The following is an 81,728-nucleotide window of genomic DNA, read 5'->3' as shown; positions in this document are numbered from 1 at the left end:
TGGATGAGGAGGTCGGCCACACGCTGGAGGTGGTGGAGGCAAAGCTCGCGGCGGTGGAGCTCGAGTACCCGGGACCGCGGCTGCCCAAGGACGTGGGCGTGCTGGAGAAGTACCGCCCCTCCCTCGACGCTCCGCCGCCCGAGGCCCGGGGCAACCCGCGCTGGCTCGAGTACGTCGACTACTACGAGAGGCGCCTGGGCGAGGTGAAGAAGGGCGAGGCCGCCGAGGGCCCCCTCAGGTGGGAGCCCTACGAGCGGATGCGCGGGTGGTTTGCCCGGGGGATGGCTTTCGAGCGCGACATGGTGAAGCTGCTCCGAGAGGACGCGAAGAAGCCTCGGGCCGAGCGCCACTTCCTCGGGGACTTCGACCGGCCTCGCGTTGAAACGCAGGTGGGCGTGAGGAAGCCGGGCCCCGGCCTGCGCTACGCGGATGTGCTCGTCATCGAGGAGGGCGAACTCGGCGGGCGGCCACGGCGGGTGGAGACGTTCAGCTTCAAGAGCCGTGACCTCTCGAGGCTGGAGAGAGATGCATTGACGGCGCAAATCGTTGAGGACGCGAGCGAGGCCCTGAGACATTACGGCGAGACGCTGGACATCCGCCGAAACTCCCTCCAGTCCCTTTTCCCGGGAGGCAGTGAGGTGCGCGTCTCGAGGGTGCGCCTCATCTACGAGGGGGGCGGCCTCAAGCCCAAGAAGGTAGACGTGTTGGATGCTGCCGTGGAAGAAACTCGGGAAAAGGTTCCGGAAGTGGAGGTGTCGTTCCAATGAAGTGGCTGAGCGTGCACGACTTGAAGCCGGAGGACAGTCTTGTGCTCACCTTCAAGGGTGCCGTCGATCCGCAAGCAGATCTGGAGCGCGAGCTGGAGCCCTTCTTCCAAGCGCTCGAGGAGTACGCCGACGGGTGGATGCCGGACGTCATCAAGGGCAAGCGGCGACGCAAATATGCCCGCGCCGCCCTCTGGAAGGCGCTGGAGGAGCGGCGCGATGGGGACAGCACGGCCTTCGGACTCTACCGGACAACGTGGCCCGCGTTGGACATGGCGCTCTGGCTCTGGCTCCCACCGCGGCATCCCAAACTGGACATCGCCATCGAGGTGAAGCCGTTGTCCTTCTTCGCGGAAGAGGAGCGTTGTCGCCAGTTCATTGAGATGGTGCGCGCCTGGGCCATCCGCTATCCAGTCACGTATGCCAAAGCCCACAGCAGTGATGACGCGGAGTTGGCGGACTCTCCCCGCTTCAGCCGTGATCAGCAGACCTCTATTCGAGACGGGTTCGACAAAATCTACGAGGTCTTCTGGCTCAACGTCTTCGGCCCGAAGCTGGTGGAAGCAGTTGGTCGCGAGCGCATGCTCTCCACGCCGGCCTGGCTCGTGGAGGAACTCCCCAACGGCTGCGTCCTGCTGGTGACGTCGCCCACCGTGGCGGATTTCGCCAGCAAGGAGGCACGGCTCGCGCAGGCCCGCGCCCACATCCACCTCCGGCCGGACCTCGACTTCGACACCGTGCTGCGCACCTTGCACGAACGCAGTGCCATGCTCGCTCCCGTGGAACCCCGCTTCCACCCGGACGTAGCGCCGCTCCTCTCTCGCGTGGTGGATGAAATCGCCAGCCACGAGCGCCAGCGGAAGATTGCCGAATTCAACGCGTGGCAGCCGCCCGAGCCCGAGGAGTGGCGTCCTGCCGACTCCGCCCTCCCCCCGGATGTGGAGAACGTGGAGCGCGCTCGCGAGCACTACAGCACCCTTGCCGAGCATCTCGTAGCCCTGCTGCACTCGGAGGTGCCCTCCGTCTTCGATGCAACGCCCGAGTCCCTCACCGACGCAGACTTCTACTTCTGGCGGGAGGAGTTCCCGACAAGCCGGTTGCGGGAAGCCATCGACGAGCACGCGGTGCCCGCCATCGGCGCGTACCTGGGGGAGGTGCTGGTGCGCAACCTCGGTGGCCGGTGGATTCCGCGCAAGAAGCTCGAGGAGGCCCAGGTTCTGGTGGGCAATCGCGTCTGGCTTCCCTTCGTCCGGGCCCGCAACTCCATGCGCTCGCGACAGTCGCCGCTGGACTACTCCCTTACCTACCTCTACCGCGTGGCCGAGCGGCACCGCGGCTGAAGCGTGCTGGGCCGAGAGAGTCCGGCCGCAGGGGCTCCAGGACCAGGGCGGGTGGTAGGGGCTCGAAGGAGAGCCGCTCCATGGCCGCCGGGCTGCACAGGGAGGGAATGAGCTGACTTTGTAACGCCCTCGACGTGTTGAAGATTTGTTGTGGCGGAGAAGTGCTTCGTCGCAAGGGGAGCAGAGAAGCCCATGACGACAGCCGATGGGCATGGATGTGAAGTGAGCCTGGAGGCTTCCGGATATTCCTTCCCCGAGTTGCTCCTCCAGGTAGGCAAGAGCCTTCATGCCTCGGTGATTGTCGACCTCCAGGGCCGGATCGTCCGGCTGGACAGCTCGCTGGCGGGTGCCGCCGGCTGGGGGGACGGTGCTCCGCCCGAAGGGCAAGCCTTGGAGGCGGTGCTCCTTCTCCTCCCCTGGCTCTCGAAGGCCCTCCGCACCGCCCTCTCCGGAACGGAGACGGTTTGCGAGGGCGGCGAGCAGCACCAGCGGATGCGCGCCCTGGTGCTTCCCGTTTTCGGAGACGACGGTCAGTGTCTGGGTGCCTGTGCCCGCCTGCGCGCGAGCGGACCCGTGAAGCCCGAGCCCGCACACCACGAGGCCCTGGCGCAGGAGCTCACCCGCACCCAGCGGCAGTATGAAGAGCTCATCAACACCATCGACGGCATCGTCTGGGAAGCCGATGTGCACTTCCGCTTCTCCTTCGTCAACGCACAGTCGGAGCGCCTGCTCGGCCATCCCCCCCGCCAGTGGATAGAGGAGCCGGACTTCTGGTGCAACCACGTCCATCCCGAGGACCGCGAGTGGGCCCAGGCCTACTGCATGAAGGCCACCCGCGAGCGCAGGCCCTACGAGTTCGAATACCGCATGCTCGCCGCGGATGGTCGGGTCGTGTGGATGCGGACCATCGTCACGGTGCTCGCCGAGGAAGGTCGGCCCCTGAAGCTGCGCGGCATCATGGTGGATGTCACCGGGCAGCGCCTCGACCGCGAGAAGCTGGAACAGGCGGCCTCCCTGCTGCGCGCCACGTTCGATTCCATCACCGATGGGGTGGTCGTGGTCGACAGCAATCTGCAAATCACCGCCTTCAACAAGCGCTTCCAACAGCTCTGGCAGCTCCCCGATGACGTCCTCGTGGGCGGGCCGAGCGCCGAGAAGGCCCTCGCCGCCGTGCTCCACCTCGTCAAGGAGCCGGAGCGCTTCGCCGCGCGGATCCGCGAGGTGTATGCGATTCCCGACCTGGAGGACCGCGACACCGTCGAGTTGTGCGACGGGCGCATCCTCGAGCGCACCTCGCTGCCTCAACGTCTGGGCAATGCCATCATCGGCCGCATCTGGTGCTACCGCGACGTGACCGCCGAGCGCCAGGCCCGCGAAAAGCTGGAGCAGACCGTCTCCCTGCTGCGCGCCACGTTCGATTCCATCGCCGATGGTGTCTTCGTCGTGGGCTCCAACCGGCGCATCACCACCTTCAGCAAGCGGTTCAAGCACCTCTGGGGGTTCTCCGATGACGTCCTACAGGAGGGGCTGGACCCCAGGACGCTCCTCGCGAGCGCGAGCACCAAGGTCAAGGACCCGGAGCGCTTCATCGCTCGAATCCAAGAGGTGTATGCGACTCCGGGGATGGAGGGCAGCGACATCATCGAGCTGTACGATGGGCGCGTCCTCGAGCGCACCACTCGGCCCCAACGGCTGGGAGACTCCATCATCGGACGTGTCTGGTGCTACCGGGACATCACTCAGGAGCGTCTCGCCAAGGCGGAGCTGGAGCGGTTGTTCTTGGCCGAGCAGAAGGCTCGTGAGCAACTGGAGGAGTCTTTCGCCCTGCTCGACATCTTCCTGAACAACGCGCCCATCGGCATGGGCTTCCTCGACCGCGACCTGCGCTTCATCCGCATCAATGACGCCCTCGCCTCGCTCCACGGCAAGACCCGGGAGCAGGAGGTGGGTCGGACGCTCCGCGAGATGGCTCCCCACGTGGCGCACTCCGTCGAGCCCCTCCTGCGTCGGGTCCTGGAGACCGGCGAGCCCCTCATCGGGCTCAACCTGGCGATCGAGCCTCCCTCCACCCCGGGCCAGTTGCGCCACTGGCGCGTCAGCTACTACCCCGTCCGAACGGCGAGCGGAAAGGTCGTCGGGGTCGGCTCCGTCGTCGTCGAGTTGACGGCCGAGCGCCGCGCCCAGGCGGAGCGCGAGCGGCTCCTGCACGAGGCCCACGAGGCCATCCGCATCCGGGATGACTTCCTCTCCGTCGCCTCGCACGAGCTGAAGACGCCCCTCACTCCCCTCAAGCTCCACCTGCAGTGGCTCCAGCAGCGGTGTGTCTCCGGGCAGTCCCTCCCGCCCCAGTGCACGCAGAAGGCGCTCGCCCAGGTGGAGCGGCTCTCGGGATTGATTTCAGACATGCTGGACTCCTCGCAGATCGAGGCGGGGCGACTGGAGCTGGAGCTCGAGCCCCTGCCGCTGCGCGAGCTCGTCCGTGAAGCTCTCGCCGGCTTCCGCTCGGCCTGTCTCCATCACCCGCTGGAGTACGAGGAATGTGCGGAGGAGCTCGTCGTCCTGGGAGACCGCGGCCGGCTCGCACAGGTGCTGGTGAACCTGCTGGAGAACGCGTGCAAGTACAGCCCCATGAAAGGGCCGATCCGCCTCTCGCTCTCCCGGAACGAGGCCGAGGCCCTCGTCTCCGTCTCGGACCGCGGAATCGGCATCCCGAGCGACCAGCAGGCTCACCTCTTCGAGCGCTTCTTCCGGGCTCGCAATGCTCCCGTCTCGGGTTTTGGCGGGCTGGGGCTCGGGCTCTACATCTGCCGCCACATCGTCGAGCGTCACGGCGGCCGCATCTGGGTGGAGAGCGCGCCGGGTCTCGGCACCACCTTCCGCTTCACCCTCCCGCGCTCCTGAGGCTCAGAGAATCTTCATGGAGTGGGCCGAGAAGCTCTCGCTCTGCGTCTCGGAGAGGTGGTCCTTGAGCGTCTTGCGCGCCTGCGCCTCGCTCGTATACGCCGAGTCCGCGCCCAGCGTCTTGTCCGGCCGGATCGCCTGGAGATCCTCCAGCTTGTCTCCCGCCAGCGGATGGAAGACCGTGGGCCGGTTGGGCGAATACTTCTCGAGCGTCTGCAGCTCCCGGCGATAGAGCACGCTCGACGGATCATGCGTGCGCATGAAGGCGTGCGCCGGTCCCTCCGGGTTCTGCTTCACGAACTCCTCGGAGAGGTAGTTCCACATCGGCGTGACGGCCTTGGGGTCCTTGTAGATCTCCATCCCCGAGAGCGCTCGGCCCGCCGGGGTGCTCTCCAGCGTGGTGTACCCCTTGAGCTGCGCGTACTTGCTCACGTCGTAGCCGCCCGACCAGAGCGCCAGCGGCCCCTGGCCCTGCTCGATGCGCAGGTACGGCCCCATCTCCTGGGCGACCTTCTGGTAGTGCGGGTTGGTGGTGTCCGGCTTCACCTTGTCCGGCGTCCAGGGCGTGGTCCGGCTCTCCTTCACGTGGGTCCGGATTTCCTCCTGGCGCTTCACGCCGTGGAGGATGTCGCCCCAGACCTCCTGGGTCTTCGCCTCGCTCATGCCGAGCGCCGTGAAGGCCTTCTGGAACCCCGGTGCGTCCGGGTGGTTGAGGGGATTGTTCAGGTCGAGCACCTGCGCCGCCGTGGTGCTGTGCTTGCCGGAGGACAGGGCCGGACCCATGGCCTGCTCCACGGGGACTCGCATCTCCGCCAGCGTTCCCTTCAGCTCCGGGCGCTGCGCGCGCTGGCGAGCCGCGCTGTCGAAGGCGTCCGTGCTCCTCGGCGTCCGAGGGGTGGCAGGGCCGCTCGGGTTGTGGAGGGGGTTGGAATTCGCGCCGCCCGGGGAGGACCTCTCCCGGATGCTCGTCGGCTGCGGGACGTTCACTCGGGGCCGGAATCTGATGCTCATGGGTACACCTCCCGTTCGGTGGTTGTTGCTCGATGCCGGGGGCCTGGCGCGGCACTGCCCAGGGCCCCCGTGTCCAGCTCAGGGGCTCAGACCTCGGCGGTGGGCTCCTGCGCGGCCAGCCGCTCGGTGGCCTTCGCCATCGCCGGCTCGGCGCCCGCGAGCCCGATCCTGAACTGCTTCGTCAGGGGCTCGCCCTGCTTCGCCGGGGTCTTGGCGTCCGAGTCCACCAGCCCCTTCACGGTCTCGAGGGCCTCGGTCGCGGCGTTGATGGCGGTGGCCACCGACTTGAAGATGTCCCCCAGGTTCGGCTGCTGAGGCTGGATCATCGGCTCCATCACGGACTGCATCGCCGGGGACAGGCTCATGCTCTGCGGGGCAACGGCGAGCTGAGGCTGGGCGCCCGCCGCGTACGGGTCCATCATCTGCGGGCCACCGGCGAGCTCCGGGGGCAGGCCGCCAGTCGCATACGGGTCCATGCCGCCAGCGAGCTCCGGAGGCATGCCACCGGCCGCGTACGGATCCATGCCGCCGGCCGCGTACGGGTCCATGCCGCCGGCCGCGTACGGGTCCATGCCGCCGGCCGCGTACGGGTCCATGCCGCCGGCCGCGTACGGATCCATGCCGCCAGCCGCCGCGTACGGGTCCATCTGCGGGCCCGGGCCCATCATTCCCAGGGCGCCAGGCAGCATGGAGGCCGCCTCGAGACCCGCGCCGGCGAGTCCGGCCACGCCGCTCGCCGCTCCGCCGACGACGTTACCCACGGCCGAGAGACCATTGCCCAGCACGTTGCCAATTCCGCTGAGGCCGTTGCCGAGACCGCTGAGGGGGTTGCTGAAGCCGCTGAAGGGGTTGCCGAGACCGCCGAGGCCGTCCGGCTTGAGCTTGTTCAGCCCACCCGGCTTGAACCCGTCGAGGTTGAAGTCCGGCTTCTTGCCGGGGAGGTTGCCGTTGATGTCCGGGCGGGGCGAGAACGTGGGCCCGCCGGGCTTCTGGCCAGGGAGGTTGCCGTTGATGTCCGGACGGGGCGAGAACGTGGGCCCGCCGGGCTTCTTGCCGGGGAGGTTGCCGTTGATGTCCGGGCGCGGCGAGAACGTGGGACCGCTGTCGGGCTTCTTGCCGCCGGGGAGATTGCCGTTGATGTCCGGGCGCGGCGAGAACGTGGGCTTGGTGTCCGGCGTCTTGCCGGGCCCCTTCGGACCCTTGGTGTCGGGGAGGTCGAGCTTGGGGATCTTGAAGCCTTTGCCGATGCGCATGGACATATCTCCTGAGAGGACGGGGCGTGCTGCCGAGAGGGGGTGAGTGCCTTGACGTGAAGGCATCACTGCAGCGCCCATGCCAGGGCGGGTGCGCCCCGGTCCTGAGAGGAATTGCGCGGGTTTACGAGCAGGGGGAGGCCTCGCGAAGGCCCGGATGGTGACCGCCGTCACCGGCTCCCCAGGTGAGCCCAGTCACCACTGGTGACTGCTGTCATCAGGCGCAGGGTCTCACGGCAGGTAGCGCCCGGGGGCGAGGATGCCGTGCGGATCCAGCGCGGCCTTGAGCGTCCTCAACACCCTCGGCGAGTCATCCTCCGGCTCGAAGGGGAGCACCGGCGACTGGATGCCCAGCCGCGCCGGGTAGTAGCCCGCTCCTCCCAGGGCCTGTTGCAACGCGTGGTGGCACTCCAGCGCGCGAGCATCCTCCCCTTCCACCTCCCGGTCATAGATGATCGCCACCACCAGGTAGGCACACCGCGCCGACACGCCCAGCACGCACAGGTTGGGCTCGAAGCCGAACCGGAGCGGCAGGGGCTCGGCGATCGCCAGTGCCGTCTCCACGTGGCGGCCCGTCATCGGCACGGCGCACGACAGCCAGATGAAGCCGCATCCATCCTGCTCCGGCTCCGGCATCTCCGGCGGGGGCGAGCGCTTGCGCCAGTACATCATCCGCAGGTTGCGCGCCGAGGGCACCTGCCGCAGCGCCCCCGGCTCCATCTCGTCCTCCCGTACACAGGAGAGCCCGGACAACGTCCCCTCTAGCACGTGCTGCACCCGCTCCTGCGCCGCCTGGGCCTGCGCCTCGCTCGGGGCCTCGAGCACGAAGCCCAGGTGCCAGGGCGCGATGCCCAGCCTGGCGCGCAGCTTCGCTCGGTGCGACTCCGGCAGCGGCGTGAGCCCTCGCGTCTCCTCCCACGGGTACTGGCCCAGCACGGACATCACCTTGTAGTCGTTCCACAGCGAGAAGGCCTCGCGCAGGGTCCCCTCCAGCCGCAGCTGCCGCAGCCGCTCCACCACCGGGCCCAGCTGGGAAGGGTCCTCGAGCACCCCCGACACCCTCCGCAGACAGGCCGCTCGCGGCGCCAGCCAGAAGGTCATCCGCGTCACCACTCCCAGGTTCGATTGGCTGAAGAGCCCATCCAGCCCAGGGCCCACGCTCCAGCGCAGCACGGACGCCGCCTGCGCCTGGGGATAGCGCCCGGGCCCCGTGCGCAGGCACTCGCCCGTGGGCAGCACCACCTCCAGTCCACACACGTACTGGAAGATGTCCCCGTGCGGCCCCGTTCCGTCCCCCCGCTCGAGCGCGTTGCCGATCAGGCTCGCCTGCGGCGGCCCTCCAATGGTGGCCAGCTGCAGCCGCGAGCCCCTCTCCTCCAGGAAGGCATGCGCCTGCTCGAACGACACGCCCGGCTCCACCGTGAGGTACGCCAGCTCCTCGTCGAACTCGAGCACCCGGTTCATCCGCCCCAGGTCCAGCAGCACACCGCTGCGCGCCGGCACTCGCGAGCCATAGCCCTGGTTGCGCCCCCCGCTCACCGGGGTGACGGGGACTCGCGTCTCGTGCGCGATGCGCAGGCAGGCGCGTACCTCCTCTGTATTTCCGGGACGCACCACCGCTCCCACTCCCTGGGTGGTGGCGAAGGTCGCCGTGCGCGCCCGGGCGAGTGTCTCCTCGTCGGCGAGCACGTGCTCCTCGCCCAACTCCCGGCGCCATGCCTCGAGTGCCTCTCGCAGCCGGTCCATGTCTCTTCCCTTCGCGGCGCTGGAGCGCGGCCGCCTCGTCCCTCCGAGTCTACCGGCCCGGCTCTTCATCGGAAGCGCCATCCGCGGCCCGGGAGGTGATGACACCTGTCACCAGTTCCGAACGGCAGTCACCAGGTGGAACGGGGGCGGCCCATTCCTTCCATCAGGGGTCTCCCGAGGGAAACCCGGGTGTTCCTCTCGCTCGGGATGGGTTGGCACGCCACCTGCTCTGGGTCGTGTCCGATTCCTTCTCTTCGAGGCCCCCATGACTGCCCCTATCTCCGGTAACCGCCTTCAACTCCCCCTGGCCCAGACGGTGGCTTCGGACGCCGTCGCCAAGAAGCCCACCCTGCCCCTGGCGCCCGAGCTCGCCAGTGGAGGGGAGCTCAGCCAGAAGCGGCTGCAGCTGCACTCGCAAGACATCGCGGCGTTCGACCCGGTAGGCAAGCTGTCCGTGGGTCCCGCCCTGCTCGGAGGCGTCGCCGAGAAGCCCCTCAAGAGCCTGGGGAAGCAGGCCGCCATCGGCAACGCCCTCGAGGTGGCCGGTAACGCCCTGGCTTCCGCTCAGGCGGGCCTCGAGCTCGCGGCGAGCCTCGTTTCGCGTCCGCAGTTCTCCGCCCTGAAGAATGAGGCCGTCGGGGCTCTCGCGGGCGCCGCGGCCCAGATGCCCCAGGGCATCGCCAACACGGTTGCCGGCGCCATCAACAACGGCACGGCTCTGCAACAGGTCGATGTCCTCCAGGGCATCGCTCACACCCAGGGCCCCCTGGCCGCGGGCAACCTCGAGGCGGGCGCGTACAGCGCCGACCAGTTGGGTCAGTACGGCGGCGCCGTCGACCCGATGGCTCAGTACGGTGGCGCCGTCGACCCGATGGCTCAGTTCGCCCAGGTTGCTGGCGGCGTGGGCGACCTGGCCGGCGGCATGAGCGACCTGGCCAGCCTGCGCGATGCGTTCAAGAAGCCCTCGCTCCCGGAGTCCAAGCCTTCCTCCGCGAAGCCCTCCGCTCCGGAGTCCAAGCCTTCCTCCGCGAAGCCCTCCGTTCCGGACTCCAAGCCCTCCGTGAAGCCGTCCGTCCCGGAGATCAAGCCCTCCATCCTGGCGGGCAAGGGCGATGACATCGCCAAGGGCCTGCTCAAGACGGGCGGCAAGGCGCTCTCCCGCTTCGTCCCGGGCGCCAACATCGCCATGGCGGGCCTCGACATCGCCAACGCCGTCAGCACCATCAAGGACCCCAACGCGAGCCTCGGCGACAAGATCACCTCGGGCATCGTCGCCGGTGGCTCGGCGCTCGCCGCGACCAACATCCCCATCGTCTCCCAGGTGGGCGGCGCCATCTCGACGGGCGCCTCCATCGCCGGCGAGGTGGTCAAGAACTTCGGAGGTGCCATCAAGGATGGCGCCAAGGCCGTCGGCGAGGGCATCAAGGACACCGCCAAGAAGGTCGGCGAAGGCATCAAGGACACCGCCAAGAAGGTCGGCGAAGGCATCAAGGACTTCTTCAAGGGCTGGTAGTTCCTCCCCCGTATTCCCCAGGTGCGAACCATGAGCTCCATCGAGATTCCCCAACTCTCGGCGTCGTACGCGCAAGACGATGCCTCGGTGTGGATGTCCCTTCCCCAGGTGGAGGCGCCCTCGCTGGAGGGCCTCTCCGTCACCATCAACCCCCCGGAGGCCTTCACCCCGGAGCAGGTCCAGGCACGCTTCCTGGAACTGGCTCGCCCCCTGGCCACCGAGCGCTACCGCTACCCCAGCGAGAAGCTGGCCTGGGGAGACGAGGTGCTGCTCGACATCGTGGGCTACAGCCACGGCAAGCTCATCCCCTTCAGCCTGAGCACCGGCGAGTGGATCCGCCTGGAGCCCGAGCCCCTGCTGCCCGGGCTCTACGAGTCGCTCGTGGGCCGCACGCCCCGGGACAGCCTCAACGTGGAGCTCACCCTGCCCGGCGACTACCCCGTCGAGTCCCTGCGGGGGAAGCTCGCGCGCTTCTCCCTCCAGATAAAGGGTGCGCGCGAGGTGACCTACCCCGAGCTGAACAACCCCGCCTTCCTCCGGGCCTTCGGCTATGGCGGCACGCTCGCGGAGGCCACGCGGGCCGTCCTCCGGCAGATGGAGGCCGAGGCCACGCAGTTGCTGCTGTGCCAGGTCCAGCGGCAGGTGCTGGCCACGGTGGCCGCGCGCACCCGGGTGACGGTCCCCGCCGAGCTCATCGATGAGGAGATCCGCCGCCGCTGGAGCGCCAGCGAGGGCCGGGCCATGAGCGAGCTGGGCTTCGATGATGCTCGCCGGGACGAGTCGCTCCGCGCGTGGCTGGGAGACACGGCGACGCGGGCCGAGGTGGAGCTGCGGCTGCGCATCGCCCTGGCCCTGGGCGCCATCTGCAAGCGGGACCGGGTGACCCCGAGCCGCGAGCGGGTGGAGAAGATCCTCCTGGACGAGGCCCGCGCCTCCGGACTGCCCGTGCAGGAGGTTGCCGCCGCCCTGGGCGCCGAGCCCCAGAACCTGGCCCGAATTGATCAGGTGGCCTGGCACCTCACGGCCGTGGACCACGTCATGAGCCGGGCCCGGGTCCAAGTCGCGGCGGCCTGACAGGCTCCAGGCCTGGGGCCCGCCGCGAGACCGGGTGACGTGCTGCGAGAGAACAGCCTCCTCGACGAGCCGCGACGCGGCCGACGGGGAGGCCTCGCTGTTTCGGCCCCCTGATTCCACCGCGCCCTCGGCGGGCGTGGTGACTGTCGTCACCACCTGGTGAGCGCAGTCATCCCTCGAAGGAGGCAGGGCCCGGCCAATGGCTCATGCAAGTGCCCGGAGGCAGGGGGAATTGGCCGGAGCCGAGGGCTCGGGAGGGTTGGCACGTTCGATGCTCTGTAGGTGGGCATCCGCTGACCCCCTACCGCTGACTTCGAAGGAGACCCCCATGAAGATCCGCCCGTTCCGCTCCCCGTCGCTGCCGTCGCTCAGGACGAATGATGCTCCCTCGCTGCCGTCCCGGAGCGCGCCGACGTCGCCCGTGCAGACCCGGAACCTGCCCCCCCGCCCCTCGGTGCCCACGCCGGAGCAGCTCCAGGCCGGGAAGAACAACCTGAAGCCGACCGACTACGGCGTCGTGCACCCGGACCTGCAGGGCATCCGCACCCGCCGGGACAGCGGGCAGGCGGGACACCAGTTCGCCGACTTCACGAGCGACGTGCGCCACTCCACGGGCGCGCTGATGAGCCAGCCCAACGGCAACCGGCTGATGACGGAGCTCAACGGCCGCACCCAGGCCGTCAACCCCGGCCTGGTCGGCACGCAGAACAAGCCCCTGACGGTGGCGGACGTCTACTCGGGCCGCAACGCGAGCATCCCGAACGCCAACGCCCCGCGGTACGACGGCACCTACGCCGGCATCCAGAAGGCGTACCGCTACGACGGCACCCCCGGTGCCGGGCTGCCCAGCACCCTCAAGTACGACGAGCGGTTCAACGAGCAGAACCCGGGGGCCCGCTTCAACAGCCTGGGCCACGAGTCGGTCCACGCCTGGCGCAACGCCAACGGTGTCGCCGTCAGCCCGCTGGAGGTCAGCCCGCGCAGGAACGATCCCCTCATCCAGAACAATCCTCCCATCGTCGGGCAGGTCATCGGCCACCGCGCGCACATGCAGGAGGAGTTCGAGACGGTCGGCATGAAGCCCACCCCGCACACCCCCAACCGTGACGGGTGGGCGCCCAACGAGAACCTGATCCGCCAGGAGCACGGGCTGCCCCTGCGCAACAACTACTCGGGGGAGACCCCGGCCAAGGTCAATGAGCTGACGGGCAACATCAACCAGGGGTTGCTGGATCAGCGCAGCTGGGCCACCAAGATGTGGGACCGGAACCCCGAGCCGCCGCTCCAGCCCATGATCGATCACCTGGAGAAGTGAGCGCGCGCCGCTTCATCTCCTCCGAGTGCGGCGGCTGGCGGATTCCAACCTGCGCGCGAATCGATGGGTCTCGCGCTCCACCAGCCCTTCCAGGCGCTGCGTGAAGCTCGGGCCGAAGATGTCGGGAATCACCTTGGGGAATCCCAGCCAGCCGTCTTGTCCTCCCGCCCACCTGAGCCGGTGGGCGTGGGGGGCGAGCTCGATGCGGATCGCCTGGAAGGCGTTCTGGAGTGCCTGCATGGAGTCCATTCCCCACGCATCGTGGACTCGTTGAGCGCCGAGACCCTCGATGGAGAACGAGCAGGAGTAGTCGCCCGTTGCCGGGTCCTTCCTGGGCTTGCGGATCCGGATGCGTACAGACGAACCGTCGCGCTCGATGTCCGTCAGGGTCCGCTCCGCGATGAACGGACCGCGCACCTGGGGTTTGTCTTTCTGGGTCGTGGGTTTCTTCGCTCTGGGGGCCATGGGTTCCCGGACGTCACTCCTTGTCATAGTGCCAGAAGCACCAGCCCCGGCCCCCTGTGCGCCAGGGCCGCGATGACGACCGGCCTCATCCAAATCCCACTTGGGGTGATTCGGGTCTCGGCTCGGTCGGTGGGTCGCATCGCGGATGACCCAAGGCCGGGGCGGGGGGCTGTGCTTCACCCTCCCTCCCCGGCCTCGTGCATGTCTCAGCCCAGCTTCAGCTTCTCCGTGATGTGCGCCAGCAATGTCTCGCCCGCCTCGCGTGCGAAGAAGTGGTCTCCGTCGAAGAGGTACGTCGACAGTCTCCCTCGCGTGTGCTCACCCCACGTGTCCAGCTGCGTCGACGCGATGAGCCGGTCCTGTCTGCTCCCGAAGACCGTCAGCGGAATGTCCAGCGGCTCCTCCTCCACGTAGCTGTACGACTCCATCAACGCGAAGTCCTTTCGCAGCGTGGGCAGGTACGTCTTCATCAGCTCCGCGTCGTGCTCGCGCCCGAACTCCTCCGTGATGAAGCCCCGCTGGCGCGACATCTCCAGGAACTCCTTGTCCGAGAGCCGCAGCGCGATCGACGCCGGCATCGGCAGGTGCGGCGGCTTGAACGACGACACGAAGAGATGCTCCGGCACCAGGCCCTTCTTGCGCAGGTGCCTCGTCAGCTCGAACGCGTACAGCGACCCCATGCTGTGGCCGAACAGCGCGAACCGCTCGCCCAGGTACGGCTCGAGGGCCCTCGCCATTGCCGGGATGAGCACCTCCATCCGCTCCAGGTGCGGCTCCGCGATTCGCATGCCGTGCGCCGGCATCTCCACAGGGTAGAGCCCCAGCCCCTCCGGCACGTGCGGCCCCCATGCCCGGAAGAACGACGCGCTCGCTCCCGCTCCCGGAATGCAGAACAGCCGGAGCGTCTCCTTCGGCCATTTCTTCGTGAGGGCGAACCACGACCGCTGGTTCTCCACCGCGTCCCCGCCTCGCGGCTGCGCCTCCGCTCCTCCCTCCGCCTCTCCCGTGAGCGCCGGCTGGCCGAGCAGGTACTCGGACAGCGAGGCGAGCTCCGGGTACGTGAAGAGCAGCGTCGCCGACAGCTTCAGCCCCAGCGAGGCCTCCAGCCGGTTGCGCAGCTCCAGGCTCACCAGCGAGTCCATTCCCATGTTGATGAAGGGCTCGTGACGGTCCAGCCGCGAGGGCTCCAACCGCAGCGCCCGCGCCAGCTGCTTCTTCAGGTGCTCCTCCAGCAAGGCCCCACGCTGGCCCGGCTCGGCCTTGCGCAGCTCCTCGCGGATGTTCACCGCGCCGGCTTCCTCGGCCCCGGCCGCGCCCGACTCGGCGAGCAGCTCCGCCCACAGCGGGGAGCTGGCTCCCGGGTAGGACTCCAGCCACTGCCGAGCGTCGAAGCTCATCACCGCCACCTGCGCGGCCCGGCCCGACAGCAGCCGCTCCAGCACCGCCGTGCCCTGCGCCGGTTTGATGCTCCCCACGCCCCGGTGCAGCAGGCGCTCGCCGCGGTTGCTCTGCGCCGCCGCCTGGCCCACGTCCGAGAACGCACCCCAGTTGATGCTCAGGCCCGTCAGGCCCTGGCTCCGCCGGTGCTGCGCCAGTGCGTCCAGGAAGGCGTTCGCCGCCGCGTAGTTCGTCTGTCCCGGCGAGCCCAGCAGCGACGCGCCCGACGAGTACATGACGAAGAAGTCCAGCGCCTTGTCCGCCGTGAGCGTGTGCAGGTTCCACGCGCCCCGCACCTTCGCGCCCATCGGCTTGTCGAAGCGCTCGCCATCCATCTCCAGCACGGTGCGGTCCTCGAGCACCACCGCCGCGTGCAGCACGCCCTTGAGCGGGGGCAGGACCTTCTCCATCCGCTTGAGTACCGCCTCCACCTGCTCGCGCTGGGAGACGTCCGCGCGCTCCACCACCACGAGCGCCCCGGCCTTCTCCAGCCCCTGGAGCACCTGGCGCGCCGCCTCCGTGGGCTCTCTGCGGCCCATGAGGACGAGGTTGCGAGCGCCCTTCTCCACCATCCACTTCGCCACCGTGAGGCCCAGTCCTCCCAGGCCGCCGGTGAGCAGGTAGGTGGCGTCGGACTTGAACTGCACCGGCTCGCCGCCGAGCGACTCGTACGTGCCGCGCACCAGCCGGGCCACGTACCGGGCCTTCTCGCGCCACGCCACCTGCGTCTCTCCGTCCGCCGCTCCCAGCTCGGCGAACAGCGCACGGGCTCGCGTCTGGGCTTCCTCGCCCACCACGTCCACGAGCGTGGTGCGCAACTCCGGGTGCTCGAGTGCCAGCGCCCGGCCGAAGCCCCACAGCGGCGCCTGTGCCACGGACACGTCCTCGCCTGCATTCACCGCGTGGGCGCCTCGCGTCACCAGCCACAGCCGAGGCGTCTCACGCCAGCCCTTCTTCACCACCGCCTGCGCCAGGTACAGCGCGCTCAGGGTGCTCGTCCGCCGCGCCCGCTCTACGTCCTGCGCGCTCGCGTCCAGGCTCCACAGGTGCACCACGCCCCGGCAGCCCGTCTCACCGAAGGCCTCCTCCAGCACCCGCCGGTAGTCCTCCGGCGACGACGCATCCACCCGGAAGAGCCCCGGCTCCAACTTCTCGTAGCGCTCGGCCGCCACCACCTTCACGCAGCGCTGGCCCCTCGCCTCGAGCTGCGCCGCCAGCGCATTGCCCGTCTTCGCCCCGTCGAGCAGCACCAGCCACGCGCCCTCGCCGCCCTCGGGCCCGTGCTCCGGCAGCGCGCCCTCGTGCTTCTTCCACTCCAGCGCGTACAGCCACTCCTCGCCCACCGGACGCGCGCCTACCCCGCCCTCCAGCTTCTGCACCCGCAGGCCCTTCACCTCGGCGAAGACTCCTCCCGTCTCGTCCAGCAGCGCGATGTCCCAGTGGTACTCCTTCGCCTCCTTCTCCACCGGACGCAGCCGGCCGTGTGCCCACACCTCCCGCTCCGGGCGGCGGTGCACTCGCACCGACTCCACCCCCACCGGCACATAGGGCTCTCCTCCCTCGGACAGCTTGCCTCCCGGCGCGAAGAGCAGCGCGCCCAGCACCTGGAAGCTGGCGTCCAATAGCGCCGGGTGCAGTTGATAGGCCGCGAGTTGGGTCGCCGCCGCGTCCGGCAGCCGCACCCGGCCCAGCACCTCGTTCGTCCCCTGCCACAGCTCCTGCACTCCCTGGAAGCCGGGGCCGTACTGGATGTGCTGCTTCTCCACCAGCGGGTAGTACGCCGAGCCCTGCATGCTCACCGTGCACCGCTCGCGGATCTTCCGGGGCTCCTCGCCTCGCGCCGCTTCCTTCGCGCCACCCAGTTGCCTCAGCTTGCCCGTCGCGTGGCGCACCCACCCCGTACCCGCCTCGGCCTGGCTGCTCACCTGGAACGTCGCCTCTCCGCCCTGCTGCTCGGTGAGCGTCACCTGCACCGTGCGCGCCTTCTTCGCCGGCAGGGCCAGCATTCGCTCGAAGCTCGCTCCCTCCAGCGCGTACGGCTTCTGCCCGAACACCGCCGCCGCCGCCGACAGCCCCATCTCCACGTACGCCGCGCCCGGCACCACCACCTCGCCCTGCACCCGGTGGTCCGACAGGTACGGCACCGCCTCCACGCTCAGCGTCTGCTCCCAGCAGCGCGTCCCAGGCATGATCGACAGCGAGAAGGAGCGACCCATCAGCGGGTGCAGCACCTCGCCCGGCTTCAGCGACTGTCCTCTCGCCAGCGGCGCCACCTGCATCCCCGCGTCCACCCAGTAGCGCTCGCGCTGCCACTGGTACGTGGGCAGCGGGACGACCTGGCCCTGCTCGCCGTTCACCTGCTTGAGGTTCACGGAGACGCCGTGCGAGTGCAGTGCGGCCACGGACTCGAGCAGCACGTGGCGGTCATCCTGGTCGCGGCGCAGCGATGCCACCGCGAGTCCCTTGTCACCGGCCTCCTTGAGCGCCTCTTCCACCGAGGGCAGGAGGATGGGGTGCGGGCTCATCTCGAGGAACACCTCGTGGCCCGACTTGAGCAACTGGTCCACGCCCTGGGCAAAGAGGACGGGCTCGCGCAGGTTGCTCACCCAGTAGTTGGCGTTGAGCTCGCCTTCCTTCACCGCGCGGCCGATCACCGTGGACTGCATGGTGACGCGAGGCGCCGAGCCCTTCACGCTGGAGAGCGCCTGGAGGAGCTCGCTCCGCAGCTCGTCCATCTGGGGGCTGTGGGAGGCGACGTCCACCTTGATGCGGCGGCAGAAGACCCCTCGCTTCTCCAGCTTCTCGAGCACCTTCTCGAGCGCCTGGGGCTCGCCGGAGATGACCGTGGCGCGAGGCCCGTTGCTGACGGCCACGGAGAGCTTCTGCTCGAAGCCCTGGAGCTCCTGGCGGGCCTGGTCCAAGGACAGCTCAACCAGGGCCATGGCGCCCTTGCCGCTCAGACGGCGCATGAGGTGGCTGCGGCGGCAGATGATCTTCACCGCGTCCTGGAGGGAGAGAGCGCCCGCGACGTAGGCGGCGGCGATCTCACCCATGCTGTGGCCGACGACTGCATCCGGCTGGACGCCCCAGTGCTTCCAGAGGGTGGCGAGGCCGACGCTCATGGCGAAGAGAGCGGGCTGGATGATGTCGATGCGGTTGAGCTTGGACTGCTCACCGGAGGCCTGGAGCTCCTCGAGCAGGGACCAGCCCATCTCCTGGCGAATGGCGGCGTCGCACTCCTCGATGGCGGAGCGGAAGACGGGCTCCTGCTGCAACAGCTTGCGGCCCATGCCCTCCCACTGCGAGCCCTGCCCCGGGAAGACGAAGACGACCTTGTGCTTGTCGCTGACGACCTCGGAGCGCGCGATGCTGCTCGGCCGCTCGCCCGCGAGGTAGGCCTCGAGCGACTGGCGCCACTCCTCCCGCGTGCGGCCGACGATGGACAGGCGCTGCTTGTAATGCGAGCGGCGCAGGGCGGCGGAGAATGCGATGTCCCGCTCGCTCCAGGGCTGCCCCTCACCGTCGGCGCCGAGGTACTTCACGTACTCGCGCGCCAGCCCATCCAGGGACGGAGCGCTGCGAGCCGACAGCGTGAGCACCCGCTCGATGGGAGACTGCTCGGGGGCGAGCGGCTCGGCGTTCGGGGCCTCCTCCAGAATCACGTGCGCGTTGGTGCCGCTGATGCCGAAGGAGTTCACGCCCGCGTAGCGCCGCTTGCCCCCCTTCTTCCACTCCAGCTTCCGGGTGGCCAGCTTGAGCGACGTCCCCTCCAACTGGATGCGCGGGTTGAGCCGCTTGAAGTGCAGGTTGGTGGGGATGGCCTCGTGCTGCATGGACAGCACGACCTTGATGAGGCCGGCGATGCCGGCGGCCGCCTCGAGGTGGCCCACGTTCGACTTCAACGCGCCCAGCACGCACGGCGAGCCATCCTCGCGCGGCGGGCCGAGCACGTCGGAGATGGCCTGCACCTCGATGGGGTCTCCCAGGGCCGTGCCGGTGCCGTGCGTCTCCACGTACGAGATGTCCGCGGCGGACAGGTTCGCGCTCTCGAGCGCCTGGCGCAGCATGGCCTGCTGGGCGAGCGCGTTGGGCGCCGTGAGGCCGGTGGAGCGGCCATCCTGGTTCACCGCCGAGCCCCGGATGACGGCGAGCACCCGGTCACCCGCGGCTCGCGCGTCCGACAGGCGCTTGAGGATGATCATTCCGCAGCCCTCGCCGCGCACGTAGCCGTTGGCCTGCGCGTCGAAGGTCTTGCACCGCCCGTCCGGCGACAGCGCCTGCGAGCGGGCGAAGATGTACGTGAGCCACGGCAGCACCATGGCGTTCACTCCGCCCGCGATGGCCACGGAGCTCTCGCCGTTGCGCAGGCTCTGGCAGGCCAGGTGCACCGCCACCAGCGACGAGGAGCACGCCGTGTCCACCGCCATGCTCGGGCCCTGGAGGCCCAGCGAGTACGACAGGCGTCCCGGAGGGAAGCAGTGTCCGTTCCCCGAGGCCGTGTAGATGTCCAGCTTCTTCGGGTCCGTGAACAGGCCGTACTGCTCGTAGTCGTTGGTGTTGATGCCGAGGAACACGCCCGTCCGCGTCCCCGACAGCAGCTCCGGAGAGAGGCCCGCGCGCTCCAGCGCCTCCCACGTCACCTCGAGCACCATGCGCTGCTGCGGGTCCAGGTTCACCGCCTCGCGCGGGGAGATGCCGAAGAACTGCGGATCGAACAGGTCCATCCGCTCCTTGAGGAAGGCGCCCCAGCGCGTGGCCCGCTGCTCCGGGTGCGAGGGGTCCAGGTAGTGGAACGGATCATCTCCCCAGCGGTCCGCGGGGACCTCGGTGATGGTGTCCACCCCCTTGTCCAGCAGCTTCCAGAAGGACTCCGGCGTCGACGCGCCTCCCGGGAAGCGGCACCCCATGCCGATGATGGCGATGGGCTCCGTGCGGGCGTACTGCACGGCATCCAGCTCGTGCTGCATCTCGCGCATGGCGACGACCGCACTGCGCAGACGCGAAAGGTATTCGGCTTCAGACTGGCTCATCGCGATGTCCTCATCATCCTGGTGCGCTTCAGCGACTCGTTGAGCGATTCATCGAACAGGCTCAGCAGCTCGTCCTTGCCGAGCTGCTCGAGGTCCGCGGGCAACTCCTGGCGCGGCTCGGGCGCCAGCTGCCTCGGGGTGGACGTGGGGGCCGGTGTGGCCGCCCGCTGCTCCGTCTGCGTGGCGGTGGAGGTGGACGCCTCCTCCGAGGCGGCGATCTTCCCGAGCAGGTACTCGGCGAGCGCCGCCAGGTTGGGATAGGTGAACAGCAGCGTCGCGGACAGCTTCAACCCCAGGCTGGACTCGAGCTTGTTGCGCAGCTCCAGGCTCATCAGCGAGTCCAGGCCCATGTTGGTGAAGGCCTCCATCCGGTCGATCTTCGACGCCTCCAGCCGCAGCACCCGGGCCATGTGTCCGGCCAGGTGCTCCTCGAGCACCGACAGGCGACGGCCCGGCTCCGTCTTGCGCAGCTCCTCGCGGATCTTCGCCGCTCCGGGCTCCTCGGCCTTCGCCTGCGTGGGCTCGGCGAGCAGCTGCGTCCACAGCGGCGAGCTGGCGCTCGGGTAGAACTCCAGCCACTGCCGGGCGTCGAGCTGCATCACGCCCACCTGCGCCGCGCGGCTCGACAGCAGCCGTCCCAGCACCGCCGTGCCCTGCGCCGGCTTGAGGCCGCTGATGCCGCGGAGGGACAGACGCTCGCCACGGTTGGCCTGCGCCGCCGCCTGACCCACGTCCGAGAAGGCGCCCCAGTTGATGCTCAGGCCCGGGAGGCCCTCGCTCCGCCGGTGGTACGCCAGCGCGTCCATGAAGGCGTTGGCCGCCGCGTAGTTGCTCTGGCCCGGCGAGCCCAGCAGCGACGCCGCCGACGAGTACATGATGAAGAAGTCCAGCTCCTTGCCCGCCGTGAGCGTGTGCAGGTTCCACGCGCCCTGGACCTTGGGAGCCATCGGCTTGCCGAAGCGCTCGCCGTCCATCTCCAGCACGGTGCGGTCCTCGAGCACCACCGCCGCGTGCAGCACGCCCTTGAGCGGGGGCAGCTCCTTCTCCACCCGAGCGAGCGCTGCTTGCAGGGACTCGCGCTGGGAGACGTCCGCGCGCTCCACCACCACGCGGGCGCCGGCCTTCTCCAACTCCTGGAGCACCTGGCGCGCCGCCTCCGTGGGCTCACTGCGGCCCATGAGGACGAGGTTGCGAGCGCCCTTCTCCACCATCCACTTCGCCACCGTGAGGCCCAGTCCTCCCAGGCCGCCGGTGAGCAGGTAGGTGGCATCCGCCTTCAGCGCGAGCGGCTCCGCGCCGAGCGCCTCGTACGTGCCGCGCGAGAGCCGAGCCGCGTACCGGGCCTCGCCGCGCCACGCCACCTGCGTCTCGCCGTCCGCCGCGCCCAGCTCTCGCAGGAGCGCCAGGGCCTGGGCCTGCGCGGTGTCGCCCAGCGTGTCCACCAGGACGGTCTGGAGCTCGGGATGCTCGAGCGCGAGCGCCCGGCCGAAGCCCCACAGCGGCGCCTGCGCCAGGGCCACTCCGTCACCCTGCTTCACCGCGTGAGCGCCCCGAGTCGCCAGCCACAACCGGGGCGTGTCGCGCCAGCCCTGCCGCACCAGCGACTGCGCCAGGTACAGCGCGCTCTGGCTGCCCGTGCGCACGGCCTTGTCCAGGTCCTCCGTCCCGCCCGCGTCCAGGCTCCACAGGTGCACCACGCCTCGGCAGCCCGCCTCGCCGAAGGCGTCCTTGAGCACCCGCCGGTAGTCCTCGGGCGAGGCCGCGTTCACCCGGAAGCGTCCGGCTCCGAGCTTCTCGTAGCCATCGCTGGCCACCACCGTCACCGCGCGCTGTCCGCGAGCCTCGAGCAGCTCCGCCAGCGCATCGCCCGTTCCGCCCGAGTCCGCCAACACCAGCCACGCGCCCTCTCCCGAGGGCCCCTCCTCGGACAGTGTGCCCTCGTGCCGCTTCCAGTCCTGCGCGTACAGCCACTCCTCGCCCACCGGCTTCGCCGCGCGGCCTCCGCCCTCCAGCCGCTGCACCCGCAGGCCCTTCACCTCGGCGAGCACCTCGCCCGCCTCGTTCATCATCACCACGTCGCCGATGCGGCTCTCCTTGCCCTTCCCCTCGCGCTGCCGCAGCCGGCCGTGTGCCCACACCTCGCGCTCGAGCGGCCGGTAGAAGTGCACCTTCTCCATGCCCACCGCGACGTATGTCTCGGGCTCGCCCGTCTCCGAGCCCTCGGGCGCGAAGAGCAGCACCCCGAGCACCTGGAAGCACGAGTCCAACAGCGCCGGATGCAGCCGGTAGCCCGCCAGCGGCGCCTCGGGGCCCTCCAGGTGCACCACCCGGCCGAGCACCTCGCCCGCTCCCTGCCACAGCTCCTTCACGCCCTGGAAGTACGGGCCGTACTCGAGCCCCTGGTTGCGCAGCAGCTCGTAGTTCTCCTGCGTGGCGATGGTTTTCGGGCAGCGCTCGATGATCTGCTTCGGCGCCTCGTGCGTCACGCGCTCGCCGGGTTTGAGCTCCTCGTTCGCGTACACGGTGCCCGCCGCGTGGCGGATCCACCCCACGTTCTGGAGGCTGGACACCTGGAAGCCCATGCGGCCCTCGCCCTTGTCGGTGAGCGCCACCTGCACGTTGTAGGCGTTGGAGGCAGACAGCGAGAGCATGCGCTGGAAGCTCACGTCCTCGAGCACGTACGGCTTCTCCCCGTGCGTCGCCGCCGCCGCCGCCAACCCCAGCTCCGAGTACGCCGCCGCCGGCACCACCACCTCGCCCTGCACCTGGTGGTCGATCAGGTAGGGCGTCGTCTCCCCGCTCAGCGTCTGCTCCCAGAAGCGAGGGCCTCCCTCGACCGAGAGCGGCACCGCGGTCCCGAGCAGCGGGTGCACCACCGTCCCCGTGCGCGGCGTGGTGCTCCTCGCCTGCTGTGCCACGGTCTGCGCCTGCGCGGACTCCTCGAGCCAGTAGCGCTCGCGCTGCCACGGGTACGTGGGCAGGGGCACGAGCTGTCCCTGGGCGCCGTTGATCTGCTTGAAGTCCACGGAGACACCGTGGGCGTGAAGCGCGGCCACGGACTCGAGCATCACGCGGCGGTCGTCCTGGTCGCGGCGCAGCGAGGCCACCGCGAGTCCCTTGTCACCCGCGTCCTTGAGCGCCTCCTCGACGGAGGGCAGGAGGATGGGGTGCGGGCTCATCTCGAGGAAGACCTCATGGCCCGACTCGAGCAGCTGGCCCACGCCCTGGGCGAAGAGGACGGGCTCGCGCAGGTTGCTCACCCAGTAGTTGGCGTTGAGCTCGCCTTCCTTCACCGCGCGGCCAATCACGGTGGACTGCATGGTGATGCGAGGCGCCGAGCCCTTCACGCTGGAGAGCGCCTCGAGCAACTCGCCGCGCAGCTCGTCCATCTGGGGGCTGTGGGAGGCGACGTCCACCTTGATGCGACGGCAGAAGACTCCGCGCTGCTCGAGCTTCTTGAGGACTTCTTCGAGGGCCTGGGGCTCACCGGAGAGCACCGTGGCGCGAGGGCCGTTGCTCACGGCCACGGAGAGCTTCTGTTCGTAGCCCTGAACTTCCTGGCGGGCCTGGTCCAAGGACAGCTCAACCAGGGCCATGGCGCCCTTGCCACTCAAGCGGCGCATGAGGTGGCTGCGGCGGCAGATGATCTTCACCGCGTCCTGGAGGGAGAGAGCACCCGCGACGTAGGCGGCGGCAATCTCACCCATGCTGTGGCCGACGACGGCATCCGGCTGAACGCCCCAGTGCTTCCAGAGAGCGGCGAGGCCGACGCTCATGGCGAAGAGGGCGGGTTGAATGATGTCGATGCGGTTGAGCTTCGACTGCTCCCCACTGGCCTGGAGCTCCTCGAGGAGAGACCAGCCCATCTCCTGGCGGATGGCGGCGTCGCACTCCTCGATGGCGGTGCGGAAGGCGGGCTCCTGCTGGAGAAGCTTGCGGCCCATGCCCTCCCACTGCGAGCCCTGCCCCGGGAAGACGAAGACGACCTTGTGCTTGTCGCTGGTGGCCTCGGAGCGCGCGACGCCACTCGGCCGCTCGCCCTTGAGATAGGCCTCCAGGGCCTGACGCCAGTCCTGCTTGCTCCGGCCCACGATGGCGAGCCGCTGCTTGTAGTGCGAACGGCGCTGCGCGGCGGTGAAGGCGATATCGCGCTCGCTCCAGGGCTGCCCCTCACCCTCGGCGCCGAGGTACTTCACATACTCACGCGCCAGCGCATCCACCGCGGGGCCCGTGCGCGCGGAGAGCGTGAGCACCCGCTCGGAGGTGGACTGCTCGGGGGCGAGCGGCTCGGCGTCCGGGGCCTCCTCGAGCACCAGGTGCGCGTTGGTGCCGCTCATGCCAAAGCCACTCACGCCCGCGAAGCGGCGCTTGTTCCCCTTCTTCCACTCCTGCTTGCGCGTGGGGATGACGAAGGGCGTCCCCTCCAGCTTGATGCGCGGATTGAGCCGTTTGAAGTTCAGGTTGCCCGGGATGGCCTGGTTCTGGAGTGACATCACCACCTTGATGAGGCCGGTGACGCCCGCGGCCGGCTCCAGGTGGCCCACGTTCGTCTTCACCGCTCCCAGCACGCACTGGGAACCATCCTCGCGCGGTTGGCCAATCACTTCCGTGAGGGCCTCGACCTCGATGGGGTCGCCGAGCGAGGTGCCGGTGCCATGCGTCTCGACGTAGGTGATGTCCGAGGGCGAGACGCGCGCATTCTCCAGCGCCGACTTCAGCAAGGACTTCTGCGCCAGCACGTTGGGCGCCGTGAGGCCGGTGGAGCGGCCGTCCTGGTTCACCGCCGAGCCGCGGACGACGGCGAGAATCTTGTCACCGGCGGCCTGGGCGTCCGACAGGCGCTTGAGGACGACGATGCCGCAGCCCTCGCCGCGCACGTAGCCGTTGGCCTGTGCGTCGAACGTCTTGCACCGCCCGTCCGCCGACAGCGCCTGCGACGTGGCGAGCAGGTGCGTCACCCACGGCAGCAGCATGAGGCTCACGCCGCCCGCGATGGCCATGGTGCTCTCGCCGTTGCGCAGGCTCTGGCAGGCCAGGTGCACCGCGACCAGCGACGAGGAGCACGCCGTGTCCACCGAGATGCTCGGGCCCTGCAAGCCCAGCACATACGACAGGCGTCCCGGCGGGAAGCAGTGCCCGTTGCCCGTGAAGTGATACACGTCCAGCGAGGTCGGGTCCTTCGGGAGGACGTACTGCTCGTAGTCGTTGGTGTTCACCCCGAGGAACACGCCCGTCTTCGAGCCCATGAGCTGCTCGGGCACCTGGCCCGCGCGCTCCAGCGCCTCCCACGTCACCTCGAGCAGCATGCGCTGCTGCGGGTCCAGGCTCATCGCCTCGCGAGGGGAGATGCCGAAGAAGTGCGGATCGAACTGGTCCATCCGCTCCTTGAGGAAGGCGCCCCAGCGCGCCGACTGCTGGTCCGGCGTGGCCGACTCGCCCGGGTCGTACGGGTCCTTGCCCCAGCGGTCCGTCGGCGCGGACGAGACCGCATCCACGCCGCTCTCGAGCAGCTTCCAGAAGGACTCGGGAGTCGACGCGCCTCCCGGCAGGCGGCAGCCCATGCCGATGATGGCGATGGGCTCCGTCTTCGACCGCTCGAGGGCTCCCAGCTTGCCCTCCATCTCCTTGAGCGTGATGGCTGCCTTTCGCAGGCGGGCGATGTAGTCCGCTTCAGACATACTCATGGGGTGCAACTCCCTTTCAAAGGTGCTCAGGCAATCCCAAACGACTTGTCGAAGAACTCGAGCAGCTCTTCCTTCGAAAGCTGCTCCACCTGCTCGGTGATGCGGGAGGTGGTGGTCTCGGCCGGGGTCGCCGAGGGCGGCGGCTCCTCAGCGGCGGTGGCGGAAGCCGGGACCAGCTCCCCGAGCAGGTACTCGGCGAGCCCGGCGAGGTTCGGGTAGGTGAACAGCAGCGTCACCGACAGCTTCAATCCCAGCGAGGCCTCCAGCCGGTTGCGCAGCTCCAGGCTCATCAGCGAGTCCAACCCCAGCTCCCCGAGTGCCCTCAACCGCTCGATGCGCGAGGCCTCCAGGCGCAGCACTCGCGCCATCTGTCCGGCGAGATGCTCCTCGAGCAGCGCCTGGCGCCGGGACGCGGGCGCCTTCACCAGGGACTCGCGGAAGTGCGAGGCCCCCGGCTCCTGTGCGCGGGCCTTCTCCTGCGCTCGGAGCAGCTCGGTCCACGGGGCCGCGTTGGCGCCCGGGTAGAACTCCACCCAACGCCGGGCCTCCAGCTTCATCACCACCACCTGCGCGGCCTGGCCCGCGAGCAGCCGCTCCAGCACCGCCGTGCCCTGCTCGGGAGTGATGGGCTCCAGCGGCCCGGTCGAGGTCCGGTCCTCCCCCGCCGCCACGGCGAACGCGCCCCAGTCGATGCTCAGGCCCGTGAGGCCCTGGCTCCGGCGGTGGTGCGCCAGTGCATCCAGGAAGGCGTGCGCCGCCGCGTGGTGGCCTTGCGCCGGCAGGCCCAGCACCGATGCGGCCGACGCGCTCAGCGCGAAGAAGTCCAGCGCCTTGTCCGCCGTGAGCGAGTGCAGGTTCCACGCGACTCGCGCTCCGGTGCTCAGGGGCTCGCTGAAGCGCTCGCCGTCGAGCTCCAGCACCGTGCGGTTGCCCGTGCTCTGCGGCGCATGCACCACGCCCCGGAGCGGCGGCAGGTTCTCCGTCACCCGTTTCAGCACCGCTTCCGCCTGCTCGCGCTTGGAGAGGTCCGCGTGCTCCAGCACCACGCGGGCTCCGGACTTCTCCAGCTCCTGGAGGGACTGACGCGCGGCCTCGGTGGGCTCGGCTCGCTCCACCAGCACGAGGTTGCGTGCGCCCTTCTCCACGAGCCACTTCGCCATGGAGAGGCCCGCGCTACCGAGGCCCCCGGTGAGCAGATAGGTGGCGTCCGCCCTGGGCTCCACCGGCTCGCCGCCGAGCGCCTCGTACGTGCCTCGCGCGAGCCGCGCCACGTACCGGGCCTCCTCGCGCCATGCCACCTGCGTCTCTCCGTCTCCCGCTCCGAGCTCCGCCGCGAGCGCTCGGGCTCGGGCCCGGGCGTCTCCGTCCCCCACGTCCACCAGCGAGGTGCGCAGCTCCGGGTGCTCCAGCTCCAGCGCCCGGCCGAAGCCCCACAGCGGCGCCTGCGCCGCGGAGACACGCTCGCCCTTCGTCACCGCGTGGGCGCCTCGCGTCACCAGCCAGAGTCCCGGCGTGTCCCGCCACCCTCGCCGCACCACCGCCTGCGCCAGGTACAGCGCGCTCTGGCTGCCCAGCCTCCACGCCTTCTCGAGGTCCTCCGTCCCCTCCGCGTCCAGACTCCACAGGTGCACCACGCCCCGGCAGCCCGCATCGCCGAAGGCCTCTTTGAGCACCCGGCGGTAGTCCTCGGCGGATGCCGCGTTCACCCGGAAGAGGCTCGGCTCCAGCTTCTCGTACCGGTCGGCCGCCACCACCTTCACGCAGCGCTGTCCGCGAGCCTCCAGCAGCCCCGCCAGCGCGTTGCCCGTCCCCGCCGAGTCCGTCAGCACCAGCCACGTCCCCGTGCCCGAGGGCTGCTCGGGCAGCGTGCCCTCGTGCCGCTTCCACTCCAGCGTGTGCAGCCACTCCTCGCCCACCGGGCGCGCGCCCACCCCGCCCTCCAGCCGCTGCACCCGCAGCCCCTCCACCTCCGCGAGCACCTGCCCCGACTCGTTCAGCAGCCGCACGTCCCAGACGAAGGCCTTCGCGCTCCGGTCCGTGGGACGCAGCCGCCCGTGCGCCCAGGCCTCGCGCTCCACCCGGCCGTGCACTCGGAGGGACTCGAGGCCCGCCGCGATGAAGGTCTGTCTTTCTCCCTCCTGTCCGTCGATCGACGGCAGCAGCACTCCGAAGGCCTGGAAGCATGCATCCAGCAGCGCCGGGTGCAGTTGGTAGCCTGCGGTCTTCGTCGCGGAGCTCTCGGGCAGGCGCACCCGGCCGAGCACTTCGCCCGGGCCTCGCCACAGCTCCTCCACTCCCTGGAACGCCGGCCCGTACTCGAGCCCCTGCTGCCGCAGCAGCTCGTAGCTCTCGGCGACGGCGAGGGGCGCCGTGCAGCGCTCGCGGATTCGCCGGGGCTCCTCGCCTCGTGCCGGTTCCTTCCCCGTGCCGAGTGGCCGTAGCCGAGCCGTCGCGTGCTTCACCCACGCCGCGCCCGCCTCGCTCTGGCTGGACACCTGGAAGGTCGTCTCACCGCCCTGCTGCTCGGTGAGCACCGCCTGCACCGTGCGGGCTCCCTTCGCCGGCAGGGACAGCATCCGCTCGAAGGCCACTCCCTCCAGGGTATAGGGCTTCTGGCCGAACACCGACGCCGCCGCCGCGAGCCCCATCTCCACGTAGGCCGCCGCCGGCACCACGGCTTCGCCCCGCACGCGGTGGTCCGTCAGGTAGGCGGGGGACGAGGTGCTCACCGCCTTCTCCCACCCGTGCATCCCCGGCAGCACCGAGATCGAGAACGGCCGGCCCAGCAGCGGATGCTCCTTCTCCCCCGAGGAGGCCGAGGTGCTCCGCATCACCGGTACCGCGTTCGTCTCTTCCACCCAGTAGCGCTCGCGCTGCCACGAGTAGGTGGGCAGGGGCACGGTCTGTCCCTGAGCGCCGTTCAACTGCTTGAAGTCCACGGAGACACCGTGGGCGTAGAGCGAGGCCACGGATTCGAGCAGCACGTGGTGGTCATCCTGGTCGCGGCGCAGCGAGGCCACCGCCAGTCCCTTGCCACCGGCCTCCTTGAGCGCCTCCTCGACGGAGGGCAGGAGGATGGGGTGCGGGCTCATCTCGAGGAACACCTCGTGGCCCGACTTCAACAGTTGCTCCACGCCCTGGGCGAAGAGGACGGGCTCGCGCAGGTTGCTCACCCAGTAGCTGGCGTTGAGCTCACCTTCCTTCACCGGGCGGCCAATCACCGTGGACTGCATGGTGATACGAGGCGCCGAGCCCTTCACGCTGGAGAGCGCCTGGAGGAGCTCGCCGCGCAGTTCGTCCATCTGAGGGCTGTGAGAGGCGACGTCCACCTTGATGCGGCGGCAGAAGACGCCCCGCTGCTCCAGCTTCTTGAGGACCTCTTCGAGGGCCTGGGGCTCGCCGGAGAGCACCGTGGCGCGAGGGCCATTGCTGACGGCCACGGAGAGCTTCTGCTCGTATCCCTGCACCTCCTGGCGGGCCTGGTCCAAGGACAGCTCAACCAGGGCCATGGCGCCCTTGCCGCTCAGACGGCGCATCAGGTGGCTGCGGCGGCAGATGATCTTCACCGCGTCCTGGAGGGAGAGCGCACCCGCGACGTAGGCGGCGGCAATCTCGCCCATGCTGTGGCCGACGACGGCATCCGGCTGAACGCCCCAGTGCTTCCAGAGGGCGGCGAGGCCGACGCTCATGGCGAAGAGGGCGGGCTGGATGATGTCGATGCGGTTGAGCTTGGACTGCTCACCGGAGGCCTGAAGCTCCTCGAGCAGGGACCAGCCCATCTCCTGGCGGATGGCGGCGTCGCACTCCTCGATGGCGGCGCGGAAGGCGGGCTCCTGCTGGAGGAGCTTGCGGCCCATGCCCTCCCACTGCGAGCCCTGCCCCGGGAAGACGAAGACGACCTTGTGCTTGTCGCTGGTGGCCTCGGAGTGCGCGGCGCCGCCGATCGTTTCACCCTTGAGGTAGGCCTCCAACGTCTGGCGCCAGTCCTGCTTGCTCCGGCCCACGATGGCGAGCCGCTGCTTGTAATGCGTGCGGCGCTGCGCGGTGGTGAAGGCGATGTCGCGCTCGCTCCAGGGCTGTCCCTCGCCCTCGGGTCCGAGGTACTTCACGTATTCGCGAGCCAGGGCCTCCAGCGCGGGGGCCGTGCGTGCGGAGAGCGTGAGGACGCGCTCGGCGGGAGACTGCTCGGCGGCGAGCGGCTCGGCGTCCGGGGCCTCCTCGAGCACCAGGTGGGCATTGGTGCCGCTCATGCCAAAGCCACTCACGCCCGCGAAGCGGCGCTTCTTCCCCTTCTTCCACTCCTGCTTGCGCGTGGGGATGACGAAGGGCGTCCCCTCGAGCTTGATGCGTGGGTTGAGCCGCTTGAAGTTCAGGTTGCCCGGGATGGCCTCGTGCTGCAGGGACATCACGGCCTTGATGAGGCCGGTGACGCCCGCGGCCGCCTCCAGGTGGCCCACGTTCGTCTTGGCGGCTCCCAGCACGCACTTCGAGCCGTCCTCGCGAGGCTGGCCAATCACTTCCGTGAGGGCCTCGACCTCGATGGGGTCTCCGAGCGAGGTGCCGGTGCCATGCGTCTCGACGTAGGTGATGTCCGAGGGCGAGACGCGCGCGTTCTCCAGCGCCGTCTTGAGCATGGCCTTCTGGGCCAGGGCGTTGGGGGCCGTGAGGCCCGTGGAGCGGCCGTCCTGGTTCACCGCCGAGCCGCGGATGACGGCGAGAATCCTGTCCCCCGCCGCCTGGGCGTCCGACAGGCGCTTGAGGACGACGACGCCGCAGCCCTCGCCGCGCGCATAGCCGTTGGCCTGTGCGTCGAACGTCATGCACCGGCCGTCTGGAGACAGCGCCTGGGTCCTCGCCACCACGCGCATGGTCGTCTGGGACACGTGGAGGCTCACGCCGCCCGCGAGCGCCAGGGAGCTCTCGCCGCTGCGCAGGCTCTGGCAGGCCAGGTGCACCGACACCAGCGACGAGGAGCACGCCGTGTCCACCGCTAGGCTCGGGCCCTGCAAGCCCAGCACGTATGACAGGCGTCCCGGCGGGAAGCAGTGCCCGTTGCCCGTGAAGGTGTAGACGTCGTGCTGCTCGGGGTCGGCGTAGCACGCTTGCTTGTAGTCATCCGTCATCAGCCCGAGGAACACGCCCGTCGTCGAGCCCATGAGTTGCTCGGGGGCGATGCCCGCGCGCTCCAGCGCCTCCCACGCCACCTCGAGCACCAGCCGCTGCTGCGGATCCAACAGCACCGCCTCGCGCGGGGAGATGCCGAAGAAGTCCGGGTCGAACAGGTCGAGCCGCTCCTTCAGGAAGGCGCCCCAGCGCAGGGCGCGCTGCTCGGGGTCGCTGGCGTCCTCGTCGGAGCTCCCCGAGGCCCAGCGCTCGGGCGGAATCCGGGTGACGGCATCCACGCCGTTCTCGAGCAGCTTCCAGAAGGACTCGGGCGTCGAGGCTCCTCCCGGCAGGCGGCAGCCCATGCCGATGATGGCGATGGGCTCCGTGCGCGCCCTCGTCACCTCATCCAGCCGCGCCTTCATCTCCTGCACGGCGAGGAGCGCTCGCTTGACGGACGACATCGACGACGCTTCGTTCATTTCCGCAACTCCGTGGAAAGGGCATCCAGGCTCTCGAGCAGCAGCCGCTCGGCTTCCTCGTCGGACATCTGCTCCACCTCGGCGCTCAGGAGCGCGTGGGCCTCGGGGGCGCCCGGCAGCGGCTCGGTGGTGGCGGTGGGGGCCTGGGCGGGCTGCCCGGCGGGGAGCTCCAGCTTGTCCACCACGTGGCGGGACAGGGCGGCGAGGTTCGGGTACGTGAAGAGCAGCGTCGCGGAGAGCTTCAGTCCCAGCGAGGCCTCGAGCCGGTTGCGCAGCTCCAGGCTCATCAGCGAGTCCAATCCCAGCTCACCGAAGGCCCGCATCCGGTCCAGCTTCGACGCCTCGAGCCCCAGCACGTGGGAGATCTGCTCGGCCAGGTGTTCCTCGACGAGTGCGCCGCGCTGGGCGGGCTCGGCCTGGGCGAGCGTCTCGCGGAAGCGAACGCCTCGGGCCTCGCGGGCCTTGGCCTTCTCCTGCTCGGCGAGCAGCTCCGTCCACAGGGGCGCGGTGGCGTTCGGGTAGAACTCGAGCCACTGGCGCGCGTCGAACTGCATCACCGCCACCTGCGCGGCCCGGCCCGTCAGCAGCCGCTCGAGCACCGCCGCGCCCTGCGCTGGCTGGAGGCTTCCCACGCCCCGGTAGGACAGGCGCTCGCCGCGGTTGGCCTGCGCCGCCGCCATGCCCACCTCGGAGAAGGCGCCCCAGTTGATGCTCAGGCCCGGCAGGCCGTGGCTCCGTCGGTGCCGCGCGAGCGCGTCCATGAAGGCGTTGGCCGCCGCGTAGTTGCTCTGTCCGGGGAAGCCCAGCAGCGCCGCCGCCGACGAGTACATGACGAAGAAGTCCAGCGCCTTGTCCGCCGTGAGCGAGTGCAGGTTCCACGCGCCCCGCATCTTGGGTGCCAGGGGCTTGTTGAAGCGCTCGCCGTCCATCTCCAGCACGGTGCGGTCCTCGAGCACCGCCGCCGCGTGCAGCACGCCCTTGAGCGGGGGCAGGGACTCGTTCACCCGCTGGAGCACCGACTCCACCTGCTCGCGCTTGGAGACGTCCGCTCGCGCCACCACCACGCGGGCTCCGGCCTTCTCCAGCTCCTGGAGTGCCTGCCGTGCCTCCCCGGTGGGCTCGCTGCGTCCCATGAGGACGAGGTTCCGCGCGCCCTTCTCCACCATCCACTTCGCCACCGTGAGGCCCAGGCCGCCCAGGCCACCGGTGAGCAGATAGGTGGCGTCGGCCTTGAGCTGCACCGGCTCGCCGCCGAGTGCCTCGTAGGTGCCGCGCACCAGCCGGGCCACGTGCCGGGCGTCTCCTCGCCATGCAAGCTGCGTCTCACCGTCCGTCGCGCCCAGCTCGGCGAGCAGCGCCTCCGCCTGGGCCTGGGTCTCGCCCACCACGTCCACGAGCGTGGTGCGCAATTCCGGGTGTTCGAGCGCCAGCGCCCGGCCGAAGCCCCACAGCGGCGCCTGCGCCATGGACACGTCCTCGCCCGGCTTCACCGCATGGGCGCCTCGAGTCACCAGCCACAGTCCGGGCGTGTCCCGCCACCCCTGCCGCACCAGTGCCTGCGCGAGGTACAGCGCGCTCTGGCTCCCGCGCATCCGGGCCCGCTCCAGCTCCTCCGTTCCCGCCCCGGTGCTCACGTCCAGGCTCCACAGGTGCACCACGCCCTGGCAGCCCGTGTCGCCGAATGCGTCCTTCAGCACCCGCCGGTAGTCCTCGGGGGAGGCCGCATCCACCCGGAAGAGACCCGGCTCCAGCTTCTCGTAGCGCTCGCCGGCCACCACCCTCACGCAGCGCTGGCCTCGCGCCTCCAACAGCCCGGCCAGGGCGCCGCCCGTCTTCGCCTCGTCCTGGAACACCAGCCACGCGCCGTCCTTCGTGAGCGCCTGTCCGGAGACGGCACCCTCGTGCCGCTTCCACTCCAGCGAGTACAGCCACTCCTCACCCGCCGGGCGCGCACCCACCCCGCCCTCCAGCCGCTGCACCCGCAGGCCCTTCACCTCGACGAGCACCTCGCCCGCCTCGTTGAGCAGCAGCAGGTCCGACGTCAGGGGCTGCCCCGCCCGCCTCGCGAGCGCCCATACCTCCCGCTCCGGGCGGCGGTGGACTCGCAGCGACTCCACGCCCACCGGGACGAGCGTCTCCACCGCTCCGGCGGCGGCACCCTCCCCCGCCCCGGTCAGCAGCGTCATCACCACCTGGATGCACGCGTCCAGCAGCGCCGGGTGGAGCCGGTAGGCCGCGAGCTGCGACGTCGCGCCCTCGGGCAGGCGCACCCGGCCGAGCACCTCCTCCGCTCCCCGCCACAGCTCCCGCACGCCCTGGAAGGCGTCGCCGTACTCGAGCCCCGTGGCCGTCATGTGCTGGTAGTGCTCGGCGCCGCTCCAGTGCGAGGCGAGCCGCGAGCGCAGCGTGTCCGGCGAGGGCTCGGAAGGCCTCGGCTCGGAGCGGGCTCCCCGGCGCACTGAGCCCGAGGCATGGTGCAGCCAGGCGTCGCCCTCCTCCACTCCGGGGCGTTGGCTGTACACGTCGAAGGTGGAGAGGCCCGGCTCCTTCTCGGTGAGCACCACCTGGACGGTGCGCTCGCCCTCGGGGGGCAGGGTCAGCATGCGCTGGAAGGACACGGCCTCCAGTGCGCACGGTGCGCCCGCGTACGCCGCCGAGGCCGCCGCCAGTCCCAGTTCCACGTAGGCCGCGCCCGGCACCACCACCTCGCCCTGCACCCGGTGGTCCGACAGATACGGTACGCCCTCGACGCTCAGCGCCTGCTCCCAGCAGCGAGCCCCGCGCAGCGCCGCCACGGAGAGCGGAGCCCCGAGCAGCGGGTGCCCACCGCCCGTCGAGCGCCGCGCCTTCTCCGAGCGCTCCTTGGGCCAGTACCGCTCGCGCTGCCAGCGGTAGGCGGGCAGCGGCACGGTGCGCGCGCCGGGGTACACGCGGCGCCAGTCCACCTCGCAGCCCCGCACGTACAGCGCGGCGAGCGCCTCCTTCACGGTGCGCGTCTCCTCCTGTCCGCGCCGCAGCGAGGCGATGGCCTGTCCCTCGGTGCCTCGGGCCTCCAGGCACTGCAGCACGTTGTGCGAGAGCACGGGGTGCGGGCCCACCTCCAGGAAGACGGTGTGTCCGTCGTCGAGCACGCGGTGCACGGCATCGGAGAAGAGGACGGGGGCGCGGATGTTCCTCGCCCAGTAGTCGGCGCCGAGCTCCTCTCCAGCGAGGCGCGAGCCGGTGACGGTGCTGTAGAGCGCCACCGTCGTGGGCCCGGGGCGCAGCCCGTCGAGCGCCCGGGCCAGCTCGCCTTGGAGCGGCTCCATCTGGGGGCTGTGGAAGGCGTAGTCCACGCGCAGCCGGCGGCACGTCACGCCCTGGCGCTCCAGGAGGGCCACCACCTCGTCCACGGCCTCCGGGTCTCCGGAGAGCACGCAGGAGGACGGATCATTCACCGCCGCGAGGGCCAGCCGCTGCTCGCGTCCCGCGAGGAAGGGGGCGAGCTCGGAGGCGGGGAGCTCGACGGCCACCATGCGCCCCTTCCCGGTGGCGCGCTGCATGAGGCGGCCGCGGTGGTGGACAACGCGCACGGCCTCTTCCAGCCCGAGCGCTCCGGAGGCATGGGCGGCGGCCACCTCGCCGATGCTGTGTCCCAGGACGGCGTCGGGCACCACGCCCCAGGACTCCCACAGCGCCACGAGGGCCACCTGGAGGGCGAAGAGGGCGGGCTGGGTGACTTCCGTCTGTTGCAGGCGCGAGTGCTCCTCGCTGGCGGCCAGTTCCTCCAGGAGGGACCAGCCGCACAGGGGCCGCAGCAGCGAGTCACAGGCCTCGAGGGCGCGGCGGAACACGGGCTCGGAGGCGAGCAACTGCCGGCCCATGCCCACCCACTGCGAGCCCTGGCCGGAGAAGACGAACACGAGCTTGCGGCGCCCGCCCACCACGGGAGGGGCCAGGTGCACGGAGGGGGGACGCTCGCCGCGCAGGAATGCCTCGAGCGCCGCGCCCACCTCCTTGCGAGAGCGGCCCAGGACGGCCAGGCGCTGCTCGTGGTGGGAGCGGTGCACGCCCGCGCAGTAGGCCATATCGCGGAGCGAGGAGGCCTGGGCCAGGCGCTCCTGGTACGCGCGGGCGAGCTCCTGGAGCGCCGCCTCGCCGCGAGCGGACAGCGGCAGGACACAGGGGCTCGGCTCATCGGCCTCGGGCTCGGGCGCGACGTCTCCGCCGAGCGCCACCACGAGGGGCCAGGACTCCTCGCGCACCTCGGGGGGCAGCACGGTGCTCCAGCGCACCGGGTGGCCGAGCGCGTACAGGGCGCCGAGCGTGTCGCGCGTCACCACCTGTCCGTCCTCGCCCCGGCGCAGCGAGGGGAGCACGAGGGCCTCGCGACCGGCGCGCGAGAGCACGGAGCCGACGGGGTGCTTGAGGGTGGAGTGAGGGCCCAGCTCGAGGAAGCAGGAGGCGGGCACCTGCCCGGCGAGGACGCCGAGGGCCTGGGAGAAGAGGACGGGGCGGGTGAAGTGGTCGGCCCAGTAGTCGCCATCCATGCGCGTGCCGTCGAGCCGCGCGCCGGTGACGGTGCTGTAGAGGGGCACGTACGCCCGGCCGGGGCGCACCTCGCGGAGGGCCTCGCGCAGCTCGTCCCGCATGGGCTCGAGCCGGGGCGCGTGGGCCGGCACGTCGGTGCTCACGCGCCAGCAGGAGATGCCCTGGCCGCGCAGCGTCTCCACCACGGAGGCAATGGCATCGGGCTCGCCGGTGAGCACCGTCGCGTCGGGGGCGGCGTGGATGGCGCGGTGCACGCGCTCTGCGTAGCCGGCGAGCACCTCGCCCGCCTGCTCCCAGGGGAGCGACACCAGGGCCATGGCCCCCTGGCCGCGGGTGCGGCCGATGAGCCGGGCCTGGGCGCAGATGACGCGCATGGCGTCCTCCAGGCTCAGACACCCGGCCACGCACGCGGCGGCCACCTCGCCGATGCTGTAGCCGATGACGGCGTCCGGCTCGATGCCCCAGGAGCGCCACAGCTCCGCGAGGGCCAGCTCCAGGGCCACGGTGGCGGGCCAGCCGACTTCCGCCTCGTCCAGCCGCGAGCGCGAGCCCTCCACGGAGAGCTCCTCCAACAGGGACCAGCCCAGGAGCGGGCGGATGAGCCCGTCACAGCGCTCGAGCACCGAGCGGAACACGGGCTCGCCACGCAGCAGGCTGCGCCCCATGGCGGGCCACTGGCCACCCTGTCCGGAGAAGATGAAGACGAGCGGAGCGCGAGCCGAGGCCTCGCCCACCGCCAGCCCCGCCCGAGTCTCTCCAGCGACGAAGGCGGACAGGTGCCGCTCCAGCTCCTGGCGCGAGCGCACCGTCACCGCGAGCCGGTGCGTCCCCCCGCCGAGCCGCCGCGCCGCGTGGCTCACGGAAGCCACCGACCCTCGGCCCTCGGGCGAGCCCAGGAGGCCCAGCACGCGCCGGGCTTTCTCCCGCAGCGCCCCGGCACTCGCGGCGGCAAGGGGGAACAGCTCCGCCTCGCGCGCACGCCACTGCTGGAGCACCACATGACAGTTCGTCCCGCCGAAGCCGAAGGAGCTGACGCCGGCGGTGGCGGGCTCCTCCTCGGCGCCGGGCCAGGGCTCCAGGGCGCGCTGCACCTGGAGGCCGAGCTCCTCGAAGGGAATGTGCGGATTGGGCCGCTGGAGGTGGAGGCTGGCGGGGAGCGCGCCCTGGCGCATGCACAGGGCCACCTTGATGAGACCGGCGATGCCCGCGGCCGCCTCCAGGTGGCCGATGTTGCTCTTCACGGAGCCGAGCCGCAGGGGGCGCTCCGAGGGCCGTCCCTCGCCCAGCACGGTGCCGAGGGCGCGGGCCTCGATGGGGTCTCCCAGGAGGGTGCCGGTGCCGTGGGCCTCCACATAGTGCGCGCGGGAGGGCTGCACACCCGCCTGGGCCCAGGCGCGGCGCAACACATCCTCCTGGGCGCGGGGGTTGGGGGCGGTGAGGCCGTTGCTGGCGCCGTCGTTGTTCACCGCGCTGCCGAGCAACAGACACTGAATGGTGTCCCCATCCGCGAGGGCCCGAGACAGGGGCTTGAGCACGATGGCGCCCACGCCCTCGCCGCGCACATAACCGTTGGCGCGGGCGTCGAAGGAGAAACAGCGGCCATCGGGAGACAGGCCGCCGAACTTGGACATGGCCACGGTGCTCTGGGGCGAGAGCAGCAGGTTCACCCCGCCGGCGATGGCGAGCGAGGACTCACCGGAGCGCAGGCTCTGGCAGGCCAGGTGCACGGCGACGAGCGACGAGGAGCAGGCGGTGCTGACGACGAGGCTGGGCCCCTGCAAGCCGAGCGTATAGGAGACGCGCGCGGAGATGATGCTCGCGTCCTGGCCGGTGGCGGTGTGCGAGGTGGTGGCGGCCCCTCCAGCGCCGGGCAGGCGTGAGTAGTCGCAGAACATGGCGCCGAAGAAGACGCCGGTGCGGCTGCCCTTGAGCGAGCCGGGAGCGAGTCCCGCGTCCTCCAGCGCGCCCCAGGCCGCCTCGAGCGCGAGCCGCTGCTGGGGGTCCATGTCGAGCGCCTCGCGGGGCGAGATGCCGAAGAACTGGGGCTCGAACCGGTCCACGCCATCGAGGAATCCTCCCCAGCGCGTGTTCATCTTCCCGGGGACGGAGGGGTCCGCGTCGTAGAAGGCGTCGAGGTTCCAGCGCTCCGGGGGCACCTCGGTGACGGCATCCACCCCTTCGCGCAACAAGCGCCAGAAGGCGGCCGCGTCCGGAGCGCCCGGGAAGCGGCAGGCGAGGCCGATGACGGCGATGGGCTCCTGTCCCACGGCGGCCGAGGCCTCGGGGGCCCGGGCCGGGCCGGTGCGCTCCACGCCCGCGAGGTGGTCTCTCAGGGCCTCGAGCGTGGGGTACTCCCAGAGCAGCGTGGCGGGGAGCGGACGGCCCACGGCCGCGGACAGCTCGGCGAGCAACTCCAGTGCCCCAGCCGAGTCGAGCCCATAACGGCTGAGGGGCTCGCGGATGTCGATGCTCCCGGCGGGGAGCGTGGTGCGCTCGGAGACGAGCGAAATCAACCGGGCCTGGAGAACCTCGGGAGAAGACAGGGATTCATCCCGTCGCATGGCGACCTCGAGTTACCGGGCAATGGGAACCCGTGGCGGGGCGCACCCCCGTGCGTCCGCCAGACGGTTCCACGCTGTCAGTCAGGGTTGACTGCTTGTGGCCTCAGAGGATGCGCACGCCCTCGCTCACGGGCCTGTCGGGGGACAGCAGCACGGTCCCCTGCTCGGGACACACGGCGGCGAGCACGAGCACCTCCGAGGTGACTCCCGCCACGTTCTTGGGCGGGAAGTTGCAGACGGCCACCACCTGCCGCCCCACGAGCTCCTCGGGGCGGTAGTTGGCGGTCACCTGCGCGGAGGTGGTGCGCTGGCCGAGTGGACCAAAGTCAATGACGAGCACGTAGGCGGGCTTGCGGGCCTTGGGGTTGAGCGACGCGGACAGCACGCGCCCCACCCGGATGTCCACGGCGAGGAACTGCTCGAAGGAGATGGGAGGGGCAATGGGAGCGGATGGCGACTGCTCGCTCATGACTGCCCCACCACCTTCTCCTCGCGCAGCGTGCGAATGTCGCGGCACCACGCCACGTTGCGCGCATAACGCGCCTCGAAGCGCTCCAGGAACTCGGCCTGCTGGTGCGCCGGCACCAGCCGCTCGAGCATCCCGCACGTGAGCGCCACGTGATACGGCTCGGCCGGGTCGTCCCCGCCCACGTGGATGCGGAAGTAGCTCAGCTCGTCCTTCTGCACGCCCGGGTGGGCCGCGGCGAGCGAGCTCCACAGCCCGCTGATCATCCGCTGCGCGTGCAGCTCGAAGGCCACCATCGTCGCGCAGCGCTCCAGGGACGAGCTGTGCGCCAGGCCCTCATAGAGGTCCGTGAGGTACTCGCGCGTCACGGGGCTGTAGCTGGGCTTCGCGGTGCCCACCAGCCGCTCGATGTCGCGGCGCAGATGGTTGGCGTGGAACGTCTTGCGCGTCTCCAGGATGCGCGGCAGCCCGGAGATGCCGTGGCGGGTGAGCGTGAAGTGGCCGCCCGTCTCGTCCCAGCACAGGTAGTTGCCTACGACGGACGTGACCTCCACCTCGACGGGAACGTCCCGGTCGTTCTGGATGGCGTCGAAGATGAGCTCCTTCTGGGCGCCGGCCTGCAGGTAGGGGAACGCCTGGGACATGGCCAGGTAGTTCTGGAGGAGCGGCCGCAGGTGCTGGGGCTCCACGCCCTCTTCGAACGGATGGGGCGAGTAGCGGCCGTCGATGATTTCATTGAGCCGCTGGTAGGTGGTCGAGGCAACTCCAACCATATCCAGCGCCGCCGACATCGGGGTCTGCTGCGAAAGCGACATGGGGTTGTTCCTTCGTATTCCAGGGGAATCAATGCCTGACAAAGCGAGACGCCCGCCTGGGGGCGTCTGATGGCAATCATTGATTTGGACGCGGTGTGCCATGCGGAGTGTTCACTTGTCAAACCGTTTTTGTATGACTTTCAAATTACACGTGGATTGCGGGTATTGGATTTCGAGTGCTCGGGATTGAAAGTGCCTCGTCGTGGAAACCCCGTACGTCGTGACAAGACTGTGATGGGGCGGCGTCCAGCGGCTGGCGGCGTCCGGCCCCGAGGCGCTCCCCGGGCAGGGGGCTGGCGCGGACGGCTGTTCGCCAGCCCGCTCTCCCGCTCACACCCGGCCCCGCTTCGTTCAGCCCTGGGCGATGGGTTCTTCCCACCTCGGCGGGAACATGGCCCGGGCCCGTCCGGTTGGTAGCCTCCAGACGCTGTTTCCGTCCCCTCCTTGCGAAAGCAGGCCCTTGCGCATGTCCCTACCCTCCCGCGTCCGCCTCCTCGTCGCGGCCCTCCTGGTCGCCTCCGCTCCAGCGCTCGCCAAGGGGCCTACCCCCGCCGCGCCCGCCGCCAAGGCCGCTTCACAGCCGCGTGACAAGTCGAAGGCTGGCTCGCTCGCGCCCTATACGAGCGTCGAGGGCATCACCGAGTACCGGCTCGACAACGGGCTGCGCGTCCTGCTCTTCCCGGACCCGACCCGCTCCACCGTCACCGTCAACGTCACCTACTTCGTCGGCTCCCGCCACGAGGGCTACGGCGAGACGGGCATGGCCCACCTGCTCGAGCACCTCATGTTCAAGGGGACGCCGAGCCACACCAACGTGCCCCAGGAGCTCACCCAGCGGGGCGCCCGCCCCAACGGCACCACCTGGCTGGACCGGACCAACTACTTCGAGACGGTCCCCGCCTCGGACGAGAACCTCTCCTGGGCGCTGTCCTTCGAAGCGGACCGCATGGTCAACAGCTTCATCGCGAAGAAGGACCTGGACAGTGAGATGACGGTGGTGCGCAACGAGCTGGAGAAGGGGGAGAACGACCCTTCGCGCATCCTCTCGCAGCGGGTGATGAGCGCGGCCTACCTCTGGCACAACTACGGCAAGCCCACCATTGGAGCGAGGGCGGACCTGGAGCACGTGCCCATCGAGCGGCTCCAGGCCTTCTACCGGAAGTACTACCGGCCGGATAACGCGATGCTCGTGGTCGCCGGGCACTTCGAGCCGCAGAAGGCACTCGCCGAGGTGCAGAAGACGTTCGGCCGGCTGCGCAAGCCCGCCGAGCCCCTGCCCGTCACGTATACAGAGGAGCCCACGCAGGATGGCGAGCGGCTCGTCACCCTGAGGCGCGTGGGGGACGTGAGCGCGCTGTCCGCCGTCTACCATGTGCCCGAGGGCGCGCACCCGGACTTCGCCGCCATCGACGTGCTCACGCACATTCTGGGCAATGCCCCCTCGGGCCGCCTCTACAAGGCGCTCGTGGAGACGAAGAAGGCCTCGAGCGCCGGGGCCTACAACTTCCAGCTGCATGACCCGGGGCTGCTCGCCTTCTCGGCGGAGGTGCGCGAGGGCCAGTCACTGGACGCGGCCCGCGAGGCGCTGGTGAAGACGGTGGAGGAGGCGGCGCGTACGCCCTTCACCCCGGACGAGGTGGGCCGGGCGAAGACGGCGCTGCTCAAGTACGTGGAGCTGATGCTCAATGATTCGGAGAGCGCGGCCATCCAGCTCTCCGAGTGGGCGGCCATTGGAGACTGGCGGCTGTTCTTCCTGCACCGGGACCGGATTGAGGCGGTGACGCCCGCGGACGTCACGCGCGTGGCCGAGCAGTACCTCAAGCCGTCCAACCGGACGCTGGGCCAGTTCATCCCCACGGCGAAGCCGGAGCGGGCGGAGCTGCCGGAGCGGGTGGACGTGGGGGCGATGCTGGAGGGCTACAAGGGCCGGGGCGAGGTGGTGCAGGGCGAGGCGTTCGACCCGTCGCCGGCGAACATCGAGAAGCGGGTGCAGCGCGCGCAGGCGGGCAACCTGAAGCTGGCGCTGCTGCCCAAGAAGACGCGGGGCGAGATGGTGAATGTGACGCTCAACCTGCGCTGGGGCACGGAGAAGGGGGTGTGGGGGAAGAGTGACGCGGCGGACTACGCGGGGATGATGCTCATGCGCGGCACGAAGAAGCACAGCCGCCAGGAGCTGCGAGACACCTTCGACAAGCTGAAGGCGCGGGTGGGCGTGGACGCGAGCGCCACGGGAGCCAATGTCTCCCTGGAGGTGCCGAGGCAGAACCTGGCCGAGGCGCTGAAGCTGGTGGCGGAGGTGCTGCGCGAGCCGGCGTTCGACGCCAAGGAGTTCGCGCTGCTGAAGGAGGAGCGGCTGGCGGCGTTGGAGGCGCAGCGCAGCGAGCCGAACACGCAGGGGCGGATTGCCTTCTCGAGGGCGCTGTCGCCCTACCCGAAGGGGCACCCGTACTACGCGGACACGCTGGAGGAGTCCATCCAGGGGGTGAAGGACACGCCGCTGGAGCAGGTGCAGGGCTTCTACCGGGAGTTCTTCGGGGCCTCGCAGGGCGAGCTCGCGGCGGTGGGCGACTTCGACCCGGAGGCGTTGAAGAAGCAGACGGCGGAGCTGTTTGGAGACTGGAAGAGCCCCTCGCCGTACGCGCGCATCGCGGCGCAGCCGTACAAGACGGGGACGCAGGCGCTGGTGCTGGAGACGCCGGACAAGGCGAACGCGTTGTTCCTGGCGGGCCAGGGGCTGAGCCTGCGGGATGACAACCCGGACTATCCGGCGCTGGTGCTGGGCAACTTCCTGTTGGGCGGAGGCTTCCTGAACTCGAGGCTGGCCACGCGGGTGCGGCAGCAGGAGGGCCTGTCGTACGGGGTGAACAGCTCGCTGAGCGCGGGGGCGATGGATCCGGTGGGCGCGTTCTCGACGTTCGCCATCTACGCGCCGCAGAACGCGGCGAAGCTGGAGACGGCGGTGCGCGAGGAGCTGGAGAAGGCGCTGGCGAAGGGCTTCAGCGCGGACGAGCTGGAGAAGGCGCGAGCGGGGCTGCTGGAGTACAGGAGGACGGGGCGAGCGGATGACGGAGGGCTGGCGAGGACGCTGGCGGCGTACCTGTATTACGGACGGACGCTGGAGTTCGACGCGGCGTTCGAGAAGAGGATGAGCGAGCTCAAGCCCGAGGACGTGCGCACGGCGCTGTCGAAGTACCTGGACTGGAAGAAGGTGACGGTGGTCAAGGCGGGGGACTTCGCGGGAGCGGAGAAGAAGGCGAAGGCCCCGGTGCCGACCCCGCCGTCGCCGTAGTCCCAATCCCAGACACCGGGGAGGCAATCCCTCTCCCTTCGGGGAGAGGGATGGGGCTACTCGGGTCGCGTTATCCTTCATGCGCTCTCCTCCCCTACCGCGCTCGCGGGAGCGGACGTCAGCGCAGGAAGGCGCGGGTCATCGAGGCGTACTCGGCTGAGTTCTGCTGCATGCGCTGGAGAAGGTCCTGGGCCTCCACGGCCTCCGGACCCCCGAGCTTGACGAGGTTCCGGAGCGCCTTCACGTAACCCAGACGGTCCCTGCGGCGCTCGGCCAGCGCTTCCCGGCGCAGCCCGAGGGTGCGAATCGTTGCCTCTCCGCGAGCGCTGCCCTGCACGGCGTAGGGCACCTCTTCCCGGAACGAGATGAAGGCCTCGGGGTCGTCCACCGCCGGGTCGAGCAGCAGTGGGTCCTCCGCGAGCACATCGTCCTTGTGGTTCCGAGCCCGACGCGCGGGAGTCTGCAAGGGAAAGAGATTCCGCTTGAACTGCTGATTGCAGAGCGTGCAGGACAGGAACAGGTTCACCCAAGCGTAGGCGAGCCAGTAGTAGCCGGGCTTCCCGAGTGGCTCACCCTCCTCCTGACGCCATCCCGCCTTGGGGCGGAAGTGCTCGACGTCTCCGTAGGCGATGTGGACGAACTTCGATTCGCAGAAGGCGCACTTGCCGTGCTGGGCCTCGAGGAGCGCCTGCTTGACGGTCGCATGGCCGTAGAGGCCCGAGTCGAACTCGAACGACTTCGTGCCCGCCTCGTACGCCTGGGGGTCACGCGAGTACGCCGCGCTCATGGAGCGCCGAGAGGTGGCTCCTTTCGTCCGAAGGACCGCGGGCGGCTCGGCGGGCTTGCGGACGCGGATCATTTCCGGTCATCCCCCAGGCGCTCGGCGGCGCGGCGGATGAGCTCGAGGGCCTCGCGTTCGGTCTTCGTCTCGCCCGTGGGCAGCGGGCCGATCGCGGACTCCAGCTCGCGCAGACGGGCTTCGTCCCTGGCGGTCAGCCGGGGCTTGGAGAGGAGCGCGGTCCGTTCCGTGAGGAACTCCTCGATTTGCGGTGGCCGAGCCGTCTCCAGCCCGAACAGGTCGCTCGTGAGGATTTGATCCACCCGCCAGCCCCGGATGGACTCCACGTCGTTGTCGATGACGACGTGGTCCCCCTCGCGCTTGAGGACCACGATGTTCGCATCCGTGGCGCTCTGGACGACGAGCGGGCTGTGCGCGGTCACGATGAACTGGGTGTTGGGGAACCGCTCGGTCAGGTATCCGATGAGCTGGCGTTGCCACGTCGGGTGCAGGTGGAGGTCGATTTCATCGACGAGCACCACCGCGGGTTCAGCCAGGGGGTTGGCGCTCTCGGGGTAGCGCTCGAACAGGCGGCTGGCGAGGTCCACCATCCAGGCGATGAGCGTGCGGTATCCCAGGCTCAAATCACGCATCTCGACCCAACCGTAGGGGGTCTGGATCTCCACTCGGGCTGCCGCATGACTTGAATCGGGAGGCGCGAAGCGCAGGTCACTCACTTCCGGGAGCAACTCGACCAGGAGTTGCTTGATGCGCTCGCGCTTCGCTTTGGCACTGCCCTGTTCGGTTGATTCCTTGCTGGCGGCGTAATCCGCTTGCAGGAGCCACTCCTCCGCGTTCCTCAGCGGCACATCCTCGAAGAAGAGACTGTCACTGGATTGGGACTCTTTCGGAGCTGACAATGAACCAGCCCCCATCCGGCGAGTCGCTCCGTAGCCGTAGCACATCAGATGGTGGAAGGGCTCAAAGTAACCAGTGCAAGTGAATCCATTCCCGCCAGGTTTCACTTCGTACATCAGGTCGGCGTGTTGTTCTTGTCCATCATCCTCGATCGGCCTTCCACCCATGACCGCGACGGCCAAACGAGCTTTATCCGCCTGGTGACGAACTGGAGCCCATTCCAAACGGTGTGCCTTGGGGAGGTAGAAAACGTGCTGATCAGATACTAGCCGAGCAGGTTCAAAGCTGGTGAGGGCTTGCAGCAGAGTCGTCTTTCCAATGCCGTTGTTGCCGAGAATCACCGTCCACTGTGCCGGGCGCCCCTGGTTATTGGAGAGCCGTAGGGTCTGCTTGGGCCCGAAGCAGCGCACGTTCTCGAGCGTCAACGAGAGGAAGTACACGGGCTGGACGGGGGTCTTCTTGGGCGTGCCCGCTCCCCCGCGTTTCCCCTGCCGTGCTTTTCCCTGTGCTCTCGTGGTCATGTCGTTCCTCGAAGGGGCCCATTCCGGCGTCAGACGCGGCCGGTGTACCACGACGTTGGAGCCTGCCCCACCCGGGTTGTGCCCTCTTTGACGAGGTGCAAACCTCTGCGTGCGCAGGGGGACCCCCATGAACCTGGGCATCGAGCAGGAAGAGGCGGCGTTGTTCTCGGAGTGGCGTGAGCACCTCGCACAGGGCAGGCGTCCCTTCTACCCGGATGGGATGGCCCAGGGCTCCTCGTACTGGAATACCCATCCCCGGGTGCTTTTCCTCCTCAAGGAGGTCAACGCGGACGAGGACGCGGCGCCCTGGAACCTCTTCGACGTGGTGGGGGATGGCAGCATCGGCCCGACGTGGACCGTCATCTCCTATTGGACCCATGGCATCCACCGGGGCGGGCCCTCCTGGGAGGATGTTCCCGCCGCGACCGTCGCGTCCCGGCGCGACGCCATTTCGAAGATCGCCGTCGTCAACCTCAACAAGTGTGGCGGCAGGGCGACCAGCGTCGACTCGGAGCTATGGGCCGCCGCGTATCGGGACCAGCAGTTCCTCCGCCGGCAGCTCCGCCTCTACGCTCCTCACATCATCATCGCCTGCGGTGTCGGGGACATCGCCAAGCACATCCTCTTCGATGAGCACTGGAGCCAGTGGGAGAAGACCCCGAACAACAAACTGTACTGGCTCCGTCCCAAGGCGCTCGACACGGTTCTCGTCTGGACGAGCCACCCCCAGGCCCGGCGCCCTCATCTCGAGATGTACAGGGAGGTCGTGGAAGGGCTGAGGGAGATCCACATGCTCCCAGCGAGCAGCTCGCCCCGGTAGCGAGTCCCTCCCCCGCGGCGCAATCCTCGCGGCAACGGAGAAGCAGGCTGCGACCAGGTTCCTGGGGTGCTTTACGGCTGGAGGGCGCGCGGCTCTGGAGGATTGGCTCCCACCGGCATGTAGCATTTGCCCTCGTGCTCGGCCGTGCCCTGGGAGCAGGGGGCATCCTGCTTGAGCTGTACCCAGCAGCCGCCATGAATCTCCACCTCACGGCCCTTCAGGCACGGCGGCGTCTTCTGCCCCTTGAAGGGTTTGTCCGGCAGGGAATAGGCGATGAGGTCGAGCTCGCCGTTCTGGCCGTTGACGAAGGTCACCTCTTCCTGACGCGTGCTCCCAGCCACGCCTGGCTTCGTCTCCGAGGACTCGGGAGGACGTAGCCACAGCGCCACCGCCCCCAGCGCGAGTGCCGCCGCCGCGATGGCTCCTGCCCTCGGCCAGTGGCGCCGCGAGGCCGAGTGCCGCCGCGAGGCCGTGTGCAGTCGGGGGGCTGGGTGTGGCCGTGAGGCCGAGTGCCGCGAGTCCGTCACCTCGGGCCCGCTCGTCAGGTGCTGGTTCGCGTCCGCTCTCTCTTCCACGCGCTCCACCGCGCACGTCACCAGGTCCAGCACCTCCGCCAGCTCCGGCAACTTCCCCGAGATCGGTGCTTGCTCCACCTCCAATATGACCAGGGGTGGCTCCACCTGTGACGTAGCCCTCACCTGCCAGGACGATCGCGGCCTCCAGTTCGGCTTGCTCCCCGGAGTCAGCACCAGCACCGCGTTTCCCGTGGTCTTGTTGCGCGCCTCGTACAGCCTGCCCAGTCCCGGGCGGATGCCCCGGTAGCGCTGTACGATGCGGAAGAGCTTCGGTGTCTCTCCGCTTCCGTCGCGGTTGTCTCCCATGTCGACTCTCCTGATAAGGTGGGGCAGCGCAGCTTACCTCGGGAGTCAGGTCCCCTGAAGAACTTCCCTCTCGGGACGGGTCAGCGTTCCCAGAGCATGCCCAGCTCCAGCGACAGGGGCGTGAAGGGCTCGGCGTGCACGCGGGCCTGTCCGGTGTGCGTGCCCTGTTGCTCCCAGCGGCGGCCTTCCAATCCGTACACCTCGAGCGATTGTCGCAGCGGGTCCACCAGCCACAGGTGGCGCACGCCCTCGCGGGCGTAGACCTTCATCTTCTTCTCCCGGTCCAACACCGCAGTGGACGGAGAGAGCACCTCGCACACCCAGTCCGGCGCGAGCGTGAAACCCACGACGCCCGGCATCTCCGGCATGCGCTCGCGGCGCCAGCCGGCCAAATCCGGCACCAGCACGTCCTCGCCCAGGTGCAGCTCGGGTTCGAAGAGGAGCAGCCAACCGCCCGGGCCTCCCCTACCCTGGTCAAAGGGTCCATCGAGTTCGTAGTGCAGAGCCCCCTTTGCTCGAGCCTGGAGTGAGGCCGGCCGGCGACTGACATACAGCTCGCCGTCCACCAGTTCGGCCACGAGGTGCGGTGGGAACGCCTCCAGGTCCGCGTAGGTCGCCTTGCGCCTCTGGCTGCCGCCCATGTCTGGAGCATGGGCCGCCGGGCGTGCCTCTTCGACGGGGTTCCAGGGCGTCTTGCTGGATTCAGGATCCATACGAACAGGCTACACCTTACTTCCAACATCAAGTAGCCCCACCTCCCCAGAGAGGTTGTCTGCCGTCATCCAGCGGGGGCTCGGGCGCGTTCGCGAGCGGTCGGCGCCCCGGCAGGTCACGGCTTCCCCGCCGGTCCTCCGGGCCGGTGCGGCGGTGGGGGCTACGGATGCTTGTAGCTCTGCCGGGTCTGCTCGGTGGCGCTGATCGCCCCTCCGGCGGCGGCCGCGGCCCCGACGATCGACGCATTCTGCTCCGCGTCCTTCGGTTGGCACACGCACCCGGCCGAGTTGCTGATGATGACCACCGCCGTGAGCTTCATGTCCAGGTCGGCGCAGTGCGCGACGCACTCGGTGGCGCGCTCCTTCGGTACCGTTCCATAGGTGGCCTTCGTCGTGGTGACGCATCCGGCGGACAGCAGGCAGAGCAGCAGTGACAGTGTCTTTCGCATGTGAATCCTCTCAGGTGTGGCTCGAGCGAGGCTCCGTTCAAGCTCTCGCGGAAGTGATGGAGGCGAGGAACCCGTCCAGCGCGGTGTTGAAGGCCTCGGGCGCGTCCATCATCAGCCAGTGGCTCACGCCCGAGAGCACCTTCACCTGCATCCTCGGCACTCGCAGGTGCAGGGCGAGTGGCCCGGCCTGGGTGACCGTGGCTTCTGCGGCGATGTCGAGGATGGGGCCCGGGTAGCGCGCCAGCACCTCCTCCGGCTCCAGGTCGAACAGGCTCAGGATGGCGCTGCTCACCACCTCGCGTGGCGTGGCCCGCAGCGAGTCCATCACCGCCTGGTGCGTCTCGGGCCTCGCGCCCTGCAGCATTGACTCGAACCAGCCCACGCGGAACGACTCATAGTTCTCGGGTTTCAGGCCCTCGCGCAGCGGCGCGAGCAAGTGGGGCGGAATGTGCTTCACGCTCGGGCCCGGGTCTCCGAGCACCAGTCCCACCACGCGCTCGGGGTGGCGCGCCGCGTACTCGCCCGCCACCGCGCAGCCGAAGCTGTGCGCCACCAGCACGAAGCGCTCCAGTCCCAGCGCATCCGCCACCGCGCCCACGTCCGGGACATGGTCCGCGTACCCGTAGCGGCCCGCCGGGTCCGGGTCCGATTCGCCCATGCCTCGCAGGTCGAAGGACACGCTGCGCTGCTTCAGGTGCGCCTGCTGCGCCGCCCACTGCGTCCGGTTGCCGCTGTTGCCATGAATGAAGAGGACGGACAGTCCGCCCTCGCCCGCCGTGGTGACGGCCAGCTGCCCCACGGCTCCCCGCACGGTTCTCGTCGAGAAGGTCATGCCGCGAAGCTACCCGGCTGTCTTCCGCGTGGAGGTTCCTTCCCTCCACCCGTGTCGGGTTCCGGCTTGTGTTGTGTGGTAGCGGGTCTTCTCCACGGCTCGACTTCCAGGGGCTCGTCCTCTCAGGGGTCCTGCGTGCTCCCTCGCTGCGTGATGTCCCCGCCGTTCATGGCTGGGGAGGTGCTCTGCCTCGCGCCGGAGGGGCACCGGCCGCGCGCTAGACTGGCGCGATGGCGGAACGCATGCGGTGTGGGGTGTGGCTGCTCCTGTGGCTCGTGCAGACCGGGTGCTTCGCGTGGGCCGTGCCCCCTCTGGAAGCACAGGTGGGCTTCGGTCCGGCGTGGGACTCGCGCACGGGCTCGCTGCGGAGCGTCCCGAGCTATCACGCCTCCATTCCCATCTCGGGCTGGGAGCCGTGGTCGCGGCATGTGGGCCCCGCATGGGATGTGCAGGCGGGCTATCTCATCCAGCCCCTGCCGGAGCAGCGCGTGGTGCACGGACCCCTGCTCGGGCTGGGGTACCTCATCCCCGAGGAGAAGGACCTGTCCAACGTCGCCACCTCCCCCTTCGGCGGGGACGATGTCGCCCGGCCCGGGCGTCCCCAGCCCCGGCGCATCCCCCTGAGCGAGGTCGTCTTCTTCCGCTACGGCGTGCACGGGCAGGTGCGCGCCCTGTTCGGAGATGGCGCGGGGGTGGAGGCCGCCCTCCAACACTCGGTGGAGTGGGCCCGCTATGTCGATGGTGTGTCGGGTACGGGCCCCGAGAGCATCCTGCGGGTCGCCAACGGGTGGCTCGGCTACCAGTCGACGGGGCTCTTCCTCGAGGTCAGCGCGGGAGTCCAGGGAGGGCAGCCCCGGTGGGGCGTCTGCGCGGGGCTCACCTTCCGCACCCCGGCCGCGGGCGGCTTCGGGTACGTGGATGCGGACAGGCTCCGGAAGCTCGACTGGGTGAAGAAGGTCAACGACAGCCGGCGCTGAGCCCACCCGGGGCGGGCGCGCTCACGTCTCGCACAGGCGCGCGACGCTGGCTCCGGGTCCCTTGCCGCTCACGTGCTCGAGCCAGGCCTGCGCCACCCTGGCGCGGAAGCGCTGCGCATAGCCGTCGCAGAAGTTCTTGTAGAGCGTGCCGCTGGCTCCCTCCGCGAGCACCGCGCAGCCTCCGCCACACGACGTCGCGTAGCGGCACTTGCGGCACACGGGGTTGGACACCACGTTCCTCCCCCGCCACGCGTGCAGCTGGGTCCGGTTCATCAACACCTCTCCGGACTCGGTGATGTGGCCGATGCGCTGCCGCGCATCCCCCGTGCGCTCCCAGCACGCGTAGATGTCCCCGAAGGCATCCAGCACGTACATGGCCGTGTGCGCCCCGCAGAATGCCGTGCTCAGGCCGGTGTCCGCCGTCTGCTGGTCGAACACCCGCCGGGCCCTCGCCTGGAGCGAGTCGTCCGTGAGCGAAATCCGGCTCACGCCCGGGTGCTGCTGGCGCAGCTCCTCCATGGCGCGCGTGAGCTGCCACGAGGTGAAGGTGGTTTTCGCGTCCACGTTGCCGTTGGCGGCGTGGATGGGCGCGACGTAGGCGGAGAAGTGGCCGTGTCCGCTCCAGCCGCGCGCCTCGAACAGCTCCGCCAGCGTGGGCAGCTGGGAGATGTTGCCCCGGTCGATGTTCATCCGCACGTTCACGTTCACCCCGCGCTCCAGCGCCAGGGTGATGTTGCGCGCGATGCGCTCGAACGAGCCCGTGCCATCCGGGTAGATGCGCCGCCGGTCGTGCTCCTGGGGGACTCCGTCCAGCGTCACCTGGAGCGTGGCGAGCATCTCCGGGCCGAGCAGGTCCTCATAGGCCTCGAGCTCGGTGGCGTTGGTGACGGCGCTCACGCGCACCTTGCCGCGCTCGCGCATGCGCTCGAGGAAGTACTGGAGGATGGGGCGGCTGCGCGCCAGCAGCGGCTCGCCGCCGAAGAAGGTGATGCCCCGGGTGACGTTCGCGTCCGCCGCGAGCCCGTGCGCCGCCTCGATGTTGCGCATGCCCACGAGCAGCCGGTCCACCATGCTCCGGTCCATGACGCGCAGCAGGTGCGAGTACCTCGCGTCCGTGCGCATGTGGTCCTGGAAGCAGTAGGGGCAGCGCAGGTTGCACTGGTACGTCGGCATCACGACGTAGTGGGGCGCTCGGCGCAGGCTGGCCAGGTGGTGGCGGGCGCTCAGCTTGACGAAGAGGGCCTCCTCCTCCTCGAGCGTGAGCGTGACGAGGTAGCCGCGTTGCTTGAGCAGGGCGATGCTCTCGTCCGAGGGCCGGGACACCTCGCCTTCGATGGGAGGCTCGGGCGTCCAGGAGCCGTAGAGGGGATTGGGGGCGTGGCGGGCCTCGAGCGAGCGCAGGTACGTCGCCACGCGCTTGGAGACCAGGTCATACGCCCCGGTGTAGGCCTGGACGAGCAGCATGTCGTCGGGGTTGCCGGGCAGGTCCACGTAGAGGGTGTAGCTGCTGGTGCGCAGCGTGCCGCGGCCCTCGAGCTCGCTCGCCGAGAGCTTCAGCGGCGCGACTCCCGGAGGCAGGAAGGGGGTGGTGGGCAGCTCGAGCGGCTCGAGCCGCACCATGTCCTCGAGTCCCTGCTCCGGGGTGCTTCTGGGTTGCGTCGACATGTGGGGACCTCTCCCGACGAGCGGCTTCAAACGCGAACGCCGGGGAGAGAGCCCGTCCCTCCCCGGCGTTGCCCGTGAATCACTGGCTCCGAGGCCCGCGCCTCAGGCGAGGTTGGGGCAGTTGGCGCGGCAGTTGGGCTCGCACGCGTTATCGGTGGGACAGCCCGAGACGTCGCCGATGGCGCGGCCACCGAGGACCTGGTCCAACGCCTCGTCCTCGAGCTCCACCAGCGACGAGATGTCCCGTACCACCGGGTTGAAGCTCACGATTTCCTTCTTCGTCACGTCCGTCTCCTCTCCGTGGCCGTTCGGCGCGCCCACCCCTGGAGTGCTCGGCTGGAGGGTGGACGGACTCGAGAGCTTGGACCTCGAGGATGGAATCGTCAATGAAAGCGGGTAAAGCAGGGTTGAGAGACACCATGCACCTGAAGCACGGATATGACGTCATCGTGGTGGGCCTGGGGCACGCGGGCTGCGAGGCCGCGCTGGCCTGCGCGCGCATGGGCCTGTCCACGCTGGGACTGACCCTCAAGCGCGAGCGCGCCGCGGTGATGAGCTGCAACCCCGCGGTGGGAGGCACGGCCAAGGGCCACCTGGTGCGGGAATTGGACGCGCTCGGCGGGGAGATGGGCCGGGTGGCGGACCTGGCGGGCACGCACTTCAAGACGCTGAATGCCTCGAAGGGCCCGGCGGTGCAGGCCAGCCGCGTGCTGTGCGATCGCGAGGCCTACGCGCGCACCATGCAGTCGGTGCTGTGGGCGCAAGCGAACCTCACGGTGCACGAGGCCGAGGTCTCCGCCGTGGTGGCCGAGGGCGGACGCGTGGCGGGGGTGGTGCTCGGGGACGGGACGCAGGTGGAGGCGAGGGCGGTGCTGCTCACCACGGGCACCTTTCTCCAGGCGCTCATGCACGTGGGCGAGAAGAAGGAAGTCGGCGGGCGGCTGGGCGATGAGGCGGCGAAGGGGCTGTCCGAGTCCCTGCGGACGCTCGGCTTCACGCTGGGCCGCTTCAAGACGGGAACGCCGGCGCGCCTGCTGCGCGACAGCATCGACTGGGCGGCGCTCGAGCCGCAGCCGGGAGACGTGCCTGCGCGTCCGCTGTCGCTGCGCACGAAGTGGGCACGGGGGAGCGAGCCCTTTCCGAACCAGCCCGCGGTGACGTGCGCGCTCACGTACACGACGGCGCGGACGCACGAGATTCTGCGCGGCAACCTGCACCGCTCGCCGCTGTTCCAGGGGGAGATTGTGGGGCGAGGCCCGCGCTACTGCCCATCGCTGGAGGACAAGGTGGTGCGCTTCTCGGCGCGGGAGCGGCACCTGGTGTTCCTGGAGCCGGAGGGCCCCGAGTCCCCGCTGGTGTACCCGGCGGGGCTGTCCACGAGCATGCCGGCGGAGGTGCAGCTCGAGTTCCTGCGGACACTACCGGGGCTCGAGCGGGTAGAGGTGGCGCGGTACGGGTACGCGGTGGAGTACGACTACGCGCCGCCGACGCAGCTGAAGCAGACGCTGGAGACGAAGCGGGTGGAGGGCCTGTACTTCGCGGGGCAGCTCAACGGGACGAGCGGCTACGAGGAGGCGGCGTTCCAGGGGTTGTACGCGGGAATCCAGGCGGGGCTGAAGGTGAGGGGAGAGCCGGAGCTGGAGCTCGGGAGGGACGAGGCGCACGGGGCGGTGCTGGTGGACGAGCTGGTGACGAAGGGGGTGGACGAGCCCTTCCGGATGTTCACGAGCCGCTCGGAGCACCGGCTGAAGCTGAGGGAGGGGAACGCGGACCTGCGGTTGGCGAGGCACGGGGCGCGGGTGGGACTGGTATCGCGCGAGGTGCTGGAGCGGGTGGAGGCGCGAGGGCGCGCGGTGGCGGACGAGGTGGCGAGACTGAAGCGGACGGGACTGGCGGCGCGGCTGAAGAGGCCCGAGGTGACGTACGCGGGGCTGGCGGCGGAGAAGGCGGAGGGGTGGCCGGAGCTGGAGGAGGACGTGGTGGAGGAGGTGGAGGTGGAGGTGAAGTACGAGGGCTACATCGCGATGGCGCAGAAGGCGGCGGCGAGGGAGGCGGAGGCGTGGGACGGGTGGAGGATTCCGGGGGACTTCACCTATGGAGAGGTGAGAGGACTGTCGGCGGAGGCGGTGGAGAAGCTGGAGAAGGTGAGGCCGGCGACGGTGGGGCAGGCGAGGCGGATACCGGGGCTGACGCCGGCGGCGTTCTCGCTGTTGCTGGTGGCGCTGAAGAGGGGGGGGGTGGGAGGCGGCGGAGGCCCTCGCGAGTGCGATGTCTGATCGCACAGGGGGGTGTGGAGAAGGTGTGGGCAACTTTGTGGAAGCCCAAGGTGCGAGTCATTTCGAGGGGTTGAGACCCCGAGCAGGGAGGGCTGGCTGTGGATAACGCGCGCTTCGCCGATCAGATTCAGCAGGGGAGCAGGCAGTTGGGGGTGGAGGTGGAGGGGGAGGTCGCGGGGAGGCTGCACCGGCTGATGGGCGAGCTGCTGAAGTGGAACGCGAAGGTGAACCTGACGGCGATAACGGCGGAGGAGGAGGTGTTGGAGAAACACTTCCTGGACTCGCTGGCGGTGTTGCCGGAGGTGGAGGGGGCGGGGAGCGTGCTGGACGTGGGAGCGGGGGCGGGGTTCCCGGGGTTGCCGCTGAAGATGGCGAGGCCGTCGCTGGCGGTGACGATGGTGGACGCGGTGGGGAAGAAGGTGGGCTACCTGAAGGCGGTGATCGCGAGCCCGGGCCTTGGGCTGACGGGAACGAAGGCGGTGCACACGCGAGCCGAGGGCAAGCCGGAAGCGGAGGGGCTGCCGAGAGCGGACCGGGTCATCGCGAGGGCCTTCATGGACCTGCCGGACTGGCTGGACCTGGCGCCGGCGTACCTGGCGGCTGGGGGGAGGGTGGTGGCGATGCTGGGGAAGGCGCAGCCGGAGGAGGAGTTGCGGGCGCAGGCGGAGAAGCGGGGGCTGAAGGTGGTATCGGCGAGGGCGTATCGCCTTCCGTTTTCGGGGGCGGAGCGGCAGGTGGCGGTGTTTGCTCGGGAGCGGGAGTAGGGCTGGACGGGGGAGGGGAGGCGGAGGAGTCCTCCTCGGGAGGAGAGGGAGCCTCCGCCACCACCTGGCCCTGGGGCGTGACCGCGTACTCGTACCATCCATCGAGCACGCGCACGCTCGGGCCGCCGCATCGATCGAAGCGTTGGTCCACCAGCACGTAATACAAGCCCGGGGTCGGGCCCGTGTAGACGGCGACGTCCAGCCCCTGCTCCGGGGTGTCGCATCCCCAGAACAGATTTGGAAACGGGTTGGTCCTCACCATTTCGCGAACCGCGGCCGCCGCAGCGAGCGCGGCCCTCGCGTCCATGAACGGGACGACGTTCTTGCCTGAGTAATCAGCGGGCCACTCGACCTTTCCCTTCCAGGCCGTGGCCGGCGTGACACATCCGGGAAGCACCGCTGCCAGGCCTGCGAGTGCATACGCCTTGATCATCTCGTTCTCCTGAAGTGCACCTGGACTGAGGACGCTTCACCCCACGGGTGCACCAGCGTGTCTGAGTCCCATCTCCCTGGCTGTCGCCACATGATGGGCACCTACTCACGCAACAAGCTCAGAGGTTCGTCGCATTGAGGCGCGCGGCTGTCCCTGCGAGGGGTGCAGCGCCCGAGGGTGACCCAGCCGGTCTTCACCGCGCTCCACTGTTGGATTTCGCCCGTGGGGAAATAGCGCAGGTAGACGCGTGTGCCGTCCTGGCGTTCGGCCACCAGCGCCGAGGCCATCTCGATGTCCGTGTTTTTGTGGACGGCCGGAGCCGGGTTGCCCGGAATCAGGCGGACTTCCGCCATGGCCACATAGGGTTTGAATGTGTCCGTGGGCCACGCTCTGAGATCGAGCGACGAGGGAGCCGCGCCGCAGGGATGGTTGTGGACGTAGCCCACGACCCATACTTGCGAGGCCGGGTAGTCCTCGTCCTTCACGACGAAGAACGGGTTGCAACGGTTGTGGGTTCCCGGGTTGGGCTCGGTCACGCGCCAGGAGAGGGAGTCGCGGTCTCCGGCGACATACACGGTCGAGCAGTACTCGGTGGACAGGCCGGGGATGGGCCGCTTCGACATCGGGTCACAAACCCTGGCACCCGGGCGCTTGAGGAGCGCGTCCGCCACGTCCTGGAGCAGGCTGATGGGAATGGAGGTGTCTCCCGTGGGCATCTCCACGGCGGGCACCTCCGACCACGGCCCCCTGGCGATGGTTTCGTCCGAAGTGGTGGGTGGGGATGAGGTGGAAGTGGCGCAACCCAAGGCGAGCAGGAGCACCAGAACCAGGCACTTCATGAAGGATTCACTCTCGTGGACGACGCGATGAAGAACACGGGAGACCGCTGTTCTCCATTGTGCCACGGGGACAGTTCGCCGAGGACAAGCGGCGGCACTCCCAGCGCCGGTCAGCTGCCCGGGTCTGGTGAGCGCGAGCTGAAGCGCTGAGGGCGAGGCGCCAAATCCCCCTACATTTGAAGGAAGGAGTGCCGGTGCCCGAATGCCTGGCGTGAGCGGGAGCGTGGCTGCATCGGCTCCGGCTCCAGGCGGGCCACGAGATCCACGATCTCGACGCCGCCCCTTCTCCTGAGAAGCGGAGCGCATAGGGCGTTTCGCTATTGGCTGGTTGAACCTCGGAAGAGGAGCGACGGACCCATGAAGATTCAGCTGAAGGAATTCACGATGACGTTCGATGGCCCGATGGGCTCACGGAGGACGAGAACGCCGTCCCGTGCATCGAAGTCGGGGACGAGCTCGCCGCGGCGGAGACCTCCCTCCAGAGGTGGGCCGAAGTCCGCGGCGGTCAGGCCGGGTTTCATGTCGATGCTGCTCGGGGTGTTGGCGCTGCTCGGCGCGCTGGTGCTGTGGAGCGGCGTGAAGTGGGGCTCCCGTGATGCTGCTGCTCCGCATCGACCGCAGTAGCTCGGTGGTGATGACCGGGACCCTCACGCCGGTGGCGCACGACGGACCGGTGCGGAGCGAGTAGTCCGAGCATCCGCGCATCAACCCCACGTCCTCCGGGAGAGGGGACGTGGGGCGGGCCTCCCAGGAAGGGCGCGGCAGCGAAGGAGTCGAGGCGCGCTGCCTGCTCAGAGGTGCTTGGGAATCTCGGAGAGGGGAGGGAAGCCCCAGCGCTGGCGCTCCGAGTCCGGGACGGAGGGGTCCACCGTGTAGAGCTGGGGCGGGCCGCCCTCGGGAGGCGTCTTGTACTGGGTGCCGAAGCGCTGAGGCAGGCCCGCGTTCATGAGCCAGCGGTCCCACGCGGCGGCGGCGAGCCACATGCCTCCGGGGTGACCGCGCCGTGCGGCCTCGGCGGCGAGCTCGCGAGCGCGGGCGTGGTCCTCGGGGGCCTTGCCGTGCTGGTACACGAGGGCGGCGGCGAAGAAGTCCGCGGCCACGCGGGCCTCGCCAGCGGCGATCAACGCGTCCACGCGCTGCCGGCGCTGGGTGTCGCGAGCGGAGACTGCCTTCCACGCCTCGGGCGTCTTGGGGGGAGGCCGGCGGTCCGACTGATCCTCCTCCACCAGGCGCTTCAGCTCGGGGTGGGCGCCCACCTCCCAGGCGGGGGTCGGGAGCGAGGGGATGCGCTCGAGCAGGGCGGTGAACTCCGGAAGGGAACGCAGAGGCGCGAGGTCCTCATCCGCGCGGAGGTACGCGGCATCCCGGTAGCCATTCTCTAGCGAGCGCTCCAACCAGGAGAGGGCCTCGGCCTGGGCGCCGAGCCGCACGGCGGCGATGGCGGCGTTGTAGCTGGCGAGCCGGTCGCGGTTTCCCACCTCCCAGGCGTGCCGGTACAGCGCGAGGGCCTGCTGCGGCTCCCCGCGGCTGAGCAGGGCATAGGCACGCTCGGCGTCGAGGTGGCCGGGAGGAAGCGGAGCGGGGGGCGCCATGTCCGGGAGTGCGGGCTGCGAGGTGGCCGTGGCGGGAGGAGGCGCGAGCGGAGCGGAAGGGGAGGGGGCGTGGGCACAGCCGGAGAGCCAGACGCCGAGCGCGGCACAAGAAGAGAGGGCGACGCAGCGGAGGGACGTGAACAAACGCATGTCGGGACCGGGGAAGGAGGGTGGAGGCGCGGGCCCGGAGTACCGCGCGAGCGAAGGTGCCCAGAGGAGGGGAAGAGTTTCATTCCACGGTCCAGGTCCCAGCCATGAATGGGGAGGAGGAGGCGGGGAGCCGGAGGGCGACCCGGGTGAGGGAATCGAGCGTTGAAGTCCCTCGATGGGGGCCTTGAGACGACGCCGCGAGTTCCCGGGCCACGTGATGCCCGGTGAGGCGCCTGCCCGCGGTGCAGTTCCACGTGGAACAAGCATGAGGAAGAAGTCTCTGCCGAGCGAGCCTTGGGGGGAGGCGGAGCTGGGCTCCAAGCATGGGGCGGGAGCCATCCTGCCGCCGGACGCGGGTTCCACGTGGAACGCCGGCCCGAGCTGGAGGAACCCGGAGTCGAGTCGCTGGACCCGATGCTCCGAAGTCCCGGGCGAAGCCCTCTCTGTCCCCAGAGGCGAGTTCCACGTGGAACATCGGCGAGAGCGAGAGGTCGAGGGACCCGAAGCCAGTGCTTCCTGGGCCCGGTGCACCGCAGTCCCGGGCGAAGCCGCTCTGCCGGCGGAAGTGCGTTCCACGTGGAACGTGGACCCGAAAAGCGGAGCAGATGCCCTCGGAAGCATGGCCCCGAGCTCACGGGGCGGAGCCCTCCAGTGGGAGGGAGCGTGTTCCACGTGAAACGCTGACCCGAGACGGAGGGAGCCGGAGCCAGTGCGTCCTGGAGCGGGTGCACCGCAGTCCCGGGCGAAGCCGCTCTACCGGCGGAAGTGTGTTCCACGTGGAACGTCGGCCCGACAGGGAGGAAGCCGGAGCCAGTGCTTTGCTGGAGCCGGTGCACCGCAGTCCCGGGCGGAGCCCTCCAGCGGACGGAAGCGTGTTCCACGTGGAACACGCCCGAGGACCAGACAAGACGCGGGTGCCCCGAGCCAGGCCCTGTCCAGGCAGGAGAAGACGACCTCGGCGGGAGGAGGACGCCTCCCATCAGGACCTGTTCCACGTGGAACGCCGGTCCGGGCCGCTCACGGCCATTCCGAAGAAAGGCAGCCGCCGGGTCCGAGTCGGCGACACGGAGTCCGCCTGGAGGATTCGCAAGAAGCCGACCTGTGCGCAGGGGGCCTTCCGAGCTCCGATGAAGTGGGCGGTCCAGGCGTGCACGACGGAGCCCGGAAGCGTGCTCATCGGTAATCGGGTGGTCAGCCACCCCGACAACTGGGTGAGGCCGCACCAGACCTCCGTCACTCCTGCGGTGGTTCGCGACATCGTGAGACGGGCCCTGGTCGCGGGTTGAAGAGGGCAGGGGCGGTCCTCCCCCGAAACCGGCTCCGACCGTCCGGACTGCTGCCCGTACCCGAGGTGGCGAACTCCTTCCCTGGAGGCGTGTTCCACGTGGAACAGGGCGGAGGGGGATGCGGAGAGGGGGCCCGGGGACAGGCGCGTGTTCCACGTGGAACAAGGTTTGGGGAAGGGGAGGGTCCCTTTTCAGCCGGGGGACCTCGTGAAACCCGAACGCGGCCCCAAGCCCAAGGTGATGAGCGCCCCCGCGACGAAGGCGTGTTCCACGTGGAACAAGGTTTGGGGAGGGGACGAGGGAGGGCGCCGTCTCGGCTGGGCGAGTCACGTGGATCGCCGACGCTGCAGGTGCGAGGGTCCTTCCATCCAGAGCGCTGCTCCAGGCACAGGACGCTGAGAGACCCCGCTCCGAAGGCGTGTTCCACGTGGAACAAGGCTTGGGGAAGGGACAGGGGAGGTGCCTTCTCGGCCGGGCGTGTTCCACGTGGAACGCCGGTCTGGGTGCGAGGGTCCTTCCGTCCAGAACGCCGCTCCAGGTCCGGGACGCTGAGAGATCCCGCTCCGAAGGCGTGTTCCACGTGGAACAAGGTTTGGGAAAGGGACAGGGGCGGAGGCCCTCTCGGCCGGGGCCGGTTCCATGTGGAACAGCCTGATGGGGAGTGAGGGGCTGTTCTTTTGGAGGCCTCCCCCAGGTCGCACGGGTGGGTGCCCGAGAAGGACAGGGGGTCCACGTGGAACGCGGCCCCGCGCGAGGGCCCGTCCTTCCGGGGTGCTGCTCCGTGTTCCTGGACCGGGGGCTCCCTCAGCAGATGCGTGTTCCACGTGGAACACGGTGGAGGGGCGGGGGAGGGCGGCCTTCGGGCCGGGGCGTGTTCCACGTGGAACGAGGGCCCCCGGCGAGCGGCTCGCTGCGTCCCTCACCCGAGCCCGAGCGAGGCGGCATCGCGGACGTCCATGCCCGTGAGCGCTTCGAGGGCTTCGCGCTGAGGTGGGGTGAGCGGATTCCAGAAGAGGACCTGGTCGGCGTCGGCCGTACGGCAGAGCGTGGCGAGTTCCTCCGCTTCTCCCGAGCCGAGCCGTGTCCTCCTGGACAGGGTCTGGTCCATGCGTTGGACACCCCTGGGGGTTTGGAGCGGGAGACTCCGCGCCGCTGAAGGACCTGTCCGGCCACGGTGCCGTGCCCGGCGTGCACGAGTCCGGCGAGGTGCTCGAGCCGGGCCTCCGGGTCCGGAATCTTCGCGGAGAAGGGTCCGGCCATGACTCCCGTCTTCCCGTGCGTCGCTCCATGCGCGGCGCAGGGGCCGGGCCGCCAGAGAACGTGCACAGCAGGGACTCCTCGGACCGGTGTCCCGGGCGTGTTCCACGTGGAACATGGGGCGCACGGGGTCTGTCTTTTCCGCCCGAGGGGGGCTCGGGGTGCTTCTCCTGGCGCTCGGGCCCGGTGCTCCTTAGGTCTCCCGGGTCGTGCGCGTCGGTGTCTGCGCTCCTCCGCGCTCCGCGGGGCAGGGGTTCCTCGCGGCTTTCAGGCGGGGGCCTCGGGGGCCTCGCCCCCGCGCTCTCCCGGGCGGGGTGGGGCGGGGATGTCAGGCAGGCAGGCTAGAAGTCTGATCCGGTCGCGGACTGGATCAGCCGACGATTTGGTGGATCAATGCGGGTCGCTACATGCCTCCCCCGCAGAGCCCCCGGGTACTTCTCGGGGCGTCGCAAGGATGGGCCACGTGGGTCGAATCATCTGCATCTCCAATCAGAAGGGCGGCGTCGGCAAGACGACCACCGCCATCAACCTCGCCGCGAGCCTCGCCGCCGCCGAGCGCAAGGTGCTCCTCGTCGACATGGACCCCCAGGGCAATGCCGGCAGCGGACTCGGGCTCAAGCGCGACCAACTCCAGGGCACCGTCTATGACGCCCTCCTCGGTGGCCGCCCCATCGGCGAGCTCGCCCACCCCACCGAGCTGCGCTACCTCCAGGTGGTCCCCGCCACCCCGGACCTCACCGGTGCCGAGGTCGAGCTCGTCAACCAGGAGCGCCGCGAGTACCGCCTGCGCGACGCGCTCCGCCCCGTGGCCGAGCAGTACGACTACATCCTCATCGACTGCCCGCCCTCGCTCGGCCTGCTCACGCTCAACTCGCTCATCGCGGCGGACTCCGTCCTCATCCCGCTGCAGTGCGAGTACTACGCGCTCGAGGGCCTCTCTCAGCTCAACCACACCATCGACCTGGTGAAGCAGGCCTTCAATCCGGGCCTGACGATGGAGGGCATCCTCCTCACCATGTTCGACTCGCGCGCGAACATCGCCAACCAGGTGGTCGCGGACGTGAGGGGCTTCTTCAAGGAGCAGGTCTTCACGGCCGTCGTCCCGCGCAACGTGCGCCTGTCCGAGTGCCCGTCCTTCGGCAAGCCCATCCTGCTCTACGACATCAAGTCCAAGGGCTGTGAGAGCTACCTGGCGCTCGGCCGCGAAATCATGCAGCGCGAGCCCAACCCGCCTCCCGCTCGCAAGGTGGCGTAGCGCTCGAGCCGGCCGCCGCCCGTATCCTTATATATGCGGGCTTCCGGTCGGTTCCTCTCCTGTCCGGCGCGGGGACCCGGGGCTCTCGAGTCCCAGCCTCCCGAGGAGGCGGCCGCGGTGAGACGGGATGCTTCGCGCGGATGGCCGTGTCCCCGTGGCGTCCGGCGGAGCGGAGGGAGGGCGGGCGCGGGTTCCCTCTCCAGGCTGGCGACCGGGTACTTCCGGCGACGGTCCCCTCGGTGGCTTCGGCGTGGAGTGCCGCTCCGAGCGGGCAGCCGGGCGGCTCCTCTGGTGGCGCAACGCAACTCCTGGTCCGGGTGAGCCCCGGGCCTCACGCCGGTGTTCGGGTCCACCCGGCGGAAGTGCGGTGACGGACCTGTCGGAGCGGTCTCTCGTTCCGGACAGGCATGCCGGGTGTTCGAGTCCTCCCGGCGGAAGGTGCCGAAGTGAAGTGATGGACCCGCCGGAGCGGCGTCTCGTTCCGGACAGGCAGGCCGGGTTCCCTGGTCCACCCGGCCCTGCGACGAAGTGAAGAACCAGGCCGCCCTTCCGGGCGGATGATGCCGGGCCCTCCCGGCGGGAGTCTCCGCAGTGCTGAACGGTGACAAGCAGAAGCGGGCGTTGGGCCGTGGCCTCTCCGCCCTCATCCCCCAGGCCGCTCCTCCTCCCGCCACCGCCGCGGCGGTGGTGGCTCCTCCCGAGCCCGCTCCTCCTCCCAAGGGCAGCGTCATCAAGCTCCCCATCGAGGCCATCAAGCGCGACAACCTCCAGCCGCGCCGCCACTTCGACGAGGCGAAGCTGCGCGAGCTCACCGAGTCCATCAAGACGCAGGGCGTCCTTCAGCCGGTGCTCGTGCGCAAGGATGGCGACGGCTTCAAGCTCATCGCCGGTGAGCGCCGCTGGCGCGCGTCCCAGGCCGCCGGCCTCCATGAGATTCCCGCCATCGTGCGCGAGGTGACGGAGGTCGAGGCTTTCGAGCTCGCGCTCGTGGAGAACCTCCAGCGCGCGGACCTGGACCCCATGGAGGAGGCCGAGGGCTATCACCGCCTCGTCGAGGAGTTCGGCCTCACCCAGGACCAGGTGGCCCAGCGCGTGGGCAAGGAGCGCTCCACCGTGGCCAATGCCCTGCGCCTGCTCGGCCTGCCCGACGAGGTGAAGCGCATGGTGGCCGAGGGCGCGCTGAGCGCAGGCCATGCCCGCGCGCTGCTCGGCGTGCCCCGCATCCCCGAGATGACGGAGCTGGCCGCCCAGGTCGCCGCCCGCAAGCTCAGCGTGCGCGACACCGAGAAGCTCGTTCAGCAGGCCAAGGGCAGCGCCAAGGCCTCCAAGGACTCCGCCACCCCCAACAAGAAGCCCAGTCCCCAGGTGAAGTCCCTGGTGGAGGAACTTCAGCGTTTGCTGGGCACCAAAGTGCGTTTGGTGGAGAAGGGCAGTGGAAAAGGCACCATCGAAGTCGACTACTTCTCGTACGATGACCTCGATCGCATCCTGAAGGTACTCAGGAAGGAGTAGCGCGTGGCGCTCCTCGGGAAAAAAGAAGAGAAAACCAACGTACCGCTTCTAGGTAGCAGACGGGAGGATGAATCCGTGGCAACGCGTCCGGGTGAGGTTCACACGCTGCTCGGTAAGGGCAGTGAGTTCGAGGGGAAGCTCACCTTCGAGGGTCAGGTTCGCATCGACGGCAAGTTCAACGGACAGATCATCACCAAGGACGTGCTCGTCATCGGTGATGGGGCCCGCGTGCAGGCGGAGATCAACGCCGGCACCGTCATCGTCAACGGCACCGTGGAGGGCAACATCCGCGCCGCGCAGCTCATCGAGCTGCACGCTCCCGCGCGGGTGAAGGGCAACCTCGAGTCGCCCGCGCTCACCATGGACCGCGGCGTCATCTTCGAGGGCACCAGCAAGATGGAGAACCTCGGCAAGGGAGGTGGCAGCCCGCCGCCTCCGGGTGGCGAGGGCAAGAAGTAGTGCGCCACGCCGTGCGCCAGCACGCCCGCGCCGCCGCGGTGGCGCTCGCCGTGCTGGCGGCCGGCTGTGGTGGTTGCAAGCAGCGGCAGCAGGAGGAGCCGGAGCCGCTTCCCGAGGCCGAGCACCCGGAGACCCCTCCGACTCCCCAGCGCCGCGTCGGGGTGAAGGTGCCCATGCCGCCCGGGTGGACCGCCCAGGTGATGCCGGATGGCAGCTTCCAGTTCGGTCCGCCCGGCCGTCCGGTGCTGCGCGTGGACCTGCGTCCCGGCCAGGGCCCGGCGCTGCCCTCGCCCGATGAGCTCGCCCAGTCGGTGACGAAGTCCTTCCAGGGCTTCGAGCACTCGGTCGAGCAGAAGGAGGGCGGGGCGGACTTCTCGCTCGTCCAGGTGAAGCTCTCGGCGAGGCTGTCCGATGGTGGCGTGGGCTCGCCGTACCCGGCGCTCTTCGGCGCCCGGCGCGTGGAGAAGGACCTCTTCCTGTGCGCCACCTTCCCGGAGGTCACCGCCGACGAGGTGCACCAGGCCACCGAGGCCTGCCGGGGCATCGAGTTCCAGCAGCCGCGCTGAGCGGTGGGCCCTGAAAAGACATCGGGCGCCGCGACGTTGGAGCCCCATGCTCTCCGGTCGCGCGCCCGATGAATCCCCCCTGCGCACCAGGGAGTCGGCCCTTCCCCCCGGACGGCCGGCGCTCTGGTGGATGTGTGAAAGGCTTTCGTGCCCGCCGCCCCTCGCTGCCGGGAGGCCAGACCACTGGCTCGTGGGTGCGTCAACGCCCGAGGGCGTGAGCAGGTTCTTCGCGCTGGGCTGTCGGCTCCAGAGGTGTTTGCCTCCGGACGCGGCCTCCGAGGTTCGTCCCCGTTCAATGTCGGGTGGTGTTTGTTTCCGCAACTCCAAGCGAGCAGGCGTATTTCCGTGCGCGCCGTCGTGACGGCCCGCACGTCAGGTCGTCACGACGCGCGCTCTCCTGCCCGCATGGGTTCTGGAGCCGTGGAGGCCCGTGGAGCGTGAGCGTCAGCGCTTGAGGGCGAGCGAGAGGGCGAAGTCCCCCGCGGCGTCCGTCCAGCGCTCCACCAGCCGCAGCCCCGCGGCCGTCAGCTCCGCCTCCACCTGCTCCGGGCGGAACTTGCAGCTCACCTCCGTGCGCAGCACCTCGCCCTCGGCGAAGTTCACGTAGCGCTCCACCGCCGGCAGCCGCACCGCTTGTGGCCTCACCGAGATGAGTCTCATCTCCACCCAGCCGTTCTCCTCGTCGAAGGGCGCCAGGTGCTCGAAGGCCTCGAGCTCGAAGTCCGCTTCCAGCTCGCGGTTGAGCACGCTCAGCACGTTGCGGTTGAACGCCGCCGTCACTCCTGCTCGGTCGTTGTACGCCGCGAACAGCCGATCGCGGCACTTGAGCAGGTCCGTCCCCAACAGCAGTCCCTCGCCCGGCTCCAGTCCCGCCGAGAGCTCTGCGTAGAAGCGCGCCCGCTCGGCCGGCTTCATGTTGCCGATGGTGCCCCCGAGGAACGCCACCAGCCTCCGTCCTCCCCCGGGCAGCTTCCCCAGGTGCCGCTCGAAGTCTCCCACCACCGCGTGCACCCGCAGCCCCGAGTACTCGCGCGCCACCGCCTCCGCCGCCTGCCGCAGGAAGCGCTCGCTCACGTCGAAGGGCACGAAGCGTCGGAGGTTCCCCGTGCTCCGCATCGCGTCCAGCAGCAGCCGCGTCTTCTCGCTGCTCCCGCTGCCCAGCTCCAGCAGCGTGTCCGCTCCGCTCGCTCGGGCGATGTCCCCCGCGTGCGCCTCCAGAATCTCCCGCTCGCGCCGCGTGGGGTAGTACTCCGGCAGCCGCGTGATTTCGTCGAAGAGCTGGCTGCCTCGCTCGTCATAGAGCCACTTCGGTGACAGCTCCTTGGGTTGGCGCCCGCTACACAGCCCGGCCAGCACCTCCGAGCGCAGCGCCCGCCGCGCATCCCCCGGCCGCACGTGCACCTCCACCGTCACCGAGAGCTCCCGTTGCCTCTCCAGTCCCGTCCCGCCCATCCCCGCCCTCCGTCTCATGGCTCACCTCGCGTCCCGTGCGCACCTGAAGCCGGCGAATATCTGTCGGCGGATGGGGTAGTCCCAGTTGCGGAAGCTGTTGCGCACCGCCACGGGGGCACTCGCCCAGGCTCCGCCTCGCAGGACGCGGTACTCCGTCCCGAAGAACACCTCCGAGTACTCCCGGTAGGGAAAGGCCTTGAAGCCCGCGTACCCGCCGAAGGTGCTGGCCGTCCATTCCCACACGTCCCCGAGCAGCCCCCAGACGCCGTCCGCGCTCTGGCCCGCCGGGTAGCTGCCCACGGGCGCGGGGCCCCAGGTGTTGCCCCCGAGGTTGGCTTGGCTCGCCGTGGGCGCTCCGTCTCCCCAGGGGTGCACGCGCGGCCTCACGTCCGAGCCCGCCGCGGCCTTCTCCCACTCGGTCTCCGTGGGCAGGCGCTTGCCGGCCCAGCGCGCGTACGCGTCCGCCTCGTACCAGCACACGTGCTGCACGGGCTCGTCCCGTGGAATCGGCTCCACCCACCCGAAGCGCCTGCGCAGCCAGGTGCCGTTGTCCTGCGGCTCCCAGAAGAGCGGATGGTGGATGCCCTGGGACTCAATCCACTCGAAGCCCTTCGGGTCCCACCAGCGCGCGTCCCCATAGCCCCCGGACTCGACGAAGACGACGAAGTCCCCGTTGGTGACGGGGTGCGCGTCCAGCAGGAAGGGCGCCACCTCCACCGTGTGCGCGGGGCGCTCGTTGTCGTAGGCCCAGAGCGCGTCGCTGCCCAGGCGCACGGGGCCTCCGGGGATGAAGACCTCGTGCTGCGCCACGCGGACGGGGCGCGGACGCGCGAGCGCGGTGGGCCGGTACGCGTGGCCCGTCATGAGCTGCAGCGTGGCGGCGAGCGTCTCCAGGTGCTGTTGCTCATGCTGGGCCACCATGCCGTAGACGTAACCCCCGCGCAGCAGCGGTGCGTCCGAGTCCTCGTGCACGTGCTGCATCCACTCGAGCGTGGCCTCGCGCACTCGGGTGGCGTAGGCGAAGGCCTGCTCGGGAGTCAGCAGCGGCAGGCGCGTGCGCGTGGAGCGCGGGTGGCGGAAGGCGTCGTAGAGCGAGTCGAAGGCGGAGTCGGTGAGCGCGGAGGCGCCGAGCGCGCGCAGCAGCCACTGCTCCTCGTAGTTGGCCACGTGGGCCACGTCCCAGATGATGGGGGACATGAGGGGCGAGTGCTGGCGGGTGAGGGCTTCCTCGGGGAGGCCCTCGAGCATCCGCAGCATGCGCGAGCGCGCCGCGGAGAGCTCCTTGGCGGCCCGAATCTTCCAGGGACGAGGCTCCAGCTGGCCCGTGTCCCGCCGGGCCTCGAGGGTGCTCCGCATCGTCCCTTCAAGCTAGGGAGCGGTCCTCGGGCGGGGGAGTGTTTCGCCCCGGCGCGCGAGGGGGCCGTGCGCCACCTCACGTCTGGGAAGCGCGTTGCCCCGCGTGGGACCTCGAAGTGCCCTGGACGACGGGGCATGTGGAGCCCGGTTGTGGGGAACCGGACGTGGCGCTGGGCCCTGGGGGCAGGGGGACGAGCCCCGAGCGGTCAGCCCTGCTTGCCGCCGCCCGGGGGAGCCTTGCCTTTCCGGGCCTTGTCCTTCCCGGGAGTGCCCTTCGGGGCCTTCTCCTTCTGGGCCGTGCCCTTCGCGTCGGCCTGCGCGACGCTCGCCACGATGGTCCGCAGCGCGTCGGTCAGGTCCTTGCTCGATGGGGCGTGCTCCGGGTCGATCAACCACTGCACCACCAGGCCGCTCATGAGCGCTTGGTAGAACGAGCCCACCGCCCACGCCGTCCTGTCCGCGGTGGCATCGAGGCCGTGGAACATCTGGGCCAGCCCGATGCGCCCCTCCTCCAGTCCGGCGGCGAGCTGCTGGCGGACCTCCGGCACATGCTCGGCCGTCGCGTAGGCCTCGACGCTCGCGGACAACGGCCTCCGGTATTTGGGGAACAACTCGAGCACCCGCTTCCAGTTGGCCTCGAACCGCTCCAGCGTCGTGGCCCCGGGTGGAAGCTCGGTGGCCAGCGCGCGCTGTATCTCGTCCCCCAACTCCTCGATGGCCTGGAGGATGGCCGCGTTCAGCAACGCCTCGGTGGATTTGAAGTGGTAGCCGATGGCCGCCAGGCTCGTTCCCGAAGCGGCGGCGATGTCGCGTGCCGTCGTCCGCCCGTACCCCTTTTCGTACAGGCAGCGCTTGGCTCCGGCGAGCAGGTCCTCACGATTTCCCATGGGGGGAACCTACCCCCGTGTCGGGACGAGCGTCTTGGACAAATGTGCTAGACGTTGGTTTGAGACATTTGTACAAATGTCTCACGCGCCTCGGCCGTGAGTCCGGCCCGCGCGGACCCGATGGCACCGACAGGTCCAGGAGCGTCCCCGATGAAGAACAGGAACATCCTCATTTCCGGCGCGAGCATCGCCGGGCCCGCGCTGGCGTACTGGCTGCGCCGCTACGGCTTCAATCCCACGGTGGTGGAGCGGGCCCCGGAGCTGCGTGACGGCGGCTATGCGGTCGACTTCCGCGGCGCCTCCATGCACGCGATCGAGCGCATGGGCCTGCTGGGCGAGGTGCGGCGGGCGCAGACGCACATGGGCGAGGTGCTGTTCGTCGACCAGGACAACAAGCCGCTGGCGAGCATGCCCTCCGAGTTCATGAGCGGTGAGGTGGAGATTCTTCGCGGCGACCTGGCCCGCATCCTCTACGAGGCGAGCCGGCAGGACACCGAGTACCTCTTCGGGGACTCCATCACCTCCCTGACGCAGGGGGAGGAGGGCGTGCGGGTCACCTTCCAGCACGCGCCCCCGCGCACGTTCGACCTGGTGGTGGGCGCGGATGGGCTTCATTCCAACGTGCGCGCGCTGGCGTTCGGAGACGAGTCCCGGTTCGTCCGAGACCTCGGCTACTACATCTCCATCTTCACCACGCCCAACCTCTTGGAGCTCGACTACTCGGGGCGGTACTTCAGCGTGCCTGGGAAGACCGTGGGCGTGTACAGCGCCCGGCGGAACACCGAGGCGAAGGTCCTGTGCGCCTTCGCCTCACCGCCGCTGACGTACGACCGCCACGACAGCGCGCAGCAGAAGCGGCTCCTGGCCGACAGGTTCGCTGGCGAGGGCTGGGAGATTCCCCGGTTCCTCGAAGCCATGTGGAACGCCCCCGACTTCTACTTCGACTCCATCAGCCAGGTGCACATGGACTCCTGGTCGAGCGGGCGGACGGTGCTGCTCGGGGATGCCGCCTATTGCGCCTCGCCGCTGTCGGGCATGGGGACGGGGCTGGCCGTGGTGGGCGCCTACGTGCTGGCCGGAGAGCTCCAGGCCGCCGGTGGCGACCACCGCACCGCGTTCGCCCGCTACCAGGAGCAGATGCGCGGCTACGTCCAGCAGAGCCAGAAGCAGGGGCAGGACGGCGGCACGTGGTTCGTGCCCAGCAGCCGCGCGATGCTCTGGTTCCGCAATCAAATCTACCGGGGCATGTCCTTCGCGCCCTGGAAGAAGCTCATTTCCAAGATGGCGATGGGGGCTGGCAACGCCATCACCCTCAAGGAGTACCCGGTCTGAGCCGCCCCCGGCACACGGGCGCGAGGGCGGGAGACCTGGGGCGTTACTTCACTGGCTCGACGACCATGGCGCTGCCTCCACCACGGCGGCGGGGCTCGGCGGCGGCGGTGACGGTGCCATCGGGGTTGAAGCGGATGGCGGTGAGCGCGCCGATGGGGCCCGCGTCCGTGAACCCATGCCCGAGCGCCTTGAGCGCGGCGGCCTCGGGGGAGGCGATGAATTCGGGCTCGGCCTGGCTCTTGTTGTCGGGCGAGTTGCGCTGCGACACGCGAGGTGCCGCCAGGGCCTGGTCGATGGGCATGCCGAAGTCGAGGAAGTTCACGAGCGTCTGGCCCACGGTGGTGATGATGGTGGAGCCGCCGGGGCTGCCGAGCGCGAGCACGGGCTCGCCGTCCTTGAACACGAGCACGGGGCTCATGCTGCTGCGGGGCCGCTTGCCGGGGGCGGGGGCGTTGGGGTGGGGCGCGTCCACGGTGGCGGGCAGGTCGAAGTCCGTCATCTCGTTGTTGAGCAGGAAGCCGTAACCGGGGACGACCATGCCGTTGCCGCCCTCGCCCTCGATGGTGCAGGTGTACGCGACGATGTTGCCGGCGGCGTCCGCGGTGGTGATGTGCGTGGTCTCCTTGTTGAGCACCGTCTCCTCGGCGGCGGGGCGCTTCACCTCGGGGAGGGGTTGGGGCGCGGCGTGGGTGTCACCCTGGAAGGGCAGTGGATTGCCGGGCGCCGCGGCGGTGGTGGAGGCCCGGGAGACGTTGAGCGCCGCTCTCCGCTGCGAGGCGTAGTCGCGCGACAGGAGGCCCGCCTCGGGGACGGAGACGAAGGCGGGGTCTCCCATGAAGGCGTTGCGGTCGGCGAAGGCGAGCCGCGAGGCCTCCAGGTAGCGGTGGAGGAACTCGGGGCGGGACAGGGCGGCCGGGTTGGAGGACTCGAGCAGGTGCAGGGTGAGGCCGAGCGTGAGGCTGCCGCTGCTGGGCGGGCCCATGCCGTGGAGCGTGTAGCCGCGGTAGGTGCTCGTCACTGGAGGGCGGACGAAGGCCTCGTACTTCGCGAGGTCGGCCAGCGTCATGACGCCGGGGCGCACCGTGCGCGAGGCGCCGGGCGTGACGGGCGGCCGGGTGACGGTGGAGACGATGGCCTGGGCAATCTCGCCCCGGTAGAAGGCGGGGACGCCGTCCTGGGCGACGAGCTTGTATGTCTTCGCCAGGCCGGGGTTCTTGAAGGGGGTGCCGACGGGCCAGGGCTGCCCATCCGGCCCGAGGTAGAGGGCGGCGGTGCTGGTGAAGTCTCGGAAGCGCGAGACGTTGTGGCGGGTCTGCTCGAAGAAGGTGGGGTCGACGTCGAAGCCCTGCTCGGCGACGCGGATGGCGGGTTGGAGGACGTCGGCGAGCGGGCGCGAGCCGTAGCGGCGCAGGGCCTCGCTCCAACCCATGAGGGAGCCGGGGACGCCGACGGACAGGCCGCTGGTGACGAGCTCGTCGAAGCGGATGGGGGCACCGTTCTCATAGAGGCGCGAGCGCTCGAGGGCCTGGGGTGCCGTCTCCCGGTGGTCCACGGTGACGACGCGCTGGTCCTTCGCGAGATAGATGACCATGAAGCCGCCGCCGCCGATGCCACACGAGTACGGGTCGGTGACGCCGAGCACGCTGGCGGCGGCCACGGCGGCGTCGACGGCGTTGCCTCCGGACTTGAGCAGCTCGATGGCGGCGGCGGTGGCGCGCACGTCCACGGTGGCGGCGGCACCCCCGCGCCCGGTGGCGCTGGGAGTGGGGGCGGGGGACTGCAGCGGCCGGGGCTCGGACGTGGGGGCCGGAGCGGTGGCGCACCCGGTGCCGAGTCCCAGGCAAAGCGTTGCACTGACGGAGAAGAGGAGCCTTCGCATGAGGGCGAAGCCTATCAGTCCCTCCTCCCTGGAAGGGCTCGCCCACGAAACCGCCGCTCCCGAGGGATTTCCCGGGAGAAGGGGAAGCATCCCAGACGGGAGGCGCATGCGGATGATGCGCACTGCACACCGGCTCCGCGCGGGTGTCGGGTTTCCGGCGTGGAGCGGCCAGGGCCGACTTCTCGGGCCCGGGTGAATCCCTACCATTCGCCCGCGTGTCGACGTGGGAGGGAGCCGTCGAGGACCGGGGCGCACGTGCGCGGGTCCTCGGCCGCTGACGTACCGGGGACAGGGGAAACCCAGACACGCTGGGGGGACGCATGGACCACTCGCTCTGGACTGTCCGCGATGGGCCGCGAGGAGACCTGTCATTCCTCGCCCTGGACGAGGGCTCCGAGGACTCCCGGGCGGTGGAGCACGCCTTCTCGCGGTGCGGCTTCTCCGCGGACGAATGGCGGGTGCTCCACGATGCACCCCTGCGAGCCTTCCTGTGGGTGGCCACCGCCGACGGTCCGGTGCGCCCGCGCGAGCGCGAGGCCTGTCGGCGCGTGCTCTTGCTGGGCCAGTTCTCCCCCAGCCCGCTGGTGGGCCTCATCTACGGCGAGGCCCTCGGCCAGCTCGACGTGCTCTCGCCCGAGCGCCTCCGCGAGGCCCCCGACCTGGAGCCCCTGCGCCCGTTGTGCGAGCGCGTGGCCGAGCGGTTGGGGCTCGGCGAGGCCGCGCGCTTCCGGCGCTGTCTGTTGGACGTGGGCTGGCGCGTGGCGAGGGCCTCCAACGGGCTGCTCGGGCGCTTGGGGCGGGTGCGCGAGGCGGAGCGCACGGCGCTCGAGGCCTTCACGGAGGTGCTGGAGTTCCCGGGCCTGGACGGCTGAGCGCGGCGGGCCGGGCTCAGGTGGGGGACTGGTGCTCGCGCGGGCCGAGCCCCCACGGGCCGCGGAGGTTGGTGTCCTCCAGCTCGCGCAGCTCCAGGCCTCGCATCACATCATCCTGGGTGACGGTGCCCACCAGCATGTCCTCCTGCACCACGGGGAGCTGCGGCAGCCGGCGCTGGCCCATCTCCCTCAAGGCCTCCCAGGCGGTGGACTCGGGGGTGAGCAGGGGCACGGGCAGGGCCACCGCGCGCACCCTCACCTGCGAGCGCCTCGGCGCGGGCACCTGCCGCACGGCCGCGAGCGTCACCAGGCCCACCACGTGCCCGTCCTCCACCACCGGCAGCGCCCGCCTCCGCTCGGCCTGCATGCGCGTGGCCACCTCCTCCAGCGAATCCGTGGCCTCCACCGCCGCCGTGCGCGGTGCCATCAACTCGCGCACGTGCACCCGGTTGAGCAGGGATTGCATCAACACCTCGCGCGACTCGGCCTCGGCGCCCATGAAGACGAAGAAGGCGATGAGGAGCAGGATGAAGTTGCCCCCGAAGAGGCCCACCACGCCGAAGAGCAGCGCGAAGCCCTTGCCCACCATCCCCGCCACCTGTGTGGCGCGCACGCGGCCGAGCCTTCCGGTGAGCACCGCGCGCAGGACGCGGCCCCCGTCCATGGGGAAGGCGGGCAGCAGGTTGAAGAGGCCGAGGAAGACGTTGAGGTTGCCCAGGTAGAAGACGGCGAAGCGCAGGTTGAAGGAGCGCGCCCCCGCGAGCCCCACGTAGGCGCCCAGGAAGAGCGCCCCCAGCGCGAGGCTGGTGAGCGGGCCCGCCAGCGCCATGAGGGCCTCCTGCCGCGAGCCCTCGGGCATGCGGGTGATGCGCGACACGCCTCCAATCATCAACAGGGTGATGTCCGACACCTGGCCGCCCTTGCGCAGGGCGTAGAAGGAGTGGGCCAGCTCGTGCACCAGCACGGAGAGGAACAGCGCCACCGCGAGCCCCAGGCCCCACAACAGGGGGCTGCCCGTGAGCCGCTCGGGAGGGACATCCGCCGCCTCGGCGGCGCTGCGGAAGGCCTGGCCGAAGAGGTAGGCGAGGAAGGGCAGCACCAGCAGGAAGGAGTAGTGCACCCGGATGGGAATGCCCCGCAGGGTGGCGATTCTGAAGGCTCCGCGCACGTGACACCTCGCTCCCGGGAAAGGTGGGGACTGTGCCGCGCGGAACAATCCAGCGGAACGGCGGGGCCCTCGCCCCCGGCTGGAGAGCGGGCGGGCGCCGGAATGCACGAAACCCCTCGGCGGGCAGGCGGCCTTCGGGGCCACCGCCGTCAGAGGGGCTCATCCCAGCGGCCAGGGGCCGGAGTGCCTCGTGGGCACCGGCCCCGGGGCCTCATGCGCCGTCACATGTTGGGGCTGGAGGGCTCGGAGATGCCCTCGAGCGCCTCGCCTACCTTGCGCTCGCTCACCTCGCCGGTCAGGTCTCCCAGCGACGCGACGCCTACCAACTTCTTGCTCCGGTCCACCACGATGATGCGGCGGATCTGCTTCTCCTTCAGCCGGTTGAGCACCGTGTCGACGTCATCGTCATCGAAGGCGTACTCGATGCCGGGGCTCATCGCGTCGGCAACCTGGGTGCTGTTGGGGTCCTTGCCCAGGGCAATGGCGCGCACGACGACGTCGCGGTCGGTAATCATTCCCACCACGCGCTGGCCGTCACACACGGGAATGGCGCCGACGTTGAGGGTGCGCATCTTCTCGGCGGCGTCGCGGAGGGTGTCGTTGGGGTTGATGACCTCCACGTCGCGCGTCATCACTTCACGAATCAGCTTGGCCATGGCCGCTCCTTTGGGTGCATCGGGGTGCCCGGCACCCTCTCTGTCAAACCCTGGGGAGCATCCCGGCAGCGGGCAACGCGGGCCGGGGCCGTCCTGCCGGGGAGTACGCGAGCGGCCGGGCGCTCAGGCCGGTGCCATCCACGCGCCCGGCTTGGGGGCATCGCGCCAGACGTGGCGGCCGGTGTCCGGGTCCTTGTGGAAGCGCATGAAGTCGCCCAGGCCCGTGTCGAGCGCTCGGGCCTCGAGTGCCTCGGCCACCTTGCCGATGATGTCCAGCACCTCGTCCCCCGAGCCGTGCACGAGCAGCTTCACCCGGGGCGCCGGCTCCCAGGGGCCGATGTCGAAGGTGATGGAGAAACCGTCACCGTGGTAGGTGCCCTCGGCGAGCGAGGAGAAGAAGATGGTGGGCAGCGCCTCGCGCAACCGGCGGAGGATGAGCTCGCGAGGGCCCAGCGGGGGAGGCGACCATCCCTCGGGGAAGTCCCGCACCGAGTCGAAGCCAGCAGCGCCCATCAGGTAGATGATCCAGCTCATGCCACACCTCGTGATTCATCATCTTCTGGAGAACAGCCTACGCGGGGTGTCTGACATTGCCGGGCGCGAGGCCGTGAGGCTTTGACGGAGCCGCGAGTGTGGACCTGCCACCGGTGCACCTGGACCGGGGTCTCGGGGAGCCGGGTCCGGAGTGCCCGGCGCACGCAACCCGGCGAAACGCATGGCGATTTCGGCCGGACTCCATCGGGTTCAAAAAAGCGCCACGTCTGGGCGGTGGGGCCGGGAGGCGTCGTGATGCGGAGGACACCAACCGCGTCCACTTGAGCCGCGCCGCGTGGTTTAAGGCCACGCATGGGTGTACTGCCGCGCTGTGCTGTCGTGTTGCTCCTCGTCGCGAGTCCCGTGCTTGCCGGGCCTCGCCCCGAGTCCCGTTGGGGACTGCGCTGGAATGCCACTCCCGGGTGCATCCAGGCGGGGCCACTCGCACGGGCGGTGGAGGCGCGGCTCGGACGCACCGTCTTCGGCCCCGGGCCCGAGTTCCTCATCGACGGAGTGCTCGAGCCCGGCAAGCCCTCGGGCTGGAAGGCGACGCTGTCGCTCGTGGATGCGCGCGGCAACGTGCTCGGGAGCCGCGAGGTGTCCACGCGGGAGGAGGCGTGCTCCGCCCTCGAGCCCCGCCTGTTGTTGGTGATGGCCGTGATGATCGACCCCTCGGCGGCGCTCGGGGGTCCGCCTCCCGAGAGCCCACCCGCGCCGGAGCCTCCGCCCCTGCCCACCGTCGCCGAGCCCCCCGCACCCGTCGAGACTCCCGCGCCCGCCGTCACCGAGGCCATGCCCCCGCCACCCGAAGAGTCCCCGGGGATGCGCCCGGACGCACCGGGGCCGAGGCTTGGGGGCCCGGCGGTCACGGTGGCGGCCCTGGGCTCGCTGGGGGTGGGCTTCGGGGTGACGCCCGGAATCGCCACGAGCTTCTGGCTCGGGCGAGGCGCATGGCCGTGGCTCATCCGGCTGACCCTGTCCCCCTACGAGTCCTACACGAAGGACGGAGGGCGGCTCTCGCTGGTGAAGTCCGGGGCGGAGGTGGGCGTGTGCCCGGTGTCGTGGGCGGGCGGCGAGTGGTCCGCGTCCGGCTGTGCCACGGCCACGTTCGCGCTGGTGCTCGCCTACAGCGAGGGCTTCGAGCAGGGCCGGCTCGAGCCGCTGGCCCGGGGCGACGTGGGGCCGCGAGCCCGGCTGGAGAGGAGACTGGGCGCGAGCACGGCGCTCCACCTGGGAGTGGGCGTGGGGTACGGGTGGCTGCGCCCGACGGTGCGCCTGCTCAAGCCGGACGGGACGGCGGAGGACCAGCGGCTGGGACTGCCCGTGCAGGCGAGCGTGGACGTCGGCGTGTCGTTCCTCGGACCCTGAGGAGGAACCGGCGCTAGACTTGGGGGCTCCGGTCTCCTTCCCGATGCCTCCTTCCTCCCTGGCGCCGAGCCCCATGGCCGGGCCGCCCGTCCTCCGCTTCCAGCAGGTCTACGCCGAGAGCGCACCGTTCGTGTGGCGCACGCTGCGCCGGCTGGGCGTGCGGGAGGCGGACCTGGAGGACGTGAGCCAGGAGGTGTTCGTGGTGGTGCACCGGAGGCTGGCGGACTTCGATGGGAGCTCGGCGGTGCGCACGTGGCTGTTCGGCATCTGCCGGAGGGTGGCGGCGGACTACCGCAAGCGGGCGCACATCCGCCGCGAGACGGCCGTCTCGGAGCTGCCGGACGGAGCCCAACCGCCGGAGCAGGTGGAGGTGGTGGCGCGCAGACAGGCGCGAGCGCTGTTGGACCGAATCCTGGACGGGCTGGACGAGGACAAGCGGGCGGTGTTCGTGCTGTTCGAGCTCGAGCAGTGGCCGATGAGCGAGGTGGCGGAGGCGGTGGGGTGTCCGTTGCAGACGGCGTACGCGCGGCTGTACGCGGGGCGCCAGTACGTGCAGCAGGCGGTGGCCCGGGCGCGGGCGGAAGGAGGCGAGACATGAGTCCCCGCGAGCCGGTGCGCCTGCTGGAGCAGGACTCCGAGGCCTCCCCGGAGCTGCGCGAGTTGCTCGGAGCGGCGAGCCTGGACGAGCCGTCGGCGGAGCAGCTCGCCGCGCTGGCGGGGAAGCTGGGCCCGTTGCTGGGGCCGCCGGGGGGCGCACCGCCGGAGCCGCCTCCGCAGGGAGCGCCGCCCGTGCCCTCTGTGCCGGGGGGAGTGGCCGGGACGGCGGTGTCCGGGGTGAAGGGCAAGGTGCTTGCGGGGATGGCGCTGGCGGTGCTCGCGGGGGGCAGCTTCCAGGCGGGCCGTCTCGTCGAGCGGGAACGAGCACGGGCCCGCCCGGAGGAACCCACGGCGGTGCTTCCTTCGTCCGTGCCGGAGCGTGCCCCGGTGGAGACTCCCGAGCCCGCGAGCGTGAAGGCACCTGCACCCGAGCCCGCGAGTGAAGAGTCCGCTCCACCCGGGCCCGTGAAGCCCACTCCACCACCGGCGTCCGGGGTGGCCTCCGAGACCGCTGCGCCGAGGACGAACGCGGCGCCCGTGCCACGGGTGCCTCGCCCGCCTGCGCCCGAAGTCCCGAGGCCGACGCAGCTCAGGCCGGCCGAGACCCCGGCGGAGATGGACGAGGAGCTCACGCTGCTCGAGACGGCCTATCAAGCGCTGAGGGGAGGGGATGCGGCGGGGGCGCTGGAGGAGGCGGAGCGGCACGCGGCGCGCTTTCCGGAGGGAGCGCTGGCGCAGGAGCGGGAGGTGCTGGCCATCGACGCGCTGGTGCGGATGGGCCGGCGCACCGAGGCGGGGGCACGAGCCGAGACCTTCCGGGCGCGCTACCCGACGTCCACGCACTGGGTGCGCATCCAGGGGCTGCTGGCGGGCCCGAAACCCTGAGACAGACACGAGGGCGATGGGCAGGGGTCAGTGGAAGGATTGGCCGAGGAGGTCGAGGAAGGGGCGGCGGGAGGGGAGGGAGTGGAGCTGGTGGTCGTAGAAGCACTCGGGGCCGAGCAGGGAGATGAGCTCGCGCTCGCGAGCGATGCCCGAGGGGGTGCCGGCGTCGGAGGGCAGAGCGTAGGGCTGGACGAGGACGAGGTCCTCGCCGAAGCGCGCGAGACAGTCGGAGGGAAGAGACTGGAGACGCTGGCCGAACATGCGAATGAAGGGAGGGCCGAAGAAGTTGCGCCAGACGAGACCAGGAAGACCCTCGCTGTAGTCGCGCACAGTGAACAGCTCTTCCGAGTAGGTGAACTCGGTTCCATCGTCCTGGGGAATGCTGCTGTGGACGAGCCGCCACTGCTTGGCGTGGAGATCCGAGTCCAGGCCGGCTTGGGCCAGGGGGGACTGGACGAGGCGCATGAGCTCGACGACCTGCCGGGCATGGGCTGCACGCCACGAGGCCTTGGAGGCAGAACTGGCGGACGTCATCCAGGAGATGGAGCCCGTGTACGGTGGAGCTCCAGTCGAGGTCGGGTAGATCGAAACAAAGTCTCGATCGGTTCGCGCTGCCACGTACAAATTGCCATGCTCTTCGTAGTAGGCAACCAGCGCTCCGAGATCGAGGCGGTTTGGGTCGATGGGGTCGCCCAGAGAAGCGAATCCATAGCGCCTGGGCTCGAACCACCGGAATTCACGCAAAATAAGAGTGAGAAACTCTCTTACCATGCTGGAGGAGGGGCGGCCTGGCGGGAGTCCGAACTGGGTATGAAAATATTTGATAGGCATGCCGATCCTGGAGGGGGAACGCCACGGCTGACAGTGTTTACCGGCCGCGACGAGCGTCGGTCATCTGAAAATGCCTTTGCATGACGTGGGTTCATCCGGACCAGGGGGGCGCTCAGGGGACGTAGCTCGTGACATGTCAGAAAGGGGCATCATGGGTAGTATTTCACGCTCGCCCTGCCTTGTTTTCTCAGATTGTTCACCCTGTTCAGGAGTGACGTTGAGAGATGTGTGGGTCCATCAGGATGCCTGGGGGAGCGGACCCATAGCTCGATATGGCCGCTATAGGCTTCCACGTACTCGATCATCGCCTTGAGGTTACCGGACCAGGACAGTTCCTTGCGCGCCTTGGCTTCGACGAAGAGGTAGGGCTGGCCCCACACGAGCTCCGTGGGGTTTCCCTTCACCGAGTCGGCGATGAATCCCTGAGTGCGGCTACCCGGTGGCGGCATCATCATCGCGGTGTTGCGCTCATACCTTCCCGTCCGGAGCATGGCCTCCTCGAAGGCGTTGCCCGCGGGCCGGTTCTTGAGGATTGTTTCGTACATGCGCTCCCAGTCCGCGTCCGGCTGGAAGGAGAAGCGGCGGTACTTCTCCGGGTGGCGGAACTGGTAGTCCACCCAGCGCTGCGCCTTGTGGGCCTGCGTGCCGGGCAGCAGCCGACTGCCGTCCGGAAGGATGCGCACGCCCAGCAGAGGCACCTTCTGGCCCGCGCGCAGCGCTCCGGCCGCCTCGCGCAGCGGAGCCTCCAGCCCATGAGCCACCCGGTTGAGGAAGCGCAATTCCTCCTCGGTGAAGGTGTGGCCCCGGGACACCTCGGCCAGGAGGCGCTCAACCTCCTTCGCGTCCGCGGGCGACAGGTGCGAGGCCACGCGCGAGAGTACCTCCACCTCGTCGAGGCTCCGGCCGGTGAGCAGGGCCAGCCGCTCGGCGCCGTCGCCACCGGCCTTGAGCAGCACGGTGCCCGCCACGAAGGGAACCAGCACCCCCAGCGCGCACACCAGGCGCTCGTTGCGGGAGAGAGTGTGGCCGGTGAAACTCCGGCCGGTGACGGCGGCGTGTGCGTCCGTCACCTCGCCGGCCCCCGGCATCAAACCCACCGCCAGCTCCAGCAACAGCTCTTCCGGGGTGTACACCTCGGGGTCGAACGTGGGGTTGTAGTCCAGCTGCAGCGGAGACAGCCGGCCCAGCTGCACCGCGGTGGCCAGGGCGGAGCGGCTCGCCAGCAGATAGAGGGCCACGTCCTCGGGCGAGCGCTTCAAGAAGTCAGGGTCCTCCGTGTGAGCGTAGGCCCAGGAGAGAGTGGCGTTGCCCAGAGCCCACAGAGACTGAGCGCGCAGGGGAGACTCGGAGACGAGGTAGCCCGGGGCCACGTGGCGCTGAGGCGAGACATACGTCGCCAGCAACGAGCGTCCCCAGGCCTCGTACTCGGCGAGCTTGCGCTGCACGGCGTGCCAGCGCACCTCGCGCTGCCGCTCCTCCTCGAGGAAGGCCACGTACCGGGCCAGGGGAGAAGGAGCCTCGCCGAGAGCCTCCTCGGGTTGGAGCAGCACCCAGGCCTCCAGCTTCTTCAACGCCCCCAGGCCTTCGCGGCGCTCCGCCTCGGAGAGGCCCGCCGACTGAAGCTTCTGCCGCTGGTGCCGGAGGAAGGCCTCGTAGGGCGCTTGCATCCGCGAGGCGGAGAGCACCGGGCCCGTGGACTCCACCTCCTCCCTCCACATCCCCTCGCCGCGCCGCAAGGTCAGCACCACCTCGCCTCTCTGGCCCCTCACGTACCGGTACAGAGACCACTCCAGGAGGGCACGGAAGCTCTCCGCTTCCACGGCGCTCACCTCGTTACCCGTCCCCTCGTGCTTGTGCACGGCGAGCAGCCGCACCCGCTCACCCTCCACGCGCAAGGCGAGGGCCAGCCACGCCCCCACTCGCTTCAGGCTGCGCGCTGCCGCCCGGGCCTGGGTGTGCACCTCCTCCGTCCCCTCCAACACCCCGGCTCCAGGAGCCCGCGGAGGCGAGGTGTCCGGAGCCGCGTCGCCAGGAAAGGGGCGTGTCGGGCCCATGCCCGGTGACTGCATGCCGAATTCCAGACGAGGCCCCGCGCCTCCGTCCGTGTAGCTCCGGCACGCGGCCACGGCGACCCACAGCGCGATGCAGAGAAGAGAATGTGTCCTCATAGGAGAGGCACACAACTCCGGTCATCCCGCCGCGTCTGGATGTCCGGGAATGGCTGCCTCGGGACTCAATGCAACCATGATGCAGGAGTCACGGACAGGGAAACGATGCTCGGCGGCCTCGAGTCCCCCGAGCCGGGACGCCCGGGAGTGCTCCTCCAAGGGCCGCGGCTACGCGCCCCACTGCACCTGGAGGTGCCGGGGCACGCGGTGGACGAGGTTGGGCAGATAGGAGATGTGTTCACCAGGAGACAGACGCAGCTCGGGCAGGCGCTGCACCATGAGCTCGAGGAGGACCTGGGCCTCGAGTCTGGCCACTGGCGCGCCCACGCAGTAGTGGATGCCGTGGCCCAGGCCGAGGTGGCGCACGGCGCTGGCGCGGTGGAGGTCGAAGCGCTCGCCGCCCTCGAAGACGGACTCGTCGCGGTTGGCCGAGGCGAAGAGGAGGAACAGGCGGGCCCCGGCGGGCAGCTCCGTGCCCCCGAGCTGCACGGGCCCGTTCGTCGTGCGCATCATCCCCACCACGGGCGAGTCGTAGCGCATCGACTCCTCGAGGGCGTTGCGGATGAGGTAGGGGGCTTTGCGCAGCTCCTGCCAGAGGCCGGGGTGGCGCAGCAGGTGGTAGCAGGCGAGGGCGAGCAGGTTGGTGGATGTCTCGTGGCCGGCGAACACGAGCACACAGGCCAGGGCCACGAGCTCATCGGTGTTGAGGGGACGCTCGCCCTCGGCGCGCGCCTCGAGAAGGGACGTGATGAGGTCTTCGCGAGGCGACCTGCGGCGGTCCTCGACGAGCTGGCGCAGGTAGCGGCGGAAGTCGGCCACACCGCGGGCGGCGCGCAGGTGCTGCTCGAGGGGGATGGGGGTGAAGAAGAGCTTCTCGTCGTCGCACCACTGCTTGATGCGCTCGCGGTCCGCGGCGGGGATGCCCAAGAGCTCCGTCATGACGTGCATGGCCAGCGGCGAGGCCAGCCGGGAGACGAGGTCGGCACGCGGCCCGCCGTGGAGCAGGGTATCGAGGTAGGAATTGGCGAGCTCGCGGATGCGCGGCTCGAGCGCATTCACGCGCGACAGGGTGAAGGCCTTGCCCACGAGCGCGCGCACGCGGGTGTGCGAGGGCGGATCATCTCCGAGCAGGGGGTACTCGGGCCGGTAGCCGGCGGGCTCGAGGATGGCCATGACCTCGCGAGGCAGCTCGACGGGAGGGCGGAGCGTGTCGCGCGAGCTGAAGGTGCGCGCGTCCTTGAGGACGGAGAGCACGTCCTGGTAGCGGCTGACGAGCCAGAAGTGGAAGGCGGGGACGAAGGTGACCGGGGACTCGCGGCGCAGGCGCGCGTAGAAGGGGAACGGGTCCTTGAGAAAGTGAGGCTCTAGCGGTGCGAATTCGAGACCGAGGGGAGCAGGGGGCATGGCACCATTCTGTCAGTTTCGGGTGCGACAGGACGAGCCCGGAAGCGTGGCGCGGAAGTCCAGGAATGACCTGGCGGCGCTGAACGGGTGGGCAGAACGGATTGGGCGGGAACTACCGCTTTCTCCCGGCTGAATTAGGATTTGGCGAAAAGCTCGCGGACGCTGGAAGCGAGCCAGGGGTGGACATGCAGCCCAGACTGTCAATGAGAAGCCCGCTGGCCGCGACGCACCCGGCCGGGTGGTGGGCGTGGCCGCGAGGGCTCCTGAGGGAGCTATCGCTGAGTTGGAAATTTATTGGCGGAGACGTGTCCTCGGCGGTGGTGCCGGCGATGCTGTTTCTCGGGGCGGCGAGCGCGCATGCGAGGCTGGTGCCGGTGGAGCTGCTCAGGGCGCTGGGCCGGGGAGCGCTCTACTTCTGGCTGTATACATATGCGTTCTGCCTGTCCAACCAGTTGGTGGGGATGGAGGAGGATCGGCTGAACAAGCCGCACCGGCCGCTGCCGAGCGGACTGGTGTCGGAGCGGGGGACGCGGTGGCGCTGGCGCGCGTGCATGGCGCTGTTCACGCTGGTGGGATGGGGGTTCGGCGTGTGGCGGTGGACGCTGCTGTGGCAGCTC

At 69.9% G+C, this 81,728-nt stretch carries 52 protein-coding genes and 2 pseudogenes (1 of these 54 only partly in view); 21 read left to right on the top strand and 33 right to left on the bottom strand.

The window, feature by feature from the left end; translation table 11 throughout:
* The 3 genes and pseudogenes from DAT35_RS49310 to DAT35_RS49300 form a co-directional block, all read left to right on the top strand.
* Window positions 1-767 (top strand): annotated as a pseudogene (locus DAT35_RS49310) (hypothetical protein); the annotation flags it as partial.
* Window positions 764-2,104 carry a hypothetical protein gene (locus DAT35_RS49305; protein WP_108076325.1) on the top strand — a complete coding sequence of 447 codons (1,341 nt, stop codon included), beginning with the start codon at window positions 764-766 and terminating at the stop codon, window positions 2,102-2,104. The pseudogene DAT35_RS49310 and the gene DAT35_RS49305, both read left to right, overlap by 4 nt.
* A 192-nt stretch (window positions 2,105-2,296) precedes the next feature.
* Window positions 2,297-5,005: a PAS domain-containing protein gene (locus DAT35_RS49300; protein WP_158502199.1), complete on the top strand. Its 2,709-nt coding sequence runs from the start codon at window positions 2,297-2,299 to the stop codon at window positions 5,003-5,005.
* A 3-nt stretch (window positions 5,006-5,008) separates the two neighbouring features.
* On the opposite strand, the gene DAT35_RS49295 is transcribed toward DAT35_RS49300, so the two are convergent.
* The 3 genes from DAT35_RS49295 to DAT35_RS49285 all read right to left on the bottom strand — a co-directional run bounded on the left by DAT35_RS49295 (window position 5,009) and on the right by DAT35_RS49285 (window position 9,015).
* The gene (locus DAT35_RS49295; protein WP_108076324.1) at window positions 5,009-6,016 is read right to left on the bottom strand and encodes a hypothetical protein; all 1,008 of its coding nucleotides are present in this window, start codon (window positions 6,014-6,016) and stop codon (window positions 5,009-5,011) included.
* Window positions 6,017-6,102: 86 nt separating this feature from the next.
* Complete coding sequence (locus DAT35_RS49290; protein WP_199243242.1) at window positions 6,103-7,269, bottom strand: hypothetical protein; 1,167 nt, start codon at window positions 7,267-7,269, stop codon at window positions 6,103-6,105.
* Between the two features lie 231 nt (window positions 7,270-7,500).
* The gene (locus DAT35_RS49285) at window positions 7,501-9,015 is read right to left on the bottom strand and encodes an FAD-binding oxidoreductase (RefSeq protein WP_158502198.1); all 1,515 of its coding nucleotides are present in this window, start codon (window positions 9,013-9,015) and stop codon (window positions 7,501-7,503) included.
* Between the two features lie 265 nt (window positions 9,016-9,280).
* Here DAT35_RS49285 and DAT35_RS49280 point away from each other — a divergent pair, with 265 nt between their 5' ends.
* The 3 genes from DAT35_RS49280 to DAT35_RS49270 all read left to right on the top strand — a co-directional run bounded on the left by DAT35_RS49280 (window position 9,281) and on the right by DAT35_RS49270 (window position 12,917).
* Entirely contained in the window at window positions 9,281-10,528 is a 1,248-nt protein-coding gene (locus tag DAT35_RS49280; RefSeq protein ID WP_108076322.1) for a hypothetical protein, read from the top strand.
* Between the two features lie 30 nt (window positions 10,529-10,558).
* Window positions 10,559-11,602, top strand: coding sequence for a peptidylprolyl isomerase (locus tag DAT35_RS49275; RefSeq protein WP_233262167.1), 1,044 nt, complete (start codon window positions 10,559-10,561; stop codon window positions 11,600-11,602).
* Between the two features lie 328 nt (window positions 11,603-11,930).
* Window positions 11,931-12,917, top strand: coding sequence for a M91 family zinc metallopeptidase (locus tag DAT35_RS49270; protein ID WP_108076321.1), 987 nt, complete (start codon window positions 11,931-11,933; stop codon window positions 12,915-12,917).
* A 12-nt stretch (window positions 12,918-12,929) separates the two neighbouring features.
* On the opposite strand, the gene DAT35_RS49265 is transcribed toward DAT35_RS49270, so the two are convergent.
* The 7 genes from DAT35_RS49265 to DAT35_RS49235 all read right to left on the bottom strand — a co-directional run bounded on the left by DAT35_RS49265 (window position 12,930) and on the right by DAT35_RS49235 (window position 39,490).
* Complete coding sequence (locus DAT35_RS49265) at window positions 12,930-13,382, bottom strand: hypothetical protein (protein ID WP_108076320.1); 453 nt, start codon at window positions 13,380-13,382, stop codon at window positions 12,930-12,932.
* A 206-nt stretch (window positions 13,383-13,588) separates the two neighbouring features.
* The gene (locus tag DAT35_RS49260; protein ID WP_108076319.1) at window positions 13,589-19,849 is read right to left on the bottom strand and encodes a type I polyketide synthase; all 6,261 of its coding nucleotides are present in this window, start codon (window positions 19,847-19,849) and stop codon (window positions 13,589-13,591) included.
* Window positions 19,846-25,533, bottom strand: a complete 5,688-nt coding sequence (locus DAT35_RS49255; RefSeq protein ID WP_199243241.1) for a type I polyketide synthase — start codon at window positions 25,531-25,533, stop codon at window positions 19,846-19,848. Before DAT35_RS49255 ends, DAT35_RS49260 begins: the two co-directional genes overlap by 4 nt.
* Before the next feature lie 26 nt (window positions 25,534-25,559).
* The gene (locus DAT35_RS49250) at window positions 25,560-31,118 is read right to left on the bottom strand and encodes a type I polyketide synthase (protein ID WP_108076317.1); all 5,559 of its coding nucleotides are present in this window, start codon (window positions 31,116-31,118) and stop codon (window positions 25,560-25,562) included.
* On the bottom strand, window positions 31,115-38,209 hold the full coding sequence (locus DAT35_RS49245; protein WP_108076316.1) for a type I polyketide synthase: 7,095 nt from the start codon (window positions 38,207-38,209) through the stop codon (window positions 31,115-31,117). The genes DAT35_RS49250 and DAT35_RS49245 overlap by 4 nt, the downstream gene beginning before the upstream one ends.
* Window positions 38,210-38,312: 103 nt before the next feature.
* Window positions 38,313-38,678, bottom strand: coding sequence for a tRNA-binding protein (locus DAT35_RS49240; RefSeq protein WP_108076315.1), 366 nt, complete (start codon window positions 38,676-38,678; stop codon window positions 38,313-38,315).
* On the bottom strand, window positions 38,675-39,490 hold the full coding sequence (locus DAT35_RS49235) for a hypothetical protein (protein WP_108076314.1): 816 nt from the start codon (window positions 39,488-39,490) through the stop codon (window positions 38,675-38,677). Before DAT35_RS49235 ends, DAT35_RS49240 begins: the two co-directional genes overlap by 4 nt.
* A 466-nt stretch (window positions 39,491-39,956) precedes the next feature.
* Here DAT35_RS49235 and DAT35_RS49230 point away from each other — a divergent pair, with 466 nt between their 5' ends.
* Window positions 39,957-42,779, top strand: a complete 2,823-nt coding sequence (locus DAT35_RS49230) for a pitrilysin family protein (RefSeq protein WP_108076313.1) — start codon at window positions 39,957-39,959, stop codon at window positions 42,777-42,779.
* Window positions 42,780-42,897: 118 nt separating this feature from the next.
* Here DAT35_RS49230 and DAT35_RS49225 read toward each other — a convergent pair whose 3' ends face one another.
* The 3 genes and pseudogenes from DAT35_RS49225 to DAT35_RS62570 form a co-directional block, all read right to left on the bottom strand.
* Entirely contained in the window at window positions 42,898-43,638 is a 741-nt protein-coding gene (locus DAT35_RS49225) for a hypothetical protein (RefSeq protein ID WP_108076312.1), read from the bottom strand.
* Window positions 43,635-44,477, bottom strand: a complete 843-nt coding sequence (locus tag DAT35_RS49220) for an AAA family ATPase (RefSeq protein ID WP_233262166.1) — start codon at window positions 44,475-44,477, stop codon at window positions 43,635-43,637. Before DAT35_RS49220 ends, DAT35_RS49225 begins: the two co-directional genes overlap by 4 nt.
* A 297-nt stretch (window positions 44,478-44,774) precedes the next feature.
* Window positions 44,775-44,996, bottom strand: a pseudogene (locus DAT35_RS62570) (AAA family ATPase); the annotation flags it as partial.
* 127 nt (window positions 44,997-45,123) lie between these two features.
* Between DAT35_RS62570 and DAT35_RS49215 the strand changes: the two are divergent.
* Window positions 45,124-45,816 carry a hypothetical protein gene (locus tag DAT35_RS49215; RefSeq protein ID WP_146210202.1) on the top strand — a complete coding sequence of 231 codons (693 nt, stop codon included), beginning with the start codon at window positions 45,124-45,126 and terminating at the stop codon, window positions 45,814-45,816.
* A gap of 71 nt (window positions 45,817-45,887) precedes the next feature.
* Here DAT35_RS49215 and DAT35_RS49210 read toward each other — a convergent pair whose 3' ends face one another.
* The 4 genes from DAT35_RS49210 to DAT35_RS49195 all read right to left on the bottom strand — a co-directional run bounded on the left by DAT35_RS49210 (window position 45,888) and on the right by DAT35_RS49195 (window position 48,691).
* Window positions 45,888-46,697 carry a hypothetical protein gene (locus DAT35_RS49210; protein WP_108076309.1) on the bottom strand — a complete coding sequence of 270 codons (810 nt, stop codon included), beginning with the start codon at window positions 46,695-46,697 and terminating at the stop codon, window positions 45,888-45,890.
* An 80-nt stretch (window positions 46,698-46,777) separates the two neighbouring features.
* On the bottom strand, window positions 46,778-47,338 hold the full coding sequence (locus tag DAT35_RS49205) for a Uma2 family endonuclease (RefSeq protein ID WP_108076338.1): 561 nt from the start codon (window positions 47,336-47,338) through the stop codon (window positions 46,778-46,780).
* Between the two features lie 233 nt (window positions 47,339-47,571).
* On the bottom strand, window positions 47,572-47,859 hold the full coding sequence (locus DAT35_RS49200; RefSeq protein ID WP_108076308.1) for a hypothetical protein: 288 nt from the start codon (window positions 47,857-47,859) through the stop codon (window positions 47,572-47,574).
* A 37-nt stretch (window positions 47,860-47,896) separates the two neighbouring features.
* Window positions 47,897-48,691: an alpha/beta fold hydrolase gene (locus DAT35_RS49195; protein WP_108076307.1), complete on the bottom strand. Its 795-nt coding sequence runs from the start codon at window positions 48,689-48,691 to the stop codon at window positions 47,897-47,899.
* Window positions 48,692-48,921: 230 nt separating this feature from the next.
* On the opposite strand from DAT35_RS49195, the gene DAT35_RS49190 reads away from it, so the two are divergent.
* On the top strand, window positions 48,922-49,668 hold the full coding sequence (locus tag DAT35_RS49190) for a hypothetical protein (RefSeq protein ID WP_108076306.1): 747 nt from the start codon (window positions 48,922-48,924) through the stop codon (window positions 49,666-49,668).
* Between the two features lie 21 nt (window positions 49,669-49,689).
* Here the strand turns inward: DAT35_RS49190 and DAT35_RS49185 are convergent, their stop codons facing one another.
* Window positions 49,690-51,333, bottom strand: a complete 1,644-nt coding sequence (locus tag DAT35_RS49185; RefSeq protein WP_233262165.1) for a radical SAM protein — start codon at window positions 51,331-51,333, stop codon at window positions 49,690-49,692.
* Between the two features lie 102 nt (window positions 51,334-51,435).
* A complete protein-coding gene (locus DAT35_RS49180; RefSeq protein WP_146210201.1) occupies window positions 51,436-51,618 on the bottom strand; it encodes a hypothetical protein in 183 nt (60 codons plus the stop codon).
* Window positions 51,619-51,752: 134 nt separating this feature from the next.
* Here DAT35_RS49180 and mnmG point away from each other — a divergent pair, with 134 nt between their 5' ends.
* Together mnmG and rsmG are read left to right on the top strand one after the other, a co-directional pair.
* A complete protein-coding gene (gene mnmG, locus DAT35_RS49175) occupies window positions 51,753-53,609 on the top strand; it encodes a tRNA uridine-5-carboxymethylaminomethyl(34) synthesis enzyme MnmG (RefSeq protein ID WP_108076304.1) in 1,857 nt (618 codons plus the stop codon).
* Between the two features lie 98 nt (window positions 53,610-53,707).
* Complete coding sequence (gene rsmG, locus DAT35_RS49170) at window positions 53,708-54,373, top strand: 16S rRNA (guanine(527)-N(7))-methyltransferase RsmG (protein WP_108076303.1); 666 nt, start codon at window positions 53,708-53,710, stop codon at window positions 54,371-54,373.
* Between the two features lie 534 nt (window positions 54,374-54,907).
* On the opposite strand, the gene DAT35_RS49160 is transcribed toward rsmG, so the two are convergent.
* The 4 genes from DAT35_RS49160 to DAT35_RS59520 form a co-directional block, all read right to left on the bottom strand.
* The gene (locus DAT35_RS49160; RefSeq protein ID WP_233262164.1) at window positions 54,908-55,645 is read right to left on the bottom strand and encodes a hypothetical protein; all 738 of its coding nucleotides are present in this window, start codon (window positions 55,643-55,645) and stop codon (window positions 54,908-54,910) included.
* Between the two features lie 365 nt (window positions 55,646-56,010).
* Entirely contained in the window at window positions 56,011-56,166 is a 156-nt protein-coding gene (locus DAT35_RS59525) for a hypothetical protein (protein ID WP_158502196.1), read from the bottom strand.
* 270 nt (window positions 56,167-56,436) lie between these two features.
* Window positions 56,437-57,387, bottom strand: a complete 951-nt coding sequence (locus DAT35_RS49155) for a hypothetical protein (protein ID WP_108076302.1) — start codon at window positions 57,385-57,387, stop codon at window positions 56,437-56,439.
* A 2,205-nt stretch (window positions 57,388-59,592) separates the two neighbouring features.
* Window positions 59,593-59,781, bottom strand: a complete 189-nt coding sequence (locus DAT35_RS59520) for a hypothetical protein (RefSeq protein ID WP_158502195.1) — start codon at window positions 59,779-59,781, stop codon at window positions 59,593-59,595.
* 612 nt (window positions 59,782-60,393) lie between these two features.
* Between DAT35_RS59520 and DAT35_RS49140 the strand changes: the two genes are divergently transcribed.
* The 4 genes from DAT35_RS49140 (at window position 60,394) to DAT35_RS49125 (ending at window position 63,722) form a co-directional block, all read left to right on the top strand.
* Window positions 60,394-61,185: a ParA family protein gene (locus DAT35_RS49140; RefSeq protein ID WP_108076335.1), complete on the top strand. Its 792-nt coding sequence runs from the start codon at window positions 60,394-60,396 to the stop codon at window positions 61,183-61,185.
* 591 nt (window positions 61,186-61,776) lie between these two features.
* Entirely contained in the window at window positions 61,777-62,697 is a 921-nt protein-coding gene (locus DAT35_RS49135) for a ParB/RepB/Spo0J family partition protein (protein ID WP_108076299.1), read from the top strand.
* Between the two features lie 3 nt (window positions 62,698-62,700).
* Window positions 62,701-63,156 (top strand): bactofilin BacM, encoded by a 456-nt coding sequence (bacM, locus tag DAT35_RS49130; RefSeq protein ID WP_108076298.1) that lies wholly within the window; start codon window positions 62,701-62,703, stop codon window positions 63,154-63,156.
* An 11-nt stretch (window positions 63,157-63,167) separates the two neighbouring features.
* Entirely contained in the window at window positions 63,168-63,722 is a 555-nt protein-coding gene (locus DAT35_RS49125; RefSeq protein WP_108076334.1) for a hypothetical protein, read from the top strand.
* A 444-nt stretch (window positions 63,723-64,166) separates the two neighbouring features.
* On the opposite strand, the gene egtD is transcribed toward DAT35_RS49125, so the two are convergent.
* From egtD to DAT35_RS49110, 3 genes are all read right to left on the bottom strand, one after another.
* Window positions 64,167-65,192: an L-histidine N(alpha)-methyltransferase gene (gene egtD, locus DAT35_RS49120; protein ID WP_199243240.1), complete on the bottom strand. Its 1,026-nt coding sequence runs from the start codon at window positions 65,190-65,192 to the stop codon at window positions 64,167-64,169.
* A gap of 3 nt (window positions 65,193-65,195) precedes the next feature.
* Window positions 65,196-66,530 carry an ergothioneine biosynthesis protein EgtB gene (gene egtB, locus DAT35_RS49115; protein ID WP_108076296.1) on the bottom strand — a complete coding sequence of 445 codons (1,335 nt, stop codon included), beginning with the start codon at window positions 66,528-66,530 and terminating at the stop codon, window positions 65,196-65,198.
* Between the two features lie 206 nt (window positions 66,531-66,736).
* Window positions 66,737-67,417 carry a TetR/AcrR family transcriptional regulator gene (locus DAT35_RS49110; protein WP_108076295.1) on the bottom strand — a complete coding sequence of 227 codons (681 nt, stop codon included), beginning with the start codon at window positions 67,415-67,417 and terminating at the stop codon, window positions 66,737-66,739.
* A 150-nt stretch (window positions 67,418-67,567) separates the two neighbouring features.
* Here DAT35_RS49110 and DAT35_RS49105 point away from each other — a divergent pair, with 150 nt between their 5' ends.
* On the top strand, window positions 67,568-68,749 hold the full coding sequence (locus tag DAT35_RS49105; protein ID WP_108076294.1) for an FAD-dependent monooxygenase: 1,182 nt from the start codon (window positions 67,568-67,570) through the stop codon (window positions 68,747-68,749).
* 43 nt (window positions 68,750-68,792) lie between these two features.
* On the opposite strand, the gene ggt is transcribed toward DAT35_RS49105, so the two are convergent.
* Window positions 68,793-70,628: a gamma-glutamyltransferase gene (ggt, locus tag DAT35_RS49100; protein ID WP_108076293.1), complete on the bottom strand. Its 1,836-nt coding sequence runs from the start codon at window positions 70,626-70,628 to the stop codon at window positions 68,793-68,795.
* Window positions 70,629-70,948: 320 nt separating this feature from the next.
* On the opposite strand from ggt, the gene DAT35_RS49095 reads away from it, so the two are divergent.
* Window positions 70,949-71,500, top strand: coding sequence for a hypothetical protein (locus DAT35_RS49095; RefSeq protein WP_108076292.1), 552 nt, complete (start codon window positions 70,949-70,951; stop codon window positions 71,498-71,500).
* A gap of 16 nt (window positions 71,501-71,516) precedes the next feature.
* Here DAT35_RS49095 and DAT35_RS49090 read toward each other — a convergent pair whose 3' ends face one another.
* From DAT35_RS49090 to DAT35_RS49080, 3 genes are all read right to left on the bottom strand, one after another.
* Entirely contained in the window at window positions 71,517-72,668 is a 1,152-nt protein-coding gene (locus DAT35_RS49090) for a site-2 protease family protein (RefSeq protein WP_108076291.1), read from the bottom strand.
* A 221-nt stretch (window positions 72,669-72,889) separates the two neighbouring features.
* Entirely contained in the window at window positions 72,890-73,324 is a 435-nt protein-coding gene (locus DAT35_RS49085; protein WP_108076290.1) for a CBS domain-containing protein, read from the bottom strand.
* Window positions 73,325-73,447: 123 nt separating this feature from the next.
* Complete coding sequence (locus DAT35_RS49080) at window positions 73,448-73,858, bottom strand: hypothetical protein (RefSeq protein ID WP_108076289.1); 411 nt, start codon at window positions 73,856-73,858, stop codon at window positions 73,448-73,450.
* Window positions 73,859-74,170: 312 nt separating this feature from the next.
* On the opposite strand from DAT35_RS49080, the gene DAT35_RS49075 reads away from it, so the two are divergent.
* From DAT35_RS49075 to DAT35_RS49065, 3 genes are read left to right on the top strand one after another with little or no spacing between them, the layout of a single operon-like run.
* Window positions 74,171-75,226, top strand: coding sequence for a hypothetical protein (locus tag DAT35_RS49075; protein WP_146210200.1), 1,056 nt, complete (start codon window positions 74,171-74,173; stop codon window positions 75,224-75,226).
* Between the two features lie 43 nt (window positions 75,227-75,269).
* Window positions 75,270-75,824 carry an RNA polymerase sigma factor gene (locus tag DAT35_RS49070; RefSeq protein ID WP_146210199.1) on the top strand — a complete coding sequence of 185 codons (555 nt, stop codon included), beginning with the start codon at window positions 75,270-75,272 and terminating at the stop codon, window positions 75,822-75,824.
* Window positions 75,821-76,708 carry a hypothetical protein gene (locus tag DAT35_RS49065; RefSeq protein WP_108076286.1) on the top strand — a complete coding sequence of 296 codons (888 nt, stop codon included), beginning with the start codon at window positions 75,821-75,823 and terminating at the stop codon, window positions 76,706-76,708. Before DAT35_RS49070 ends, DAT35_RS49065 begins: the two co-directional genes overlap by 4 nt.
* A gap of 27 nt (window positions 76,709-76,735) precedes the next feature.
* Here DAT35_RS49065 and DAT35_RS49060 read toward each other — a convergent pair whose 3' ends face one another.
* The 3 genes from DAT35_RS49060 to DAT35_RS49050 all read right to left on the bottom strand — a co-directional run bounded on the left by DAT35_RS49060 (window position 76,736) and on the right by DAT35_RS49050 (window position 81,111).
* Entirely contained in the window at window positions 76,736-77,242 is a 507-nt protein-coding gene (locus tag DAT35_RS49060) for a hypothetical protein (protein WP_146210198.1), read from the bottom strand.
* A gap of 446 nt (window positions 77,243-77,688) precedes the next feature.
* Complete coding sequence (locus tag DAT35_RS49055) at window positions 77,689-79,707, bottom strand: hypothetical protein (RefSeq protein ID WP_108076284.1); 2,019 nt, start codon at window positions 79,705-79,707, stop codon at window positions 77,689-77,691.
* A gap of 168 nt (window positions 79,708-79,875) precedes the next feature.
* Entirely contained in the window at window positions 79,876-81,111 is a 1,236-nt protein-coding gene (locus DAT35_RS49050) for a cytochrome P450 (RefSeq protein ID WP_108076283.1), read from the bottom strand.
* A 203-nt stretch (window positions 81,112-81,314) separates the two neighbouring features.
* Here DAT35_RS49050 and DAT35_RS49045 point away from each other — a divergent pair, with 203 nt between their 5' ends.
* Window positions 81,315-81,728: the beginning of a UbiA family prenyltransferase gene (locus DAT35_RS49045; RefSeq protein WP_158502194.1), read on the top strand. It continues 495 nt past the right edge of the window; only the first 414 of its 909 coding nucleotides appear in the window; the start codon lies at window positions 81,315-81,317; its stop codon lies off the right edge, out of view.

Origin of the sequence: Vitiosangium sp. GDMCC 1.1324 (assembly GCF_003044305.1) — a bacterium.
GTDB lineage: Bacteria > Myxococcota > Myxococcia > Myxococcales > Myxococcaceae > Archangium.
The sequence above is the reverse complement of the archived record's forward strand: the minus strand, read 5'-3'. Positions and strand labels throughout refer to the sequence as shown.

Excerpts from the sequence above, each read along its gene's own strand:
- DAT35_RS49305 (WP_108076325.1), top strand. The coding sequence starts at position 764 with ATGAAGTGGCTGAGCGTGCACGACTTGAAGCCGGAGGACAGTCTTGTG.
- DAT35_RS49300 (WP_158502199.1), top strand. The coding sequence starts at position 2,297 with ATGACGACAGCCGATGGGCATGGATGTGAAGTGAGCCTGGAGGCTTCC.
- DAT35_RS49295 (WP_108076324.1), bottom strand. The coding sequence starts at position 6,016 with ATGAGCATCAGATTCCGGCCCCGAGTGAACGTCCCGCAGCCGACGAGC.
- DAT35_RS49290 (WP_199243242.1), bottom strand. The coding sequence starts at position 7,269 with ATGCGCATCGGCAAAGGCTTCAAGATCCCCAAGCTCGACCTCCCCGAC.
- DAT35_RS49285 (WP_158502198.1), bottom strand. The coding sequence starts at position 9,015 with ATGGACCGGCTGCGAGAGGCACTCGAGGCATGGCGCCGGGAGTTGGGC.
- DAT35_RS49280 (WP_108076322.1), top strand. The coding sequence starts at position 9,281 with ATGACTGCCCCTATCTCCGGTAACCGCCTTCAACTCCCCCTGGCCCAG.
- DAT35_RS49275 (WP_233262167.1), top strand. The coding sequence starts at position 10,559 with ATGAGCTCCATCGAGATTCCCCAACTCTCGGCGTCGTACGCGCAAGAC.
- DAT35_RS49270 (WP_108076321.1), top strand. The coding sequence starts at position 11,931 with ATGAAGATCCGCCCGTTCCGCTCCCCGTCGCTGCCGTCGCTCAGGACG.
- DAT35_RS49265 (WP_108076320.1), bottom strand. The coding sequence starts at position 13,382 with ATGGCCCCCAGAGCGAAGAAACCCACGACCCAGAAAGACAAACCCCAG.
- DAT35_RS49260 (WP_108076319.1), bottom strand. The coding sequence starts at position 19,849 with ATGAGCCAGTCTGAAGCCGAATACCTTTCGCGTCTGCGCAGTGCGGTC.
- DAT35_RS49255 (WP_199243241.1), bottom strand. The coding sequence starts at position 25,533 with ATGAGTATGTCTGAAGCGGACTACATCGCCCGCCTGCGAAAGGCAGCC.
- DAT35_RS49250 (WP_108076317.1), bottom strand. The coding sequence starts at position 31,118 with ATGAACGAAGCGTCGTCGATGTCGTCCGTCAAGCGAGCGCTCCTCGCC.
- DAT35_RS49245 (WP_108076316.1), bottom strand. The coding sequence starts at position 38,209 with ATGCGACGGGATGAATCCCTGTCTTCTCCCGAGGTTCTCCAGGCCCGG.
- DAT35_RS49240 (WP_108076315.1), bottom strand. The coding sequence starts at position 38,678 with ATGAGCGAGCAGTCGCCATCCGCTCCCATTGCCCCTCCCATCTCCTTC.
- DAT35_RS49235 (WP_108076314.1), bottom strand. The coding sequence starts at position 39,490 with ATGTCGCTTTCGCAGCAGACCCCGATGTCGGCGGCGCTGGATATGGTT.
- DAT35_RS49230 (WP_108076313.1), top strand. The coding sequence starts at position 39,957 with ATGTCCCTACCCTCCCGCGTCCGCCTCCTCGTCGCGGCCCTCCTGGTC.
- DAT35_RS49225 (WP_108076312.1), bottom strand. The coding sequence starts at position 43,638 with ATGATCCGCGTCCGCAAGCCCGCCGAGCCGCCCGCGGTCCTTCGGACG.
- DAT35_RS49215 (WP_146210202.1), top strand. The coding sequence starts at position 45,124 with ATGAACCTGGGCATCGAGCAGGAAGAGGCGGCGTTGTTCTCGGAGTGG.
- DAT35_RS49210 (WP_108076309.1), bottom strand. The coding sequence starts at position 46,697 with ATGGGAGACAACCGCGACGGAAGCGGAGAGACACCGAAGCTCTTCCGC.
- DAT35_RS49205 (WP_108076338.1), bottom strand. The coding sequence starts at position 47,338 with ATGGGCGGCAGCCAGAGGCGCAAGGCGACCTACGCGGACCTGGAGGCG.
- DAT35_RS49200 (WP_108076308.1), bottom strand. The coding sequence starts at position 47,859 with ATGCGAAAGACACTGTCACTGCTGCTCTGCCTGCTGTCCGCCGGATGC.
- DAT35_RS49195 (WP_108076307.1), bottom strand. The coding sequence starts at position 48,691 with ATGACCTTCTCGACGAGAACCGTGCGGGGAGCCGTGGGGCAGCTGGCC.
- DAT35_RS49190 (WP_108076306.1), top strand. The coding sequence starts at position 48,922 with ATGGCGGAACGCATGCGGTGTGGGGTGTGGCTGCTCCTGTGGCTCGTG.
- DAT35_RS49185 (WP_233262165.1), bottom strand. The coding sequence starts at position 51,333 with ATGTCGACGCAACCCAGAAGCACCCCGGAGCAGGGACTCGAGGACATG.
- mnmG (WP_108076304.1), top strand. The coding sequence starts at position 51,753 with ATGCACCTGAAGCACGGATATGACGTCATCGTGGTGGGCCTGGGGCAC.
- DAT35_RS49160 (WP_233262164.1), bottom strand. The coding sequence starts at position 55,645 with ATGAAGTGCCTGGTTCTGGTGCTCCTGCTCGCCTTGGGTTGCGCCACT.
- DAT35_RS59525 (WP_158502196.1), bottom strand. The coding sequence starts at position 56,166 with ATGAAACCCGGCCTGACCGCCGCGGACTTCGGCCCACCTCTGGAGGGA.
- DAT35_RS49155 (WP_108076302.1), bottom strand. The coding sequence starts at position 57,387 with ATGCGTTTGTTCACGTCCCTCCGCTGCGTCGCCCTCTCTTCTTGTGCC.
- DAT35_RS59520 (WP_158502195.1), bottom strand. The coding sequence starts at position 59,781 with ATGGACCAGACCCTGTCCAGGAGGACACGGCTCGGCTCGGGAGAAGCG.
- egtD (WP_199243240.1), bottom strand. The coding sequence starts at position 65,192 with ATGAGACGGAGGGCGGGGATGGGCGGGACGGGACTGGAGAGGCAACGG.
- egtB (WP_108076296.1), bottom strand. The coding sequence starts at position 66,530 with ATGCGGAGCACCCTCGAGGCCCGGCGGGACACGGGCCAGCTGGAGCCT.
- DAT35_RS49110 (WP_108076295.1), bottom strand. The coding sequence starts at position 67,417 with ATGGGAAATCGTGAGGACCTGCTCGCCGGAGCCAAGCGCTGCCTGTAC.
- DAT35_RS49105 (WP_108076294.1), top strand. The coding sequence starts at position 67,568 with ATGAAGAACAGGAACATCCTCATTTCCGGCGCGAGCATCGCCGGGCCC.
- ggt (WP_108076293.1), bottom strand. The coding sequence starts at position 70,628 with ATGCGAAGGCTCCTCTTCTCCGTCAGTGCAACGCTTTGCCTGGGACTC.
- DAT35_RS49095 (WP_108076292.1), top strand. The coding sequence starts at position 70,949 with ATGGACCACTCGCTCTGGACTGTCCGCGATGGGCCGCGAGGAGACCTG.
- DAT35_RS49085 (WP_108076290.1), bottom strand. The coding sequence starts at position 73,324 with ATGGCCAAGCTGATTCGTGAAGTGATGACGCGCGACGTGGAGGTCATC.
- DAT35_RS49080 (WP_108076289.1), bottom strand. The coding sequence starts at position 73,858 with ATGAGCTGGATCATCTACCTGATGGGCGCTGCTGGCTTCGACTCGGTG.
- DAT35_RS49075 (WP_146210200.1), top strand. The coding sequence starts at position 74,171 with ATGGGTGTACTGCCGCGCTGTGCTGTCGTGTTGCTCCTCGTCGCGAGT.
- DAT35_RS49070 (WP_146210199.1), top strand. The coding sequence starts at position 75,270 with ATGCCTCCTTCCTCCCTGGCGCCGAGCCCCATGGCCGGGCCGCCCGTC.
- DAT35_RS49065 (WP_108076286.1), top strand. The coding sequence starts at position 75,821 with ATGAGTCCCCGCGAGCCGGTGCGCCTGCTGGAGCAGGACTCCGAGGCC.
- DAT35_RS49060 (WP_146210198.1), bottom strand. The coding sequence starts at position 77,242 with ATGACGTCCGCCAGTTCTGCCTCCAAGGCCTCGTGGCGTGCAGCCCAT.
- DAT35_RS49055 (WP_108076284.1), bottom strand. The coding sequence starts at position 79,707 with ATGAGGACACATTCTCTTCTCTGCATCGCGCTGTGGGTCGCCGTGGCC.
- DAT35_RS49050 (WP_108076283.1), bottom strand. The coding sequence starts at position 81,111 with ATGCCCCCTGCTCCCCTCGGTCTCGAATTCGCACCGCTAGAGCCTCAC.